The sequence below is a fragment of the Halobaculum magnesiiphilum genome (genome assembly GCF_019823105.1).
Lineage (GTDB): Archaea > Halobacteriota > Halobacteria > Halobacteriales > Haloferacaceae > Halobaculum > Halobaculum magnesiiphilum.
Genome location: NZ_CP081960.1, coordinates 286,949 through 402,291 on the forward strand (window position 1 = coordinate 286,949; position 115,343 = coordinate 402,291).

Below are 115,343 nucleotides of genomic sequence, written 5' to 3' on the forward strand. Positions count from 1 at the left end.
ATGTCTTTTTTCAGTTGGCGACCTCTCACCCCTACAGTCTTGCAGTGTTCAATAAATACAGGGAGAGGATCCGAGGAATCGAACCGGGCTTCGTTAGCGGTCGCCTGCGACGATCACCGGACGCTCGCCGTCGATGATGATACGCTGTGTGACGCTCCCGAACAGTGCCTTCCCCGCAGGACTCCGCTTGCGGGCGGCCAGGAGGATGGCGTCGGCGTCCCGTTCCTCGGCCTCCGCGAGGACCTCCTCGGCGGCATCGCCGGTCCGTTCGGTCACCTCGACGGGAACGCCGAGGTCGTCGACCGCGTCCCGTACCGTCGTGACGGTCTCGGGAAGCCCCTGCAGCTCGCCGATCTCGTCGTTGATCGACTCGATCACCGACCGGCCGGCCTCGTCGGCAGGCGCGTCGACGGTCTCGTGGACGTGGACGACCGTCACTCGAAGGTCATCGCGTCCCGGGAGCGACCGGAGCGTCTCGATCTGGTCGGCCGTTCGGTCCTCGTCGTCGTCGACCGCGAGCAGAACGTGGTACATGCGAGCGGCAGTTGCGCGGCGTCCGGTATATAATTTCGTCGCCGGCGACGGTGGTTCGTCGGCGACGGCGTCCCGACGCCACCCGACCAGTCGTGGCTTCGAGTCGAAGACAGCGTCAGTCGGCCGCCGCGGCCACGGTGTCGGCCGGCGGCTCCGCGACGATCACCCTGACGACGAACACTGCACCAACCGTGACGACGGCCGCAAGCATGAGCCACCCCGCGCGGTAGCCGTACGTGTCCGCGAGGTAGCCGAACGCCGGCGGGGCGAACAACGCCCCGCTGGTGAGCGCGAGCTGGCCTCCGCCGGTGGCGCCGCCCATCTCCTCGGCTGAGACGACCGTCGCCATACAGGAGTAGTACACGCCGGTGAACCCCAGCAGGAAGAACCCGAGCGCGACGAACGCGACCGTGGTGGGTGTCCGGCCGGCGACGACCGCAACCGCCACGAGCGAGACCGCGCTCGCGATCGCCTGTGCGAGGAGGATCCCGCCGATCCGGCGCGTCGGGTCGCCGGGCAGGGCGTCACTGAGCCACCCGGTGAGGACGCGTCCGACGCTCCCCGAGACCTGGACCGCCGCCAGCACGACCCCGCCGAACGCGATGGACGCCCCGACGGAGTCGGTGACGTGGATCACGGTGTATCCGGTCGTCGTGAACAGCGCCGCGCCGAGACAGAACCCGGCGGCGGTCAACGCCCGGTACGGAGGGTTCGCGCCGAGCTTTCGGAAGTCCGGGTAGCTCGCCTCGCCGCCGGGCTCGGTGCCGCGGTAGACGAGCCAGAACAGGACCGCGACGACCGCACCCGTCCCGGCGGCGACGTAGAAGCCCGCTTCCCAGTAGAGGACGCCCGCGATGCCGGTCACGAGCAGCGCGCTCGCGCCGCTGCCGGCGGTGACGCCGACCTGTTTCACGCCCATGACGACGTTCTGTCGTCCGGGCGGCGTGTTGTCGAAGACGGCCTTGTTCGTCCCCGGCATCGCGGTCCCGTACAGCGATCCGAGGAGGAACGCGCTCGCGAGCAACGCCGGGAACGACCACGCCTGCGTGACGAGGAACGCGCCCGTCGAGACGCCGATCAGGCCGACGGTGAGCATGCGTCGTTCCCCAAAGCGGTCGGTGAGCGCCCCGAGCGGAAGCAGGAACACCGCGTACCCGAGCGTCAGCGACGTGACCACGAGCCCGACCGCGGCGCCTGAGAGGTCGAACTCCGCGCGGAAGAACGGCGTGGCGGCGAAGATCGCGTAGTAACAGACGCTCGCGGCGACCTGCCAGGAGAGAATCAGCGAGACGATCCGATAGAGTCCCATTCGCCAGACGGTGCTCGGTCGGCCGGCTAAAGCCCTCGGGTAGCGGCCGGTTCGGCGATCGCCCAGTTCACTGATCGACCGGTTCGCCGATCGCTCGATCCGTCGCCGCGGCGTCGGAGTGTCGGAGCGAAAGAGACTCGGGTGACCCATCGAGTCGTGACCCATGGGACTGGACGACGACGCGCGCGAGTACCACCGTCGCGATCCCCCGGGGAAACTCGAGGTGTCGACGACGAAGCCGACGAACACGCAACGCGACCTCTCGCTGGCGTACTCTCCCGGCGTGGCGGCGCCGTGTCTCGACATCGCCGACGAGACTGACCGGGGATACGAGTACACCGCGAAGGGGAACCTGGTCGGCGTCGTCTCCGACGGCTCGGCCGTGCTCGGCCTCGGCGACATCGGCCCGCTCGCCTCCAAGCCCGTGATGGAGGGAAAGGGCGTCCTGTTCAAGCGCTTCGCCGACATCGACGTGTTCGACTTAGAACTCGACACCGACTCGCTCGACTCGTTCGTCGACCGCGTCGCCGCGATGGAGCCGACCTTCGGCGGCGTCAACCTCGAGGACATCGCCGCGCCGGCGTGCTTCGAGGCCGAATCGCGCCTGCGCGATCGGATGGACGTCCCGGTGTTTCACGACGACCAGCACGGCACCGCGATCATCACCGGCGCGGCGCTGCTCAACGCTGCTGACATCGTCGAGAAGGACCTCGCCGATCTGGAGGTCGTCTTCTCCGGCGCGGGGGCGGCCGCCACCGCGACCGCGAAGTTCTACACGTCGCTGGGGGTTCCGGCCGAACAGATCACGATGTGCGACATCGACGGCGTGATCACCCCCGAACGCGCCGCCGAGGGCGACCCACACGACCACGTCACACAGTTCGCGACCGACGCCGACGCGGTCGGCGGCACCGACCTCGCGGACGCGATCGACGGCGCCGACGTGTTCGTCGGGCTGTCGGTCGGCGGGATCGTCAGTCCGGAGATGGTCCGCTCGATGGCCGACGACCCGGCCATCTTCGCGATGGCGAACCCCGACCCCGAGATCGCCTACGACGACGCGAAGGCGGCTCGCGACGACACCGTCATCGTCGCGACCGGCCGGTCGGACTATCCGAACCAGGTGAACAACGTGCTGTGTTTCCCGTTCGTGTTCCGCGGGGCACTCGACGCTCGCGCGCGCAACATCACCGAGGGGATGAAGGTCGCCGCCGCGGAGGCGCTCGCGGAGCTGGCTCGCGAGGACGTTCCAGACGGCGTCAGGCGGGCCTACGGCGACCAGCCGCTGGAGTTCGGCCCCGAGTACGTTATCCCGAAGCCGCTCGACGAGCGCGTGCTGTTCGAGGTCGCCCCCGCGGTCGCGGAGGCCGCCGTCGACGAGGGCGTCGCCCGACGCGACCTCGACCGCGAGGCGTATGTCCGCGAGCTTGAGGACCGCCTCGGCGGCAGCCGGGAGGCGATGCGCGCCGTGTTGACGGAGGCGAAGCGCGACCCCAAACGGTTGGTGCTGGCGGAGGGAAGCGACCAGACGGTCGTCCGCGCCGCCTACCAGCTCGTCGACCGCGGCATCGCCGAACCGCTGCTTGTCGGCGATCGCAACACTGTCGAGGGGACGCTCGACGAACTCGGATTCGACTTCAGCCCGGAGATCGTCGACCCGGCGGAAGTCGATCTCGACCCATATGCGGAGTTGGTGTACGAGCGCCGCAAGCGCAAGGGCCTCACCCGCAGCGAGGCGCGGGACCTGCTGTACGAGAACGACGCGCTCGCGAGCGTGCTCGTCGCCGCCGGCGACGCCGACGCGATGCTTACCGGCCGTACCCACCACTACCCGAGCGCGCTGCGGCGGCCGCTACAGATCGTCGGCACCGCTGACGACGCCGACTACGCCGCCGGCGTCTACATGCTCGCGTTCGACGACCGCGTCGTCTTCTGTGCGGACGCGACGGTGAACCAGGACCCGGACGCCGACGTGCTCGCGGAGGTGACGAGACACACCGCCGAGCTGGCTCGCAGGTTCAACGTCGACCCCCGCGCGGCGCTGCTGTCGTACTCGGACTTCGGCTCCGTCGACAACGAGGGGACCCGAAAGCCACGTGCGGCCGCCCGACGCCTACGCGAGGACCCCGCGGTCGACTTTCCCGTCGACGGCGAGATGCAGGCCGACACCGCCGTCGTCGACGACCTGCTCTCGGAGGACTACGAGTTCGCCGAGCTCGACGCGCCCGCGAACGTGCTCGTGTTCCCGAACCTGGAGGCGGGCAACGTCGCCTACAAACTGCTCCACCGCCTCGGCGGCGCCGCCGTCGTCGGCCCGATGCTCGTCGGGATGGCCGAGCCCGTGCACGTCCTCCAACGGGGCGACGATGTCGCAGATATCGTCAACCTCGCCGGCCTCGCGGTCGCGACCGCCGGCGACGACTGACGAGCGACCGACTGGTGACGGGCCTTCAGCGACCGTTCGCCCGTCGCGACTGACGCCCGGTGTCGATTCGGACGGGTCGACCCTGACGGACACGCCGGACGGTCCTGCCCGACCGATATCGACGTTCATGCACCCTCAGTTCAAATATGGCGTCGTTCTTTCCGGAATCGAGTGCGTGTTCGGATGAACGCCCGAGGTCGTCGTCGCAAACGGGACGAACCAAACGTATTTGAACGACGGCGGTGAGAGTGAGATAGACGCAGATGGACCTGACCAGCAGCCAGCGGGAGATCCTGAACACCCTCGTCAACGGGTACGAGGAGACGGAGTCCCCGATGCCGGCCACCGAGATCGCCGAGGTGTGCGACCGGCACGTGGGGACGATCCGGAACCTGATGCAGATGATGAAGTCGCTCGGGTTGGTCGAGGGCGTCCCGGGATCGGAGGGCGGGTACGTGCCGACCGACGCCGCCTTCGAGGCGCTGGACCGCGATCCGGTCGACGGCGGCGAGGGCGAGACCCTGGGCCTTGCCCACGACTACGACCGGGTCGACGTGGCCGTCGAGTCGATCGACTTCACCAACGTCCACCACCCGGAGAAGTGCCGCGCGACCGTGACGTTCCGGGAGTCCGTCACGCGGTTCAGCGTCGGCGACCCGGTGATCGTCGGGCCGACGCCGAACTCGGGGCTCGTGATCACGGGACAGGTCGAGGCGACCGACGAGGGACGCAACGTTCTCCATCTGGACGTGAAGCGGATGGAAGCGCCGCTGGAGCCATAAGGGCGGCCGCGCGCTGAGGAGCGCGTCCGCGCCGCGAGTCGGACCCCCCGATTCTACAGGCGGGGCAGGCCGAGTGCCTCGGGGCTTGACCCCGAGGCGGTTCACGGGTCCGCAGTCGACGAGTCGAACGCCAACTCGAGTTCGTGAAAGTAGCATCGAACGTCGCGGGGGTCAGTTCGACCGCCCGTCGTCGGCGGTCGCGACCGCGTCCGCTCGGACGCGACGTGCGTGGCGGCACACCGCCGGACGAGTTCCCGGTCAGCGTCGACCGCGTCGGCGGTCCGCTCGATCCCGAGGTCGCGGTCGACGAGGCGGACGAGGATCGCATCGACCAGTTCGGGGGACGCACCGCCGATAGTCTCTCGAGTGTCGTCCGGACGGACCGCGTCCGACCGACAGCGGTCACGCCGGTCCGCGTACGCGAACGAGCACCCGAGCTGGCGCCCGACCGCGTCCAGCTCGCTCGCGTACGTGGCGCCCACCGGCCGGAGGTCCGCGGCCGCGTCGCCGTACCGCGTCGTCCGCCCGAGGAGGGTGTCGGTCCGGTTGGTCGTACCCACGACGAGCCGGTCGTCCACGTTGGCGACGTAGTACCGGCAGGCCGTCCGGACCCGTGAGACGAACTCGCCGAGGTCGGTCGCACCCGCGTGCTCGGTGACTCGCGACGGAAGCGCCGACTCGAGTTCCGTGACGAGCGGCCTGATCGTCACCCGGTCGTCGGAGATCCCGAGGTCGTCGGCGATCGACTCGGGGGACGGGGCATCGCGTCCGGCCGCCTTGTGACACGGGAGGTGGAGCCCGCGGACCCGGTCGGCCCCGAGCGCCTCGACGGCGATCGCGGCGGCGACGCTCGATTCCCGGCCTGTCCCCAGATCGACGACGACGCCCTCGGCGTCGGCGGCCTCGACGCGGGACCGAACGAGTTCGCTGGCACGCTCGACGATCGAGGCCGCCAGACGGGAGCCGCCGTGGACCGCGCGATCCGCGTCCGAGTCGGCGTCCGGTTCGGTCGCCGCGTCCGGGACGGTCCGGGACGGCGCCGGCGGCCGCGACCGCTTGTGGGCGTTTCGTTCGACCCGGTCGACGATCCGGTTGACGGTATCGCCGTCGACGCCCGTCGACTCGTCGATCGCCGTCGCGGGGTCGTGCGGCGACGTGTCGACGAGCGCTCCCAGGACGGTATCGAGCGTCGCATAGGAGGCGCCGAGCTCTGACTCGTCGGTCTGTCCTCGCCAGAAGCCTGCCGTCGGCGGCCGGGAGACGATCTCCGGCGGCACGTCGAGGTGTGTCGCGAGCGCCCGCACCGCCGTCTTGTCGTACTCGCCGAGGGGGTGCAGGTCTGCGGCGCCGTCTCCGTACTTGGTGAAATAGCCGAGCAGCCGCTCGGTCCGGTTGCTCGTCCCGACGACGACGCCGTCGGACGCGTCGGCGACGAGGTGGGCACACGCCATCCGGAGGCGTGCCGAGAGGTTCCCGGCGGCGACGGCGTCGCCATCAGCCGCGATCCGGGGGGCGACGTATCGCTTGAACACGTCGAGGGCGGGCTCGAGCGGCACGGTCGCGTGATCCACGCCGAGCGAGTCGGCGTACGACCTGGCGTCGCGAACGTGTCGCTCGTCCGTTGTGTCCGTCGGCATGATCAGCGCCGTCACCGCGTCGGCGCCGAGCGCATCGACCGCGAGCGCGGCCGTGGTGGCCGAGTCGACGCCGCCGGAGAGACAGACGACGCCGTGCGACGCGTCGACCGCTTCGGCCGTCTCCCGGATCAGCTTCGTCGACCGGGAGCGAAGCAGCGCGGGGTCGCCGGTCCTTGGGCTTCCGTCGGTCGGTCCGGCCGTCTCGGAGCATCCGGCCGCCACGGTCAGTCACCTCCCGGCCCGTCTTCGCCCCCGAGGTCGAGGGCTGTCGCGTCCGTCGCCGGCGCTGGCGCTGGGAGGTCGTACGCGACGCTCGACTGGATCCACGCGTTCACCCGGTCGCGATCGTACACGATCACGCCGCCGTCGCCGAGCGAGAGGCGTCCGTATCTGTGTGTCACGGACGGATCCGTCGGCGCGTCGCCCTCGGCGCGCGGGTCCGTGGTCATGACGATCCTCCCACGGTCGCCGTCACAGTGCGGACCGGACGAACGTGGCTGTCGGAACCGTTCTGCGGCGCTGTCACATTAGATCTGTACACTCCACGGAGATTTTCCGATACAGCTAATTGGTTGTTGCAGGATTTGGGATTTAGTCTGGAGGTGCGTCCACTCATCGTAGTGAGAACACCGATATCGATCGTAAAAGTATTTTCGGACAGTAGAATAATATCCCACGATTTCAGCTAGTGTACTAGAACACGAAGTCGACAGTGTGTGGACAGTCACTAGATTTGTCAGTGTATATGTTCCGATCCAAAGAGAAAGCGACGCACGTGTACATCCGGTCCGGACCGGTCGCCGCAGTTCTCGCGTGGGACTCGTCCCGGCGAGAGGATCGTACGTCGCCGGTGCCGTTTGCGGTCCGCTCGGGGTAGCCGGATCGTACCCCCTTACGTACGGCGGATTCGTCCAGTTCGGGAGGGCCCGTTCCGGCGCATGATACTAGCAGGATAACACTTAGTACCCATGAGTCTGGTATATCTGTCAATGCCGCTTCGTCCCGTCGATCGCGACGTTCTGGAAGATATCTCACAGGACATCTCACAGTCCAACTATGGATTCCTGTACGTCGACCGCGTCCGCGACGACCTGAAGGACCAGTACCAGAGTCGGGAGAAAGGCCGATTGAAGGCGCCGAAGCTGTCGACGTCAGACGTGAAGGAGTCCCTTCGCGATCTGGCGGAGGACGAGAACTACAGCCTCGAACGGATCCGGTCGGGGGTGTTCTACTGGGACCCGTTCGGCAGCGGCACCCGGACGGGGATCACCGAGCGCCTCAAGGGCGTTTTCCGTGACCAGATGGTCGTCACGACGGAGGACCTCCGGAAGGCGTTCGACCTGGCCCACGAGGACGCGGACTTCTTCGCCAAGCAACTACGGCGACAGAACCTCGTGATGCGTATCGCCGCGGGGAGCCGGGACTACTACTCCGTCGGTTCACGCCTGAAGGAGGAGACGGGCGAAGACGACCTCAAGGGGAAGCTCAAGCGGCGGGCGACCCACGGCAAACTCTCGCACGGCCAGTTGGAGGAAGCCATCTCGGTGGCCGCAACCTCGGACGTGATCGGCTATCTCCAGGGTGAGGGGCTCATCATCGACATGGACGGCGAGTACCTCGTCCGGAGCGCGCTGGACGAGTTCGCCGAGAAACTCGCCGACGACCTCGGCGACGACGTGAGCCGGGCGTTCGAGGACGCCGGCAACGTGATGCCGACCGGCGAGTACGACTCGCTGATAGAATCGGAGATCGAGGTCCGGTCGAACGTGCTCGCGCATGTCAGATCCAGCGGCGCAGACATCGGCAAACGGGACGTCATCGAGGCCGTCCGGGAGCAGTACGACGACGAGGACGGGGATCCGCACGTCGAGGTGCTCGATGCGCGCAGCCTCGCCGTGGCCGTCGAACCGTTCGACCGGATGGTCGAGGGGCGAGCCGAGGACCTCACCCGACCCCTGCTGCAGGACCTGACGGCGACGACCGCCGACAACCTCAAGCAGGAACTCCGTGAGGAGATCGAGGACCTTCACCTCACGACGAGCGACGCCGGCAACGCGTACGCACGAACGAAGGTCCGCGAACGCGGCGAAGCGCTGATCGACGAGCGATTCTGATCCCCCCATACCCCCACCAATTACAATGCGATACACGAGCTTCGAGGAAGACAAGGAGTCCGGAACGGTCGTCGCACGACCGAAGAGCCAGACCGATTCGGCGGTGCGGTTCGAGCACGGCTTCGCCGAGTGGTCCGACGAGGACAGCGGGAACTGGGAGGAACTGCTCGCACACCTCATGGAGGAAGTCCTCGGCGGCGAGGAGCTCTCCATCGACCAGGACGGCAACGCGGTGATCGACGTCGAGGACGCCGCACAAACGCTCGCGGAGAGCGAACACGCCCGCAGCGAGGACTCCGCGCGCGCCATCATCGACTACCTCGGCCACAACGACATCGTCACGATCGAGCAGTCGACAGTGACCGTGCTGCGGCCGCCTCACACCTACGACGAGGACGAGATGGACCGCGCGGTGAAGATGTACAGCAACTGGGCGGCGGCGTTCGACACGCTCACCGAGCGAATCGAGACGGCGGTCAGCCGGGTCGAAGAGGCCCAAGAGCGGCTCACCTCGCGCGCCGAAGAGACGACCGACGTGACCGAGCACCTCCAGAACCTCCGCGAGAAGCGCGAGGAGTACAAACAGGAGATGCTCTCGATCGCCGGCGACCGCGATATCGACGACCTCGACGAGGAGGAACGCCGGAAGTTCGATCACGCCCGCGAGCAGTACTACCACTACGACAACCTCGTCGAGCAGGAGGAGAAGCAAGGAGAGACGATCCCGAACCCGAACCCCGATCAGATGGACCTCGGGGAGATCATCAACCAGCTCGAATCGACCAAAGACCAGTTCTCGATCGAGCAAGAGCGCCTGCGCGACCGCATCCGGACCCAACAGCTGTGGCCGACGGAGGCGGTCGCCGCCTCCGAGCAGTTCACGAACGTGCTGTCGGCGATGGGCAACGTCGTCCCCAAGCAACAGCGGATGGAGGAGGAGGACGCACAGAGCGTCCTCGACGGCCTCCGCGGCAACTCCGAGGAGATGGCCGAGCTAAACGAATCCTCCCAGGCGATCGCCCAAGAAGAAACCGAGACGGGACCGATCACGGAATCGTGAGGATGTGGTTCGGGACCAGTTCGAGCGTCGACGACGGCGTCGAGTCGCGACCGCCGTCCGGAGAGATTTCGGGGGGTCGGAGGTAACCGCGTGTCCCGCCCGTCCACCGTCGACCCGTGGGTCGACCGCGTCGCCGCCGTCGAGCACACGTGCGACCGGATCCTCTCGTGGACGGAGCCGCCCGAGCCACGGCGGGTCTGGGCGGCGATCGCGTCGTTCGACGCGTCGCTGCGCGGGATCGGGACGGTGCTGGCCGATGCATACCCCCTCCCGGTCCCGGCGACGACTGACGACGGGCGGATCGCGGAGGCGGTCGAGCGAGTGATCACGGCGGCCATCGACGGCGAGGAACCGCCGACGGACGCCGTCGAGACGGCCCGCGACGCGGATCGGATCACGGTCGTCGAGTCCGGGTCGCCGACGGTCCCGCTCGCGACTGCCGGCGCGCCGGTCGCGAACTGGTTCGTGCTGGTTCCGGTCGTTGCCGACCGACTCGACCGCGCCGCCGGCATGGTCGAGCGCGGCGCCGGCCGGATGGAACTGTACGACCGCGACGACTCCGCGGCCGCGCTGTACGACGTCGCGGGCGCGCTTCGTGACACCGGGACGACGGTTCGAAACGTTGCCACGCGGACGCTGTGGGTCAACCCGCCGGACGGGTTGGTCGACGCCGAGGACAGGCGGGTTCGCGAATACGTGACCCGAACGATGAACGCCTACAACCCAGTCACATGACGAGTGTCAATCTCACGCCGATCACGAAGGAGGAGCAGCCGACGTCCCACGTCACCGTGGGAGAGAGCAAAGTGGGGCCGAGCGCCGAGATCGCCCGCGTCCGGCACGCGGGCCGGGAGGCGTTCTTTCGCGTCGACACCGAGGACGACGGCTTCGCGAGCACGATCAAGAACAAGGTCTACCTGAACAGCAACGTCGCGACGCTGTTCGGCGGCATCAACCGAACGAACGACTTCTACGTCGACACCGACGTGTCGCTCGGGTCGGTCCGGACCTGCAAGCGCGCGAGCATCTACGCCGAAGGGGTCAACGAGGAGGCGCTGGCCTCGGCGCTCGCCGAGCGTCAGTTCCTATTGCATCCCATCCACGAGGTGGCCGACATCGGCGGCGAGCGTGTCGAGTTCGTCGTCGACGAACTGGAGCCGCGGGGGACGACCCTCCGGGTCGACGACGACACCGAATTCGAGTTCCTCGACGAACCGCCCGCGAGCACGGGCCCGCCGGCCGGAGCAGACGTCGGCGCGAGCGGAGGGGGCGACGGGTCGGCCGGCGGCGGTAGAGGCGGTGCCGGCGGGCAGGCCGACGAGGAGGAGGCCAACATCGACATCACCCCGAAGAACCCGACGACGAGCTTCGAGGAGGACGTCGCGGGACTGGAGGAGGTGAAGCAGACGGCGGAGATGATGCTGTCGCTGTTCGAGCCGGACGTGCGCGACGAGGTCGTCGAGCGTTACGGCGAGGAGTTCGCCGACCGCGGCGGCGGCATGATGCTGTACGGGCCGCCCGGCTGCGGGAAGACGCTCGTCTCGGAGGCGATCGCCTACGAGGCGAAGCACAACACCGACATCGAGGACAGCTACGGCGAGGTCGTCTTCCTCGAGGTTCGCGGCAGCGACGTGGTCTCGAAGTACTCCGGCGAGTCCGAGAAGAACGTCCGCGCGGCCTTCGAGCAGGCCCACGAAGCCGCCGGCGACGGGTTCGCCGTCCTCTTCTTCGACGAGGTGGAGACGCTCATCCCCGACCGGTCGGACGACAACCTCCAGCGCCACGAGCGCGCGCTGACGAACGCGTTCCTCCAGGAGATGAACGACGTGGAGGACAACCTGCTGGTGATCGGCGCGACGAACATGCCCTTCAGCATCGACCCGGCGGCGACCCGACGGTTCCCGATCCAGCAGTTCATCCCGCAACCCGACGCCGACGTGATGTCGGAGGTGTGGCGCACGTCGCTGGGACGCATCGGCGAGGACCTCGACGAGGAGGCGCTCGAGGAGCTGGGGGAGGCGTCGGTCGGGTACACTCCCGCCGAAATCGCCGACCGCGTGCTCGGCTCGGAGCTGCAGCGCGAACTCATCGAGAGCGTCATCGACGGCGACGCGATCACACCCGACAAGCAGTACCTCCTGGAGAAGCTGGAGGAGTCGGAGCCCAAGACGGTTCGCCAGTACGTCTCATCGACGATGAAGCAGGCCTCGGAACTTGAGGGGTACCCGGAAATGAAGCGCTACCTCGAGGAGCAGGCCAAGCAAATCCGTGAGGAGAACGCCGCGAGCGCGGACGCGAACGCGGCCGCGACGCCCGACGGCGGAGCCCCCGCGGACGACGGCCCGGACGAGCCGGGTGAGGACACGGGGGCCGAGTAGCCGTGGACGACGCCGGCTCGAACCCGGAGGAGTGGGACGACGCCTCGGCGGACCCTGACTCCGACGAGTGGGGCGACCGACCGGACGACGGCCGGGACGAGCCGACGAACGAGGCAGCCGTCGACGAGTCGGAAGCGGCGGCAACGGCGGAAACAGCGAGCGAAGCGACGACGGCGGAACCGGCCGACCCGGCGGAAGCGACGGAAACGACGACACCGCCTGACTCCGATGACGCGTCGGACGACGCCGACGACGAGTTCGGCCCGGATGCCGACGAGGCTGAGGTCCCCGAACGGTACGTGCAGGTGGACGCCTTCGACATGCCGGAGGTCGCGGCCGCCGACGCCGGCTCCGGCGCCATCGCGGTCGCGACCGCCGACGGCCGGATCTCGCTCATCACGTCGGGCGACCGTCGCCGGGTCGCCCGCAGGGACGACGTGGTCGACGTCGCCGTCGCGGACAGGGTGTACGCACTCGGCGACACGGAACTCGAGGCGTTCTCGCACGCGGGGAGCCGAGTGTGGGGCGTCGACATCGCGGACGGCCGGTCGGTCGACGCCGACCCCGATGCCGATCGGGTGTACGTCAGAACCGGCGACGGCGAGTTCGTCGTCATCGAAGGCCGGACCGGCATCGAGGCGGGCCGGTTCGACCAACCACATGCCGAGGTCGCCGAGTCGCCGGCGGTCGCGGCCGCGGACGGCAGGCTCGCGGTCGCCTCGTGGTCGTTCCTGACGGTGCTCGATTCCTCGGGCGATCAGCTCGACGAGCAGACGCTGTCGGGCGCAGTCACGGACGTCGGGCTGCTTCCCGGGCGTGCGGTTGTCTCCCTGAAGGACGGCCAACTCGTCGGCTACGAGGGTGACGAGCAACTGTGGGGGATCGACGGCGACGTCTCCTGGCTGGCGGACGCCGGCGTCGCCGGGCTGGCGGCCCGCGTCGCCGGCAGCGACTTCGCGGTCGACGCCGACGGTAACCGTCACCCGATGGACGGGGTCAGCGGCACGCCGATCGCGGCGACCCCGTCGCTGGACCTCGTGTGTACGGTCGGAAGCGGGACTGCGACGGTGTACGCGGCGGTCGGACGGGCCGACGAGTCGGTCGGCGTCCGCGTCGAGTCGGAGTCGCTTCGGCCAGCCGACCCGACCGTCGTGCTCGCGTTCACGAACGAGGGCGACCGCGCCGTCGAGGTCGACGCGAGCGTCGAGGCCGAGGGCGCCGACGTCGCCTCCTCGACCGTGTCCGCCACGATCGACGCCGGCGCGACCCAGCGTCGGCGCGTCTCGCTGCAGGCGCTGTCGGCCGACGAGGTGACGGTCGCCGCCGCCGTCGGCGAGGCGTCGACCGAGAAGACCCTCGAGGTCCAGGAGGAGACCACCGCGCTCCACGTCGAATCGGTCCTCCACGGCGTCGAGGACGGCGTGCTGTCGGCGGCGATCGACGTGGAGAACGACGGGGAAACGAGCGTGACGGGCGTGACCGTCGGCGAAACGCCGGTCGGGACGCTCGATCCGGGGGAGTCCGAGCGAGTTCCGTTCGAGCAGGACCTCCCCAGCGGCGCGGTTCGTGTTCGGGCGGACGGCGTCGACCCCCTGGAGGCCGAGACGAGCGTTCCCGCGACGCCGACGGGGATCGAGATCGAAGCCGAGTCCGACGGCTTCCTCTCGGTGACGCTGCACAACGACACGCCCGTCGCCGTCGACGACGAGGTCACGATCGACGGCGTTCCCGACGGGAACGGCTCGTTCTCGATGCCGGTGTCGATCCCAGCGAACGGCGCCTATCGGCTCGCACTCCCGGTCGCCTCCTCCGGCGAGCGCTCCGTGACGGTCGAAACGAGCGGCGGGCGCGTCTCCGAACGGCTCTCGCTGAACCGGTGTTCGCTGCTTCAGGACGACACCGGCGGAGGCGTCGCGAACCGAGCTGGCGGCGGCAGCACCGATCGGGGCGTGTCCGGATCGTCGACCGGGACGGCCGCCGGTCCGCGGTCGGATCGCGGCGGCGGATCCGTCCCCGTCTCCATGGACCGGCAGTTCCCGTCGGCCGACCCCAGGCGGGGCGTCGTGTTCGAGGAGCGGTTGGTGGTGTCGAACGAGTCGGCCGAACCCGTCGAGTTCGAGCTTCGAACGGACGACGGTGCCTACGCCCAGCGACTGAAGGTCCGCGCGAACGGGCAGGCGGTCGGCACCCGATACCACGTGCCGCTCGAGTCCACGCTGTCGCTCCCGCGAGTCGAACTCGAACACGAGGGACGAACCACGTCGGTTCCCGCGACCGAACTCGCGGTCGATGACGGCGGGCTGGTCGCGGTGATCGCATGGGGGCAGTCCGCCGACGGCGACGGCGGCGAGCTCTCGGTGACCGTCGAGAGCGACGAGGGAACGTGGGAGGTCGAGGAGGCCGTCGTCGGCGGCGAGCCGTCGGAGCAGATCGACGCGGAGGTGACTCCCGATTCGCCGGCACATGCCACGGTCGCCACGCCGTACACGCTCCGCGACGACGTTGCGAAGGCGTTCGTTCGTGCCCGCCGGACCGACGGCCGATCGACGAACGGAGAGGTCCAGCAGGTGAACACTCTCGTCGTTCACGAGTCGGTCGTGGGCGGCGATGGCGACCGCGTGGACGACCTGACCGTCGAGGTGGAGCCAGACTCGCGCGTCGAGCGCGGCTTCGGGTCGGTGTTCCTCTCCGTCACGAACGACGGCTCTCGGCCGGTCGGCGGCGTCTCGATCGACGCGGACGGGCCGCACGTCGAGAAGGCGATGTACGCCGACGGCGACGACGGCGAGACGATCCCCCCGGAGTCGTCGATCCGGTACCTGGTCGACCTCGAGGGCGTCGAATCGGGCGACGAGGTCGTCGTCGACGCCGAGATCTCCGCCGGCGAGGCCGCCACGCGCGCGACCGTCTCGGCGGTCGCCGACGACGAGGCCGCCGTCGCGTCCGACGACTGGACCCTCGACGTCGAGACGGACGAGTCCCGACTGCCGTCCCGACTCTCGACGCAGTACGAGTAATCCACGGGGGCGCAACCGAGTAGCAGCCGGAACCGACCGCGGTCAACGCGCTCGGGCCAGTTTTCATCCGACTCCTGTATGCGGCTCCTGTGGTCGTCTCCTGTACCAGATACCGTTGGTCGACTCTATGAGTGCGTACGGACCGGACCCAGCGAAACGAAATTCACCGACGAACAGTGACGGCCCCGTCGGGAGTCCTGCTCGTGTGTCACCAGTGACGGGCCAGCCGGGAGCTCCTCACGTGGACGTCCGCGCGAGGAACTCGCCGGTCGTAGCCGCCTCGGCGTCCTGCACGTACGCGTACGTGCGGAAGGCGACCCGAACGAGCACGAGCACGACGACGAGCGCGTAGGTCCCGATCGCCCCGAAGAGACCGTAACGACTGATCGTCAGGCGCCCCTCGACAGTCGCAGCCCGATCGGCCGTGGTACTCGCCTCGTCGGTAGCACCGGCCGCCTCGAAGCCCTCAACGGAGTCGTCGTAGCGGCCGTTGATTCGGTTGATGCGTTCGAGCGCGGTGTCCGCGCGCGCCGGGTTGAACACGAGCGGGTAGCCGGCGAGCACGAGCGTGGCGTTCGATCGGTACCCCGCGTACGCGGAGTCGGCCGACGCACGGTCGTCGGCGGCGGCGTCAACGAGGGACTGGTAGCGCGCCGAAGCGTCCTCGTACTCGGACTGGTGTCGTTGCTCGGCCTCCTCGTCGCCCGTGTAGTCTGCGAGTTGCATCAGCGACCGGTGTGCCTCCGCGGACTGGATCGCGGTCTCGTTAGCCTCGGCGACCTCGCTGTAGTGCTCACGCTGGGTGGCGACGGTGGCCTCGAACGCCGAATCGGCCGCCGCGACCCCGCTCTGTGCGGTCGATCGAAGCTCGGGCTGTTCGAGCGAGTCGGCGTACTGCCGCATCAGGTCACGGGCGACGGCCGCCCTGGCGAGCGAGCGCTGTGCCTGCGCGTAGCTCCCGTTGCTCTGTGCCGCCCGGGCGGCGTCGAGCGAGTCGACGAACAGCAGCGTCGCCCGTCCCGCCGCCAGCCCCCGCGAGAGGTCGGAGCCAGGGACCTCGTCGTCGCCACGGAGGCGCTCCTCCATCGACAGGAGCATCTCGTTCATCGGTCCGGCGGTGTCGCGTTTCCACTGTTCCTCGGAGTCGTACTCGCCGAGGGGCTCGGTGATACGGTCGAAGCTGTACGGCTTCGCCGCCGCGGTCACGGTGATCGTCTGTGTCTCGACGCCGTCGCCGGAGATGCGGAACCGCCAGCGGTACTGCTGGTACAGCTCCGCCTGCGTATCGAACTGCAGCGCGACGACCATCGGCCGCACTTCGCCCGCATCGACGGTGCCGCTGGGCTGGCTGACCACAGTGAGCCAGCGGTCCGGGCCGTCGACCTTCTCGACTTGCAGGTTCTCGATCGACTCGAAGCCGAGCCGCTCGGCCACGTCGATCGTCTGCGTGCGGTTCTCGGTGATCGTCACGTCGCCGTACGTGACGGACTCGGACACCGACAGCTCGGGTTCCTGTGCGATCGTCACCGTCCGCGTGATCGTCTGTGTGCCGGCGTCCTCCGTCTGCACGGTTATCTCGACGTCGTATTCCCCCTCAGGCGTGTCGTCGTCGGCCGCCAGCGAGAGCGTCGCCGAGCCGGTCGAGAGTCCCTCGACGGTGTTCGGGACGCTCGAGACGTCGGCGGTGATGTACTCGCCGCCCTGCACCATCTCCGCCTCGGCGCTCACGACGTTCATCTCCAGGTCGCCCGAGTTGACGATGCCGACCTCCTCGCTCGCTTGGAACGTCGAGGTCGAGGACTTGGGTTCGTCGAACGGGATGTCCGTGTCGGACGCCTCGACCTCCTCGAGGTTCGCGGGGTAGATCACCCGACCGGTGACGGTGAAGGTGTAGCTGGGAGCGTCCTGGGCCTCGGGCGTCACGCGCACGTCCCACTCCAGTTCATCGTGTTGGTCCGCGCTGTCGCGCGCATTCATCGTCACCGAGACGGTGTCGCTGCCGCCCGGGCTCGTGGTGGCGTACTGGAGCCCGTCGAAGGAGACGCTGCCGTCAGTCTCCGCGCCGATGATCTCGACATCAAGCCCGTCGATGCCGTCGTTGCCGGCGATCTCCTCGATCTGGAAGTCGGCCGTGCTGGAGGAACCGACGAGCACGTCGCCGACGTTCACCTCGTCGTCCGGCACGGAGGCGATCGGCGGCTTCGCGACGTCGACGGAGACGGTCACATCCCGGTTTTGGGTACTCTGGAGGTTGTCCTCCAGCGTCATCGTGAAGCTATACGATCCCGCCGAGACGTCGTCGTCAGCGGTGACCTGTATCTCCACGTCGCCCTCGTCGTTCGCGTCGATCGTGTCGGGGATCGATTCGGTGTCGACGGAGAAGCCCGAGGGGACGTTCGAGAACGTCGCTTCGGAGATGACCATCGCACCCTCGCCCGTGTTCGGGACGCTCACGTCGAAGGTACTGGACTGCGACTGGCTGTCGGGATCATCGAACACCAGCGTCGGATCCCCGGCATCCGGGAAGCCGAACTCGGGGTACAACACGTCAACAGACACGTCGAGGCTCTCGGAGTGTGAGGCTGCACCGGAGATCTGGGCCGTCCCGGAGTACGTCTGTTCGCTGACCTCTCCAGTCACGCTAACGTCGTAGGTGACCTCGTACTCCGCGCCTGCGACGACGGTCCAGGAACTGGAACTCCCTCCGCCACCGCCACCTGCGTCGATCCGATCCCACGAGTCGAACTCGAAGACGACGTTCCCGTTCGCCCGGGTGATCTCATCGGTCGCCTGAACTGTCCCGTTCGAGTTAGCCGTGAACGTGAACGACAGCTCGTCGGTCACCGTCTGGTCGGTGAGCGCCGCGTCCTTCTCGACGGTCGTGGAGACCCCGACTGCCGGCGTCGCCGCGCCGAGCGCGACGACGACGGCGAAAATGATCGCGAACAGTCGCACTGCGGTGGTCGTCCGGGTCATTGACCCGACACCTCCACGGGGTCGCGAGGGACGATCCGTCCCACCTTCGAGCCGTCGACGTCCTCGGCCCACGTCGCGATCCGCCAGCCGAACGCGGCGGCGACGAGGCCGACGAGGAGCGCGTACACGAGCGCGAGGATCGTCGCGGCGACCGACAGCGAGAACAGCGCGTCGCTGGTGGCGGTCGCGAGCGTGTTCGCGCGTTCACTCTCGGCGTCGAGCCCGTGTTTCTCGGCCAACTGTACGGCGACGGCGGCGTCGCTGTTCGCCGACCGCGCGTCGGTGTACGTGCCGAACACGCCCGGACCGAGCGCGGTTATCGCCGCGACGGGCGAGCCGCACGCGTCGCCGCAGTCGTCGACGAACGTCCCGGCGGCGCTCATCGCCGACTCCATGCGCTCGCGGTCGGACTCGTAGATCGCCCGAACTCGGCTCGCCTCGGCGCTCACCGTCGAGTACCGGTCGCTCGCGCCGGCAGCCTCGAACGCCGCCGCGGCGCTCTCGAGGGCGACGAGTTCCGCCGACGTGTCGGTCGCCTCGCGAGAGCGCTCGTACAGCGCCTCGCCGCGCTGGCGGTAGAAGCGTTCGAGGCCGAGACGCGCCAACGTCGCGTAGTTGTCGCCGCCGGCCGCCTCGAGCTGATCGATCGCCTCCGCGGTGGCGTCGGCTCGGTCGAGGCTCTCGGAGCTGCTTTCGTTCTGTGCGGCGCCGTAGGCCGCGGTGAACTCGTCGAGGACCGCCACGACCGCGGCCATGCGTTCGCGGTCGGCCTCGGTGAACTCGCCGGTCTGTACGTCCGTGACCGCCTGTCCGCGCATCACCTCGAACTCGCTGTACGTCGACAGCGCCGGCGAGTCCTCGTACTGCCGCAGTTCCGCGAGGAACTCGTCGGCCGTCTCGGCGTCCGTCTGGGCCGCTCCGACGGGCACCGTGCCGACGACGAGCAGGAGACACACGGCAAGCGTCGCGATCGGTGGGGTTGAGTGATTGGATAGCATCGTCAGTACATCGTCCTGTTGAGTCGGTCGAGCAGCCGCGGGTGTTCGAACAGTTCCGCGACCGCCTCGGCGAACCCGGCGACAGCGAAGACGAACGCCGCGTTGCGCACCTCGTCCGACTCCCTCGTCTCGCTTTCGTACGCCTGGAGTTCCTCGAGTACGTCGCCCGCGGGGGAGATGACGTTCACCTCGCCACGGTTGTCCTCGACGGTCGATTCGGCCTCCGAGAGCTTCGATTTCAGTTCGGCTCGCTGGCTCACACGGTCGGCCGCTGCCAGCTCGAAGAGGTCGTCGAGGTCGTAGTCGGCCCGCCACTCCTCGGAGGCCTCGCGCATGTCGGCGCACGCGCTGAAGAGGTCGACGTTGTGTTTCGTGTTCATCGCGTTGTCGACGCCCTCGACGCAGCCGCGACCCGCGGACAACGTCGCGTCGACGACCGGATCGGGTTCGACGCCGGTCTCCGCGAAGCGGGTTCCCGACTCGGGGACCCGTTCGACGGCGTCGGCCAACGACTGCGCGACGCTGGCGTAGTAGCCGTGGATGGCCGAGTCGAGACGCCCACCCGGCAGGAGGTCGTCCGCCTCGCGGCGCAACGCCTCCAGCGATTCCCGCTGTGTCGCCGACAACTCGTATTCGAAGGGCACGTCCAGTGTGACGGACGTGGTGTCGTCCTCGGGGACGGTGACCCGCGATCGAACGTCCTCGAACGGGGCGCCGTCGACCGAGCCGACCAGGGTATACTCGCCCGCCGGAAGGCCGACCGCGTCGTCGCCCTCGTCGGTCGGGCTCGACTCCTGGAGCCGCTCGCGAAGCCACTCGTCGTCGGTATCGAGGCTAACATCTACCGCGTCCGTCGGCTCCCCGCCGATCGCGGTTTCGAGCCTGAGTGTGCCGGTCTTACCGACGACCCGCAGCTCCGACGGGAGGTCGTTCGGGTCGTTCACCCTGCGGGAGTCGGGCTCGTATCGATCGTGTGTCGCGGTCACCTCCACGGAGGAGGCGGTCACCGGGAGCGTCAGCGACGCCCGCCCGTTGGCGTCGGTCGGCTCGGAGATCCGCTCGCCGTCGAACTCGGCGGTCACGGTCGCACCCTCCACCGGCTCCCCGGTCTCGTCGATGACGCTGACGTGTTTGCTCACGGGTTGGAAGCTGAGAGTCAGTTTCTCGTCGAGCAACTCCGCCGTCTCGGTGACGGTGGTGCCGTTGTAGGAGGCGGTGAACTCGTACGGCTCGGCGTTGAGCGTCCACGTAACGACCCCGCCGTCGACGGCCTCTTCTCGACCGCCGCTTTCGTGGTTGACGCCGCTCGTCGACGCCGATGACTGCCCGGTCGGGCGTGCCGTCAGGTACACCTCATCCGAGAGCCGCTCGTTCGCGAACCCGTCGGTGATCCGAACGCGGACGTCCCGCGTCCGCTGTGTTGCTGCCGACGCGCCGGAGCCAGAGCCGCCGCCTATCGACTGGCCGACGACGTAGCCGACCCCCAACACGATCAGCACGGCCAGTCCGGCGCCCAAGCCGAGCGTGAACTGACCGCCGGGGACGCCCCCGGAGCCGAACGGGAGCAGGGACGACTCGTTCCCGGTCGACCCGTTCGGCGCGGCCGTTCCGTTCGTCCCGGTCGCCTGCGTACCGTTCGTCACCGGAACGAGCGACGAGCTCCCCTCCCCGTCGCCGACGGCAACGGTTTGTGACGGCGCGTTGGCGAAGGCGACGACCATTCGGTAGGTGCCGTTCCTATCGAGGCCTTGTCCGTCCGGGAGCCCGGACAACGCGAGCGTCGAGCCGTCCGTGGCCGCATCGCTCACCACTTCGATATCGCGTTCGGTCGACAACAGGACGAACGAGACGTCCTGTCCAGTGAAGCTCGTCTCCGCGAGAGTCACGCTCCGTTGGCCGTCGTCGACGGCCGCGGAAACGGCGCCGGTAGGCTCGTGGGTTTGCGACAGAACCGACGAGCCGTCCGTCGAGACATCGACGGCGATGCTGTCGGTGCCGGCGACGTACTCGTTCTCGACGGTCACCGACGTAACGCCGTCAGTCCCCTCCGCGGTCGTCGTCTCCGCGTACTCGCCGTCCGGGTCGGTCGTGTTGAGGTACACACCGTATTCAGTGTCGGCGACCAACAGCGGCGACTGTACCGTCACGCGTCCCGGCGACACGAGGACGGTCGCGTCGGGGGCGACGTCAGCGAGCGTCACGCCGGTATCGCCCGTGACCGACGGTCCGCCGTCGATCGCCGCGAGCGTCAGGGTCGCCGGGGGCGCCAGCAGCCCGGTGAACGCGCCGTTTCGGTCGATCGTGACCGTCCCGTTCTCGAGCGTCGCCGAGAGCGTCGCGGACCGGTCGTCGCCGTCGGCGGTCGCCGCAAGATCGAACGACGACCCATTGAGGCCTGCGGTTGCGTCCGTCGCATCCAGGGTAAGCCGTCCGCTGTCGTCGAAGGACGCGCTCCCGTCGGCGATGTCGAGGTGCCGGAGGTCGACACCCTGTTCGGTGAGGTAGTCGGTCCGGTTCCCATCGGACTCCTGATACACCTGGACGGTCGCGTTCGCCAGGGAGAAGTCGGGGAGGTCACTCGAGGCGACTCGGTAGCGGTACACTTCGCTCTCGTTCGGGTTCTGAGCCGTTGTGGTGACGGTGTCTTCCTCGCCGGCCGATTCAATCAGGACGTTCACCTCCGACTCGTCGCCGACACGCTCGGCGTCGAGTTCGAACTCGAGCGTTCCCGAGTCCGTCCGGTTCAGGTCACCGGGCGCCATCACCGTCCCCGAGGTCGTCAGTTCGTCCGCCGTGTCGGAGGCGGGAGCGACGGCAGTCACGGCCGCCGTCGCCGGTCCGGCGACGAGCGCGAGCGCGAGGAGCGCAACGAGCACCGACTGGAGTGTGCTGGTTCCCATCTCGGTCACCTCGCGTTGATCGACACGTAGCGTTCGAGGTTCTCCGTGAGGTCGGCGACGTGCGCCTCCGAGATGGAGTCCTCGGGCGCGTTCCCGAGCTGACGTGCGGCCTCGACGTTCTGCTTGTGCGTCTCGAAAGCGTCCCGAGAGTGATCGAGCAGCGGGTTCAGGTCGAAGCCGCCGAGCAACACCAGCACGTCCACGTCGTTGCCGCGGGTCTGCTTCGGCGTGAGCGTCGTCATCCCGACCGCGCCGCCGATGTCGTTGTCGCGCTTCCACTCGCCGAAGGCCGACTGGACGCCGGTCTCGGTGATGTCGCCCGACTCGATGAGCTGTTCGGGCGCGCGAACGACCGCGTACGCCGCACGCGCCGTCGTCACGTCCATCGGGACGAACGTCTGTTCGGCCGCGCGGTCGAACATCAGTTCGTATTCGAGCATCCGCCCGTTGAGGCCGGTCGCGACCGCGGGCGTGAAGTGGTACGCGCCGATGTTCGACGGCTGGGCGACGTAATCCTCCACGTCGATGACGCCGCGGGCCTCGCGGCCGGCGCTGATGAACAGGTCGATCGCGGTGACGATCTTGTCGTTCACCGCGTCGTAGCTGCCCTGATCCCCGTCGCCGTCGAGGTGGGAGTTGCTCGCCAGCAACACCATGTCGGCGTTCTGCTGGCCGTCCCGTCGCATCAGGAGGCGTGACAGCCCCATCAGGGCGTTGAACTGCCGCTGTGCGGGCTCGTCGTAGTAGGGCCACGCCGCCAGCGCGACGTGGACGACGCTGTCCATCCAGGGCCGGAGGTTCGACGCGTCCGACCCGCCGGACAGCTGTTCGATCAGGTACGGGATCGACCCGTTGCCGGTCCCGCCGCCGAGCGTCGTCATGTGCATGAACGCGTCGGCGCCGGTCATCCGCTCTTGAATGTCGCCGACGATGAGGTCGACGTCCTCGCGTGCACACTGCTCGCCGGCGATGAAGTTGTTGCCGACGCCGCGCTTGGATCCGAACACCGTCGTGTACTCGGAGGTGTCGTCGAGCGACGCCCGCTCGATGGTGTTCAGGATGTCCGCGCGGTTCGTGTTCAACAGCGCGATCCTGTCGTCGATGCCGGGGTTCTCCTCGCGGGCGAGCAGTTCGGCCGCGATCCGGCCGCCGCCCTCACCCGATGCGACCACGCCCCAACGGGTGAACGTGTCCGCCCGGGACATCAGGCGCTCACCCCCGTCTCGTCGGCGGCGACGTCGGCGTCGAGCTCACGCAGCGTCGTGCGAATGAGGTCGTCGGAGGCCGGTACGGAGAGGAACTTCCGCCGCATTTCGTCGTATGTCATCGTTTCGCCGTCACTCAGGTTGTGGGTCGTTATGGTGTCCAGCCGCGACCGGAACTGGTCGTGGTCGTACACGAGGACGCGCCCGTCGTCGAGCGTCGCCTCGTGGCCCTCCTCCTCGGCCCACAGGACGAGGAGACAGGGGACGTACTCGGCCGCGACGGGGATGTCCGAGTCGGGCGTGAGGTACTCGTCGGCGGCGAATCCCTCCTCCAACTTGGGCGCCACCGTCGGGAGTTGGCTCCGCACATCATCGGTGTCGTCACCGCAGACGCGCTCGCGGAGCCCGATCTCCTCGAGCACGAGTTCGACGGACTCGTCGTCGGAGACCTGCAACGTCGCCTCCGCGTCGGCGAAGCTCTCGGTCGGCGTGGTCGCGGTGACCGTGTACTCACCGTAGGGCACCTCGTCGAACGTCGCCTCCGTGGCGACGAACGTGCTCGCCGTCTCGCGCTCGGAGACGCCGTCACCGGAGAGTTCGATCGTCAGATCGTGCTCCTCCCCGGTCGAGGTCGCCAACTGCGCGGTGGCGGTCACGGCGTACGACTCGCCGCCGCCCTCGGCGGTGATCGCCGGCACCGACTGGTCGAACTCGACGCCGTCGTTCGCCTCGGCGTACAACTCGAGGAACGGCGTCGCGTCACGGACCGGCAGGTCGTCGCCGGTTACGCGCCCCTCCGTCCGAACACCGTCGGCGATCCGCTCTTCGACCATGCCGTAGGAGTCGGCCACGGAGGCCTTCGACTCGGCCGAGTCGACCGCCTCCGTCAGGTCGGCTGCGGCCGCGAGCCACTCCTCGCGGAACGCGTCTAGGTCATCGGACTCGCGGAGCCGCGCCTCGTAGTCGGTCGCCACCGCCGGCGGCGCCGTGTAGAAGCCGACCGGCACGTCCGCGTCCCTGATCACCTCGACGTTCGTCTCCAGTTCCGTCTCGAGGGTCGCCACGACGCTCGTCGCCGCCCGGCGAACGTTCTCGCCGACGGCGTCCAACTCGTCGCTCGCGAGCGCCGAGTCGATACCTGAGAGCGTCTCGCGCGCCTCATCGAACGTCCGCAGGTCCTCGTCGGCCGCGTAGCGGTCGACGTCGACGGAGTCGATCGTCGAGAGGAGCTTGTCGATGCTGTCGCGGTCGGCGGTGAACGCCGCGCTCACCTCCGACTCGGCGTCGCCCTGGGCGTCGTCGATGGCGGCGCTGGCGGCGTCCCAGTCGGCGTCGTCGATAGCTGCGCGCGCAGTTTCGAGATGGGACTCGATCCGCGCGGCGTCGCCGTCGTACTCGTCGACGGTCGATTCGATGCGGTCGACCGCGTCCTCGAACACGTCGGCCGCCTCCTCGCGCGCCTTCGAGAGGACGCGCTCGGTCTCCTCGGGGGCACCGCCGTCGGGGACGTCGTTCGGTACCGTCGAGACCGGCACGCCGTCGCCGTCGAGCACGGACTCGTTGACCGAGCGCGCGCCCTGCCGGGCGTGTTCGATCTGCGAGCGGCCGAACTCCGCGAACGACTCGTCGCGATCGTCGGCGAAGGTGCTCACGTCGGCCTGCAGCTTGTCGAACTCCTGCACGCGGCCGGGCGAATCGACCGAGATCGTCGCCGCGGCCACGTCGACGTGGACGCCGGCGTCCCCGAAGTCGTCGGCGACCTGGCGTGCCCGCGTCTCGAGTTCGCCGGGGTCCCACCGGTCGTGTTCGGCCTTGAGTCGGTTGTACGTCGTCAGTTCGTCGCGGAACGCCTCCGCTGCCGAGCGGGCGGCTTCCTGCACGAAGTCGCCCTGACTGGTATTGTCACGCGTGAGCACGCCACGGACGTACAGTCCGATGGACGCCACGACGGCGAGGGGCGCCCCGACGCCGATGACGTACACGCCGATCTGTGAGCCGAAATAGAGGAACGAGAGCAGGCCCACGAGCGCGGTCGCGAGAACGATTCCACCGATTCCGAGTGCTGCCTTGTACTGTCTCTTCATAGAATCACCGCCAAGAGGTCACCGCCGCCGAGGACGGCGCCGACCGCCGCGACGACGAGCGCGACGACGCCGAGGGCCAGCGGCACCGCGATCTGCTTCGGGCTGTACTGCGTCGCCGTCGAGACGCCCCGGTCGATCTCGATCTTCTCCAACGTTCGGCGAGCGAGGAGGTAGCCGACTCCCGCACCGACGACGAGGCCGCCCACGAGCGCGCCGCCGAGAACGAGCCGAACGGTCATCGCCGCGTTCCCGCCGCGTCGTTCGAGGGCGCTGAGATACGCGTTCAGGTTCTCGCGCGTCGTCGCTTGGGTGGCCGAACGCTTCGTCTCGACGGCGTCGATCACCGTCCGCGCGTCCTGGGCGTCGCCCGCCTCGGCGGCGGCGAACGTCGCCCGTTCGAGCCGCTGACCCGCGGTCGTCAGGTTGGCTTCCTCGACGGTCGCCAACTGGTCCTCCGGGTCCGTCTCGAGTGCGCTCCCGTTCTCCGCCGCGGCCGCGAGCGTCTCGGAGGCGTTCGTCGCCTCGGAGCGCCGCGTCTCGAACGCCTCGTTCGCGCTCCGATACGTCTCCAGATCCGACTGGGATGCGAACTGGAGGGTCACCGGCTCCCCGTCCACGGTCGTCGTGGCCGAGTACCCGTTCTGAACGCCGATCGTCGGGCCGGAGAGGTCGGACTTCTGTGTCACCGCGCTCGCGGGGTCGATACCGTCGACGCCGGCGGCGACCGTGACGACGACGCTCGAGTCACGCTCCGTCACCGACTCTATCCCCTGTGCTTCGCCCGCATCGAAGCCCCACGCCGTGTCGTACGGCTCCGGTTCGTCGCCCGAGCAGACGTACAGCGTCAGCGTCGTCCCCGGGTAGACGGTCGCGTCGCCGACGCGGTCGTCGGTGTCGTAGTACGCGACGAGCCGGTTGTCCGCGACGCCCGCGCACGGGGAGTCCGGGTTCGCCGCGCCGGCAACGACGCCGGGACCGACGGCCAACGCGATCGTGACGACCGCCACGACGAGCGCGGCGCTGGATCGCGTCCCCGTCATCTCAGCGCATCCCCCGGTTCTGATAGGCGAACACCGCACCCCCGATCGCGCCGATCCCGACGCCGAGGCCGCCGCCGAGCAGCGCCGGCGAGAGCGGGAACGACGCCATCGAGACCGCCGTGTTCGTCTCGTCGTACTGCTGGGCGATCTCGTCGGTGAGCGCGCCGATCGGCTGGCTGTCGGCGGCGGACTCCTGTGCGACCCCGGTCGTCGCGAGCACGCCGCCCAGCAGGACGAGCCCGACCGCGACCAGCACCGTCGCCCCGCGCGTGCGGTCGACTCCCTTCACGGCGTCACCCCCGCCGCGTGCTCGGCCGCGAGGTCCTCGATCTCTGCCAGCCGGGAGATGTCCTCGCGCGCGAACGTCAACAGCGTCGTGAACGACGCGAGGTTCCGCTTCGTCAGCGTCATCCCGATGTTGACCTCCGGGCAGTAGGAGTCGAGCAGCCCGCGGATCACCGACACCTGGATCCGGTAGTCGTCGTCAACGAGGTACGGCGCGGGCGCGCGAACTTGTCCGATCGCCTTGACCGCGTCCGTCGGGTTCACGTCCTCGACGCTGCGTTTCGAGACGGCCAGTCGCGAGAGCGTCGCCCCGTCGACCGACTTGCGCCCGACGAACGGAAGCAGATAGCCGGGAAGCGAACGCGTCATCGTGACCGACCGCCCGAGCGTCGCGTAGCCGACGCCGCCGTCGTCGAGCGTGAGCGACGTGACAACGTCCTGCAGGTCGATCACGGGCGCGTCGAGGTCGTCGTACTCACCGGGGTTGATCCGTTCGAGGATCGGGCCGGAAATGAGGTCGACGATCGCCGAAGCGGCGTAGTCGTTGTACTCGTTGAACCGGCCCTCCGCGGCGTCCTCGTACGCGAGCCGCTGGTTGTCGATGAGGATCACCCCGTCGACGTGTTCCTCCAGTCTGTCGAGCCCGTACATCGCGTTCGTCGCCTGGCGGGTGGCGCTCGGGCCGTCGTCGCCGGTCACCGTTCCCGCGGTGTTGGGGAGGACCGCGACGGCGATGATGTCCGTCGACGAGCCGCCGTACTCGCGGATCGCCTCCGCGAGGTGTGGCGCGATCCCGCACCCGGTGCCCCCGCCCAGCCCGAGGAACAGGAACGCGAAGGGCGGCGTGCCGTCGCCGAATCGCTCCTCGTAGGCGTCTACTAACTGGGGCTGCTGTCCCGAGAGCGCGGCATCGGCCTTCTCCGGGTCCCTGCCGAACCCGCCTGTTACCTCCTCCTCGAACCCCGCCGTAGTGCCGGGTACGAGCCCACTCCCCTCGGAGACCCCGTACCACGCCTCCCGTTCGATGTTCGAGAGGTTCTGGAGGTCCCGTATCGTCGAGTTGAACGCGACTGGCGTAGCCAGTTGGGCGACACGCTGGTGGTCGAACACCGCATCCACCAGCGAACACCCGGCCTGACCGGCGCCGACAAAGAGATATGGCATTGTCTACCTGACCCGGACTTTTGGTAAGGCCAACATAACTCTACCGTCACATGTACGCTTTGCGATAACTGGAACCGGGGGTCACCCGCGGAGCCGTCTAAGCATCACGCTGTACTCGTTCCGTTCGTACAGCGCCTCGACTCGGTCGAGCAAGTCGTCGGCCGCCGAGGCGATCCCCCGTGCGCGCCCCTGCTCTCCGGCCGAGAGCGCCTCGCGTGCGTGCTCCTCCATCGTCTCCGTCAACGACAGGAAGAACATCGGGATGCTGTGGTTGTGGTCGGTTCGCGAGTCGACGTACCGAGTGCGGATCTCCTGTCTGCGCTCGTCGAGCGCGTCGACCGCTGCGCCGGCATCGCCGACGGCCGTGCCGGCGTCGTCGCCCGTCACGTCCCCACCAACCGCGCCTCCGCCCACGGAACCGTCGGCGGCCGTCACGTCCGTGTCGGCCCCGCCCCCGGTCGTCCCCGATTCGAGCAGCGGGAGCAAATCGCGCTCGTAGAAGGCGACCTCCTCGCGGACCGCGTACGGGACGACGGCGTTGCTCGCGTCGGCGCGGTCCAGCATCGCCTCGAGGCGATCGACGCGGTCGCCGAGGGCGTCCGCGACGGGGCCGTCGATCCCGGACACCGTCTCCCCGAGCGACCGGACCCGAGCGGCGACGTCTTCGGCGTCGACATCGGCGGTGAGGTTCCGCACGGTCGCGGCCTCGTTGAGCGCGTCGACGCCCTCGCGAAGCGCGTCGGCGACCTCCTCGGGGTCGTCGCTGGCGACGCCGTCGAGCAGGTCCCGTGCCGGCTCACACTCGGCGCGGTTGTTCGCGCGGACCCGTCGCGCCGCCTCCGATCCCGGCGCGCCGTCGGCGACGGAACCGGAGTCGGCGTCCGTGGCGGCCTCCGCGAGGAGTTCGACCCGCTCGGCCAGCGTCGCGTCCCGCCGCGGCTGTGGGCCGTCGATCCGCCCGAGCGCGCGATCGACGACGACGCGCGCGTCCTCGACCTCCGTCGCCGCCGCGTCGCCGTCGACGCCGGCGGCCTCGGCCATCCGGGCCACGCCCGCCGCGAGGTCGTCGTCGACGCCAGTCAGTCGGCCCGCGGTCCGCTCGGGGTCCTCGGGTTCGATCGCCCGGTCGATGTCGTCGGCCGCCTCGAGCCTGTCGACCGCGTCCGAGAGCGCCTCGCGGACCGCTCCCTCCCCCGTCGCCGACGGGGTCGCGAGCGCGTCGAGCAGCGACGCGGCCCGGTGGCCGCTCGGTCGCTTCGATCGGGACACGTCGTCGGCGACGGTCGCGACGACGCCGTCGCCCTCTGAGCCGCCCCCGCCCTGCCCTCCCGAGACGGGCCGATCGATGCTGAGGCGTCCACGCTCGACCAGCATCGCGAGTTCCCGTGCCTTGTCGGCGGGCGGGGCGTCGTTCTCGACGCGGCCGTCGGGGCCGGCGATGTCGGCGGCCGCCGCGAGGCGGTCAAGCGACTCCTCGAGTTCGCCGAGCGTCCGCTTTACGTCGCCCTCGGTCGGCCGCGAGCCGAGGCGATCCGCGATCGCCTCGATGTCGGGTTCCTCCGAGCCGCCGAACAGCCCCATGAACACGGCCGCGATTGGTGGTCCCGACATTGGTCACAGCATGTTGGACCGGCCGAGGCAGTCGAACAACGGCTGCACCTCGTTCCACACGTCGCGGATGTCCTCCGCCTGCACGCTCTGGCCCTCGTCCTTCAGGCGCTTGGCGTGCTCGTACATCGACTCCAGCGACGGCATCCGTGGGTTCCACAGGGTCCCCCACATGAACACGTCGTCGAGGTACGGGATGACGAGCTGGTTCAGCTGCACGTCGACGGTCTCGACGCCCGAGCGCGAGCCGGCGTCGAGGAACTCGTCGCCGTTGAGGATCTCCTGAAGCGTCCCGTCGGTTACGAACTCGGAGACGTCCGACATCTGCTCCTCCGGCCCGTAGATCATGAAGTTGCCGCCCCACGCCGTCGAAGGGTCGAAGTCGGCGAGCCGGTTCTGCAACAGCGTGTTGCGCGTGAGCAGTTCGAGGCTCGACCGCGAGATGTCGTCCGATCGAAGCCGGCCCAGCGCCGGCGCGAGCACGACCGCCGGGCGCTCCTCGGGCGCCATGTCGTGCGGATACTTGTCCTCGACCAGCCGGAAGCTGTCGGCCACGTCGAAGACGCTCCCGCGGATGCTCATCGTCGCATCGCGGTCGGTGAGTTGCGGCGTCGACGACATCGTGAACGCCTCCAGGAACGCCACCAGCGGCTTGTTGAGGTCCGCGAACTCCGGCGGGTTGTACTGGTCGATCCCCTCGATACGCGGCTCGATGTCGGTGCTCGCACGGCGCAGGTGGTCGTTGTTGAACGGGATGATCGCGTCGGCCGACCGCGAGATGCGCGACAGGCCGATCACGCCGTTCGTCTTCGCACGGCCGCCCACCGCGGATTGCTGTCCGCCCTCCGAGGGAATGACGACGGAGCTGAGGATCGCCTGATCGATGACGAGTCCCGACTCCTGGACCTCCTCGCGGAGCTTCTCGGCGATGACCGGCGTCGCCCCGCAGCCGGTGCCCTTCGTGACGCTGTGGACAAGCATCACTGCCTGCGCGTCGCGGATGTCCTGGCTCGTCATGTCCCAGCGGTCGCGGAAGGGGTTGCTCCCCTCGGCGAAGTCGGCGGCCGCCACCTTCGCGCCGTTGCTCCAGCGGTATCCCATCCCGCTGTAGCCGTGCTTGCCGAACCCGATGATCGAGTTCGACAGGAGGTCGTTGCGGGAGTACTCCTTCAGCTCCTTGGTGTAGTAGGTCTGCTCCAACTCCGCGATGTTGGTGTTGAGCAGGCCGTAGCCCGCCAGGCCGCCCTGCCAGATGCGGGCGCGGTCCTCGTGGTTGCGCGCGAGCGTGTCCCGACGCATCAACACCGCGTCGACGATGTTGTTGCCGGCGCCGCCGATCCCGATGAGGAACCACTTGCGGCCGTACATCTCGCCGTCGTCGTCCATCGACACCGGACCCAGGTCCTCGGCGCCGCCCAGGTCGGGCGGGGCGTCGTCGTCGCCGGCGGGGGTATCAGGACCGCCAGCTCCGGCGGCTCCGTCGCCGTCCTCGCCCGCGCCCTCCTCGAAGAGGTGGGCGAACCGGTCGCCGTAGATGGCCCGAACCGACGGCTGCGCGTCGCCGTGGGCGTTCAGAACGTGTTCCTCGATGCTATCCTCCTCCCAGTCCGCCGGTGCGGTAAAACAGATCTCGCAGGATTCGGTCATTTTGTAGTCTCTATGGATGCGGTTACGTGTACTTTTCGCGGAAGCGACGGTGCGCCGCCGACATGGATCGCTCGATCGACTCGCCCTCGGCCGGGGTGAACTCGATGAATCCCGGTGGTTCGGGGCTCTGGAGGTCGACGGCCTCGAACAGATCGGACTGTCGACCGGCGAACCGCTCGACGTTGACGAGCACGTCCCGCGTCGCGACCGCCTCCGGGAGGTCCTCCAGCCGGAACTGAACGATCCGGTCGTCGCCGTCGGCGACGCGCTCGAACTCGCGGAAGGCGTACAACACGCCGTCGACGACCTCCTCCGGCGGTGCGACGCGAACCGACTCCCGACCCGAGCCAGTCTCGACCGCGTCGGACTGATTCGATGTGCCGGCCGTGTCGCCGGCGGTGTCCGAGGAGGCGTCGTTCGCGGCCTCCACGTCGCTGGACGCCCCCGTCTCGGCCGCTACGCCGTCGTACGTGAACGTGATCCGACCGCCGCCGGCGTCCATGGTTGCGTCGACGCCGTCGTATCCGGCCCGGATGGCGGGAACGATCGCCTCGATGTATTCGTCGGGCGTCTCCGTCGGGATCGAAACCGTGGCGTGGCGGGCGTCGATCGTCGCCTCCAGCGTCGACAACAGTTCCGCCGTCGTGACGAGCATCGCGGCCCGCTCCGCGGCGTCCTCGGCGGTCGACAGGGCGTCGTCGAACTGGCAGTCGTGCAGCGACTCGCGCGCGCTGTCGAGCTCCGAGCGCACGTCGCGTGCGCCGGCGAGGTCTGGGTTCCGTCCGGCGACCAACACCTCGTCGATCCGATCGCGGAAGGGAACGTCCATCGCGTCGATCTGATCGTCCAGCGTCTCGAGCCGTGCCTCCGCGGTCGAGATCGCCTCCACGACGGGCGCCTCGCGCTCGCGAACGTGCGCACGGACTCGCTGTCGATGTTCGTCGACCGCCTCGATCGCCGCGGCGACGGCGCCGAACGAGTCGGCCGACCGCGTCAGCGACTCCAGCTCCTCGTCGACGTGATCGAGGTGGACCGCGTCCGCGCCGCCGGGGATCGACACTTCGCGATGCTTCGTGGGGAGGTTGACCGTCCGATAGCGCTCGCCGTACTCCGAGCGGACGACGAACTCCCCGTACTCGGTTCGGATCCCGCTGGCGAGTGCCTGACGAAGCCGGTCTGTGAGCTCCCCGATCCGGGCCTCAGGATCGAGTCCGTCGATCTCGGATTCGACACCGGCGCGGGCCGCCTGCGCGGCCTCGCCGTCGGACATCGTCCGTATCTCGTCGATGTCGTCCTCGATTCCGTCCAACCGGGTACGGAACTCCTCGGCGCCCTCGCGAACGTCGCGAACGCCGCCGGGGGCGACGTTCGAGAGCGTCTCGAGCCCCTCGAACCGAGCGTCGAAGGCGGTGTCGAACGCCGACCGCTTGTTCGCGAGATCGGCCTCCAGACGCCCGAGGTCGTCCCCGGTCTCCTCGAGCACCACCTCGTTCCACGGATACGTCGCGACCGCGAACAGCTGCAGGGCGGCCGCGCACACCGGAACGGCGTAGAACGCGGCGAGCTGGACGAGCGGGACGTCGGCCGAGGTCAGCGGCGCGTACACGCCGAAGAACAGCGCGAAGAACAGCACCGCCGAGAGCGTTGCCGCCCCGTAGGCGGCCTCGCGGTGCTCGACGAGCAACATCGCGCCGCCCTGGGCCGCCCACGCCAGCGCGATGAGCAGGAACAGCCCCATCACGACCGCCGAACTGTCCTTGAACACCACCGCCGCCTCGAACAGCACGGGGATCGACAACACCGGATCCGCGATGGGCGTGAGCCCCGCCGAGTTCGACGTGTAGCCGAACAGCGCCAACAACGTCTGCACGAGCGCGATCACGAGGGGGATCCCTGCGGCCCCCCACGCGACCGTTTGCCCGTGCGCGGTTCTAGACATGTACTACCAGCCACACACGGGCACACGTATAAAACAGTTGACCGTATTTTTCGGATCTGAGAGTTGAGAGGAAACCTGTTTTTACCGGCACGTCCCCTCGATATCGCTCGAATTTCCTCTGAGTAGGCGTGTACTACCGGATCTCTTTCCCCTGATAGTGGAGGTTCGAAACCGCCGTGTGATAGGTTCCTCATCCGGGGTGAACGTTATGTCACCCCGGGTACACCCTCCGGCGATGCCAGCCAGTTTCCGTGTCAGCGTGTCGACGGCGTGGTCGGAGGAGACGTATGAGTAGCAGTCCGGTCAACCGTGCGATCACCGACGAGTTCGACGTCCGTCTCGTCGGGGTCGCCGACGACGTCGAGTCGACCGACGGCGGGCTGTTCAACGACGAGGAGCCCGCCACCGCGACGGTGCTGTTCTTCGAGGTGGAGAACGTCGGCGACGAGCCGGTCGAGTGGTGGTACGACGAACACGACGTGCTCGACGAGGAGCGATACCAGTACGCCACCGACGACTCGATGGGAGTCGGTCTCGGCGGATCACAGTCCGTCGACTGGCTCCCGCCGCACTGGTACGCGAAGATCGAGATCAGACCCGGCGCTCGGGCGCGGTGTGTCACCGCGATCGCGGAGTTCCCGTCGGAGGCGACGATCGATCGCGTGTACTACGAGTACGACGATGTCGAGTACGAGCTCGCCGTGAACCGGGACGAACTCGAGTCCCCGCCGGTCTGAGCCCCGGCCACGGCGTCGGCGTCACCGACGGCGTTGACCAACCTGCAGAGAACGAGACTCCTTACTGTTCCAATACGGAAAGCCGAACAAACCGGCCGGACGGCGTACGCGGTCCCGTATGAAGATAGACTGGTACGCAGTCCTGACAGGGTTCGCAGTCGCGCTCGGGTTGAGCATCGTGCTATCGTTCGTAACGCCGCTGTCGGGGAATTCGGTGCTGCTGCTCGCGGCGCCGGGGCTGATCGGCGGCTTCGTCGCTGGGTACATGGTCTCGGGGGTTACTCCCGGTGCCATCCACGGCGGGCTCGCGACCGTCATCGGCGCGATCGCAGTGCTTGCTGTGTTGCTCGTGTTGCAGTCGCTTGCGGCTGGGCTGGTGACGGCGGCGATCACGCTGGTCTCGGGCGTGACCGCGCTGATCGCCCAGGCGATCCCGGGCGCCGCCGCGGGCGCCCTCGGCGGCTGGATGAAGGAACGGCGCGAGCCGGAGGCGACCGGAACGACGACGACGCGGTGAGCTCGTCAAGCTATCGGCGACGCTCCCGAGCGTCGGTCTGATTTCGACACCCCCCGCGGGAGATAATCGACTTCGTGATCGACGCCGCAAGCAACACACGTTGGTCGCGCCGACAACGCCAAGGGAGATCCGGACGCTACGAACAGCAAGGGATGTTTCGGTCGATCGTGCGAACGCGGGTCGGGAACGCGCTCCGGAGCCGGCTCCTCGTCCCGGCGGTCGTTGCGCTCGCCGCGACCGTCGGCGGCGTCGGGTACGGGATGGTCAACGACGACGTGGTGACCGCGGCCGGCTCGCTCGTGTTCCTCCCGAGCGCGCTGCTTCTGTTCGCGATCGCGACCCGCGACGAGATCGACGAGTCGACGAACGGACCCGAAGCCGGGAGCGACGAGTCGACGGACACCTCCGGGTGAGCGCGTAGGCCGTCCTGCGAGCCGTTGCCCGTATCTGCCAGCTACGTCGTCGACGCGAGACGAGCCGCAACGAGCCGGTCGACGTTGTACAGCACCACAGCCACCGACGCCAAGACCGTCGCCAGGTAGACGACGAGCTGTGGCGGACCCGACGCCGCGCCCCCGAGCGCCGCGCCGGCGAAGCCGACGACGACCAGTTCCGCCCAAGTGATGAACACGCGCGAGAGGAGGAACGTCCGCGTCGGGGAGCCTGACTCGACGGTCGGCGCGTCATCGTCCGCGGCGGAGGCGTCCTCGCGCATCGTCAGTACGCCTCCCCGGCGGATATCGGTCCGCTGAACGCCGAATAGAGGACGACGAAGTACGTCGCCACGAGCGGCAACAACAGCGCGGCGCCGATCGACATGAGATTCAACGGCAACGTCGAGACGATCGCCTCGCCGACGGTAAGGCCTGCGGCAGGGTCCATGCTCGGATACATGAGCAGCGCGACGACCGAGACGAGCCCGTACGTCAGCCCCGCGGCCGCCGCGAGAGCGGCGAGGTTCGCCCCGCGCCGAAGCGCGAGCGCGTACCCGCCCGCCAGCGCGACGGAGGCGACGACGAGCGCGATCACCGGCGCCGTCACCAGCGCGTCGACGCCGGCGGGAAGGCGAACTGCGAGGACGCCGAGGGTCACGACCACCGAGAGCAGGTACGCCGCGACAGCGCCGAGGCCGATCCGCCGCACCGACGCCGGAAGCGCGTCCGCGGCCTTCAAGCGGAGGAACGCGGCCCCGGAGACGACCGTCAGCGCCGTGACCGTGACCCCGACGACGATCCCGGCGAGGGTGAAAGAGCGAGGGCTGCCGACGAGCCAGTTGCCCGCGAACGCGCCGAGGAGAAACGGCGCGAGCACGCTCCCGGCGATGAACGAGCGGCCCCACCAGCGCTGCCAGCGCTCGTCGTGGCGCTGTTCGTACATCTCCGGCGCGAGCCCGCGGAGGATGAGCGCGCCGAGGATACCGAACATGAGGAGGTAGTGGCGGCTGAACAGGTTGGCGTACACGGCCGGGAACGCCGCGAACAGGGCCCCGCCGAAGACGACGAGCCAGACCTCGTTACCGTCCCAGAACGGACCGATCGCCGAGAGGACGGTCTCGCGCGCCTCGCCGTCCTCCAGCGTCGCAAAGATCGCGCCGGCGCCGAAGTCGAAGCCGTCGAGAAACAGGAACGTCCCCAACATGGCGAACACGAGGGCGAACCACAGCTCCGGCAGCGGCAGTCCGAACAACGGGCCCGCCGCGAGCGCCTCGACGCTAGTCATCGTCGCTCACCCCCGCGGGTGCCGCGTCCGACTCCGGCCGTCGGTCCGGAACCGAATCGAGGTCCGCCTCGTCCGGCGGTCCGCTCCGGATGAGCCGCACGATGACGTACGTGTACACCGCGAGGATCGCGGTGTAGACGGTGGCGAATCCCGACAGCGTGATCATCGCCTCGGTACCGGTCAGTCCCGGCGAGACCCCCTCGCTCGTCTTGAGCACGCCCTGAATCACCCACGGCTGTCGGCCGACCTCGGTGACGACCCACCCGAGCTCGACCGCGAGGATCCCGAGCAGGCTCGAAGCCATCAGCGACTTGTGGAGCAGCCCGTCCTCGAACAGTTCCCCGGTGTACCACCGGTAGCCGCCCCAGAACGCCAGGAGGATGAACCAAAAGCCCAGCCCGACCATCGCACGGAACGACCAGAACACGATGGCGACCGGCGGCGCCTCCGATTCGAAGGAGTTCAGTCCGCGGATCTCGGCGTTCGGGTTCCCCCCGCTCGCCAGCCAGGAGGCGCCGCCGGGGATCCCGATCCCGAACAGCTCCTTCGCGCGGGGATCGGTGATCTGGCTCAGGTCCGTCGGGATCGCGAAGATGTACTCCGGGACGTACGCCTCGGTGTCCCAGACGGCCTCCATCGCGGCGAACTTCTGCGGCTGCGTCTCGTAGACGTGGCGGGCGTACAGATCGCCGTGAAGCACTTGGAGGGGAGCGGTGAGCAGCAACGCGACAAGCGCGATCTTGAGGGTCTTCTGCCAGAACGCGACGTGCTCGACGGGATACCCCCAGACGTGGTGGCGGTAGACGTAGTACGCCGCGACGCCGGCCATGAACAGCGCGACCGATTCGACCGCGGCGTTTTGCATGTGGACGAACATGAACCCGAACCGCGGATTCAGGTACGCCGCGATCGGGTCGACGAGGTGAATGACCGGCTGCCCGTTCTCGGTGGCGACCTCGTAGCCTCGCGGGGTCTGCATCCACGAGTTCGCGATGAGGATCCAGACGGCCGACAGCCAGGTCCCGAGGCCCACCGCGACGCTGGAGATCATGTACAGGCGATCGGACACCCGCTCGCGCCCGAACACGAAGATGCCGAGGAACGTGGCCTCCAGCATGAACGCCATCATGCCCTCGACGGCGAGCGGCCCGCCGAACAACTCGCCCGCGGCCGTCGAGAACGCCGCGAAGTTCGTCCCGAACTCGAACTCCAACACGATCCCCGTCACCGTCCCGACAACGAACGAGATGGCGAAGATCTTGGTCCAGAAGCGTCGAAGCTGCTCGTACACCGGGTCGCCGCCGCGGATCTCGCGCCACGTGAAATAGATAAGAAACGGCGCGAGGCCCATACTCATCACCGGGAAGACGATGTGGACGATCGTCGTCAGGGCGAACTGGAGCCGGCTCGCGAGGACTGGATCTATCATTGTGCGTCCGTGTGCGAGTAGTTCACAGTCGACACGTCATGACACATAACAGTTTGTTCGGCACCGCCGATCGTCGAACCACCCGCAGGCCCACCGAACACCTCACGTCTCGATGACATCGTCCGTCCGTTCACGAACGGAGTACGGAGACCGACGAATCACACCCGCCGCTTGTTCCCAGTGTGTGGGAACCGTCCGACCTCGTGGACGCTCGAGCCTGTCGAGTCATCGCGTCTCGGCGACTCCGACGACACGATCGGAACGATATCGTTTCCAGTCACTTCGATCGACCCGTCCCAACTCCAGAGGGCTGACCGCCAAAGACGAGGTTCAAACGACGTTCAAACGAGCAGTTGCACGTCAGATTCCGCCATGTGCTGGAGCGCGGTGGCCGCGCCGACGCCGGTGACCACCTCGTCGTAGAAGTCGTCCTCGTCGTAGTCCATCAGGTCGATCGTCATCTGACACGCCTGCAGCTCGACCCCCTGTTCGAGCGAGACCTCGACGAGTTCCTCGATGGTGGCGGTCCCGTTGTCGTCGATCCGCCGCTCCATCAGTTTCGTCGCCATGCGATCCATTCCGGGCAGGGCCGCCAGCGCGTTCGGCATCGGCATGTTCGGGTTGCCGACGGCAGACAGCTGGAGGCTCTTGGAGTTCTCCTCGTGGAGGATGTCCAGTCCCCAGAAGGTGTGGAACACGACGACCTCCCAACCGAAGGCGGCCGCGGTCGACGCCAGAATGAGCGGCGGATACGCCATGTCGAAGGTCCCCTTCGTGGCGATAATGGTCAGCTTCTTCGGGCCGTCGTCGGCGTCGGCCTCCAGCCGCGCGACAGAATCTTCAAGCTCTTCGACGCGTGCTCGAAGTTTCGCCTCGGTCAGCTCCTCCGCGTCGGCTTCGGCGTCGCCGGCGGCCGAGGATTCGGGAGTGTCGGCGCTCATCTTACGCGGTTTTCCGAACGTAGTGTCTGAACTCGTCGCCGTCGTCGATCTGATCGAGCAGGTCGACGCCGTCGGTCCCGGCGGCCCACCCGTCGATGTCGCTCATGCTGCCGGGGTCGGTCGCAACCACTTCGAGGGTATCGCCCTCGTCGATTCCGTCCACGGCTGACTTCGTCTTCACGACGGGCATCGGGCACGATTCGCCTGTCACGTCGAGCGTCTCGGTAACGTCGTATGTGTCGTTCATTGGGAAATCGCTCCGGTACTATATTGGAGCTATTACACAATATTGGTTCCTGGCTTAAAATCATATCGGTCCCGATAACTCGAGATCGGAGAACTGTTGTGTCGATTATTCGAGGTAGATAGTAGGTTTTGCGTATCGGATTCGTAATCGTCTCCGAGATCCGCCGCCGGAGTAGTATTGTGTATGTTGAGATATTCTATCCGAACTCTTATGCCTGTCCCCCGAGTACTGAGCGGTGTTACGATGAATCCCGACGATTTCCCGACGCCCGACGCGGACGCCGATATCGTCCCTCCCGAGTCGCTGAAGAGCCGGATCGACGCCGGCGAGGAGAGTACGCTGCTGGACGTGCGGATGACCTCCGAGTACGAGGAGTGGAAGATCGCCGGCGAGACCGTCGAGTCGATCAACGTCCCCTACTTCGAGTTCTTGGACGACGAGATCGACGACGACGTCCTCGACCGGATCCCCGACGACCGGGAGGTGACCGTTGTGTGCGCGAAGGGCGGCGCCAGCGAGTTCGTCGCCGGGACGCTCCTCGATCACGGGTACGACGTGAACAACCTGGAGGACGGAATGAACGGCTGGGCGCGCATCTACGAGCGCACGGCGGTCACGAACTACGACGGCCCCGGAACGCTGTATCAGTATCACCGACCCTCCTCGGGCTGTCTCGGATACCTGCTCGTCGACGGCGACGAGGCGGCCGTCGTCGATCCGCTGCGCGCGTTCACCGATCGTTACCTCGACGACGCCGAGGAACTCGGCGCAGAACTGATCTACGCCCTCGATACGCACGTCCACGCCGACCACATCTCGGGGGTGCGAGCGCTCAACGGCGAAGGAGTCGAGGGCGTCGTTCCTGAGCCCGCGGTCGACCGCGGGATCACTTACGCCGACGAACTGACGACGGCAGTCGACGGCGACGAGTTCGCGGTCGGCGACGCGACGATCGAGGCGATGCACACGCCCGGACACACCAGCGGCATGACCTCCTACCTGCTCGGCGGGAGCCTGCTCGCGACCGGCGACGGGCTGTTCATCGAGAGCGTCGCCCGCCCCGACCTCGAAGCGGGAGACGAGGGCGCCGAGGACGCCGCTCGGATGCTCTATGAGTCGTTGCAGGAACGCGTGCTGAGGCTGCCCGACGGGACGCTCATCGGCGGCGCCCACGTCAGCGACAGTGCGGTTCCCGCGGAGGACGGCACGTACACCGCGCCCATCGTCGACCTGACGGATCGAATGGACGCGCTCTCGATGGACAAGGATGAGTTCGTGGAGACGGTGCTGGCGGACATGCCACCGCGTCCCGCCAACTACGAGGAAATCATCGCGACCAACCTCGGCCAGCGAACCGCCGACGACGAGGAGGCGTTCACCCTCGAACTCGGCCCCAACAACTGCGCCGCCAGCCAGGAATCCCTGGCGGACGATTAACGAACACACGCAATGGTACTCGATCCACTTCCGCTGCAGGTGTTCGCCGAGTACTTCCCGAACGGGATCGGCCGATACGCCGTCGGCGGCCTGTTCGTTGGACTCGGCGCCGGTATCATCTACCTCGGCACCGGCATCAGTGCCGGCGCGAGCACGTTTCTCGAATCGACGCTGTCGTACGCATCGGGGCGATCCCGGTTCCAGCAATACGTCTCCTCGCGTGACTGGCGAGTAGTGTTCGCAGCCAGCATCGTCGCCGGGGCGGCGATCTACTCGCTGACCCTCGGTGACGGCTTCCGATACTCCACCGACGTGCAGGTGTGGCGCCTGTTCGTCGGCGGAATTCTCGTCGGCGTCGGCACCCGCGTCGGGAAGGGCTGTACGTCCGGTCACGGTATCTGCGGCGTCGGATCCGCCTCGCGTACGTCGCTCGTCGGCGTCGCGACGTTCCTGCTCGTCGCGATCGGCGTCGCCCAACTCGTCGCCGCGATCGGGGTGAGTCCCTGATGGCCGACACCGACCGCCACCCATTGTTCATGCCGCTGATCGCGCTCGGCGGACTCGTTTTCGGGTTCGGCCTCGGCTTCAGTCACATGGCACGGCCGGAGGTCGTGCTGGACTTCCTCCAGTTCGAGGACATCGGACTGCTGTTCGTCATGTTCGGCGGCGCGCTCGTCTCGGGGACGGCGTACTTCCTCGCGCCGAAGCTGCTCGACGGGCCGGCGCTGACGAACCGCAGGTTCGAGCGGCGGCTGAAGTCGTTCGACAATAACGTGCTCGTCGGGGGCGCCGTCTTCGGCGTCGGGTGGGGTCTCTCGGGGATCTGCCCTGGCGCCGCCTACGCCAGCCTCGGGGTCGGCAATCTACCGATCCTGTGGGCGATCGCCGGGATGTTCATCGGCGCGTACGCCCAGGGACTGTGGCGCAGTCGCGACGACGCGAGCGACGCGTCGCCCGCGGGCACCGACTGATCGGTTCCGTTCTCGGCAGGTATCGGTTCTCGTGGTCGTCACCGACGGGAACGCGTCGTTGTCACCGACGGACGCGACTCGCGACGGTAGCCGCCATGACCAGCGCCCCGTCGTCGTCGACCAGCTCGACCCGTCCCGATCCGGTCAACACCGCACGGAACTCGGGAGCGGGCGAGATGTCGTACTCCTCGGGCGTCCCGTAGTTCGCGGCGATCACCCACGTCCGGGCCAGCATCGAGGAGCCGCCGCTCGCGCTCCCGTCCTCCTCCACGGTCACGGTGAATCAGCCTCCATGCGGTCGTGGATCGGGCCCTCGCGATCGGCGAGATGGCCGGGATCGCGGTCGTTCGCGACCGCGAGCAGCTCGGCGACGATGCTGTATGCGATCTGGTAGGGACTGTCGCCGCCGAGGTTCACGCCGATCGGGGTGTAGATGCGGTCGAGTTCGTCGTCACCGAAGGTTCGCCCCTCCTCGGCGAACGCCTCGCGCATCTCCTCGAACCGCTTCCGGGGTCCCATCAACCCGACGTACGCCACCGGCGTAGACAACAGCGCGTCGAGGGTGAGGCGATCGTCGACGAAGTTGTGGGTCATCACGACCGCGTACGTGTCGTCATCCCACGCACGAAGATCGGCCACGTCACGGGGACTGGCCGAGACGACCTCGTCCGCCCCGGAGACGCGAGCGTCGTCGACCTGTCCGCCCCGGAACGCGACGACCGTCACCCGGAAGTCGACGAGTTTCGCGAGTTCGACGACCGGTCGCACGTCGTGGCCCGCGCCGAACACGACCACCTCGGGCGGAGGACGAACCGCGTCGACGAACACCTCGACCTCCCCGTCGGGCGTGTCGACGCTTCTGATATCGCTGCCGCCCTCGGAGAGGAGTCGCTCGGCGTCCGCGCGGATCGCGTCGGCGATTCCCGATGGCAACTCCCCTTCGAAGGAGCCGCCGGTGTAGACGCTCCGCGTCGCTGTCGGAAGCGGGCCGTCGACGACCGTCGCCGTCGCGACCGGTTCCCCGCGCTCTCGGGCAGCGACAACGGGCTCGTACTCGTCGCCCAGCGGTTCGAGGAGGACCGTGATCACCCCGTTACAGCCGACACCCATACCCCACACGTCATCGTCGCCGGTCAGATCCCACGTCTCGACGCGCGCCGCTCCCGCCGCCAGCACGTCGCGTGCGAGGTCGCGGACCTCGTCCTCAAGGCAGCCGGCGGTGATGCTTCCCGCGCCGCCGTCCGGACGGATCAGCATCTTCGCGCCGGGGCGTCGATACGCGCTCCCCTCGACGGCGATGACGGTCGCGAGGACGGCGTCGTCGCCGGCTTCGAGGGCGGCGCCGATCCGGTCGAACAGCTCCGTCTCCGGGAGGCTCCACTCGTTCGTATTCATGGTCATGCAGTGTCTCGACGGGCCCGCCCGACCCCCCGTCGTGGGTCGTATTCGTAGCCGATACGCCCGCCCAGTCCGTGGCGACGGAGTTGCCGGCCGACCTCCACGAGGTCGGCGGCGGTGCCGAACGCGAACAGCCCGTCCACGAACGGTCGCGCACGCGACATCCCGCGCGCTGTCGGCTCGTACGTCGACGACGCCGCCAGCGGGTTGAGCCAGACGATCCCGGCGGTCCGTCGCGAGAGCGTCGCGAGGACGCGAGAGAGTTCGTCCGCGTCGCCCATCTCCAGCCCGTCGCTCACGACGAACACGACCGTTCGTCGGTCGAACGCTTCCGGGGCTGTCTCGAGGATCTCGCCGATCGAGGCGCCGATCCGGGTCCCGCCGCCCCACTCGGTTTCGGCGCGTTCGAGCGCGGCCAGCGCCGCCCCGGGCGTGGGCTCGTCGAAGGCGGCCGACACTTCCCGAGCTGTCTCGTCGAAGAAGACGATCCGGCAGTGCCGCCATTCGGCCTTTGCGCGCCTGAGCGTCGCGAGCAGGACCGACCGATCGACCGTGTCGAGCACCGACCGGCTCACGTCGACAAGCCAGACGGCCCGAACGTCGTTCGGAACACGCTCGCGCTTCGGGAGCGACACGACGGTCCCGCCCGTCCCGACGCTCGTCCGAAGCGAGCGACGGACGTCGACACGCTCGTCGCCGGGGCGCCACCGGCGACCGCGAAGTGACTCCAACCCACGGGTCAACTCCGCGACCGCCTCACCCACCTCCGGCTCGGCGTCGACGGCGCCCGACACCGGATCCGGACTGCCCGTCGGGCTGTACCACGCGCGATCGACGCGTTCGGCGTCGTCGTCATCGTCGCCGTCAGCGCCCGAAACGGTCGCTCCGAGCGATGCCCTTGCGACGGCCGAGGGATCGGGGTCCACGTCGCCGGCGGTGTCCGCGGCCGCCCCGGTCGCGTCAGCGTCCGGGTCCTCAGCAGGGGCACCCTCGCCCATCGGCGCCAGCGCCCCCTCGGGACCGTCCTCCGCCGCCGTCCGGGGCGCCGGCCCTGCGGGGTTGAGGCCGGCTGTGAGCCGACGCCAGAACTCGCGAAACTGACGGTCGAACGTCTCGATCGACTCGGGGTCGGAGACGAGACACGCCCGGAGCGCCGCCCGCGCGGTCCCCTCGTCGTCGAACCCGACCTCGACGAGCGCGCGGGCCGCGGTCGTCCCCGCGTTTGCCGGAACCGCCACTCCCGCGCGCCGGAGCGCCCGGACGAAGCGGACGAGTTCCTCGCGCACGTGGTCCCGGGCGGCGCGGAACGCCGGCGTGTCCCCCGAACCGAACTCCGGACCCTCGTCAACGCGGTCCGCGTCGGTCCCGTCGAAACCACCGTCGTCGTCGGGAATCACGTGGTCACCTCCGCTCGAGCGTCGGCGGCGGCCTCGACGAGCGTCTCGAGCAGCGACTCGTCGACGCGCTCGATGTCCTCGACTTCCTTGAGCAGGCAGCCGAGCGTCTCCTCGACCTCCTCGGGCGTCAGCGGCTCGGTGTCGTCGTTCCGGAGCGCGGCGACGGCGCGGGCCCAGTCGATCGTCTCGGCGGCACCCGGGGGCTTGCGCAGCGGCTCCTCCCGGATGCGCGCGGCCATCGCGCACAGTTCGGCGGCGACGGCGCCGTCCAGCTCGGGCACCTTCCGTTCGAGGATGGCTCGCTCCTTCTCCATGGACGGCGGCGAGACGTGGAGGAACAGACAGCGGCGCTTGAGTGCGTCGCTCAGCGACCGGGTCCGGTTCGAGGTGATGATCACGACCGGCGGCGTCTCCGCGCTGATCGTGCCGAGTTCGGGCACGGACACCTGAAAGTCGCTCAGTACCTCCAACAGCAGCGCCTCGAACTCCTCGTCGGCCCGGTCGACCTCGTCGATCAGCAGGACCGGCGGCGTGTCGCCGTCGCCACGCAGCGCGCGCAACAGCGGCCGTTCGAGCAGGTACTCCTCCGCGAACACCGAGGCGTCGTCGTCGCCCGACTGCACCGCGAGCAGTTGTTTCGTGTAGTTCCACTCGTACAGCGCGCTCTCGGCGGTCAGCCCCTCGTAACACTGCAGTCGCACGAGGTCGGTGTCGAAGCCCGCCGCGAGCACCTTCGCCAACTCCGTCTTGCCCGCGCCGGGCTCTCCCTCCACGAGGAGCGGCTTGCCCAACCGGAGCGCGAGCAACACGGTCGTCACGACGTCGTCCTCGGCGACATACGACTGTTCGTCGAACAGCCCCCGAAGGCGCTCGTCGGTCACGTCGGCGAAGACCGTCGGCCGTCTCTCGCTCATCTGATATCGTGTTCGGAATACATGGTGAACTGGATGGCTGCGTGACCCCCGGCCCGCGTGCGTGCCCACGGTCGCGGACCGGGGTGAGCCACGTCAGTCGGCCGCCCGCGGCGTCGCCGTGTCGGCGGCCGCCGCGAGCGCACGTTTCGTGTACGCTTCGAGCAGCGTTGCGCGGAACTCCGCCGACGCCTGCAGGTCGCTCATCATCATCATCTCGTCGACCTCGTCGGTCGCGACCGACGCCGCCACCTCGACCGCGTCGTCGTCGAGCGTCGAGCCCACGAGGGCCTCCTCGACGGGTTCCAGCCGGACGCCGTGATCGAGCACGCCGTTTGCGCCGACGCGCGCGCCGGTGACGGTGTCACCGTCGGTCTCGATGAGCGCGGCGACGCCGACCATCGCGTACCCGGAGGAGGGCGACGGCTTCTTGGCGTACGCCCCCGCCGCGTCGGCGGCCGACGGGATCTCGACGCGCGTGACGAGTTCCCCGGGATCCAGCGCCGTGGCGTACATCCCGAAGAAGTAGTCGTCGATCGGGATCTCGCGTTCCCCGTCCGGCCCCTCGGCGACGACGGTCGCGTCCGACGCCAGCGCCGCCCCGGGGAGGTCGGAGGCCGGGTCCGCGTGCGCGAGGTTGCCGCCGACGGTGCCGCGGTTTCTGACCTGCTCGTCGCCGACCTGCTCCACCGCGGCGGTGAACGCCGGGGCGTGTTCGTGGGCGGCATCCACGTCGAGCAGGTCGCTGTAGGTCGTCATCGCGCCGATCGACAGCGTGTCGCCCTCGACGGAGACGCCGTGGAGCGCGTCGATCCCGCTCACGTCGATGAGCACGTCAGGGCTGGATAGCCCGCTTTTCATCGCCGGGAGCAGGCTGTGTCCGCCCGCGAGCAGTTCCGTCTCAGCGTCCGAGTGCTCGTCGAGCAACTCCAGCGCCTCGGGGACGCTCTCGGCCGCGTAGTAGTCGAACTCGTCGGGGAACATCAGCGCTCACCCCCGTCGGCCGCGTCGGCGTCCGGGTCGTCCATTGTGTCGGCATCTGCGCCGTCGACGGGTTCCCCTCCGTCGGCGGTCGCGCCCTCGTTGACGGCCTTCCAGACCCGCTCGGGCGTCATCGGCATCTCCACGCCCTCGACGCCGAAGGGCTCCAGCGCGTCCGTGACCGCGTTGACGACGGCTTGCGGCGCGGCGATGGTGCCGGCCTCGCCGACGCCTTTCACCCCGAGCGGGTTGTGCGGGCTCGGCGTGACGGTCGACTCGGTCGTCATCTCGGGGATGTGTTCGGCTTTCGGCACGGCGTAGTCCTGCAACGACCCCGTGACTAGCGTTCCGTTGTCGTCGTACTCGGCACCCTCGTACAGCGCCTGGCCGACGCCCTGCGCGATGCCGCCGTGGACCTGTCCCTCGACGATCTTGGGGTTGATCTGGTTGCCCACGTCGTCGACGGCGACGTACTTCTCGAAGGAGATCTCGCCGGTCTCGGGGTCGACCTCGACGATCGCGGCGTGCGTCCCGAACGGGAACACGAAGTTGTCCGGATCGTAGAAGGACGTGGCCTCCAGTCCCGGCTCCGTGTCCTCGGGCATGTCGTGAGCGAGGTACGACTGCGTCGCGACCTCCTGGATCGTCATGCCGCGCTCGGGCGCGCCGGCGACTGTGAACTCGCCCTCCGCGAACTCGATGTCCTCGGGGTCGGCCTCCAGCTGGTGGGCTGCGATCTCTTTCGCCTTGTCCACCACCTTCCGGGCGCTCATCACGAGCGAACTCCCGCCGACCGCGGCCGAGCGCGAGCCGTACGTCCCCATCCCGTGGGGGATCTCGTCGGTGTCGCCCTCGACGATCTCCACGTCGTCGTAGTCGACACCGAGCTCGTTGGCGACGATCTGCGCGTACGTCGTCGAGTGGCCCTGTCCGTGCCCCGACGTGCCACAGAAGGCGGTGACGGTGCCCGATGGGTGAAAGCGCACGACGCTCGACTCCCACAGCCCGGCCTGCGCGCCGAGCTGCCCGGCGAGTTCGGAGGGTGCGAGCCCACAGGCTTCGATGTAGCAGGAGAAGCCGATCCCGATGTAGCGACCCTCCTCGCGTGCCTCCTGTTGACGCTCGCGGAAGTTCTCGTAATCCAGGAGGTCCAGCGCCTCGTTCATCGGCTTCTCGTACTCGCCGCTGTCGTAGACGACGGCGACCTCCGTCTCGTAGGGGAACGCGTCGTCCGGGACGAAGTTCCGCTTCCGGAACTCCACCGGGTCCATCCCGATCTCGTTGGCCGCGCGGTTCATCAGCCGCTCGACGAGGAACGACGCCTCCGGGCGGCCGGCGCCGCGGTAGGCGTCCACCGGCGGAACGTTCGTGAACGCGCCGGTGACGTGGCCGTAGATCGCGGGGATGTCGTACTGGCCCGACAGGAGCGTGCCGTACAGGTACGTCGGCACCGCAGGCGCGAACGTAGAGAGGTACGCGCCGAGGTTGGCGCGAGTGTCGACCCGGAGGCCGATCACGTCGCCCTCGTCGTTCATCGCGATCTCCGCGTTTGTCTCGTGGCCGCGACCGGGCGCGTCCGTGAGGTACGTCTCCGAGCGCGTCGCCGTCCACTTGATCGGGCGTTCGAGGAGCTTCGAACACCACGAAACGAGCGCCTCGTCGCCGTAGTGGTGGATCTTCGAGCCGAACCCGCCGCCGACCTCCGGCGCCGTGATGCTGAGCTTGTGCTCGGGGTGGCCGATCACCCCCGACATGAGCAGGCGGTGAAGGTGGGGGTTCTGCGTCGTCATGAACACGTCCAGCTCGTCGGTCCCCGGGCTGTAGTCGGCGACCGCCGCCCGCGGCTCCATCGCGTTCGGGATCACGAGTTGGTTCGTGATGTCGATGCTCGTGGTGTGCGCGGCCGACTCGAACGCCTCGGCGGTCCTCTCCTCGTCGCCGATCTCCCAGTCGAACGCGACGTTGCTCTCGGCGTCGTCGTGGAGCTCCGGGGCGTCCTCGTCGAGCGCCTCGTCGGGGTTGGTCACCGCGTCGAGACGGTCGTAGTCCACGTCTACGGCCTTCGCCGCGTCGGCCGCCTGGTAGCGATCCTCCGCAACGACGACCGCGATGGCGTCGCCCTGATAGCGGACGTGGTCCTTCGCGAGGATCGGGTGAGAGACGTTGTTGAGGCTCGGGAGGAGCCAGCCCGTCGGTAGCTCGAAGGAGCCGCCACCGGGCGTGTCCTCGCGGTGGAGGTCGTCGTGGGTGTACACGCCGATCACGCCCGACATCTCCTCGGCCTCGCTCGTGTCCACGCCCTCGATTCGGGCGTGGCCGTATCGACTGCGCACGACCGACATGTGTGCCATATCGGCCAGCTGAATGTCGTCTGTGTACTCCGCGTCACCGGTGATGAGTGCCGGGTCCTCCCGTCGTTCGATGGCCGAGCCCAGGATGTCGGCCGCGGTCACCTCGTCGGGGTCGAGCGACTCGATGCTCATCGCGAGTCACCTCCGCCTGCGGTGTCGAACTCGTCCGCACAGCCACAGCCCCCCGGCGCGTCGCAGGCGTCGACGACCGTCCCGCCGTCGGTCGCGGGCCCGTCGCCGGCGCTGCCGCCCCCGTCTCGGGTGCCGCCGTCGGCGACGGCGCCCGATCCCATCGACTCGGCGGCGTTCTGGACGGCGTTGACGATGTTCTGATAGCCGGTGCATCGACAGAGGTTCCCCTCCAGCCCCTCGCGGATCTCCTCTCGCGTGGGGTTCGGGTTCTCCTTGAGGATCTCCACGGAGGTCATCATCATGCCGGGCGTGCAGTAGCCGCACTGGAGCCCGTGTTCCTCCTGGAACGCCCGCTGGATGGCGTGCATCTCGCCGCCATCCGAGAGTCCTTCGACGGTCGTGATCTCGGCGCCGTCGGCCTGGACCGCCAGCGCGGTGCAGGACTTGACCGCTTCGCCGTCCATCTCGACCGTACATGCGCCACAGAGGCTGCTCTCGCAGCCGATGTTCGTTCCCGTGTACCCCAGCTCGTCGCGCAGCGCGTGTGCGAGCAGGGTCCGTGCCTCGACCGTCAGGTCGTGTTCCGTGCCGTTGACCGTGAGTGTGATGTCGTGTTCCGTCATGAGGAGTCGGCGGAAGACCGCCCGAGTAGTCGATCGACGATACCCCTGTCCTCCCCCTCGTCGTCCTCGTCGGGGTCGGGTGTGTCCGCGTCCGACAGTTGGAGGTCGCGCAGCGTCGACTGTACCCCGGAGAAGAACCGCTTCACGATGCGGTTGGCGACGGGGTTGATGACGCGCTGGCCCATCCCGGCGACCTTGCCGAACACGTCGGCCTCCGTCTCCCACTCGACGGCGACGCCGCCGTCGTCCGTCTCGTGGAGTTCCATGCCGGAGGACATCTCGAAGGAGCTGTCGCCGGACGTTCCCTCTCCGGAGGCGTGCATCCGCGGCTGATCGCGCTCGTCGATACGCACTACCGTCTCGAAGGTCGGGTTCACCGGCCCGACGCTCACCTGTACCAGCCCGGCGTACCACTCGCCCTCGCGGAACGCCCGCTCGGCGATCGTCTCCGGGTCGCCCGTCAGTTCCTCCTCGCGCTCGCTCGCCCGCTCGGAGAGCTCCTCGAAGTCCACGTCGTCGCTCTCGACGTGTAACAGGAACTCACAGCCGGGGAGGGAGTCGGCGATCAACACCGGGTCCGACAGCGCGAGCCACACCTCCTCGACGGTCGTGTCCTCCAACTCGAAGGTGCCGTTGAAGTTCATCCGTTGTACCCTACCTCCGCCGTGTGCGTGTTAGACACATACATATGATACCGCGACTATGTTAGCATAAGTGTTTGCAATAATGAGGTAGTTTGGAAAAATGTGCCTACTATCAATTACATCCATCGCAACGGAGAAACTGTATTCGAGAACATTCCGACCGAATATCCGGGGATCGCATGGTCGGTGTCGGAAACACGACCGGGGACGGACCCGATGTCGCGGGTGCGACGCCGATGAGTGACCCGGTCGATCGGGAGACAGCAGTGAGTCGTCTCCGGTCGTGGTTCCGATCACACGATCCCGCCGGTACAGCCGCACAGATCGGCGCCGCCGAGATAGCCGGTCGGACCGTCGCCGAACCCGTCGTCGCCCCCGCCGACGTTCCGGCGCGACCGTTCGCGACGATGGACGGCTTCGCGCTCGCGAGCGACGACACGCAGCCGCGACCCGTCGAGGGTGGCGTCGCTCCCGAGGACGATCCGGAGGGTCTGACCGCCGGAGCGGCCGTTCGGATCGCGACCGGCGCCCCGTTGCCGGACGGCGCCGACGCGGTCGTGCCGGTCGAGGCGTCGACCGTCGTCGATGGCGCGCTCACGACCGACGCACCCGCTCCCGGGACGAACGTCTTTCCCTCCGGGGCGACCGCCGCAGCCGGTGACACGCTGTTCGAGGCCGGCGAACGACTCTCCCCGCGACACGCCTCGCTACTCGCCGACGTGGGGATCGACCGGGTCGCGGTCCGCCCGAGACGTTCGGCGGCCGTCCTCGCGACGGGGACGGAGATCGCGGCGGGCGAACAGCCCGACCGCGACTCGGCGATGCTGGCGAACGTGCTCCGGCGGTGGGGCTGTGACCCGGCCGTTCTCGATCCGGTTCCCGACGACGCGGGGCGTGTCGCCGACGCGATCGCCGAGGCGGCCGACCGGTTCGACTTCGTCGTCACCGCCGGCGGAACGAGCGTGGGCGCGGGCGACCACGTCGGCGCGGCGCTGGCCGACACCGATCGCCTCGGCGGCGACCTCCTGTTCGACGCCGTCGCGCTCCGCCCAGGACGCCCGACCACGGCGGCCGTCGTCGACGGGACGCTCGTCTGTGCGTTCCCCGGAAAGCCGCTGGCGGCCCACAAGGCGGCGACGCTCGTGCTACGCCCGGCGATGACCGGCGAGCATGGGACGGCGACGGTGTCCGCGACCGCTGCCTCTTTCGTTGACCTCCCCGACGGACCGGGTGCGTACGCGGTGCCGGTCCACCTGCGCGACGGGCGGGCCGTCCCCGCGGGCCAGGGGACCGATTCGGCATCTCTGTACGAGACGCGGTTTCGACCAGGACGCGTCTCCTCGAGCACGCGGTGCACGCTCGCCGACGGTCTCGCCGTCCGCGAAGAGCCCATCGAACGCGGCGAACCGGTCGCCGTCACGCCGTACGAGGTGATAGAGTGACCGACCGAGCGGAGCTTCCCGTCGTGGATCCGGACGAGCTCGGTTTGTCTGGGGACGCCCGGGAAACCGCCGACCGACCAACCGTTGGCGGGGTCGTGCTCGCGGCGGGAACGAGTAGCCGCTTCGGCGACGAGAACAAACTGCTGGCTCAGATCAACGAGAAGCCGTTGGTGCGACATGCGGTGGGAACGCTCGTCGACAGCGGTCTCGATCCCGTCGTCGTCGTCACCGGTTACGAGGCGGCGGCCGTCGGCGCCGCCGTCGACGCCGGCCCGGTCTCGGTCGTTACGACACCCGAGTACACGGAGGGGCAGTCTGCCTCGGTGCGCGCCGGTGCGAACGCGATGGCCGACGCCCAGGTTGACGCGGCTGTCTTCCTCCCGGGCGACATGCCGTTCGTCGACCCGTCGACCGTTCGAGCGCTGGTCGACGCGTACGTCGCCGGCGCGGGCGACGCCCTCGCGTCTGCGTACCGCGGCCGGCGAGGGAATCCGGTGCTGTTCGACCGCCGGCACTTCGACGCGCTCCGGGCGCTCGAGGGGGACGTAGGCGGTCGGGAGGTCTTGATCGGAAGCGACGACGCAGCGCTCGTCGCCGTCGCCGATCGGGGCGTGAGGATCGACATTGACACGAAGGCGACGCTCCGAGATCACCGGTGACCGACCGGGTGGGCCGTCGGATCCCGCCGCCTCCAGGGGTAGTTTACTCCCGCGTCGCGTCGGGGCCCGTGGAACGTGCGCCCTCGCGGTCCAACAGCGGCGAGTCGGGGTTCGCACAGCCCTCGCGACCGCACACGCCGGCGTCGTCACCTGCGCGCTCCACGCCGGGCGGGAGTCCGCCGATGTACCAGTCGACGGTGTGGGCCGTCTCGCGCTCGTGCTCGTCGAGCGCCGTCCGCGCGGCTCGAAGCGACCCGAACGTCTCCTCGTAGGAACACTCGTCACAGCGAACGAGGACGGCCGTCGACATACCGCCCCATTCGTGGTCGGTCGTTGTAAGTCACATCATCGATGTCGCACCTCCCTCCGAGCCGACCGTCGGACTCTCCGCCGGCGGGTAGGGTAACGTGACAGCAAGTGATCTCATCAATTATCCATCGGTCCCCGAACGTACGAGCCATGACGGGAGACCGGTTCGACTCGGAGGGGGAGAGTCTCGCCCGGAAATCGGCGGCGCCGCTGGTGCCGCAGCGAACTGTCTGCCCCGACTTCGTGTTCGAGGCGCTGAACGACAGGCGGCGGCGGGTCGTCTGTCGGATGCTCGCCGAGGAGGGCGACCAGGACGTGACGAGACTCGCGGCGAGCGTGGCCGCGAGCGAACGCCAGTTGGCAAGTCCCGCGGAGTCGGTCGACAGGTGCGAACAGCTGTACACCGCTCTCTACCACCAGCACGTTCCCAAGTTGGCGTCGATGAAAGTCATCTCGTTCGACCGTGAGGAGGGGACCGTCTCACCCGGGGAACGGTTCGGGCCCGTCGTCGACGCGCTGGGTGCCGTCGAGACCGCCCTGGACTGTTCTGACGCCGTCGAACGGGGGCGAATGGATGGATGAATCGGGCGCGCCGACCGACGTGCCGGCGCGAGTCACGTGGCGGGATCGGGAGTGGACGCGGACCGCGCGGCGACGGTACGATCCGGAGGCGAGCGCCGATCTCTCGAACGTGATCGCGGCGACGATCGCCGACGCCGGCGACGTGGTCCCCACCGGGTTACCCGGGCCACCGCTGTACGAGTGCATCGACATCGATGCGGTCACCCGGTTCGTCGAGAACGGCGGGAACCCCGGCGCGGGCCGCCGCGACTCCGTCAGGTTCGGTCACGACGGTTCGCTGGTCGAGGTTCGGGCCGACGGGTGGGTCAGCGTGTTCGCGCCGATCGACGACGCGGACTGACGGGCGGGCGCGAGGATCGCGACCGGGCGATAGACCGGTGCCGAGGATCGGACCGCGAGTGCATGCCCGACTGCGATCGTCCAGTCGACCGTATTTCGACGGCGGGCTTTTGGTGTCCCGACACCTCGTCGCGTCCGATGAACGTCGCAATCGTCACCGTCGGTGACGAGGTGCTCGCCGGGGAGACGACGAACACGAACGCCTCGTGGCTGGCGGACGAAATATCACGACGGGGCGCACGCGTCCGGCGGATCCTCACGATGCCCGACGATCGGACGGCGATCGCGGATCGGGTCCGTGCGTGGACAGACGCGTACGACGCGGTGATCGTCACCGGCGGACTCGGCGGCACCCACGACGACGTGACTGCCGACGCCATCGCCGACGCGTTCGACCGCGAGCTGGCCGTTCGCGAGGAGGTTCACGAGGCCGTCCTCGAGACGGTCGCCGCCTACCGCGATGCGAACCCCGACCTCGTCGAGGCACACGAGCTGGATATCGACGTCACCGCGTGGGCGTCGCTTCCCGAGGGCGCGCGATACGTCCCGAACGACGACGGACTCTGTCCGGGGTTCGTCCTGGAGAACGTGTACGCGATGCCGGGCGTCCCGAGCGAGGTGCGGGCCGTCTTCGGCCGCGTGGCCGACGAGTTCGCCGGCGACGAGGTGGCTCGTACGCTGTACACGCCACAGCCCGAGGGGTCGATGGTCGGGGCGCTCGACGGCGCCCGCGACCGCTTCGCTGTCGCGATCGGGAGCTATCCCGACACCGAGGGCCACAACCGGCTGACGGTCCGCGGCGACGACCCCGACGCCGTCGACGAGGCGTTCGAGTGGCTCGCCGAGCGTGTCGAGACGGTCGAGGAGTGATTTACGACGAGGCCGGGGCGGGAGTTCGCCGCCCCGTCGAAGCCTGACCGGTTACATTCGCGTCAGCGCGTATTCAAGTCGCTCCAGCGCGTGGGTCATGGCAATGGCATCTGTCACGCCCACACTGGGCATCCACCACGTCACCTGTGTCGCCGGCGACCCGCAACGAAACATGGACTTCTGGGTCGAGACGCTCGGCCTGCGACTCGTGAAGCGGTCGATCAACCAGGACGACCCCGGCACGTACCACTTCTTCTTCGCCGACGCGGAGGGAACGCCCGGAACCAGCATGACGTTCTTCCCGTGGGAGAACCTCTCCCAGGGGAAGGTCGGGTCCGGCCAGGTGTCGCGGACCGCGTTCCGCGTCCCCGAGGGGAGCCTCGATTACTGGGAGGACCGGTTCGACGAGTTCGGCGTCGACTACGACGAGCGCGTCGACCGCTTCGGCGAGACGGTCCTGCCCTTCCGCGACCCGGACGGGCTCCCGGTCGAGTTGGTCGAAGTCGATATCCCGGAGGACGACCCGACGGTGCCGTGGACCGAATTCGTCCCCGCCGATCACGCCATCCGCGGCTTCCATTCGGTGACGCTGTGGCTCGCGAACCCCGACTCGACGATGGACCTGCTGCGGACGATGGGCTTGGAGGAGGTCGGTACGGAGGAGTCGCCGGGTGACACCCCCGGCGACGAGCGGACGCGCTTTGCGGCCGCCGGGGAAGTCGGCAAGTACGTCGACGTGCTCCCGACCGTTCAAGCGGGCCGACAGGGACACGGAACCGTCCACCACGTCGCGTTCCAGACGCCGACCGACGACGACCAGTCGGCGATGCGGTCGGCCGTCCAGGGAGAGGGCCTGCGGCCGACCCAGCAGATCGACCGTCACTGGTTCCGCTCGGTGTACTTCCGCGAGCACAACGGCGTGCTGTTCGAACTGGCGACGAGCGACCCCGGCTACGACAGCGACGAGCCGCTCGACGACCTCGGCGGCCGGCTTGTCTTGCCGGGCGAATTCGAGGCACGTCGCGACGAGATCGAAGCACAGCTCACGGACGTGACGGTGCCGCGGGCCGAAGCCGCCGAGACGGCCGAAAGCGAAGCTGACGACTGACGGCGGCGGACGTTAGACCGCCGTAACCGGTCGAACGAACCGCGGACTCAGAACCCGCCGTAGCGGAGGTACACCATGTCCGCGATGAGCAGTAGCTGAAAGAGTCCCTGCACGAGCCCCAGCTTCGCGTTCTGCTGCCCGATCGCCGAGATGACCGCCGGATCCGGGTCGGCGGAGATCATCTGTTTATACATCCGGATCTCGCCGGGGAGAAGGAAGCCGAACCCCTGCACGGACAGGATCGTGACGATCCCGAGCGCGACCGCGATCACGGGCGTCGTCATCTGGAAGCCTCCGATCGTGGTCGCGACCCACGCCAGCGATCCGACCGTTCCGACGGCGAAAACCGCCTGCCAGCGACGGTCACCGAAGACGTTCATCCGATAGCCGAACAGCAGGAGGATGGGGATCACGTTCGCGGCAGTGAACAGCGGGAGCCAGACGTCCGCGTGGGGGAACACGTCGATGCGCTGTGCGAGCGTGATCCCGCCCGCGATCGTCGTGAACGCCAGCGCCGGGAGGAGGAACGCGGTCTTCGGCGTCAGCCGCTCGAACACCGCCGCGCTCTGCTCCTCGTCGAGTCCGCCGATCACCGGCCCGAGTACGGCGCCGATGAAGATGTCGATGCCCGTCCACAGGAGTCCGGTCATCACGTGGACGTAGGTGTGTATCTGAACCGACGCACCGGTCACGGCGTACGCGAGGGCTGCCACCGGGATCGCCACTACGGCGACCGCGAAGGCGGGGTTGCCGCGCTGTGCCATTCCCCGTACCATTCCTCGAACCGAAGTCGTGGACATGTCGGTTCGACGACGTTGAAGCGGCGACATAAACGTACCCCATGGTGTCCGCCGTTCGTCCCGCCTCACCGTCCGCACGTCGAGCGGTTCGACCGACTGCCGATTGGAGTGACTGCCCATTCGAGTGATTACCCAATCGAACGACTGCTGACCCGATCGGCGGCCCCTCCTACTCGACTGTCACGGTGCCGTCGTCGCCGACAGTGACGATGTATCCGTTGTACTCGAAGGTGACGTACCCGGAGGTATCACGGAGAACCGTTGTCAGGGCGTCGGGGTCTACGACAGCGGCGAGGGGCGGCTCGAGCTGGTCGGGCTGAACGCCGTTACGGTCAGCGATCGTCGTGACGATCTCGTGAACGATCTCGGGAGGCAAGTGAGTATACGTTGAAGGATCTACACAATTAAGAATCTTATTGTATTGACCCCGCTACTCCGCCATAATCGAAGGACGACGGGGACGTGTACATCTATAGGTGGATCATGCACCACGAGGGGAACGAAGGACAGCGATGACCCGGAGAAACCTGCGTGTGAGGACACCAGAAGGACAGCAAAGCGTCTCGTTCGGGAGAGTTATGACGACGGCACCGCCTACGCCTCCATAGATGAGTCCGCAGCCAGATCGGACGGGCGTGCCCACGGACGTTCGACCGAGCACGTCCCTCGATGACGCGCTGGCGGCGTTCGTTGCCCACGTCAGCAAGGGGGACTCGGGCCGCCACCGTGGCGAGGTCGCGCGCGTCGTCAGCGACTTCGTGGACAGGGTCGGCGACCGCGGCGCCGAGGCGGCCGCGGACCTGTCGGTCGGACACCTCGAATCGTATGCCTCCCATCTCGCGCGGCGGGCCTGGGCCAGGGAGGAGGACTCGGGGACGGGGATCACCGGACGGACGGCCCACCAGTACTTCGCGCTCGTCCGGTCCTTCTGTACGTTCCTCCTCGAGCGCGACGCGATCGAGTCCAACCCCGCGAAGTCGGCCGTCGCGACCGGCGCGCTCCCCGATCGTTCGATCGGCGTTCGCGGCGACGACCGCGAGCAGTTCTGGAGCGCGGACACGCGCGAGGCGATCGTCCGCTGGACGGACTGGCGCGCCGAGGACGCACTCGATCGCGGCTGGCTCGAACCGGCACGAGCGACCCGGGACCGCGCGCTCGTGGCCGTGCTCGCATACTCCGGCGCCCGCGGCGCCGAACTGTTCCGCGACCCCCAAAACGACCGTCGCCAGGGGCTCCGGTGGCGACACGTGGACCTCGAGGAAGGGACCCTCAGGGTGTACGGCAAGACCCAGGAGTGGCAGCGGACGCCGTTGCTCGAACCCGGTGTCGACCGCCTTCGGGCGCATTATCGCCGGCAGGACCCGCCGAGCGAGGAGTGGCCGGTGTTCGCCACGAGCCACCTCCCGAGCCTGTATCGGGTCGTCCGAGAAGCCGAGGGCGTCGACGCCGAACCCACGAAGGAGACCGTGTGGGATCTCCTGCACGAGCACGATCTGGTCCCGCCGGCGATCTCGACGGCCGGCGCGCGGAGCCTCCTGAAACGCCTGTCGACCGAGAGCGGTATCACGGAGGACGGCGAGACGCTGCTCCCGCACGGCGCGCGGCGCGGCCTCGGCGACGAACTGTACGACACCAGCGCGGAGTTGGCACAGGAGGTGCTCCGTCACCAGTCGGTCGAGACGACGCACGCGAGTTACCGCGACGACAACGTCGGGCGCCTGCGGGAGGCCGCCGAGGACGCGCTCGACTCGTAGGAACCGTATTCGAGTTCGACGACGCTAGTGAAATTGTATTAGTTTGACAGAGATTCTAGTACAACAGCCGGTACGTGGCTGATGCGAATTTTGCACGGAGTTCGTTTCAGATTCAGTCGGATCGCCTCGCCCAGTAGAGCGGGCGTATCTGCACATACCGGATACTCAGAGACCGATTGGGAGGTTACGCCCAAATATTTTCTCGGGCACCGTCAACGAGAACGAGTCCATCACTTGTGATTGTTACATTGTGATTGGGGAGTTCAAACGATAGTGTCCACGACGCGGAGTCATGGGAGGCCAACAACTGAATCGCATCTACGTCGATAAACTCCTGAAGGGGTCTATCGACTTCATCACGGTCGGCACCTTTTGCGTGAGCAATCGCCTCAACGACCTCAACAACGAGAGATTGATCCATCAAATTTCTATCTCTTTGCCAATTGATAGCCATTATGAATCATTGTATACGTATCTATGGTTGATTTTGAGAGAGATACCACAAACGAACTTCGTGCTGACTCCATCCTCTGTATTCAGTAATCCACTGTTCTTCGATTTATCAGTGAGCAGGTGTATTAGGCGATATGAAGGTACTGCGAACTCACCGTGTGAGTTGTCACCGGGGGCTATCAGAGACCGATACTGTTCTGTCGCTCCTGCTCAAGCCGTTGGCACCCGAACACTAACGAATTGGGAATATCGGTCGCTTCCTTGTGGAGTGCTTCGAAAACTACCGCTACCTGTTCGAACTCGGAACCACGTGAGGCAACAAACGGCTCTGTCTCCCAAGTGACGAACCCCTCATCCGCTAACTTCGGCAAATGGACGTGATGTAATTCATGACGAAACGTCTCGGGGTCGGGTGGGACGTTGGGCATCACTGCGCTCTCGGGCAACGGAACCGAGCGATCGGGTCCCGCATCCAAAAGAGAAACAATGAGTTGGCGGCGTGGCTCCGCCGAGAGTGCGTTGAAAACGGTGTCCCAGTTCTCGCTGACTTGTTCACCGTTCTTGTGATGTGCTTCCGCCATTTCGCTGGGAACGTACTCGAGCCAGAATGTAAACAGGATAGTTTTCTGATGAAAGGGGTGACAGACAGGGTGGACAATACCGTCGACGTACAGACAGCACCGAAAGGTGAGTTCTTCACCTGAATCGGTCATCCCCCGGCGATGGGAATTGCCTGCTGCATATGCAGCACGATGTCGGCTTGAAGCGAGTCGGGCGGGTCGTTTTGTACCCCTGCTACCGCGTCCTCTGAATCGAACGGTCTGCTGTCAGGACATCTCGTACCGAGCGATCTGTGCGGATCCGCACGTCGGACACTCATCGGTGGCTCCATCGACAGTGGTACCACACCTGCGGCATTCCCAATAGACCTCCGTACGATTCCTCCACGGAATCAACGTCCGCCAAGATTGTGTCATTCGGGAATCCCTCCATGAGACCGCTTCAACTCAAACTGCAGTCACTGTGGCAATATAGTTACTGTCCGGTTCCCACATCTTCGGGATGCTAATTCGTGAAGTACCGCGGGGACAAGCCCCGCGGCTTCACCGTCTTGACCGCACGTCCCAAAATGCCGTGCCGTCACAGGCGAATTTAATTCCCCTCGACTTTCCCGAGATGGGTTGGCTGGAATTCACACCCGAACGCCCGGTGCGTCCGTGAGGGTCGACGGCTCCACCCCGCCCGACAACACCCGTCTCACCTGCCGTAGGAGGGTGTTGAGAGGTGTTGCATTTCCTCGCAACTGCCGGCAGTTGCTTCGGATTAAGGTCTTTACCCCACGTCACAACTGTACCCGTCGATACAGTGGCTCGTGTAATAATCGTACGGCCTTCACCCTCGTCAAGCCCCGAGGCACTCGGCCTGCTCCGCCTGTAGACCCCTCCCGGTCGATTGGACATACGACTGGGTATCTTCTTGAACTGGCGTTGTTCGACTCGGCAGAAGATTCAAACGCGTAGTATACGAACGTATACGCATGAGCACCAAGCCAGTTCGGCTGGATGAGGACGTGTATAATCGGATCAAGGCCCACAAACGGGACGACGAGACGTTTTCGGAAGCTATCGACCGGCTGATCGGGGGGCCGTCACTGCGAGATCTCGGGGGAATCCTCGATAGCGATACCGTCGATACGATGCGCGAGGAGATCGAGGCAGTCGAGGACGACGACGCTGAAGAGGTCGAAGCGGTCGCCGAGCGCTTCGAATGATCCTCGATACCGCGTTTATTCTCGACTTGATGGACAACCTCCCGGAGGCACACGAGAAACTGGACGAGTTGGAGACGAACGGTGCCGTTTTGAAGCTCTCTACTATGACACTAACGGAGCTGTACATCGGCATCGAAGCGTACGCTGGGGAGGAGGAAGAGCGTGAGATACGTCGCATTCTGCAAGGAGTTCCACGTGTGGATATGGACCCGCAGATCGCTGAGGAGGCAGGTCGGATGATCGGTCGTCTGGACCCGTCGAAGTACAAGCGCAAGAAGGGCGACGCGGTGATCGCGGCAACCACCGAAGTGGAAGGTGAGGTAGTCGTTACGCGAAACGTCGACGATTTTGAACGCCACGGCGTGCCCGTCGAATCCTACTGAACTACTCCTCTCAGTCGGAACGTGGCGCTGGCTTATTTTACAGAGATACAACTCTGGAAAACGCGTTAGATAGCTGCTGCGTCTCGCTCACGGGACTCACGGCTGAAGATAGCTGAAGATAGACGATCCCGTCGATAGATACACAGGAAGGATGGGTCTTCGGAATCCTCGACGATACCGAAGACCCGTTCCTCTACTCTTGCAGGCGCTCACTCATTTCGGAGTTGGCTCTGCGTCAACATCGATTCGCCGGTGTGTACCGGCATTCATCACCGGTCCAGTAACAGATCCACTTGATTGTTTACTTGTTGCGGTCCGCTATCGTGATCGTCGAGGATTCACCGCTGCAATGGGCGGTAGTATTTAAACGCATTTTTAGTATAACACTAAATGCAAGCAGATCCCTGCCCTCGCTTCTGTTGATGTCAGTTGACAACCCAACTGAACTAGAAGAACAGATCGAGAGCGTCCAATTCCCGAGCAAGGGCCTGACGCTTGCCGGGCACCTCTACACTCCGGACAATCCATCTTCGACGCCGTCGCCGGCCATCGTGATCGGGCATCAAACGACCGCTGTCAAAGAACAGTCACCGGCCCTCTACGCCCAGCGGCTGGTCGAACAGGGATTCATCGTGCTCACGTTCGATGCAGCCTACCAAGGCGAAAGCGAGGGTGAGCCCCACGGCCTGGAAGATCCGTTCCAGCGCGCCGAAGACTTCCGCAGTGCCGTATCGTACCTAACGACCCGCGAGGAAGTCGAACCCGAGCGGATCGGGGTGCTCGGGGTCTGCGGATCGGGCGGATACGTCCCGTTCGCCGCACAGACTGACCACCGGATGAAGGCTGTGGCAACCGTCAGCGCAGTGGACCTTGCGCGATACTTCCGAGAGCCTGATCCCGAAGCCTTCCAGAAAATGGTCCAACAGGCGGGAGCGTTGCGTAGCGAGGAGGCCGTCGGCTTCCCCGCCAAGTTGGTCAGTGCATTGCCGGAACCGGAGGAAGTGGATGACTCGACTCCGCAGACCGTCCGTGAGTTTGTCGACTACTACAAGACACCCCGGGGACACCACCCCCGTGCGACCAACAAGTGGGTAGCCCGCAGCGCCGATCTGCTCGATCAGTTCGACGCGTTTGCCGACATCGACAAGATCGCTCCACGACCCCTTCTGATGATCGCCGGCACTGAAGCATCTACGCTGCCCCACAGTGAAGACGCGATCAACCAAGCCGGCGAGAACGCCGAACTCTTCACGATCGAGGGTGCGACGCACGTTGATCTCTATGACAAGGATGAGTACGTCTCCCCGGCAGTTGAGCAGCTGACCGAGTTCTTCAATCAGCATCTGACCAACGCCTGAGAGGACAGACGCAAGCGCGCAGATCTCGGCCAGATAACTAGGCCGTGATCCGATTTCGGTTCGCAATCGACACCACGAACGCAATTTCCCTTAAGTGTGCGGTGATTTCGCCGCTTTCAGACTGTCTCTCCAGAATTTTAAGCGGCCGTAGATCGTAGGAGGAAACAATGAACATCGTCACTGAATTCATCATCGACTCGCCGTTGCTCCCGCTCGTCAGTATTCCGGACACACTGGAACCCGACGAAATAGAATGCGTTCACGCACTCTGTCTTCAGTCAGACGTACGGACGTTTACAGTACGGATCGACCCAGATGATGATGTTTCACCAGAGAATCTCTCTGCTCTGGATGAAATTCTAGAGACCACGTTACTCGGAGATACAAGCGACGGGACTGTCTACCAACTCACAGTCGAACTCGAGGAGTCGATATCTGAGGCGTTCGAGTCTGAGCATATTGACGCTACGCAACTGGAATCCACAACGATTACCGACAATCAGTGGCATGAAAAGAAGCTATTCAGAGACTACGAATCGTTTAACGAGTTCAGGCAAAGCTGCGAGAACAATGATATCTCGTTTGAACTTGTGTCTATTTCCTCCGGCCCATCGGTATCCGATGGCATCGCAGAGAGTGGTTTGACAGACCGACAGCGAGAAGCACTCTCTCTTGCGCTCTCTCGCGGATACTACGAGAGTCCACGGAAAGTCACGGCTCAAGAACTCGCCGAGGAACTCGATATTTCTCAACCTGCAATGTCAAGCCTCCTCCGCCGTGGGGAACGCGAACTTCTCTCCGCTTCGCTTGGCACAAACGGCCAGTTAAACACGCTTTCAGTCTAGTGCTTACTACGGTAAGTGCGTGCCCTGTATCTATCGATGACTGCCCTTCTTCCCATAACGGTCCAAAGAAGAATGACTGGTAAGTCGCAACTGCGTATCCACCGGTCCAAAGACTTGGTTACACCAGGAATCCACTGTACAACGACCGTCACAGTTGGTCCGACAGCGTCTGGAGGAGAAGTCATGTCGATGAGATAAGATACACATCCACGACAATCAGGTCAATCTATCTATATGTACTGGCGAGGCGACTGTTCTGCTATGACAACACTCGTTGAGCGACGCCCGGTCGCGTTTACTCTCGGCTTCGGTGTTGCGATGATAGCAGTTACCGTTGTCGTCCGCCTCATACTCCAAGCACTGATCCCGAGTCTCACACTCGATAGAAGAACCCGAGGGATCGGTGCGGTTCTATCGTCACAGTCATCGAATCCATCCAATTGACATCCTCCCCCCTGAAGGACGAGGATTCCCGAGCGTTGGGATATTACGCGAATTAGCCACGGATGACTACGCGGCTGATCCTCCCTCGTCTCGTTCCGCATGCTGAACCCTTTTCACTCGAAGCGACGAACGCGCACTCGATGACTGACCTCGCGGACATTGACCTGGAGTTCGTGCAGCTCGGCGGTACCGGCATCCAGACGAGCGAACTGCAGTTCGGCACCTGGCGCTTCGGCAAGGAGACCGAGGAAGGCAACGTCGAGATCGGTGAGAAGCGGGCCCACAAGCTGCTCGATGCGTACGCCGAGGCGGGCGGCCGATACATCGACACCGCCGACGTGTACGGCGGCGGCGAAAGCGAGCGCTGGATCGGCGACTGGCTCGCCGACCGCGACCGCGAACGCTACACCATCGCCTCGAAGATCTTCTGGCAGATCCGTGACGGCGACCCCAACAGCCGCGGCACGAACCGCAAGAACATCCGCCACCGGATCGACGCGCTGCTCGACCGCCTCGGAACCGACTACGTCGACGTGCTGTACATCCACCGCTGGGACGACCAGACGGACGCCCGCGAGCTGATGAAGACGCTCAACGGCCTCGTCGAGGACGGGAAGGTCCACTACCTGGGCGCCTCGACGCTGCGACCCAATGCGTGGAAGGTGGCGCAGGCCAACGAGATCGCCCGCAACGAAGGCTGGGAGCCGTTTACCGTGCTCCAGCCTCGCTACAACCTCGTCGACCGCGAGATCGAGGGGGATTACCTGGAGATGGCCCGCCACGAGGATCTCGCGGTGTGTCCGTGGAGCCCGCTTGGGCAGGGCTTCCTCACCGGGAAGTACGACCGCGAGGACGGGCTGACCGGCGAGTCACGCGTCGCCGAGTCGAGCCGCTTCGCCGACGCGTACCTCACCGAGGAGAACTTCGACGTGCACGACGAACTCGACGCGGTTGCCGACGAGGTCGACGCCTCGCCCGCCCAGACCGCGCTCGCCTGGCTGATGCACCGCGACGGCGTGAGCGCCCCGATAGTCGGCGCCCGAACGACCGAGCAGTTGGAGGAGAACCTCGCGGCCGCGACGATTGACCTCTCGGAAGAACAGGTCGACCGGCTCACAGAGTCGAAGGGCGGCCCCTACACCGGACTCTGACCGGCGCCGTCACCGGTCACGCTCGTTTAACGACTTCTCGGAGTTCCCGCCGCCGCGCCGACCGAGCGCGACCGCGCCGCCACCGATGGCCGCGCCCGCGACCGCACCGACGCCCGCGGCGACGAGCGGACTGGTCAGCCGCCCGTTCGATCCGCTCTTTCGGCCGAGATCGACGCGCTGAACCGCCGTTTCTGTCGGCGCCCCGACGGTCAATGCGTACTCGCGGACCCCACCGGCGTCCATCGCACCCGAGCGGATCGCCTCCAGCCGCGTCCGATCGGCGCCCGCAACGACCGTGCGAAGTTCGTAGGTCGTGTCCGCGGTAGCGAGGAGCCGGATCCGGTAACTGCCGCTGTCGGCCCCGTAACACGTCCGGAGTCGCGGAGCGGAGCCTCGCGACCGGTCGTCGAACCGACCCCGGATCCGACGGGACCGATCCCCGGAGGGTTCGATGACCGACAGCGCCACGTCCGTCGAGTCGACGGCGACCTGAGCGACCGGGAGGAGCTCGTCGCGCAGGCGGTCGGCGTCGACGGCCAAGTGGTCGAGCGGACCTGCGCGGGCACGGTCGCTCGCCTGCTCGATCTGGTCGTAGCGGGTGTACAACAGCCCCGTGAAATCGTCATACGGCCGCATTCTGAGACGATCCTCCTCGCGGTCGAACCTGATCGTCGGCGGATTCCGTCGGTGTCCGCCCGCCGACCGGTTCGGGTCGTACAGTCCCAGCTCTACGCCGCCGTCGCGCCGCTCAACACGGTGGACGAGCACCTGGTGTGCGAGCAGCGAGTCGCCGAACAGTACGACTGACGCCGACCCCGTCGCCTCGACAACCGACCGTACGTCGTCGATCACCGCGGTCTGATCGAGCCACTCGGGCCGGAGGATTGCCCGCCGGGCGAGCCACGGTCGGAACCGCAGGAACTGGTCCGCCTGGCGTCGGACGATCTCCTCGTACACCGGTGCGTCGGGCGACTCGAACGGGACCGTCGGACCCGCGATCTCGCTGGCGATCTCCTCGTCGACGGGGATCGACTCCGGGTCCTCGAAGTACGCCTGCGCGCTCAACACCATGCCGTAACAGTGGCCGTTCGTCCCTGCTCGCTGAGTCACAGCCGCCCGAATCTGGGTTGCGATCGCGTCGACGACCCCGCTCGGCAATCCCGTCGTGTCGACTCCAAGCGACCTTTGGGCTCGGTCGTGCCACTGCTCACGGACCCGCTCGCGGACCTCCGCCGGCGACGGGTCCGGCGGCGGCTCGAAGTACATCGAACGCGCTCCCCAGTTGCGAAAGCCGAAGCCATGCCGCTCCGGCTCGAACCGATCGCGTTGCCGACGGTGACCCGAGACGCCGCTGGTCGCGAGCCCGCCACCGACGATCGCCGCGATCGATCGGAGCGCGGTCCTGCGTGGTACTGCGCTCCTCACGGTACCATCAACGACGGACCGGACCATAGCGGTTATGTATTCTATCCTATAGTTCGACGCCCGCGAGGTCGGATTCCAGCGTTTCGACGTGATCGTTGTACGCCTCCACGAAGCCGCGGAACTGTGGTGCGTACTGACGAACGTCGGCCGCCGAGGGCGCCTCGTACTGCGAGAGGAGGTACACGCCGCCGCTGCCGCCCGCGCGGAGGTACGAGACGCCGTCGCGCTCCCACTTCAGCTCCCATCGGGTCCCGTCGACGCGGGCGGCGTAGGTGCCGTAGTCGCCGCCCTCATAACGGTGCAGTTCGCCGGCCATCCGGTCACAGGCGTCGCGGACGGCGTCGAGCACGCGGTCTCGCTCGGCGACGACCGTCTCCGTAGTCGTCGCCTCCGGGAACTCGGTGGACACGTCGTCGAGGACGCCCTTCAGCGAGTCGACGTACGCGTTGAACCCGCGGACGAACGCGTCGTAGTCGGCCAACGCCGTCGCCAGCGGCCCGGGTTCCGGATCGCGCTTCGTCGAGATCACGTACACGTCCGACCCGCTCTTCGGAGAGAATCGAAGGTACTCCAGGTCGCCACCCTCGTACTTCACCGTCCAGGTACCGCGGTCGGTGTCGACATCGCGGCTACCGTAGTCGCCGCCCTGCAGCAGCGCCAGTTGGTAGGCGATTCGGCCGGCGTGGTCGCGGACAGCCTCGACGATCTGGTCGCGTCGGTCGGGGACAGCGTCCGCGTCAGTCGGGTCGACCGGGGGCCAATCAGTCACAGCGATGGGAGACGCCGCCGGGGCATAACCGTCGCGGTATCCATCGGGTGTGCCGATCGCGTGTGCCGATCTGTCGTCGTCAGGGTCAGGCTTGTTCGACGTGGGTGGGCGTCTAGCTGTGCGTGAAGATGTACGCCTGTCCGTCGTCGACGCCGACGCACAAGTCCAACTGCTTCGAGAGGTCCAGGCTCGTGGGGTTCTGCTTGCAGACGACGAGGTCGTCGAACGGTTTCTCGCACGCGGGACACGCGACCGCGACGGTGTTCTGGTAGGACTTGATCGCCGCGTTGTCCTCGCGCTTGGTCAGCGACGTGAGTAGCTCTTCCGTGTCGATGTCCATGCCTCCCGATGCGGGTCACACCTAATTAATCATCAGGAACCGACAGGCCCGGAATCGCTCCGGTCACACCCGGTCGATCACCGTCTCGGCGAACCGCGTCAGCGACGCCCCTGGGTCGTCCCCGTCCGTCGGCGAGACGAGGGTCTCGACGACGGGTCGCTCCTCTCTATCCCCCCGTCAGCGGGTACCCCGCGCCGAACGTCAGATCGTCGTCACCGAAGAGACGGTCGTACCCGCGATGGTCGCTTCAGTCGGTCACGCGCCACCGGCAGCGCCCAGCGCGTATTTCGTTGGTAGTCCCAGACGGTGCGCGACAACGTGATCGGTGTCCGGTCCTCTCACCGCATCTGCGGGTTTCACGTCGCCTCGAACGTCGCCACGATCCCGGCGTGATCCGAGGGCCACATCGAGACCCTCCCATCGTCGCCGTCGACCTCGAGGCGGTCGCTCCGCTTGTGGTTCACCCGGCGGGCGTCCGTGGCCCGGAGAGCGCCACGGCGGAGGACGGCGTCGATCCGCCGACTCAATTGCGACCGGTCGTTGCGGAGGTCCGGCGACTGACAGCACGTGTTCCCCTTCGACCGGGGTTTGACCCGGTCGTAGGAGTCGGTGAAGCGTTCGGTGAGCACCCGGTAGGCGGCCGGATCGTACTCCGGGCCGCTGTTGAGGTCGCCACAGAGGACGACGGGGTTCGTCCCCCGGAGGTCATCGAGCAGCTCTCGCGCCTGCACGACGCGCAGAAACGACGACACCGACTCCAAGTGCGTCGAGACGGCGGTGAATTCGACTTCGTCGGTCGCGATGTCCGCCCGCGCGTACCCCCGACGGAGCGCGACCTCCTGATCGGTTCCCGGAACCGGGAGCGCAAGGTCCGCCTCGTACGAGTTCGTGACGACGCCGTCGACGTCGACGCCGGCCCGCACGAGGAGCGCGTTCCTGTCGGTGACGCGCAGGTCGACCGGCCCGTCGTCGGTCTCGGCGGGGAGTTCCGCGTCCGAGGTAGCCGTCACCGCCGCGCGTTCGTATCGGAGCCCCCGCGCCTCCAGTGCCCGCTCCACCTCCGCGAGGATGTCGACGACCACGGTGTCCGCGCTCTCTGCGCCCATCGATGCGAAGTCGCCGGGTTCCTGTTTCCTGAACAGGGACGCCTCCTGGAGCGCGACAACGTCGGCGTCCGCTGCTTCCACCGCCGCGCTGACGGCGTCAGCCCGTGCTCGATACTCCGCGGACTCGACCTCGGACAGGAAGCGCCCGACTGTACGGCGAAGCTCCCCGTACGAACGGGCGCCGAGCAGCCGCGAGAAATCGAGGCCGAGATAGACGTTCTGTGTCAACACCGTCGCCGTCGGCTCCGATGGCGTCGCCGCCCGCCCAACCGTCGGGCTGCTCCCCGCGAGGGTCGCCCCTACCGCCCCCGCCAGTCCCCGAAGGACGGTCCGACGGTGGGGACCCGACGCTGATTCGCCAGTCTCGTATGCACCCATACCGGTCGCTCGCCACCGAATGGTTTCGTTATACGGAAGTATTGGGTTCGTAGCCGATCTGTATCGCCCCGCGATCCGGAAATGCGAGTTCCGTCGCGGGCGTCGCGGTCGAATCGGTCGGGCGTCGGGCGACGGGCCGAATATGTCCTCGAGAGTACGACCTGCTTACCGCCGCCCCCGATCCAGTGGCTCGCCAACGTCGATGTCTCCGCACCTGTGCCAGTTCAGTACAGAGTGGACGCGTATCGGTTACTGACGTTTGTAGACCAACCAATATGAGAGTGGGAGTGTGACCGCTACCTATACTCACTCCTTCGTTCCGAAACACATAGACGAGTGGTCTGACAAACGACATCTGTTATCAATGCCCTCCAGCGACGAAGACCTCGCCATTCAGACGAGTGACCTCCGGAAGACCTACGGCTCCGAGGTCGCCCTCGACAGTCTTTCGCTTGCCATCAAGCCGGGGACTGTCTACGGCTTTCTCGGCCCAAACGGCGCGGGCAAAACGACCACAATGCGGCTCCTGACCGGCCTCACACAACCGTCCAGCGGAAGCGTCCGGATCAGTGGCGTCGACGTCGATAATCGACGCTCCCTCGCCCCACATATCGGCTACCTTCCCGAGACGCCACCGCTCTACGAGGAATTCAGCGCCCGCGAACAGCTCGAGTACGTCGCCGACCTGCGCGATATCCCCCAGGATATCGCCCGAGAGCGAATCGACGAGTACCTCGATCGATTCGACCTGACCGGGGACGCCGACAAACGAATCGACGCGTACTCGAAGGGAATGCAGCAGAAAACCGCGTTCATCCAGAGTGTCCTGCACGATCCTGATGTCCTGTTCTTAGATGAACCCACATCGGGGCTTGATCCCCGGGCCGCACGCACCATCCGAGAGTCTATCACCGACTTCGCCGACACGGGGACGACCGTCTTCCTGTCGACACATATCCTCCCGGTCGTCGAAGCTGTCGCCGACGCAGTTGGCGTGCTATTCGACGGCCGACTCGTCGCCGAGGGAACGCCTGCGGAAGTACAGGCGCGTGCGGAGACAGGCGAAAGTGGGTCGCTCGAAGACGCCTTCCTCGCCGTCACCAGTGAGCCCGACGCAATCGCAACTTCCGAGCGAGAATGAATCTTCGAGACGACGTTCGCCACGGGCTCCGCATCGGCCGTGCGGAGTTCATTCGGAGTCTTCGGGGGTATCTCGGCAACACGCGTCGGCTCGTCGGGCTTGGAATTGCCGTGTTGTTCTTCGGCGGAAATCTTCTCTTCGCGCTTCCGGCAGCGTACGTACTCGGTCTAACCGCTCGCTCCGTCACCGAGGTTCCGTTCTTTGGACCTGCTGCGACTGCCATTCCCATCGCACTCGTCCTGTTGGCGATGCTCCGGACGCTGGAGCGCATCGGGAGCATCGAAGCCGAAGATCTCGTCTTGACGGCAGTCCATCCACGAGCAGTCGTCCTCGGACTCATCACCGCTGAAATCGGGCGACTCTTTCTGTGGTTCGGACTCCCGGCAATGGCGTTCGCTGTCACGTTCGCACTGGGTTTGGGGTCCCCGGTACTCGTCGTCACAGGAGGCCTGGTCGCGGTGCCGCTCATCTGCTGTACTGCTGTCTGGGGCTACGCTGGTGGGCTCGGTATCTTACGGCTCCTGCGGCGTCTTCCCGGCGTCCATCGTCTCCTGAAAGCAGGTGGCATCCTCGCGATGATCGGGCTCGTCGCTGCGTCGCAGTTCCTCGGACAGTACGTCGTCGAAGAGGGGCTCTCGATACAGCGGTTGCTCGCGGTGTTCACCTTCGAGCCCCTGGTCGAGTACGTCGCGCTCGCCTTCCTCGGAACGCCCATCGCGCAGCCGACATCAGCGTGGTCGGTTGCAGTGTTCGGTGGGTTGCTCGCCCTCATACCGGTTGGTCTAGCGATCGCGACCAAGCAAGCCTCTACACTCTGGTTCACGGACCCGCCGAATCGGAGTACGTCGAACCAGGTGCGCACGTCGACCGGCGGATTCACCGCGCCACAGCCGTTCGCGTGGACCAAAGCCGGCCGCGTCGCGTGGGGCGTCCTCGTTCGCGGCCGTCGCAACCCACAGGAGCTGAGCCACCTCCTGATGGCCGTCTTTTTCGTCGCACCTGTTGGAATGACTGTCGTGCAGTCGTCGAATGACGCCATTGGACTCCTCGTCGCGGGGATGGGCGTGGGTCTCGGGACGTACCTCGCGGGTGCGACCTTCGGCTTGAACCCACTGGGCGACGACCGCCCCCAGTTGCCGCTGCTGTTACTCACCGAGACGACGCCTCGCACTCTCGTCCGAGGGCGACTGCTTGCCGGTGTCACCGTTGGACTCCCGGTCGCCGTGCTCGTCCCACTTGGCTCGGTCCTGCTCGGAACGTCACTGACCCACGTCGTCGCGTTCGCGGTCGTGAGCCTCGGAATGTGTCTTGCCGCGGCGATGTTCGCGGTCGGAATCGGATCGTCGTACCCCATCTACGAGGAACGCGAGTTCTGGGGCACCGAGTCAGTCGTGCCGTCTACGCTCGTGATGCTGGGATATCTGTTCGTCGTGGGGGGCGGAACGATCCTCGGACTGATCGTCACCTGGTTCGCGATCAGCGGAAACCTGGTCGTAACACCCATATTCGTCGTCGGGTTCGGACTCTACCTGCTGGTGACTGTGGGTGTGTCGTACGGGGCGTACCGGTACGCAGTTCGTCGGTATCGTCGGTTCACCGTCGAATAGAGACGGACTGACCACCCAGTCCTCAGTCAGCGTCACACCTCCTCGATAACGGTCTCGGCGAACCGCGTCAGCGAAGCCTCGGGATCTTCGCCGCCCGCCGGCGAGACGAGCACGTGGTCCACGCCCATATCGTCGAGCGTCCGGAAGTACTCGACGAACCACTCGGCGCCGGCGCGGTAGCCGAGGTGGCGGTGTTCCGGATCGGCCTCCGGATCGTCTGCGAGTTCGGTTCGGACGGCCATCGCGTACGGCTTCTCGCGGGCGGCAGTACGCCAGTCGTCGAGATACGACTCCAGCGTCGACTCCGGGAGGTGATAGAAGAACCAACCGTCGCCGTTGTCGGCGATCCATTCTATCGATTGGCGGGCGAACCCGGTCGGCAACAGCGGGATCGTTCCCTCGACCGGCTTCGGGACCACGTCGAGGTCGCCGTCGAGTTCCCCCCACGGTCCGTCGGCCTCGGGGAACTCGTCGCTCCAGACGGTCCGAAGGAGGTCGATCGACTCGCGGAACTGATCCCCGCGATCGTCGATATCGACGCCGAACGCAGGGAACTCCGGGTCGCGGTCGCCGGTGGCCACGCCCATTACCAGCCGGCCGTCCGAGAGATGATCGACGGTCGCTGCGCTCTTGGCGACGTGTAGCGGGTGCCGAAGCGGGAGGACGACGCTCGCGGTGCCGATCGCGACCTCGTCGGTGTGGGCCGCGACGTGGCTCAGCCACGGCCAGGTGTCGTACGTCTGGCCGGCGTCGCCGAAGCGCGGCCAGTACAGCGGCACGTCCCGCGCCCACAGACCGTCGAAGCCGACCGACTCGGCGTGTGCAGCTAGCGCCATCTCCTCGTCGACGGCGGGACGCGACTCGCGGGCGTCCGTCAGGGGGAACCCCGCGCCGAAGGTGAGATCGTCGCCGTCGAAGAGGCGCCGGTACCCGCGGGTGTCGGAGGCATCAGTCACGGAGCCGTATCGGTTCGGGAGTCGTATGTCGGCTCCGGTGTGGGTTCGAACCGCGCCGACTCATCTTCGCTGTCCATTCGAACACATGTAATCTACAACCTCGAGCGCTCGGTCGACTGTGACTTCGACGGTATCAATGGATTCACCATACCAGATGGCGACAAAAGAGCTATAAAATAACCACCAAGTGTACGAATATGCCGATCTGTGGAAACTGTGAGGGCTTCGTCACGCAACGGTATGTCGATGTGTTTGCGCCCAGTGGGTCAGAGACGGTTCGCGTTTGTCCAAACTGCGAGGATCTCATTCGAGACGGCAATGGTGTCAGAGAAGCACGCAGCGCGAGGCAGTGACCGCTGTTCCCGGCAATACAATCGAAAATAGGTACAATAGGTAACTATCGCACAATGTTCAGTATTCATCGGAGCTGTGTACCAGTCTTCACATAGACACACGCGAGACGGTGATGACCATCTCGAATGACCGGAACTTGTGCGTTTCCTCGTTCACCTACCCGGCCAGTTCGACTCCAGCAACTCGGTGCAATCGCTCACACCCAGTGAGTACGACCCCGTAGCGGTCGAAGACTTACCGTCCTGGGGATGATGGAGATCACCATCCAACAGCCACAACACCGCGTCTGCCGCGTGGAGAACGTTCCTCTCGCTACTGGAATACAAATGCGAGCGCGAGAGGGGACGCACTTCGTTGCGGTTAACCCGCGAGGAACGACGAAGCAGTGCGCGTCTTGTGATGTTTCGACGGAGAAGCCGTTGTGGGTCCGTGAACACTCCTTTCCTGCCTGCGGGTTTGCAGCGGATAGGGACGCAAACGCAGCGTGGAATATCCGTTCTCGTGGTCTCGAAGATGTAGGAGTGGGACACGCCGAATCACAGACTGTGGAGACTGCGCTCCCTGTGGATACGTCCGTATCTGCAAAGCGCGTCGTGGAACCAGGAAGCCCTACCCTCACGGAGCGAACGGCCTCAGCCGTGGGCGAGTAGGGTATTGTAGTTCACAAGCCCCAACGGAGGCCGGACATCGTTGCGACAATGGCGACCATCAGGACGAGCTCAACTAGACTCAGCATGCCGTACTTCTTGTTCAGAGATGCGAGTCGCTCGTGGTCAGTATTGTCGGCAGCGATTTCGTCGAACATTCCTGCCGTGAATTTGTGAAGTGGGCCGAACCCGAGAACGAGCAGCGCAATCGCGAGGACGAATGCCGCCCACAGTGATGGGGTCGGAGATGCCCACAGCCCCATCATACTGGCGAGACCAATTCCCGAACCGACCACACCGACGGAGACTGGTTCCATGAGCAGATTCATCTTCGGTACGAAGCCTTCGGCAAACTCGACGTTCGCGTCCTCGGAGAGACTCCCCATGACTGGGCCGAGTACGACCGCTCCGAGCACTGCCGTCCCGAACCAGAATGCGCCGAGAAAGAGGTGGACGGTGAACATGACTCGGACATCGGTCGAGAGGTAGCCCAAGACGGGGAGTACAAGGGGAACGGCGATAGCACCGGCCGCAAACGGTCGGGATGCCGCATCAGCCATCAAACTGTACCGCTCGCGTCGATTCGTCGGTCTGTGTGTATCAGCCAATGACATGCAATATCTACCTCACTGACAAGTAAGTCAAAAGTAAGATACAAAAAGTGAGTGGATTGACGCCACCGAGGGTGGGATACACAGCGTTCCTTCCACGGGCGAGGACATGGAACGGTCAAGACAGGGTATGTGAAGACCCCTGCACCACCGAGATATTTATTTGCGCCAGCGAGAGAGTGGCGCGCGTCGGTAACCATACCGACGGGCGTTGGGGTGGTTCAGATGCAATGGTCATCTACGCGCTCGTAGAAGCATCGACAGAAAACGAAGCATTGGCTGCAGGGAAAACAGTGTTCGGCCGCCTAGTCGATGCGGACCCACACGCTGGCGACATACCAGATTCACGATATCCGGTCGCGGAGCGGATCGGTGCTGTTCGCGAGGGCCGGCCGAGCGCCCGGACGTATCTGGTTCCCGAGAAGTCGAAAGCGGGGGCAACGAGTGGCGGTTCGCGGAGCGGACAGCCGGGACGTCGACGAGGAAGTGGTCCACGTGCGGGACGGTCGCGGTCGCGGTTCGAAGCCGGGTGAGGTGTGGTCGGTCCCGCCCCGGCGACGCTAGCACCGGAGGGAGTGAAGCGACCGGAGGCGCGCAGCGAGTCGCGGCGGTTCGACCGCGCCGACTCCCGGCTCGGACTGGGACACCAGCGACGAGTTCGCGGTCGCCGAAGCGGTCCTCGAAGCGGTCCCGATGATGTATCACAAAAATAGTAGGTCGGCGGTCGACGTACAGTCTCGAATGGGGCCGCTCCTCGAGCCTCTCCCTACGGGGCCGATGCTGATCCCACCGCGCCACTCACGGTGCGGATCACAACTCGCCGCTATGGGGACAGTCCCACTGGTCCCCCTGGACAACCGGAGCGGACTACCCCCACCGGGGCCGATGCTGGTTGCGGCAGATTGCCCACTCGTCTGCGGTCGTCACGGGCCGGGTCGACACTCCATCTCGACCCCCCGCGGAAGGCGGTCGCGGACGCCGTCGCTTCGACCCCACTCGGAGGAGTCGCGGCCGCGGTCGGACTGCGTCGATCGTCGCCGAGCTGGCGCTGTCGATCACACCCCTCGGGCAGAGTGAAACGGTGGCCACTCGACTGGCCTGGCTGTCGAACTTCTCGGGTTTCCGATATAGGGATCCAGCCCCCACCTGACGCTGTCGCTGTCGCGGTTCGACTCAATCTCAGTGACGCTGAACCACCCCCCTCTCCTCGAGGCCGACTGCCTGAAGTCCACTCATCGAGTAGCCTCGATCGACTCTCGCTTACACTGGACCCACCCCCCTCTCAGTCGTCATCGTCGACCACACGATCTCCATCGGCAGGGCCGAGGTCTCGTTCGCGGTCGACGTCGATCGACCTCCTGCTGTCGCCACTCGACCAACCCCCCAGCCCTCGAAGAGGCCATGAAAGGCAACTGGTACAATGAGGGCCCACTGCCCGCTTGGTGGTGTCGACTACTGTCTGGCAGTCTGCCACAGAAGACAGGGCCTTTCGAACTCCGTAACGTCATATAGGGGGTTATTCAATACGGTCTTTATGTATCCCTCCCCCGCGCTCAAACCCTGCAAAAAAGGGGAGTCAACTGAAGAAATTCTTGAACAAAGTATTCGTACAGATTTGAGGGTATCAGTGGCCATAAGGAGGAAATACGTGATAGATTGCGAGGATAATAACTCCATGGTCGATCGCCCTGTCCACACCCCTGTCCGGGACAAATTCATACCCCTGTCCACCCATTGCCGTACAGGGATTTTTGATGATTGGATGATTGTAATAACTGAGAGTGTATTTCCGGAGCCGAAATTAGCGGTGGACAGGGTGTCGGACAACCCCTTAATCCGGTGCCGTATGGTTATTTTCAGGTTTAACGGACTGCTCGCCCCTGTCCGCTCCCCCTGTCCGCGCCCTTTCACCGCCGGTTGTCCTTACATCATATTTCTGGTAAGTGGAAGTCATACTACCGTAGAATGTCCCACACAAATTTTTCGCTGAACTACTAGGAGCCAAGGCGATCTCCTTCGGTCAACATTTTTGCGACGCCAAATGGTATCCTCACCTCGAACTCATCTCCATCCCGGTAGTTGTACGTTTGCCAACCAATATGATAGATTACTCCACCATGAGTTACTGGGTGCTGGATTTGTAGAAAAAAGAAATTCTACGCCCCGAAGGCCATACCGAATGGCTCACCAACTGACTTTGGTTCCTGGGTGCTCCTCCTTTACCCTCAGAAGTATGATAATGAATATCCCGTCATCAATTGAACCGTGGCACTCATTCGATAGTGTCAATAACTCTCTCGAAATCCTAACTTCTCATTCAGGTCAACAGGAACGTCGCTTCCATGAGGGCCAGTCCGATAACTCAATTGAGTTGGGAGTGCTGAACGGATAGATGAGTCGATAGAATACCTGAACTTAATTAGATTATTTCCCAATTCCAATACCGCACATATATGGGCCCAGCTGGGAATCTGGCTTCCTAATTTGATGGTGGGACCTACCATAGAGCACACCGTTCCCCATTAGCCAAATCGGGTAGGTGTATTGATCACGGTTTGGTCCATATTGCTCGCAGTACTCCAAGGAACAAGATTGCTCAATATTCCCAGCCCTCACAACCAGCCTTTGAACGAGTACCAATTTGAAGCAGAACAGAGTCTAATATATCTGGTAGGTTGTTAGTTTTCGGTGGGGATTCTAGTCCCGTGGCCCGTCCGAACCAAGCCTCCTCTTCTTCATCATCCAGCCTGTCGGTGTGAGAGTTGCCCCCACAAGTCGACGCCTCCGTTTTCTATTCAGAGTCATCCGCTTCTTCTCACAGCCGATCTCCTCAACCAGCTCAGGCCAATCTCCCTGGGGGCGGGGGTCAACACCATTGACTTCACAAAACTCCTCATACGCAGCCCAAGCGTATTTCGTTTTGACCGTGGCTTGGTCAGTATCTCGCTCGTCCCAATCCGGCTTTACATCAGTAATGTGATGCTCGGCGAAGGCCTCGAACGACTCCTCTTTGGTCATCCCGTCGACCAGCAGATCCTCTTCAACTATCTGTTTCCTGATACCGGAGTCAACACCGAATTCCTCCTCGAACGCATCGACGGTCGCGTTCCATTTCTCGGGGTCGACGATCTCCTCACGGGTCCAGTTGTCGCGATCCTTACGGGTGTGCTCGACTGGCTGGATGTCCTCACTCGAGGCCGTCCCGAGCTCGATCGCAGCGGCGTTGAACAGCTTCATCGGCACCTTCGCATCGGTGCTTAATATCCCGGTGTTCTTCTTGATACGAACCCAAGTGTGGAGCTCCTCTTCGTCGGTGAATGGACCGGCAGGGTCGGAGGGGGGTCGGACCTTGGCCATGCACGCCATGTAGGTGAGCGGATTGTACCCACATTTCCGCTTGTGGTCGTACGCGAAGAACCGGTCGAGCGGCATGAAGTAGTTCTCCGAATCGCCGACGTGACTGAGCGGATTCGGCCCGCGCTCCTGGATGTCAAGCCCGGTGAGCGCGACGATGTTCTGGTCGTAGAACTCGTTGTAGCCGGCGTTGGCTCCGCTCTCCAGGTCTTCGTGTGGGTCACTCGCGAACGACTCCGTGCGCTCGGTCCACTGGCTGTACGTAGCCGACCGCTGCAGGTCGTCGTAGGCGTCGTGCGCGGTCGGGTGGGTGATGGTGTGGCCCTCGAACAACGGCTCCACACGGAGCGACTCAGCGTCGCTCTCGTGGTCGCTGTCGGACTCCACCGTCCCGAAGGGCGTGACGTCGCGGTGGATGCTCCCCGTCCCACGCATCGTCACGTGGCGCCCGAGCGTGAGGTACGCGCCGAGGCCGCTCTTCGCGAGCGACGGGGGGCGGTACTCTGCGAGGTCGACGTCTTCCACGACGGCTTCCCAGCCGGCACCGTCGGCGGTCGCGAACGCCGTCTTCGCTTCCGCGAAGTCGATGTACTCGCCGATGGGGACCCGCGGGATGCCGTATTCGATGTCCCACTCGACTATCGCCATGAGCCCGTCTTCATCCAGGCCGGTGCCGGCGTAGTCCATGTGGGGGAACTCCTCGAAGTGCGCTGGGATGTCGCTCTTCGCAGGCTCCTCCTCGGGAAGCCCGCGGACGGTGACGTCCTCGTCCCCGTCAGTCTCCAGTTCACTCGTGTGGTGCTCCTCGAGGAACGCAGTCACTTGCTGACCGTACTGGTCGGTGAACGCCCGCCGCTCACCGATCAGGTCCAGCAACTCAGTCTCGCCGGCCGACAGGCCGTCCGTGAGGGCGCCTGCACGCGCCGAAAGGCGTCGGAGGCCCGACGACCCCACCGAGTCACGCAGCTCCGCGTCGTCGTCCTCGCGGCGCCACTTCTCCAACAGCGCCGTCAGGTGTGGCAGCGGTGGCGCGACCTCGTACAGCCCTTGCGAGAGGTAGTCGTCGAGGTCAACTTTCCGGCCAGCGATCCGGGGAATCTCGATGAGGAACGCGCCGATGCCGTTGTCGTCCAACGTCTTCGCGGTCTTGAGCGCCCCTTTCTCCCCGGGGGCAACACCCTCGAAGTCCAACTCGGCGTTGATCACCGCCCCCTCGTCGGTCGCGAACGGATCCTCGTCTTCGTCGACGTCCACCTCGACGATGTCCGAGTCGTCTGCACCGTCGCCGGTGTAGGTGAACGACGCCTGCTCGTTGTCTTGCACGACGTACGCGGTTGGGATGTCGTACTCCTCGATGATCTCCAAGAGCCGCTCGACCTTCCGGTCCTTGAACTGCACCGTCACGGGCGACAGGCACGGGATCCCGTGTGCATGGGCGGCGATCGCGTCGGCGATGCCTTCGGTGATCACGACGGGCACTCCGCGGCGGAGGGTGTGGGTGCCGTAGATGGGCTCGGTACTCGCAATCCCATCGTAGCCGGGGATCTTCTGGTACTTCGCGTCGGGGTTGAGGTCCCGCGAGTGGGGCTTGCCCTTCTGTACGCGCGACAAGGCGTGAACCGGATTCCCATTCTCGTCGAAGTACGGGAAGACGTAGCGGCCGCGCCAGCGCGAGCGGAGGAGCGTCTCGGTGTCGAGCTCCCGAACGACACCCCACAGATCGATGTCGCGCTCCTCGTCCCCGTGGATGTCCTCGATGGCCTCGCGAACGTCACGCGAGTAGACGGTGTCGTCGATGAGGACCTCGTCTTCCTCGTCGGGGACGCGCTCGTTCAACGCGTCTCTGATGGCCGACCAGTCGATCTGGAACAGCCCGGTCGCGATGAGCTGCTGGGGCGTGTAGTGCGGGGCGAGTTCCTCAAGGCCCGCCTGCTTGCTCGCCGGCGCCCAGCCCACCAGGGCGGCCGCGACCGTCTCTGCGTCCCACCGCCGGCCGATAGTCGCTGGGATAGCGTTCCGCTCGTCGTTCGAGCCGTTGATCGTGTGGTGGCTGTAGCCGCCGAACGGCTGTTCGGCTGCCTCGGCGCCGTCGCCGGCGTTTGCGTCGTCCCCTCCAAGGAGGCTCGTGTCGACATCGACGTCCTCCCAGTGAGGCCCGGTGAAGTAGTCCCCCGCGCTCTCTGGGAGGTACATGAACGGCTCCGCAGTCGTGATGTCCGACGGGCACATCCCACAGTCGGCGGGCTCGTGCCGGTGGTCATTGAAGCACTGGTAGTGCTCGACCAGTACGGTCGGCTCGTCGTGGCCCCACTCGACCGGGAGGTGGAGGACGTCTTCGTCCTCGTCTTCTTCGCCGTCTTCGCTGCCGTCGCTTGCAGCATCGTCCTCGCCGGCGTCGTCTCCTTCGTCGTCGGGGATGAGCGACTCGGGCCGGGTCACGCCCGGTTGGACGGTGGGCGGCAGGTCCGACACACTTAGCGGCTCGCCATCCTCGTCCGTCAGTTCAGGCACGTCCCTGACCGGGATCTCGACCTCGACGGACGGATCGGTGGGAGCCACACCCTCCACCGTTTCCAGTTCTTCCTTGTCGACGCCTAGTGTGCTGAGGTAGTTCCACACGATCGTCACGGGCTCGTCCTCGTCGAGCGTCTCGATGGGGACGTACTCGGGGTCGTCGTGGGTCGCCTCGTGGATAGCGACACAGTCGGGGCAGAACGGATCGATCACACAATGGTCGCACGACCCTTCCACGACGGAGTGCTTGTGGCTCCGGTCGTCGTCGTGGCTACACGGTGTCGCGTCGAACCGGGCGACCGCGCGGTCGCGGCCGCAGCCACGGCAGGTCGCCTCGACCGTACAGAACGGACAGGAGGCGACGTACGTGGAGTGCTCGGGGATCGTCGACGGGTCAGCATCGGTGTCGACGGCCTCGCGGTCGACGTCCGTGCAGGGCGTCCGGTAGGTCGCATCGATATGATCGAGCAGCCGGTTGTGGTGGACCTTCTCCGTGCTCCGTGAATCAAGCTGTTCGTGGTAGTAGTCGGTCGCGTCCGCGAAGGCGTCTTTCCAGCCTTCGGGTTCGTCGTCGGGGATGATCCCTGCTTCGGGCCAGTGGCGCGAGAGGTCGACAGTAGTGGGCGCGTCAGTGTCTGACTGGTCATTGGAGTCTGACGCTGGCGGGTCCTGCGAGTCGAGAGTCTCGGGGTCAGTCCTTGCACCGTTTGTCTCGGCGTCAGGGGTGGAGAAGTCGTCGTCTGTGGTCTCAACTTGACCGATCGTGTCTACTGCGGCCTTCTCTCCTTCAATCTCTGCATCGTTTCGCTCGATTTCTCTCGAGCTCCCACTCTTCTCCAGCTCTCGACCATGTGAATCTACTTCAACTTCATTTACACTGACGCTGCCCGCCGCAACGTCTCGCCCTTCATTGCTCTCCGTGGGCGAATCCTCTTGTCCCTGATCGGTACGTGGCGGTTCAGTGGGACCCCCACCGATGTCTGGCGCCTCGTCGACACCTCCGTCGTCTTTGCCTCTTCCCGCTCCGTCCGAGTCCTCGTCTTCAAAGTAGGTGTCCCAATCGATTTGCGGTGTTGAGTTGTCGTGTGGGTCGTTTAGTCTGTAGAATTCTCCTTCCTTGATGAGGACATTCGTCTCTTCCGCCCGTTCGATTTCTACTTTGGCCTCCTCAAGCGTCAATCCGTGGGCGTTTTTCAGTACCCCGTACAGAAGTCGCTCTTTCAGATACTCATCTTGGTCCACTCTACTGTGCGCCCATGTCGAAGTCCATTCTTCTGGAGGATCGCGGGCGGGGAGCCGAAGTTCGGTAATCGGTCGGCCATCGGGCGTCTCGTTCTCGACGACTTCTAATGTGCCACGGTCAATGGAAGCCTTCACTGCGGCACGTACGCGCGGCTTCACAGCGTCAACACCCGTGAATGGCCCATTGTTGACTGCGGCCCCATTGAATCCCATTTCGGGTAAGGTCTCCCCGGGCAAGGCACCCATATGGTCCCAGATTTCCTCCCATCCCTCCCGTTGGATGTACTCCTCGGCGTTTCCGCGGAGGACCAACTTGACGTGATTCCCACGTGGCGGGGCGAGGAAGAACCCAATATCGGTGTGAATCAGTTGCCCGGCAAGCACAGCATCCTCGATCGCTTGGTCACGGTTGCTGGTCATCGCTTGGGCGCCTTTGATCGCTTTCTTCAGCGTACTCGCGTCCATCGGCTGTTCGAAGTCTATTCCGTCGCCGTAGCGCTTCCACACTTGCTCCCAGAACACGCGACTGAGAGGATCTTTCCCGCCGTAATCGACGGAAGCGGTGTGGTTTCGTTCGATCGACGGGAGGCTCGCGTCCTCGTCGCGCATCCGCTGGGCGCTGATGAACTTGCGAGAGACGGTGTTGTACAGCCCCTGATGCTCGCTGGTTACTCCCTCGTCGTCGCTCGTCGACGTCCCGCCGAACCCCCGCAGTATCGACGGCTCGTATGTCTGCGTGAAGGTGTCGTCCCAATACTCCTCGGCGATGAGCGGCCTGTGATCTTCTCCATCGTACAGCCGCGGCATCGCGTCGGTGGGCTTCTCGATGAGTCCATGATCGGTCGGGACGATGACGATCTCCCAGTCGTCTTCGGTCGGCTCGGTCTCGAATTCGTGCTCAGGGAGGAACGGCTTCCGGACCCGCTGCCAGTCCTCTTCGAGCTCTTCGATGGAATCGTAGAGTTCTTCGCGACCGTTGAGATAGACCACCCACTCATCCTCGTACATGTCGTACCGACACCACCGATCAAAGGCGTTGGTCGATGGATCATCCAATTTTTCGCCATCCAGCCTCCCGCGCTCAGTTGCGTCAGCCGACTTCCCGTTGAAGAGCCGTAACGTCGCCCCGTTCCATTCCCACAGGCTCGAGTTGCCCTTCTCTATCAGAGCGTACTTGTCAGGCTCGTCCTCATCGGAGAGATCAAGGAACTCGGTGCGGTTGTAGAGGATCGTACTCTCTATCGTATTCCCACTCTCGTCTTCATACACTTCGGTTCGACTTGCCAGCGGTGGGTCTGACAAGTACCCGTGGAGTCTGTCGGCGTGGTGTTCGCGCGATCGGTTGTTGGCGCGACCGTCGCGGACAAGGAAGAACACCTTCTTGCCCGTGTTGACGCCACGCTGGAGGTTGTGTAGCGGGCCGGCAGGCTTCGTCAGCGACGCCTCTGCTTCAAGCGTGATGTCTTGGCTGTCGCCCAGTGAGTACGCGAGCTCGAACGTCTCCTCCATCTCCTCGATGGAGCGCTTCAACGCACGCGGCGACGACTTGTCGAGATCGCCCGGGAGTTCTCCCTCGGCGTCGCTGATGTCGGTCTTGTGCTGCTGGGCAAGGATGGAGACACGAAAGCCCGCACGGCTGAACCAGTCGAACCCGTGGGCCAACAGCTCCCTGTGGGTGTCGGTCGTCTCAAAGGAGCCTTCGTCAGCTGCGAGGATGAACGCTAACCCCTCGTCAGTAAGTGAGACAGCGCCGTCTGTGTTGGCGATCAGGTGATTCTCGTCGTTTTCTTCTCCAGTTAACTCGCGGACTGTGAGGCTCCCGGGCGGTGCCTCCCCTTCGACTAATTCTCTGGCGTCGACGGCGACGTCGTCGGTGCCGTCAGTGTGGCCACTGTCTTCAGCAACTACATAGCGGTTGAAGTGAGCCGTGTCGACCGCAAGCCCGTTCGGATAGTCTTGGATGTCTCGACCAGTTCGTTCCTCGAATACCTCGGTAACGCGACCGAGTGCGACTGCCTCCCGGTTTCGTTCTAACTGTACCTCGCGGATGGACTGGAGGAACTGTCTCTGGGTGGCCTCGTCGTTCCCCAAGTTGTGGATCAACATCGCCGTCTCGTTGATGTTCGATTCTAGGGGAGGGACGCCGTGTGTATCCAGAGACTCACGGATGCGGTCTTTGGATTCGTCACGTGTGCGGACGGGTGGGTAATCGGCGAACGTGTTCACTGGCATTGGTGGGGAGAGGTACTCCTCGTGGTCGTCCTGTAGGAGTACGCGCGTGAACATCACGTAGCGCGGGATCTCCTCGATATCGACGTGGTCGACCTCTTCACCGAATCGCTCTGCAAGCAGGCGAGCGTCCTTCGGGAGGCCGATCCCGAACGTCGCCATCGACCGGCTGTTTGCGAACATCTGGTCTTGCGTGCTGTCGCTGATTTGTCCGGGGTTCTGGTTGGCCAACCCGACACCCATCTTCTTCGACCGCGCCTTCGACAGCATGGCCTCGACGTCCATCTCCTCGCTTTCGACCCAGTCGAACTCGTCGATGAACGTGAAGAATGGCTCCCGGAGCTTCTCTTCCTCGCGCCGGGCCTGAATCGCCGACCACACCCGCCGCATCACCGCGGTGGAGACGACGCGCTTCAGGTCGTCCGAGTCGATGGGGATCTTGACGAGGATGATCTTCCCGTCCTCGACGGCCTCAGTGATGTTGACCGTCCCCTCGCGGTGGGCAACGATCCCGCGGGCGAGCGGATCCTCGACCCACGACTGGATACGACGAACGACGGCGTCGACCTCTTCGTCGTCCATCTGGGCGATCTTCTCGGTGTAGGAGTGGATGTTCAACATCGCCTCCTTGTTGTCCTCGTCGAGGTCCTCACGCTCCATCAGCCGCTGGCCCTCGCGGGCGATCATGTCGGCGAACGCCCGGCGAGACGGCTTGGACATGATGACATGGTACATGTCCGTGAGGGTGAACGGCTTTGGCGAGCGGATCATCGCACGGGCGATGTTGGTGGTGATCCCCTCCATCTTCGGCCCCCAGTAGTCACCGCCCTTCAGGATGGCCGTGAGGTCGTCGACGATCGAAGAGACCTCCTTGTTGTACGCGACCGTCCCAGGCTCCTTCGACGCCTCGAGGAAGTTGATCCCGACCACTTGGTCGAAGTCCTCGGATGCCGGCTCGATCCACACGATATCGTCCATCCGATGCTCGGGCAGCTCGTTGATCAGTTCGTCGACGGTGTCGCCCTTCGGGTCGATGTAACAGAATCCGTAGCCCTTCCGTGCGATCTGGTTGAGGATGTTCTTCTGGGCTGTGGACTTCCCCATCCCCGTCATGCCGAACATCGTCAGGTGGCGGAACCACGAGTCTTTCTCGATGCCGATCTCGTGGAAGCCGACGCGGTTGTCCTTCAGATACCCAAGCCAGATGGGCGAGTCGGGGTGGTCCTCGTGGATGTCGAACAGCTCCTGCTTGACGTCCTTGCCCATGTAGACCTCGCCGTCTTCATCGTGGACCTTCACCTCGTAGGCGCGGTCTTCCTTGGTGTGTGGATCGAAACACCACTCGCGTTCGACGCTGACGGGCGTGATCGAAGTTTGCTCCATCTCCCGCGCCGGCGCCGGGAGGTTGTCGGCGGGCCCCTGGTACGGGCCGTCGGGGTCGTTCCGACGCTCGTACTCCTGCTGTGCTTCCAGCATCTTGCTGAAGAACACCGCCTGCTCGTCCGAACTCGCCTCGGCTCGGAGGTCTTCGACAGTCAGGTCTTCAGAAGTGTACCTATCGTACAGCTTCAGGAACGCTTCGCGCTGCGGCCCATCGAATTGATTCGCCGGCTCTTCGACCTTCCCTTGGAAGGAGGCGTCACCGTACACGTGCTTGCTGGCGCCGTCCTCCCCCCATTCTTCGGGGTCGGGGAGAGATTCGTCGACCTCACCCTCGAGGGGTTTCGCGTCGTCGGAAGCCGGCTCGGTCGGGTTGCCGGAGGGTAATTCCGTCGGGGTGGCAGACAGCGCCCCTTTCGGCGACGTGGGCCCGACGTCGTACTCCTCGAACGGAAGCGAGTCGATTGCTTTCACCTTCCGCGGAGCGACACCAGGCGCTCGCGCACCGAGTCCACGGCGGGTGAACTGGATGTTGGGCGTGCCCACCTCGTCGTTCGGCAGGTGGGCAAGACCGGCGATCTCCGGTGGCGTGAGCGGGAAGTTGGGTGCGTCGTCTTTTGGTCGGCCCGGCTCTGGGTCCCACTCCCGTCCGACGCCTTTCTTCAGCAACGATTTCAGTGAACGACCGCGAGAGGCGACATCGCGGAACTGTTGGTCGTAATCGGGGTTATGGTACGTGCTGACGTAGGCGTTCCCAATCTGCGCGGCGGATTCTGTGACGAACTTCTCCGATTCACCAAACACGAAGTAGCGGACGTTTACGTAGAACGCCCGCTCGTTTTCCATGTTGTCGATGGCTTCGGCCGTCCGGAGTTCTTTCTCGGTCGGGTCATCGATATGTGGGCTCCACCAACTGTGGACGAAGTTCCCCTGTTTGAGATGCCGAGAGACTTTTTGCGCATTCCGCCACCCGAGTCGACGACTCCGCCAATCTTCAGCCGGTGTGAACACGATTTGAGCGATGGCTGATGTCCCACTCCGTCCGATCAATGCGGAGGTGATATTCCGGTAAGCTGCCTTCCCTTGGGGGAATCGGCCGTGTGCCTCCTCACCAATCCCCTTAATTGGGTGGTAGATATTCCGGTCAAGCGTTAGGTAGCCACCGCTCACATAATCACCCGGCGCAAACGATGGGAATCCCTTGCTCGCGCGCTCAATATTTATTTTAGGGTAGTTCGCCGAGAGCATCTCACGGTGTTGATTGTACCAGTGGTCATTGGGAAGCCCCCAAACGAACTTCACGTGGCCTTCGTCGAACCAGATTTCAAATGAAAACGGGCCCGGAACTTCTTGCCGACCAAGAAGGTTCAATAGGCGGCTTTGAGAGACGCCGCCTCTGAGGAACGTCTTAATTACTTCTGTCCCATATTCTTGGCCAGGACCTTCCTTGTACGGACGTGTCTGTACCAAAATGTTCTGCTGGTGGTTGAGCCGATTTTGCAGTGTACGAAAGAGTTCCCTGCTAATCTCCAGAGACTGGTAGCCGCCGGTGTTGAGAAACGGAATCTTCATTAAGAATTTCTATCTAAAGGATGCGCGATACTGCATATAAAATTCTGTTTCTCTCGCTATCAAAGATGAAAGAACCAATACGATCCACGACAGGAGGGTGATATGAACAAATGAGTGATTAAAAATATAAATATAAATAATAATGAAAACATACCTGAAAAAGGGATGGTCAACTTAAATACAGTCCACAGTCTAATATTCCAATCTGCATCTTTGACTTTTCTTTGCAGTAATCTGTACAATATAGGGCTTGTAATTAATATTATGGGTAGATGTATAGCTCCATTAGTCCCAATTGCGTAAAGCCATGGAAATAGCCACCCACAAGCGTATTCGAATTGGAGAACAACTGATGCAAATAATAAAGAAATACTGACGTCGTGCATAATTATCGATTTCAACAATGGTATTTAAAAGTGACTGAAGTTAGGACTTTCTTATCGAAAGAGAGACAAATACAGTATGCTCTGCCGTGGAATGCGATTACCTGGGAATGAGCTATGCACCACTCAGAGAACTTGCCGTTAACGTTCGTTGACGTAGATAACTGAGAGGAAGGTCGGTTGATCTAAGAAGGGGAAAAACCAGTAGTGCTACCCCTGACAGCTGGTGTGGGCCACATTTCGTGACCACCTGCTTCGATCGTCGCCGCGATCCGTCGCTCGCGAAGTACACCCACAAGTAGTCGTCCCACGATAGTGGGGCGACGAGGGCGAGTAACCGCACCGGCGGGTGTGTTGAGTCAGTAGTGTGGCCGACTATATCCGCGTCAGCGGGCCAAGCTGACAGAGGAGACTACGTGTGGGGCTTCCACCAGGTGTCAGCCAGCGCTGCGGGCCTCCTCGTCAGTCAGATACACGACGAGTCGATTGCGTCCCTTTCCACCCGTATCGGCCACGACTTTCCGCGGCGAATCACTCGCGAGGGAGGCGACCTTCTCGAACACGCGTCGCACCTCCGTCGAGGTGAGTTGCTCGTCACGTTTCAACCCGAGTTTCTCCTTCACCGTCGCTGCTGTGATCGTGATACGCCGGCCATAGGCGTCGTTTGCACTCGTGCCCCACTTGCCGAGATGACTGAGAAGGTCACGACAGCGATGGTGGACTGCGTACACGCGATCGGTGATGTCGCTTGGCCCGTACTTGAGTAGGCGCGTCAGGCGGTCTTCATCTGCACCGCCAAGTGCATCGTCAGTGTCGATACCGACCGTATCGGCGACGGACTCAACGATCCGACGGAGGCGGGTCGTCTCGTGACGCTGGGACTCATCGGGTGTCGTGGTCTCCTCACTGGTGGACTGTGCGTGGAGACACTCGATGAGCGAGCCATGGTCGTCGAGGAACGCCTCTTGCTCATCGGTGAGGTAGCCACTCTCGTCGCCGACGATTAGTTCGTCCAACCATGAGAGGTGGCGGTCGTGTTTGATGTCGACCGTCCGTTCGAGACTACTGACCCGCTCGTCGAGCTCCGCTGTGTCGGTCACGCGGTCTTCGAGATCGTCGACGCGGTCAGTGAGTTCATCGAGAAGCTGTTGCTGCTTGTCGATTGTGTCGCGTTGCTCGGCGATCACGTCCCGTTGCTCGCGGACAAGTTCGGCGAGGTCCTCAGTCGTCGGCTGTGCGTCGGCGTCGATCTGATCAGCGTTGTCACTCATGGTGTCGGTGTATGGCGTTTATGTGCGGGCGGAACGGCGGACGCGGTGGTGTGGCGCGCCTACTCTGGGTCACCCCGCTGTGGCGTCAGTATGCACTCCGCTGGGCCCTCACCGTCTCCGGGGTCGAAGCGCGCAATCGCCCATCGAGCATCATACGCAATGTCGACGAGGGCCTTCGGAACCGCAGTCGTGTCTGCAGGGAGCGTGCAGACGATCGTGTCGTCCTTGGCGTCTGCATTGTCGACCGGCGTCTGGGACTCGAGGACGGTCACAAGGTCCTGGGTGGAAGGCATTCCAAAGCCGACCTGATACGCGGTCCAGCGATCATAGGTTTCGCGGACTAGAAGCAGTGACGACCGGGGTTCAGCGAGCATATCACTGATGCGATGGTTCATCTCCTCGACGGTCATGTCGAGGTCGGCCGCACAGGAGACAGCGGAGAACTCAGTTGGGAACTCGTAGGTGTCTGTGAGGTACTCCCAGAGCTCATCTGCCTCTTGCCAGCGGCGGGTTCCGATGATCGTCATCGATTCGAGTGGAGTGTCTTCGTCGGGGGGCATGAGGCCATCAGGGCTGTTGGTGAGTCGGATGCGGTCGCAGGTTGGCGTCTCGACGATCGCCATACTCTCATGACATTCGACGACGGTGACTGGGTCGTTACGCCCATCCCACGTGAGGATGTACCCCTCACACAGATCCTCGACGGTGAGTGGAACGATCGCATAGGGTGCAGTGGGCGTGGTCATTCGGTGTAGCGGTGGCTGCGTGCGAACGCGAGTTGCATCGCTTGGCGGATGTGATACCTGGCGTCGGCGTCTGCGGTTAGTTGGAGCGCTTTCCCGAGGCGATCAGTCAGTGGATCCGCATCGAGTGGCCCAGGGAGTTGACAGCCACACGGGCCTGCCCGGACGCAGCCTGGGCCGGCAACCGACAGTGACGTGACTGGATCCCCGCAATTGGGGCAACTCGGGAACGACTCACCGACGTCGTGAATCGCTGGATCGAGGACACTCCCGATGCGAGCGTACTCGATTTGGAGAAGGTGTTGGCCAGCATCGCTGACGACGTACTTCCCATCGAAGTTGGCGAGCAGTCCCTTCTCGGTGAGGTCCTTGAGCGCCTCATTGTAGGGATCGAGGTCAGGGTCTGTCTCGGGAATGACGTGTCTGATCCCTCGCGTGAACGATTCCTCGGTAATTTCGCGCCGGTCGCGTTCGAGCCGGGCGATGAGATACAGCGTCGTGCGCTCGATTGCGGTGAGATCGGTCCAGGCGATGTCCTCGGTGTCATCGTCGTGTGGGTTGTTCATTCGTCCTCCTCCGTGAGCACGGCAGTGAGTTCGTCGCGGCGACGGCGGAGAAGCTCGTAGCCCGTGTCAGTGAGTTCGTATTCGTTCGTGCGATCGTCGACGCTCGTCTTCGTGATGAGACCCTGCTCAGCGAGATCGTCGAGCGTCGGGTAGAGTCGACCGTGGTTGATCGGCTTGGTGTAGTAGCTTTCGAGGACATCGCGGATGGCGAGGCCATACGTAAGTGAGCCGTCGCGTTCGAGTCGGGCGATTACGTAGAGGACATTGCCCTCAAAGGCGGTGAGTTCCGTCCACGTGGGGTGGGTGATGGTGCCGCCATCTGGGATCGGTATGGTGGCGTGGGCGCTCACGATACGATACCTCCAGTGGCGGGAGTACGGGTACTGTGATGACGGCCTTGACCGTCTTCGGGGTCGATTCGAGAGGGGACGTGCTTGCCGGCGGCGCTGCCTCGTGAGAGGCGAGACATCGAGTCGCAGGCCTGACAGCGGTGGACGCGATCGACTTCATCGCCGAAGACGCGCGCGAACTGTTCGGAGACGTGGCCACCGCAGTAGCGGCACTCGGGGCGGTGGGTGGTGAGGCGATTCATTGGACCGCCTCCGTGTTCAGTGCGTCAGGGCTGGCGTGGCGAAGCTGGATGTAGAGGCTGTCGTACGTGTGGGGGTCGGGTGTGCACCACTGACAGATGGGGCCGTCGTACGCAGTGAGATCGACGGGTGTCCAATCGGTGTTGGTGTGCTGGAGCTCGGCGCGGCAGATCGGCGTGTCCGGGGCGTTCGGGTCGGGGTGGTGGGCTCGGGCGGCGCGGCGCGCGCCGATGAGGTAGTGTGCAGGCGAGTCGTCGTCGTGTCCGGCACGTTGAAGCCGGGTGGGGCGTGTTGTGCTCATGTCGCTGAAGGGAGCCGAGTTTACGGCTCCTGTCAGGTTGCGACCCCACGCGGCGGTTCGGTGGACCTAGCACCGGATCGCCACAAACTGTGGGCGATGTGTAACCCGCGGAGCGTCGCATGTGGATTTCAAGATAGCCTCTACTTATAGTTGTTCCGGCACTATTCTAGTTCCGGAACAGGGCTACAAATTCACCCTTCTTTTTGCAAACGTGTGAGGAATCAGTAGCAAATGCCGGGTCCGAAGCCTGACGTTCCCGATCAAGAAGTGCTTCGAATGATAGCTTCGGCCCCAGACCCTGTAGTTACGTCGAGTGAACTTGCGGAGGCTCTGGATATGTCCCAGCAGGGAGCCTACAACCGGCTTTCCTCGCTGGAAGAGAATGGATTCGTACGAAGCAGAAAGGTCGGTGCGAGCGCCCGAGTATGGTGGATCACTGATACGGGTCGAAGTGAATTGCCTCCTCTCGGAAACTAATCGTCTACAAACCACCAAACGACTGCGTTGGCACCTACTTTCCGTTTCTTCACTACGCCTTGCTGGTATAGGCGGTTCAGTCGCTTGTAGCTCGCTTGCTGAGAGATCTCGAATTCGTCCATGAGATCTGAGGTAGTCATCACTGGACAGTCGAGTCTCCGAAACAATTCTTCTACGCTGGTATTGTCCGAACTAGTTGTTTCTACGGTACTCATACATGCTCAATTGGTTGTTCCGGGACAAAGAACTTATGGGTGTCCCGAAACAACTTCGCAACGAGAACTTCCATCCCAGATTGGTGCCTTGACGGCGTAGGTACCCGCGTGCTGCAACACGCGGGCGATGGTTGTTCTCAGGAGAGAACTAACCGATGTCAGATACGACTTTCAGCGGTGAAAACGGTATCGACGACAACCACATCCCAACGCCAGCGAGGTGGTCAGCGTGAGTGCTCGCGTCTACGGCGTCACCTGCTCGGGCTGCGGCTCCTCGATGCTCCGCGGGGAGGGCGATGCCCGGATCTGCTCGCGGTGCGAGACCGAGCACGCAGTTCTTGCAGACCGATGAGTACCTGCCGCGTTGAGCAGCGCCGGCAGGCCGATCGACTCGCCGACACGCTCGCGTTGAATCAGTCGGTCGTCGCCGTCGACGTGTTCGCTCCTGGTGTCGGCGCTCGCGAAGTCTGGGTCGTTGAGGCGACGTTAGATTGCGCATCGATCCCGACCGAGGTGCTGCGGACGTTGGCAGCTGGCGACGCGATCGTGGTGGATACGAGTCCGCAAGGGCCGGCGAACATGATCGTGACTGCGACGATCTGAGTCGGTCGCGCTTTTTTGAGTGGGGAGTTCGGTACCGGTGGTGGCACACCTGGTGGTGGGAGTGTAACCAGGATGTATCCGGTGCGGAGAGTTCCGGACAATTCCGGAAGGTGGGAGGCACCTGTTAGCGTGCCTCAGTTGGCTGCCTGGTTCCAGATTCGGACAAACGTCTTCTGGAATGGTTTTATATTCTAAAGAATCTCCGGATAGGTTGGAACGCACATTCCAATTTCACCCTGACCAGAACAATTCAATCAGACCGATTGCTACTGTCGCAGCCGTCAACAGCAATATTACGATATCTTCATAGACGTCGTTGCTCGTTTCGGTCACCGGGACGCTGAGCCGGAGCGTCGACAGCTCGCTCGCCGGCGTCGGATCGATGCCGGTCTCCAGACAATACCGGAACTCTCGCCAGAAGTCGAAGTTGAAACAGGCGAGATCCCCGACTGGATAGTCCGACAGCTGGCGCGCTTGCCGGGCAAGTGGGGTGACGCGGCCGATGTGGGCGACGTCGACCGCGAGAACAGCCTCCTCGTCCCGTCGAAAGTGGGGCGTTGCGTAACCATCTCGGTCGCGACGGCGTCGTTGGCGGTTGCCTCCCACTCCAGGACACGACCGTCGTCTATAAAGTCGATGCTGAACGGCATTTTATACGGGACTAGGCTGTCTGTTAGATATCCAGTGGCGTGTCGCTTCCGAATTTCAGGGAAGCGTCCATCTATCGCGACTCACAGATATATGAGTAACACAAAGATATATTGATTGTTGGTCCGTACGTACCAGTATGAGCGAGTTTGATCCAACTCCTGACTCAGCGCGTGAGCAGCCACGATGGCAGGAGGGAACGGACACATTTGGTCGCGTCTACGACGTGGTGCTCGGGCTCAGCTCACCGACAGCATACACAGAGGTCGCTGAGCTCGCAGATTGCTCTCCGAACGCGGCGAAAAAGCACCTTGATCGCCTCACGGAGATGGGCATTGCTCGCGCCGATCACGAGGGTCGCCCAGCAACATACGAACGAAACGACGGCTATCTCGAATGGCAAGAGGCGAGTCAGATCGCCGCTGACCTCTCTATCGAGGAGATCATCGACCGCGTCGAAGCGCTCGAAGAGCGACGCGCGGACTACGAGTCACAGTTTGGGACCACCGATCCGGCTACCGTTTCTGTGTTCGATGATGGGGATCACGAAACAATCCACGACCGAATGGACGCAGTGAGTGAGTGGCAGGGAGTGATTCGAGATCTCCGACTGTACGAGCTTGCCCGTCAACTCTCACAGAACGATGGCCACCTGATCCCTGCGTAAGATGAGTCCGCCTCCCGAGAATTCGGCGGCTGGCTCGACTGGCCCGCCTGATCGACAGACCCTCCGCCTTCTTGAGCGACAGTTGATGTCGGATCCTCTCGTTGCTGAGACACGGTTCGAACCAGACTCGCACGAACCACGGTTGCTGCGGGCACTGCTCGACGCTGGACGGTACCCTGATGTGGTGGCCGCTGCCCGTGTTGATGTCCGGTGGTTCACGACTGGTGATTTCTCAATCCATTATTTCGAAAACCGAAACGACGACAGTCTCTGGGAATGTCGCTGGGATCGACATCCAAACGCACACAACGACCGTCTCCACTTTCACGAACCACCTACGGGGGCTGAAATCTCAGATCTTGACCTCCATTCGCTCCACCCACTCGATGTCTATTCGACAGCGTTCGAGGCGATTGAGCAGCGCATTGAGTCGCTATGGTGAGCTCCACTAACAGCAAACGGATTACCCAACGCCCTACGCGATGTATCCTGATGTTGGGTAATGCACGGTAGTTATTTGAGTGGACAGCTCTCTAGCGATCCCCGGCACGGATTCTAGAAGGCATCAGCGTTACTCACGCGATCTACTCTCCGTAGTGGACTCACTCACTGAGTCCGAATTTCCCTGCTCGATCGTCTGTTCCAGTTCCTGGAGGCGTTCCTCGTGGTCGTCGAGGCGGACCTCCTGTTCGAGATCGATGCTGAGTAGCGCCGGCAGCAGCGGGTTCTGGTGGTTCAACAGCCCGCTTGCGTCGGCGTGCTCGCGGGCGTACTCGAACAACCGGTCGAACAGCGGCTGATCGTGACGCCGCAGTGCCCGCCGGAACTCTGCCCAGCGCTCCTCGATGGCCCGCAGTGCATCACGGTAGGTTGGGTTCGTACGCCCCATCGCTATCGGCCTCCTGTACCGCTCCCCGTCCACGCTTCGAGCAAGGGATCCGCGGTAGCCGACACCGTCTCACCGTCAGCTGTGACGCCCGTCCCGACGCCCTCCGGAGTCGGCGTCGACGGCGCCGGCGTCGTCTGTTCCACGCCGACCTGCGTGGCGCGTGCCGCGAGCAGCTGCCGCCAGTACGCGAACGTCGTCTGGTAGTACGCGCCGTCGTCGACGGGATAGATGAGCGTCTCGAAGTCCTCACCGACGACCCGTGGGCCCATCCGCGTCTGCTCGCACTCCAGGTGGTGGTCGGCGACCGTCGCAACTGACTCGGTGAATTCGTTTCGTTCGTTTCGCGTACGAGTACGGGGATGTCATACCCCTCGGCGTAGGTCGCCAACCGGGCGAGAGTTCGAGCCTGAAGGGTTCTCGCGTGGGTTTCGCCGAGGGTATCGTCGGTGCGGTACTGGGCGTCGACGGCCGGCGCGACGATGAGGGCGGGTGTGTGGGGCGACGTGTCCTCGTCACGACTTGTTGCCCCACGACCGGCCGCCCCGGCGTCGGTGGTGGACATCTGGATCGACTTGTTCACTGCCGTCGGGAGATCACAGACGGCGCCGTAGTGCTGGTAGGCGGTGAATCCGCGGGCGACGTGAATTCGGTTGAGTAACCGTTGACTGGGCCTGGGGGAGTGACGTCGTCGTCGCGTGGCCGTTTGCGTCGACCCAGAAGGCGGGCCCGTCGTGCAGGAGGAGGTGGTCGAGCACGAGCGACTGCAGGATCGGGACGCCGCGGCCTCCCTCGACGTCGAGCAGCGTGATGCCGTCGCCGAGTGACTGCAGCAGCATCTCGTCCGTAGCCGGATCGGCCTGGTCAGCGAGGGACCGATTGCGGTCGGCTCCCCGTGTCGGCTGGTCCACCGCCAATCGGTTCGACGTTGAGTGTTCTCCCATACTCGACTAGAGGTCCACATTCCCGATAAGCCGCGGCGTGTCGCTTCCGCGTTTCAGGGAATCGATCAGAATACAACGAGTGGTGTCGCTGTTTGCGTGTTTTTTCGTGTTAGGATGAACACTTCCGAGAACAATTCCGATATGAGGTGCCTCCTCCGTTAACCAACAATTGGATGCATGTGCCCTCTGTCTGTTGGTTAATACGTAAGGAGCTCAGTAGGCCGGTGTCTCAGTTTGATTTCTGTGAGAACTCTAAGGAAACTGCGACTTGCAGTTCTCTCTTTACTTCACGTATTTGTCTATCAAGTAATCGGTAATCTGTTCTTCGCGAGCCTGAATAAACGCCTGTGCGTTCTCCGGGGTCGGCTCGATATCGGGATACTGATTGACACGTTGGATACGCTCAGCCTCGGCGTTGCCGAGGTCGTCCAACCAGTCGTGGGGCCACTGGTCGCTTTTGATCTCTTCGTTCATCTCGTGTGGCAACAGCTGTAGATTCCCGATTCGATTAAGATCAACAGTCTCGCCAATAGATTCAGATACGGATTCTGCCCTGCTTTTCGGGTAGATGTGGTCAACCGAGTAGTCGCCAATACTGGTGGGCGTCGATTGTGTATATGATTCCTCAATGAGGCCGAGTACTGCCGTGACATCTGTGTCGGTGAATACAGGCTCTCCTGGGCTGCTCTCGTAACGAGCGTTGGCTATGACTCGACGGATATCTTCAGCAGATGGGCTGATGTTCTCCGATTCAAATAGCTCCTCGCCTGGGAAAACGATGGGTTCGTTGGGTTCTGGTTCCCACTCGCGAAGGTATCGCATCCAGTTGCGGCACTTGCCGTAGGTCAGAACCTGGTAGTACTTGTTCAGCAAGAGGGCTCTTGCGACGAACTGGAAAACACTCTCGCGGTTCGCGTCGGAGACCTCAGCATCCGGATTCTGGTAATAGAACACGCCAAGTAGCGCGAAGATGGGCATCGTGTTCATAACCGAGCTCCGAATCCCGCTCTCGATTACTGTCTGGAAAGCCTTCTCGAGCGATGTCCGAAACCACTCGAATCGCCGTCCGGCGACAACGGGCTCATTATACAGCCATCGCTCGCGCATCTCGTCCATCCTTTCTTCGTCGATACTGCTAAGATTGCTGCGGAGGAGGTCCGTTCCGACTAAGTATGCTGTATATCGGAGGAACAGCTTCCGGTCAATTTCTTGCTCATACTCAGGGAACTTCTGTTTAAATTCGTCAATCCAATCTTGGATGACCTCCCTAGGATTGATCCGCTCGTCCTCCTCTTCTGCGTACGGCCAATAACTCATTAGCTTTGAGAGGAGGAGCTGGTAGGGCTTCGGATCAGAGCCTTCCATGTTCAGCCTTGTGAATATCTCGGGGATTTCGGATCTATCCTTATTCGTATTGTCAGTTTCGAGATCGTCCTGTAGAACGTTGCTCGTAATGTCTCTCGCGACGGCCATCGAAATACTGCGCAGCTGGTAGCGGGTTTCGTTGTCCGCCCTCAATTCGGCGGTGTCCACGTATTCATCGACGACTTCGCTAAGTGCTCTTCCCTCAAGTACCGTGGAGTTCCCGGAGCCCCCGTCGTTGCCTCCGTTCCATAACTCCCCGACCGGCATCCACAGGTGTCGCGTGTCGCCGGTCATGGTATAGCCGGTCTCGTCCGTTCCTCCAAACTTCCCTGTCGATTTGAATTCAAATCCGTAGTCGCCTGCTGTATCGTCGCGATCGTACTCTGGGTGACCGAATAGGTCAACACACAGCCGCTGGCCTTCCCAGTACTGGAGCTGATCACTGGGCTTCCCCCGTCCGCCATTATATACTATAATTCCCCCCTCGACACCGATATAGAGCGAGTTCAAGCGCTGCTGGCCGTCTATAATCAGAATCTCCGGTTCTTTGTCTTCAACCTCTTGATTGTAGAGGTCGTATTCCGCCAAAACAGGATCCGGTGGCCGATAGTCATCGGCAACGTACATCCGCAGGAAATTATACGAGTTGTAGTCGCTGATATTGGCCGCTCGAACTCTCCATTCAGTTATGGCTCCGATTGGATAGTCTCGAATCAAGGAATCGAACAGTTCTTCAATCTGCCTGGGATTCCAGACAAACTCCCGCTGGAGGCCGGGAAGAAAGATATGGTCGTTTATTTCAGACAAATAATCCGAGACCTGTCTGGACATGGTCACCAGAACGGAAGATGAGTATTTATACTCTGTCGTCGCCCATCGAATTCCGGGTGTATTCTCCCCCGGATCAACTCGAAGGCCTGGCTGAGCTGCTGAGTTACGGTGTGGGTGAGTTAGTCGCCGAATTTTGGGATCGTGCGTCCGGTTCTGTGAAGTTTCCAGAATCAGACTTGTCTAGTACTGCCTCCGTTAACCAACACTCTATGGATGAGGGAGCGTATGTTGGTTAAGTACGTTGGTTCCACGAAGTTCCTGTGCGACCACGTTGAAGATGCCTCCCTCCGAACTCTCTGGTATGTGTGGCCGGAACTCGCTCTTCATCGACCAAGCAGACCTCGAGGCCCGCTTCGATGCCGAGGTCGTCGCGGACGGCGGGTACACACCCCGATACAATATCGGGCCTGGCGACAACCTCCACATCGTCACGAACGAGGCTCCAGATGAGATCGACGCCTCCCACTGGGGGCTGATTCCGTTCTGGGCGGATGAGCCCGAGGAGGGCATCATCAACGCCCGCTCCGAGACCGCCGCCGAGAAACGCGTCTTCCAAGAGGCGTGGGAATCCCGTCCCTGTTTGGCCCTCTCGTCGGGATTCTACGAGTGGAAATCGCCGAACGGCGGCTCGAAACATCCCTACCGGATTCACCGCGAGGACGACCCCGCGTTCGCGATGGCCGGGCTCTGGGACGTCAGGGCGGGCGAGGACGAGGCGATCTCGTGCGTCACGATTCTCACGACGGAGCCGAACGACCTGATGAACTCAATCCACGACCGGATGCCGGTCGTCATCCCGAGGGACGCCGAATCCGACTGGCTCGCCGCAGATCCGGACACCCGCAAGGAACTGTGTCAGCCGTATCCGAAGGACGATCTAGACGCTTACGAGATCTCGACGCGAGTTAACAACCCCGGCAACGACGATCCCCAGGTCATCGAGCCGCTGGACCACGAGCAATCGGGGCTCGGAGAGTTCAGTTCCTGATCGGTGGCGGCATCACGGTCACTGCATAGGCGACGCCGCTGCCGAATCTACGAGCGAGTACTCTCGATTCCGACTCGTGCAAGGAAGAATTCTGCTACGGTGGGAACCAACCTGCGAGGTCGCCTACGTGAATGTCGACTAACCCCAATACAGTTCCAACCAGTATCACCCCTACCAGTAGGTAGTAAACGAACAGGTCGTATGCGATAGTATATTCGAACTCGAACTTACCACGAGTCCACTCTATGCAGTCGAAGAACCACTGAAATCGAATATCGTCCACGTCAGCCTTCAGCTGGTATTCTTCTTTCTCGTTCTCGTTGAAGAACTTGCCATAGAAGTTCACTGCGGAGCTTCTATCCTCAACCAGCATATCCAACTGGTGGTGAATTCCCCTTATTCTCCGAAGGACCACCAAGCCGTATATGAATATTAACGAGAGGAGAATCGTGAAGACGGTATTCGAATCGACCGACTCTGGAAGCCTGTAATATACTGTTGCTCCGATTACGAGTATGAATGCGATAGTCCTGAAGATGTCTCTCGACAAGCTGTTGATCAACTGAGAGCGGAGGTCAGAGAATCTACTGTTGGTCTCGAAAGCACTGTCGATCAACTCTTGACGAAACTCAAAGAAGTCGTCCGTGGTCTGCTCAACGTAGTACTTGTAATTCGATTTAATAGAGCCATGAATCTCGCTCATATTCCCAATCACGTTCGACAGATCCTGAGCGAACAGAGTGGTGACGTTTCTGACTATCGGTAGCCGTGTCTCTGGCTCGTTTCCTTTGATATACGTCCATTCGAATAGGGAGTGAAAGTCCTCAATATCCAAGTCTTCTATCTGGAACGTTGTCTCTGATTGGTCAGCATCACGAACCAGAATCTCATCTGAAGAGGCTTGGATACGACCCTGAATTAATTGCTTCCCGCTAATCTGAAGCTCCCACATACCATCATCCTGCTGGGCACTACTGGTGATGGAGAGGATCGAGAACAAGATAGCATGGCTTTCGAATAGAGCTACAACCCGTTCTTCCTCACTCGTGGCAGGATCCGAGCCGAATTTGAAGAAGGAGGGTGGAAGATACACCGACGACACGTTCTCGATGAGTGATTGTGTTGCGACAGAAGTAACGATATCCTCCCAAGTACTTCGACGACTCGTTACCCACTCCGATAGCTGGTCTACCGAACCCGATCCTGTAACAGCAAAGTCGTCACTGCTCATCATTGAGTCGAACTCATGAATCACGAAAGCCAGCCTATCTCCGTCATCAAGATATTTTTCTCTGAAGTTCTCAAAAGACACGTTCGAGATACGTCTCTCGAAAAAATCGAATGAGAAGTAGAACTGCAGGCTCAGGTCTTCGAAGTTATACTCCTCCTCCAGCTCCCGCACGATTCCTTGCTTTTCGATTCCAAAGTCAACACTGAGTTCTATATCTTCCCGAGGAATCAGAACCTCTAATGTATCTATTAGATCGCTTACACTGCGAAGACGGTCATTTGACAGACTTCGAATGGCATTCTCAGTTGCCTCGTCATCGTCGTACAAGTCGCTGATATCATATCCGTCACCAGAAATGGGATCTGACTGGATAACGCCAAGATTCGGATCCCAGTCCACATCGTATCGATCTTCTCCAGCATCAACGTCTATCTCGAAAGAACCAGGATTGAACGACTCTGACAGTGTCTCAACATCCTCAATTAGCTCAGGTATCTGGTCTTCTTCAATTTGAGTCGAATCTATAGAATATCTGCTATTCTGTTCTGTCGAAAATTCGTCCCACTCTTCCAAGAACGTCGAGATAGCTAAATCTAATTCGAGCATTGAATCCCACGACTCTATCCTTGGAAGTCTTGGTCGAGTTCGTCCCCACGGATGGTAACGACGTACTCTCCGTCTTCGTGTTCAGGTCGCTGTATATCTATTTTGTCTCCATCCGCATCAGACATCTTTGCCTTGATTTTTATTCCGTCGATATCGTACACGACGTACTTCGTGGTATTGTTTGGATCAATCTGAACTTCGGTCTCACCTTCCTCGTAGAGCATTTCATCCACTTCATCCTCGTCGTAGTCTTCGCCAAGTGCTTGTTCCGCTGCTTCGTGGACAGTACCACCGTCCGCTACGCCATCCGTGCCTTGGATGGTGGTTCTGGCATCCTGTACCTCATCAGGACCGAGCACAGTACCGTCTTGTTCCTGCTTGATTCCAGATAGTCCGTTCAGGATGGTCTGACTTTGCTCCCGACTCCCGCTGCTCGTTACGCAGCCCATAAATTCCTCGAAGTATTCAGAATCAGAGTCTTCCTGAAGGAACTTCACGTCTCCATCTAAATTGAACACATTGTCGTCGTTGAGGGGATCAAATATAGGGTATGTACAGCCTTTCTGAAGGTCATCTGTAGGAGGAAATGCGTTCTCAATCTCCTCATATTCTAACTGCCTGGTGTCTCGATCCAGTATCGGTCGTTCCTCACTATCCACGACATCCAGCTTGAGAATGCCAACAAACGGCTCACCATCGTTCACGGCCTGGATTGTAAACAGATACCCTCTGGATGTACGACCGTCCATGTGAGTGATTAGTCTGTTCTTCAGAGATTCGGATAAATCCTCGAACTCAGTATAATCAGAGCTATCCTCGTCATCCAAATCCAGATCCAGAATTCTATCTAAACGTTCCTGAGTTTGGTCTCCCGCATCGCTATCTCCAGCAGTACCGTTAGAAAAATGCCCAACCGTTACTTTGCCATTGTCCTCTTTGTTGATCACACGAGTTACATAACCGACGAAGATTCCCATAACTCGGTCATCAATGTCGACTGTCCGAGTACTCACCACCCAATCATCTTCGTCTCCAGATTCAATCTCGTTTGATACAGGCGAGAAAGCGACTGCGTTGATATTAATGACCATATGTGGACCTCCTGTTGATTTGTTTTCGGATACTCTTCATCTGGACTACAGTACATTTATTCCTTGTGTTGTTCCCTCTAGCCAGCTACTCAGCGAGCGTGGGAGACGGGTTGTCGATGGCTGTGTATTCCCGATCCCGGCTGGATCCGTTTGCTTCGAGGAGATTGTATTGAGTCATCTTCGACAGATACGCACGAACGGTTCGCTTGGTACGCGGATCACTGACCTCCTCCGTATAGCGCTCGCGAATCTCGCTCGGGCCGAGCGGGCCGTGCTCGCGCACGATGTCGTAGACGACCCGCTGGTGCGGCGTGAGTGAATCGAGGCTTTTCTGCTTGATTTGGGCCCGAGCATCCTCGGCGGCGTCAAGGAGAATGTCGTCGGTGATGCGCTCGTGGTTCTCACGGTCGGCCTTGCCAGCGGCCGTTCGGAGAATGCCGATTGCAATGCGGGCGTTGGCGGCGGCCGCGTCAGCGACCCGGTAGAGCTGGTCGTCGGTGATGGCGTCCTCGTCGAGCCCCCACTTCGCCCGCGCACTCAGAATGTCGTACAGCTGCTCGTCGTGGTACTTGTCCATCCGGACGTGTTCGCTGGAGCGCAGGCGGCTCACGAGGCGGTCGTCGACACGGCTGAACAGCTCCTCTTCCTTGTTCGCGATGCAGATGATCGCGAACTGAGGGAGGCTGTGGAGGTCGTAGATGACGCTGGGGTCCTCGAGCTGATCGACCTCGTCAAGGATGATGACCGTTCGCGGGCCGTCGTGTTGCTGGAGGCGGTCGACGAGTTCATCGTGTGGTGTCGACTGCCGGTGGATGTCAATGGTCGCGCCGAGGTCGTCGAGGATCTGGTAGAGCGTACGGAACCGGGTGTAGTTGCGCCAGCAGTTGACGTAGATGGCCTCGACGTCGAGGACTTCTTCCCGAAGTCGTTCCGTGACGAATTTCGAGATGCACGTCTTCCCCGTCCCGCTGGGTCCGGTGACGATAGCTGTGTCGGCTGGTTCTCCTTCGTGATGGGCTCGAGGACGCTAGAGAGGTGGTTGACTTCGGCGTCGCGATGCTCAACTTCCCGAGGGACGAACCCGGCCCGGAGAACGCGAGCATCGCGGATCATCTGTTTCTGAAAGACTGATTTTCGGGCAAGTCATAAAAGCGTGACCGGGTCGTTTCCAGGAAGATGTTATATGGCTACTGAGAGCTGTTTTTCGACCGGACGCTGTCAGTTGATTCTTGTTCTCGGAAATCACCTACTTCCGGAAACACATCTGAAGGTTCGAATGCGGTATTTGACGTTCCGAGGCACCTGATAGAGAACCTTTCATTTACTCCAGCCACCAACAAACCAGCAGTGAAGCACCGGCAAAGGGTCGAACACTTCCGCACAGACCTGCTTAACTGGGCGGAGGACAACCTGCGGTCATTCCCTTGGCGGGACACGACCGACCCGTACGAGGTCCTGGTCGCAGAGATCCTTCTCCAGAAGACAGCTGCTGAGAAGGTGGCACCCATCTATATCGAACTTCTCGCAACCTATCCCTCACTAAACGATCTCGCGGAGGCGGACCGGGAGCGTCTGGGGGACATCATCTATTCGCTCGGATTCCAGAACCAGCGGAGTGACGCCCTGATCAAGATTGGCCAAGAACTTCGAGACTCCGGTGTACCCAGCGAGTTCCAGGACCTATTGGAGCTTCCATACGTCGGCCGGTACGCAGCGAACGCAACTCTGTGCTTCGCATATGACGAGCCTCAACCGATTGTCGACGCGAACGTGGTCCGAGTTTACAACCGAATCTTCGACAAAGATTTCGACTACCGTGATGAGGATACATGGTCATTCGCTGCCGCCGTCCTCCCAGCGGAGGATGCTCGCAGGTTCAATCTCGCGATTTTGGACTTCGCCGCCATGGTCTGCCATCCGAAGGTCCCAGACTGCGACAAGTGCTTCTTCACCGATTCCTGCCACTACTACCAGGCGAACAAGACCGGTTAGGAATCCACGTTCGCCGCTGGTTCCTTGACCTCCTCAAGCACAGCCCACTCCAGACCGGCAGCGAGGAACATGTACAGGTAGTCGTACCAGAACTCGAAATTCACGTCCTGCTCCGCATACTCCATCAGGTGCTCGTTGGCTGCTCCCTTGTAGAACGCGTCTGGGTAGGCGTCGTCCAACTCCTGCAGTTCGTTAAGGACGTCGCTGGTCGTGTGCTTCAACAGGTACGAATTGTGGGTCAGGTTGTGCACGACGTCGTCGATATCCTTCTCTGTTCGTCTGCCCGTTTCTGCGCCAGCCGATCGAACTCCCGGACCTTCTCCTCCATCGAATCGGCGGTCATAACCGGCTCCCATTCGTCGTTGTACATCGTTACTTCCGTCTTGCTTTGCCGGTAACATGAATGTTCGCAGCCCAGGGTCTATTCCACGGGTACGGGCCGCTGTGATTACCGGATTGATGCAAGACGGGCGTCAGACAGCGTCACCAAACGTTTTATTATAAATCTAGTTCACGTTTGCCACATGGATATTGCCGGCGTTGATTTGTTCTGCGGCGTCGGAGGGTTGACTCACGGGTTTGAGAGGGCTGGAATCCCTGTTGCTGCCGGAATTGACGTCGACCCCGACTGCCGGTATCCCTACGAGGAAAACAACGATGCAAAGTTCGTAGAGGCTGACGTCTCCGAGATGTCCAGCGAGGATGTTGCCGACCTGTTCCCGGACGGCAGCTTCAAAATCCTCGCAGGCTGCGCGCCCTGCCAGCCGTTTTCGAACTACAACAATGGCGTGGATAGCTCGGAGATGGATGACTGGGCGTTACTCACGGAATTCGGTCGCCTGGTACAGGATATCGAACCGGACATCGTGGCAATGGAGAACGTGCAGGAGATCCGCAATCACCGGGTGTACTCCGACTTCATAGACACCCTGTTCAAAGCCGGATACGACATCTCCATCAACAAGGTGGACTGCGAGAAATACGGCGTCCCCCAATCCCGGCGGCGGCTCCTGGTGCTTGCCTCCAAGCACAGCGACATCAGCCTGATTGATCCGACGCATACCGGGTACAACGGCCACGTCACCGTTGAGGAGACGATCGGGAACGGCAAGCTGAATCCGATAGAAGCAGGCGAGGCCGATGACGAAGATCCGCTGCACCGGACGCAGACCTTATCCGAAATCAACCTGGAACGAATCCGGCAATCTACGCCCGGCGGGACATGGCGGGACTGGGATGAGGAACTGATTCTGGACTGCCACAAGAAAGACAGCGGCAGTTCGTACGACAGCGTGTACGGCCGCATGGAATGGAAAGGCACCGCACCCACCATCACCACGCAGTTCTACGGCTACGGTAGCGGCCGTTTCGGCCACCCGGAGCAGGACCGCGCGATCTCCCTCCGCGAGGGAGCAATGCTGCAGACGTTTCCCAAAGACTATTCCTTCGTCGAGGAAGAAACAGACGAGATATCATTCAAGCAGATCGGGCGGTTCGTCGGCAACGCAGTACCCGTTCGGATTGCCGAAGTGGTCGGTGAAAGCATAAATCAACACCTCAACAATATCAATGTCACAGACAGAATCGAAACCCAAGACCGAGGAGGAAACGCCGTACGAGATGTCGCTCAGCCTCAACGTACTGAATCATCTGGGGCTGAACCTCTACAGTAACGTACCCGCCGTTCTCTCAGAGGCTGTTGCGAACGCATGGGACGCCGACGCCGAGAACGTTGACGTCTCGATCTATCCCGAGGAGGAACGCATCGAGATCGTTGACGACGGCCACGGCATGGACCTGTACGACGTGAACAATCGGTATCTCCGCGTCGGATACCGGCGGCGGGAGGACGAGGACCGGCCGAACCGAACACCGGAGCACAACCGGCCGGTTATGGGACGGAAGGGCATCGGGAAGCTCTCCCTGTTCTCCATCGCCGAGACCGTAGAGGTGTACACGACGAAGGACGGGGAGCAGCACGCCTTCCGGATGATTGTCGACGAGATCAAGGAGGCCATCGGGGAAGAAGAACCGGGGAACGATGCGATGCAGCCTCAGAGCTACGTGCCGACCCAGATCGATGACTTCCCCGACGACCACAATCAAGGGACCAAAATCGTTCTCAAGAACCTGAAGAAACGGGTTCACACAGCAGAAAGCGCCCTGCGGAAGCGTCTGGCCCGACGGTTCAGTATTCTCGGGTCGGAGTACGATTTCACCGTCCGGGTGAATGGCGAACCTATCGATATCACCGACCGCGACTACTTCCACAAAATCCAATTTCTCTGGACATTCGGTGATGACAGGTACGTCGACTACTGTCGCGACGCGAAGCTTGAGGAACACGAACACCGGTCCTCAACCACCGAGAGTGGGTACGAGGTGGAGGGTTGGATCGGGACGGTTGAGAAGCCGCGTGACCTCGTTGAGGATATCCCCGGCACTGGCTCGGAGACGGATGACCTGAACAAAATCTCGTTGATGGTCCGCGGGAAGATGGCGAAGGCCGATCTGATGGAGGATTTCAACGATAGCCGGATGGTCACGAAGTACCTCGTGGGCGAGATCCACGCCGACTTCCTGGACTACGACGACGAGGAGGACATCGCTACCTCGAACCGGGAGGACATGGTCAAGGACGATCCCCGGTACCAGGAACTGCTCGAATTCATCCGCGGCGAACTCAACCACATCGCGAACCGGTGGGGGCACCTCCGTAATGAGCAGGGTTCGGAAGAAGCGAGGCAGATCGGTGTAATCGATATGTGGTACGAAAGCCTGTCACCGGATAACCGGGAGCAGGCAAAGAAGCTGTTCGGGAAGATCAACCAGATGGCGGTCAACGACGAGAACGATCGGAAGGAACTGTTCAAGTACGGCGTCCTCGCGTTTGAGAACCTGAAGTACAAGCAGAACCTGGAGCAACTGGACTCCGCCTCGACCGAGGACGCCGGGAAGGTGGCCCGTATCTTGGAAGACCTGGAGGATATCGAATCCACCCGATTCCACCAGACCGTAACTCAGCGTCTTCGCGTGATCGAGAAACTGCAGCAGAAACTGGAGGACAACACCCTGGAGACAGTGCTGCAGGAACATATCGGCGAGCATCCGTGGCTATTGGATCCGTCGTGGGAACGTACCGCGGGCACCGATCTGATGGAGGACTGGGTTCGGATCGACTTCACCGAAGAAGAGGACGAGGCAGCCGGCCGGCTGGATTTGAAACACATCCGCACCGCCGGGAAGCACGTCATTATCGACCTCAAGCGGCCAGACTACAAGCCTACCCAGTCCGAGCTCGAGGAGCACGCCGAACAGTACCGGGATACGATCAGTTCACTGCTCAGCAGGAGCGGCCGGGCGGACGAACCGGTGGAGGTCGTGTTCGTCGTCGGTACCCAGCCGGTAGACGAGGAAACCGAGGAACCGGTCCGTCACCCGAACAAATCGCTGGACGTGGACAACGCTCGGGTTCAGCTGTACGAGAACTTGCTCAAATCGTCCCGCGAGGCCTACGAGGAGTACATTCAGAACCGGCCGGAGGCCGGCCGTGTGTCCCGGCTGCTTGACGAAATCGATGCAGGGGATACGCTGAACGACTGAAAAATCCCGAGTTTCACTCGGTGGCGTATCCGGGCCAGTCGGAATTGGTTTCGACCGTGAGCGAGCTCTCGCAGCACGGTGACTGGTACTCCTCGGGATTCTGCGTCCGGTCAGATGCCTTGTACAGCCCGTCGATCATCGCGCCACAATAGCTGCAATACAGCTGGTATCGATACGGGACGGGGTCTTCACCACGGATCGGTGCGTCCACCGATTCGGCGACGTCCTGGAACTCGGGACCGTGCGCGGTCACGCCGTCCTCGTACTCTTCGTTGATGACGACATGGACGAGTTCGTGGCGGATGATGCCTTTCACCCGGTCCCATCCCCAGGACCGGTAACCGGGATAGGAGAGGACGATGGTGTGCTCCGGCGGGTCATCCAGTAGCGTTTCGCAGTACGCGCCTGCACGGCAAAGCTGGGGTGAGACCTTCCAGTCCACCCGGGCCAGCTCAACGTCGGCAATCGGACTGTTCTGATACGTTTCCTGGACTTCACAGGCGTAGCGTTCGGCTGTTTCCGCCAGTTCGGTACGGCTCAAGTTGTCGGAATCGTCCAGTACGACAGATTTTGTTATACTCATTATAATCCCCTTTCTAGTCGGTTTTCACCGGGGAATGGACGCATTCTAGCTCAGATCGTCCTCGACTTCCGACAGGATGTCTTCGATGAGGGTGCGGATCTCGTCTTCGGACATCCCTTCGAGCTGGACCTTGCTCAGAGTTTCGCGGAACCGGAGCGTTGTCTGTTCGATGACGGTCGAACTGGCCTCCGCCTCCAGCAGCACCTCAGCGCACGCGACGGCCGCAGGCTTGTGCCGGGCGAACCACCGGTCGAAGATCTTGTTGGCCAGGGTCTGATTGGCGAGGACGTCCTCCGTAAGCGAGTAGTCCCGTTCCCCGTCACCGTCCATATCGTAGGTGAGTTCGGATATCCACCATAGCCGGTGCAGTGCGTTGGAGTAGATGTCCGTCCCGGCCTTGAGGAACTTTTCACGCATCGCTGTCTCGGTGGTGTACGGCCACCGGTACCGGACGAAATCGGGGAACTCGACGACGGTCAGGTAGTGCCAAACGCCGGGATCGCCTGCTTGCCGACGGGTGATGTCGACGAGTTGGTGGACGTTAGGACCGGCAGCGCTGTCGATCATCGGGTCGTGCTCGTCGAAGTTGTTCATCACGTAATCAAGCACTCGGCGGAGTTCTTCCAGATCGCCGGTTGCGTTGACGGGTTCGATGTACGGTGAAAGGTCGTCGACCGTCAGGTCCTCGTCTCCGCGCAGGAATTCCTCGCTGATGTGGACGTGGCCGGACTGGTCGAGGCGTTTGAGTTGCGTCATTTCAATCCCTCCTCGAGAAGGTTGATCAGTTGTTCTGGTGGTTCGGTCTTCTGTTGGACGGCGTCGTCGATGTGCTGCATCAGCGTCACCAGCTGATCCTCGTCGTTCACGTCCTCTCGCAGGTTCATCGCCGCCTCCTCTACGTCGGCGCCGTCGTACAGTTTGTCGTGGTACAGGTCGAGGACGTCGTCCTGCCAGTCGTACCGGGTTTCGCCGTCCTGGTTGATGTCGGTCGCTGTCCGGATGATCAGCTGCGGCCATACCGAGGCCTCTACTAGGTCGTAGATCGCGTCTCGCATCCGGGCGTCTGGCCCTGTCGACCCTCTGCTCTCCATCACGTTGATGATGGCGCTGTGGTCGCCGTTCAGGTAGAGCGTGGGTCGTTCGGCGTCGCTCATATCGAGGTAGTGCAGGTGGTCGCCGGACGGCAATTCGTTCATCTCGCTGAAGTTCTCGATGTGCGGCCGTAGCAGGCCATCCGGCAGGTCGGTGTCGTCGATCTCCAGCACCCACTCGTCGCCGCTGGCGAGACGAGCACCAATGTCGGTAGCGTACCGGCCGTCGACCTCACTCCGGTCGTCTGCCCGGACGAGATATGGCTGGAGTTCGACGCCTCCACGGATCATCGCGCGGTTCAGATCGAACTCGAAGGGGTACTCGTCGGGTGGGACAGAGTCCTCTTTGACGACCTCACGGTCGCGGAGGATGGTCTGCTGGCATCGGATAGCGACGAACAGGTTGCCGGGCGGGTCATCCTGCTCGTCGTCCGGGAAAACGTAGTTGACGAGGTCCTCGGAGACGTCGATGGTTCCCTTGACCGTCGCTTGGTCCCACTCGGTCAGGCTGGTAAGTTGGATCAAGCGGCTGCTCGACCGGATATCGACCTCGCGGTCGTTGTCCAGCGTGCAGTCCGTTACCGTGAACTCCAACCCGGTTTCGCGGTACGGGTGCGGGAGGGCGGTTGTGCGAAGTCGCTGGGTCCGGGTTTCTATCTCTTCCGTCGACATCAGTCGTCACCTCCAAGCTGAACCGTGCCTTCAACCTCGAGCCGTGTCTCGCCCTCGCGAGGATCGGTTTCCGAGTATCCCTCGAACCGGATGCCGTCAACGGTTTCGTCGGCCTCCAGGCTGCCCTTTCCGTCCGAGGTGCCATGTGTGACGGACAGGTCGTCGGGTTGGATCGAGACCACGGGGATGAAGTCCTCGGTCGGACCGTCCTCGGCCATCCGGCGAAGCGAGACAGTGGCCGACCAGCTACGGTGGTCGTCAACCGTCGGCTCCAGGTAGCCGGAGAACTCCCACCGGTCGGTATCGTTGTCGAACCCGACGGTCGTGTCTCCGTCGATGACGCGTCCCATTGTCGGTGAGTCGCTGCGGCGACTGCTGCCGTGGCCGATGGGGAACCGTTTCGCGAGCCGTTTCGGTCCTAGCTTGCCGCGGCTTCTGCTCTGCTGTACCAGTTTCCGGAGGCTTTCGGTGACGTCGTCGTGCAGGCCGTCCACCGTTGTAGGCCCACCGAGCATGTACCCGTCTTTCAGGTTCTCGGTTGATGTCCACTTATCGTGCTCCGGCGGTTCCGCTGCCCTGAGGAACTTCTCGATATCCTCGTCGGCTTCGGTAGGTTCGCCATTACCCCATGCACGGGCACGGCCGCAGACGAGAGCAGCGTAGAAGTCCCGGTCACCGAGTACAACCCGATCCCGGTCCCAGTACCGTACGACCATTCCAGCGCCGCGGAAGAACGCGACCTTGTTCACGAGTTCCTCGTCGTCGTCCGGGCCAGCCAATCGGACACTCAGGGATACCGAGCCATCCTCAGTGGGCCTGCCGTCGTACTCGTCCGGCATCTCCACCGGGACTTCCTTCTTTGCGACGTCACCGGGGTCGTCCAGGTCGTCGTCGGCATCGAACCGTTCGTCGACACATTTGACGAACGGGTGGACTGCGGGGACCTCGTCGATGTCGGCTTCGCGGACACCGTCAGGGGTTTCCACAGAGACCTCGAGATCGCCGAAGTGGATGGCCGGCCAGAAGTACTTGACCGAGGCTTCGATGATGTCGTCCGCGAGGTCGTCCACGCTCGGTTGTTCCTCGGCGGTCGGATCGCGGAATCCAACGACCGTAGCGCTGGTACCACTTGCGTCGGGCCGATCGATGTGGAGGGCCTCTGCCAGGTCCTCGGCCTCGCCGTTCCAGATGGACCGGGGAATTTCGTCGTCGTCGGAGTCGAAGTGGCCGAACCATCCGGGGCCTTGATAGATGGTATCTCCGTCTTCGGAGCGGTGAGTGGGCAGCCGGGTACGGCCGATCAGCCGCGGTGACTCGTACTCTTCCGGATCCTCGGCCAGTTGCGAGTTGAATATGACCGTGGAGACGCCGGAGAACGCCCAGAGGACAGCCTTACCCAGGCCGTAGCTGCCTCCCGAGGTGCCGTCGTCCGGCTTGCTGCTGAAGAGGACGTCGCGGACGAGCGCCCGGAAATTAGAACTCTCGTCGTCGTCTGAGCCGATGAGACCGGTAGTGTTCCGGTCTTCCACGGTCAGCAGCAGTAGGTCGTCTTCCTCCTCGATACGGTTCAAATACCGCCGATATCCGCCGCCCTTGTCCATATCAGCCACCGTTTCGAGGTGGCCGTGGAGTGTGTCCCAGTCGATGGCCTCCTTGAACTGATTCAGGTCGTCGCCGGAGAGAGGTGTAAGCCGGAAGGTGACCTCAACGGGACCGTCGTCTTCGGGTCCCTGGTCGTTCGCGTTCTGCAGGACCTCACGGGTGAAGATGCTTATCTCCTTGTCCAACGCGTATTTCGTTGGGTCTCCACCCGACCATTCGCCGCGGCGGTTGGCTCTGGAGAACCCCCATCCGTTCGTCATTCGAAGGTCACCTCGGTGTCGTTGAGCAGGGATTCTCCTGTCTCAGTAAGATTGTAGGCGATACCACGCTGGCCGACTCGTTCGCGGTTGATTAACCCTAGTTCGTACATTCTGCTAACCAGTCCGGACCGCATCGTATCCGCTTGTGACTGACTCCATTCTTCGTTCAGTTCCGAGACATGTTCGCTGAGCGAGGTAGGACGGTTATTTCCTTCGCTGATGGCCTCGGCCGTCGTCACCATCGCCTCGTATTCGGCAGGAAGGTTGTCCCGAGTGTGGTCTATGTAGAACTCTCTCTCGTCCGGTGACAGTGACTCGTCAGCGTCAGGCCCGTCATCCAGCAACGGGTTGTACAGCTCGGCGAATTCGAGTCCGGCCTCGGTAATCCCGATCCGGGACACGTCCTCGTCGCTGATATCGACAAAGAGCAGGTTCGGCGGTGCTCCGGTGAGCTTGTTATTCCGATCCGAGTATCCGATGAAGTGGGTCTCGAACCGGTCCTTGGACTTATCTGCGTCATCGCCGGTAGGCAGGCCTGACGCGATCTTTTCACCCCTGCCGCGCGACTTCTTCTGGTCGAACTCTTTGATCGTCAGCCCGTAATTGCGAGCGAGCTGCGCCGCGTCATCCTGGAAATGGTCCAGTTCGATCCATCGTAGGCCGTTCCCCGACGGGCTACTGTTCTCGTTCTGCTCCCGGACCATGTTCGCTAAGCGGCGGACTACGATCTTCGCAGGGAACACACGGTTGTACTGCCCCCATAGCGGCCCGTCTGCTAACCGGTCCTGGTCGGGAGGTGGCACGGTTGAGACAGCATCGTACTCTTGCCGGCCAAGACCGTCCGTAAGGAGGTCGTCCGGGTCTCCGTTTTCCTCCGGTTCCTCCGGTTCGGGCTCCGAATCGTCCAACTCCTTGATGGCTTCGTCAAGTGTCTTGAACTCGTCGTCCCCGTACTCCTCCAGTTCCAGCTGGTTTTCAATCGCCGTGTTCACAAACTCCTGGGCGTTTTCGTATCCGCCGTTCTCGACAGTGTCCTTGATCTGGCTGACGAGGGGGTCTGGAACGTCGATCACGAGTTTCACACGTACTTCCTCGGACCCCTCTTCTTAGCCGGGGTTCATAAGCGTATCGGGAGTACGTGGCCACTCTGGCACAAACTCCTCCTGAAGAATGTGGTGTCCGAGGGGAGATTTGTGGGAGTATGTAGAGAGGGGAAAAGTTGGAGGGATTGTGCTGCCGGCTATGGATTCTGTAGAAGACTAGTCTCATCAGCGGCCCGGAGGATGGCGGTGAAATCGTCACGGCTGATCTCGTAAATACTGTTCTGCGGGACGCCGCGAAGTCCATCACGGTCCCGTAAGAACGAAATCTTGTCCTTGATCTCTCGTACCTGCACAGGCGGATCGAACGCGACGTACGTGTCGATGTGTGCATTATAGCCGGTCAGATTCCCGCCGTCCTGACCGCCGGCGAGGTCATTGGTTTCTATGTCGCCGATGACGACGGCCCCGAATAGGACGTACTCACCCGGCCAGTAGTACACGAACCAGTCGTCTGCGGACAGTTTCCTGTGCCCGGGGACGTTGCTCCGATAGTTGTAGACCTCGCCTATCACGTCGCTATATCCCTGCGAATCCTTATGCTGGTTCAGCCCAAAATACGCCATCGGTCAGTCGTCGTCCTCGGATTCCTCCTTGTTCTCGGAATCTGCCTCGCCGTCCGCGAACGAGTCAAGCGTACGGTCCATCTGCGGATCACCGTCCACGTACTTGTATATGGATTCGTTGTCCTCTGCACGGCGTCTGCTCTCCATCCGTTCATCGTAATTGGAGTAGTCCGGTCGATCCACTGTTTCGCCGTTCGCGGCCTCGTACACTCTGAGCCAGTCACGGCAGATGTGGTGGATGTACGGCGCCGGGATGGAGTTCTTCGCCAGGTGCTCTTTGGGGTATCGGCGTTCGCGGTATCCTTTCACGGAACCCCACCAGCGGCGGGATCGCTCGGAGAAGAAATACGGTGAGGTCTCTACTTTGGTACCGCCGTGGCTGAACCGCTTTTGTCGTGGCGGCTGGGTTACGGGGAACGATGTCTCGAACGCCCGTTCATAGTCGATTGGGAGGCCGAACATCTTCCCGTCAAGGTAGACTGGGTCTTTCAACGGCGCGTTTGGTTTGTTCTCGATGACGTAGTGGTCACAGTACTGCTGGGCGATTTCACGGGCTTGCGGGATCTGATTTGGGTGGTCGTCGGGGTTGCCCGAGAGGCTCGTCAGTTCCGCCCATCGTTTGCAGATCGGGTGGAATACGCCGAGGTTGAACGTTACGTCGTCAGCAATCGGGACGTCGTAGGCATCTGCTTTGATCGGGATGCTCTCGTTGGTGTCCATTGCGTCGATACCGACACGAACGACATTTCCGTAGCAGGCCAAGGCTTCGCTTTCGACGCCGTAGTCGGCGAAGCAGTGGAGGATAAGCGGTTCCTCCCTGTCTTCTCCGTATTCAGGTGTCACGGAATCACCTCGCACAGATACTGTGGACTTCGGTTGTTTCTGGACGGGTGGAATATGTCTACCGTCGCTAAGAAGAGTATGTCGAAGGTTCGACGGGAAAGAGACGTTCACCACTCATCAATTCTTAGTCTGAGGGAATAAAGGTCGTTATGTGGACTGCCCTAGCTCGCATAATGACTGCTGCTCTTAGATGGTGTTGAAATACCCCCTCTTTGGCATCGCCAGCAATCGTCTGATTCCGAACAGGAGCTTTATCAGGGTCTGAAAGATAGTATGTTTTGAATTACCGATTGGCATGATTGGGTTGGAGCCGGTGGTCACCGGCCTGATTGCTAACGCGCTGTACGACGAGCTCACTGGGAGAGCCGAAGAGAACAAACGCAAAGTCGTCCGACGTCCAGAGGTTGTGGAAGATATCGGTTCAGCATATCTTCAGACCCTGAAGACGAACCTTGAGAGCACCATCGGGGAAGGTGCTGACGTAGATCTCCAGGCGGTACATCGAGAACTTGACGAGGACTACGACGACGTCTACGAACAGCTCGTGATGGCATCGAATGAGGAAAAAATCCGCGAAGCCCTTGTGGATGCCATTCTGAAGTCCGTCTCACCCGGAGGAAAGGAGTATCAGTTGGACCGCTCCGCTATTGAAGACGCCGTGGAATACTCGTTGGATACCGGTTTCCGAGCATTCGTCCAAAGCATTGATCAAGCAGGGCTGACAGAGGAGGTCGAGTTAGAACTTGATGTGGAGATTCTGAAGCGCGTAACTAAGATTTCACGAGGGGTTGAGGCGACAGAGCGGCGACACCAGAACGAACACTTCACCATTCAAGAAGAGCCTGACACGGTGACAGAGGCAGATAGCGCTACACTGATTGGAGTCCCAGAGCCGTCCGCCGAATTTGTCCAGCTTCCCTCATTGGTGGACGTAGAATATGAGACGAGTCGGATTGTTGTCGGGAAGAAAGGTGCGGGCAAGTCACGGACACTCGCGTATTTGATTAGCGAAGTCTGCGAGCGGGCCGCAGTGGACTATTTGGTAAACTTAGAGGACTCGTTCAGAGTTGACGACATTGAGGACATCTTAATCAAAGGGCTTGATGGCACCGTGTTATTGGTTTGTGACGACGTACATCGTCTTGAAGGACCGAGAAACATCCATCCATTTCGTCGACTTGTTAAGCGTCTCCAAACGGAGATGCAAAGCGATAGCCGTCTTATTGCCCTGTGTGGAGTACGTTCAAAGAGAGTTGACTCGTTACCTCACATAAAGCGGTTAAATGACGATCCAGTATGGGGTGAGTTCGAGAAAACTCGTCTCAAGTCGCTTGATCCAGAGTCTGTCAAAGCAATTCTACAATCTACTCTGGAGGCGTTGGATAGAGATTCCTCACCGTCCACTATTGAGGCTCTGACCCGGGCGGTACTGGCGATTGATCCGACTCCTTTGTACACTGTCACCATCGCTCAACAGTTCGGCTCCGGTAGTGTAGACGCGGAGACGGATTTTGAAGAACTCCTGCCAAAGGATATCAGCACAGCATGGAAAGACGACTATCAGGTCCTCTTTGAAGAGTCTCCAAAGATGGTAAGTCTTCTTCGAACCCTCAAAGTCTTCGACCGTCTCTATCTGCCAACTATCGAGGATCTTGTTAGAGAAGTCTTCCGGGGTGCATTCGACGCGTCCTTCATTGAATTCGAAAGAGCACTATCGATGTTGATCCAGAGACACTGGGTCGAATATCGTGAATTAGAATATTCCGATGGCATAAAAAAGCGACTCGTCACGCATCAAGCCCAATTAGAGAGTATTCCGAGGGTTCCGAAATCTGTGATTGTCAACCTGACCGACCATCTGCATGGGTGGGAACCGACCAGTCTTGATATAGAAGACGAGGGAATGGCTCGAATCCACACTCGTGCATTCAAGTACAGCCGTCTACACCCGGAAATCGACCACTCTGAGTTGGAGAAGCACGTTGAGGAAGCAATTAAACTGGCGCCCGATGATCCAGCTGTACAGACTTGTGCTGCTGTCTTCTATGCAGAAATCGGGCGAAGAGATCGTGCGTTAGAATGGGTCACAAAAGCGGCAGACGCGAAACCGGACCACCCAGTGTTAAATTATAACTGCGGAAATTTTCTAAACAAGATCTGCGAACCCAAGCGCGCAGAGCAGTATTTACAAAGAGCTGTTAATGAAGAACCAGAAAATCCAGTATTTTTACATTCACTTGGAGCAGCGCTTGTAGGAAGCGGCAGAGTTGAGGAAGGACTTGAACGCTTACAGCACGCACGGGATCAAGGATCGTTTACTTTTGGTGAGATTTTCTTCTCGATCGGCGATGCTCACAATATCCTCGGAAATTATGATCGGTCCGTGGAAAATTCATGTGAGTCTATCGATATCTTCGAAGAAACTCAACAGTGGATCAATTTGTCCAATGCGTATAGCCTCCTCGCGATTGCACACTTTAACCATGAAGCATACGAAGACTGCGTAGATGCCACTGAGAAGGGTTACGAATTGACGGAACGGATCCTTGATGGTGAACTCTCGGACACTCCTATTCGAAACGACGAGACACTAGATCCAGAACAGATACAACGAGAGCTCGTAATCCTGCAGTCCAGAGCGCTTGTCCAGATGTAGCAATTCGATTGTACCCCCTGTTTCATACGGGGACAGCACGCCGGAACATGGCGTCGAAAACCTTCACGACGTCTTCTACCGCGGGTCCTTCCATGAGGACGCCCAGCTCGAAGTTCGAGGTAAGCGCGGTCTGGATGAGGTTAGCGGAGCCGAGGTAGCATCGACTCCCGTCGACGATCACGGCCTTGGCGTGGATCGCTTCTTCCTGGCCGCCGGGACCCTTCTCGTACAGGTCACGGACCTCAAACAGGTCTCGTGCCGAGGCGGACATGTTCTCACGTAGCCGGTCGATAGCGGCCCGTGTATCAGGGTCTCCGTGTGCCGGTCGTACTTCCCGCGTCAGGACACGGGTCTCGACGCCTCGTTCGGGCAGTGCGACGATGGCCTCGAATACCCGTTCGTCAGGGTCGAAGTATGGAGCGGCGATACGGGCGATATCGTCCGCACGGTTCAGCAGTGTCTGGAGTTGCAGGTCGGTCCGATCAACGGCTTGGCGAGCGACCGGATCAGCGTCTGGAGGGAGCGTCGCGACCAGCGAC

98 protein-coding genes and 5 pseudogenes (1 of these 103 cut by a window edge) are annotated in these 115,343 nt (G+C 63.4%); 40 read left to right on the forward strand and 63 right to left on the reverse strand.

Annotation, left to right across the window (positions count from 1 at the left end; genetic code table 11):
* Positions 1-93: 93 nt before the first annotated feature.
* Both K6T50_RS17870 and K6T50_RS17875 read right to left on the reverse strand, forming a co-directional pair.
* Positions 94-534 carry a universal stress protein gene (locus tag K6T50_RS17870; RefSeq protein WP_222609199.1) on the reverse strand — a complete coding sequence of 147 codons (441 nt, stop codon included), beginning with the start codon at positions 532-534 and terminating at the stop codon, positions 94-96.
* A gap of 115 nt (positions 535-649) precedes the next feature.
* A complete protein-coding gene (locus K6T50_RS17875) occupies positions 650-1,843 on the reverse strand; it encodes an MFS transporter (RefSeq protein WP_222609200.1) in 1,194 nt (397 codons plus the stop codon).
* A gap of 163 nt (positions 1,844-2,006) precedes the next feature.
* Here K6T50_RS17875 and K6T50_RS17880 point away from each other — a divergent pair, with 163 nt between their 5' ends.
* Together K6T50_RS17880 and K6T50_RS17885 are read left to right on the forward strand one after the other, a co-directional pair.
* Positions 2,007-4,268, forward strand: coding sequence for an NADP-dependent malic enzyme (locus K6T50_RS17880; protein ID WP_222609201.1), 2,262 nt, complete (start codon positions 2,007-2,009; stop codon positions 4,266-4,268).
* Between the two features lie 263 nt (positions 4,269-4,531).
* Positions 4,532-5,050: a TrmB family transcriptional regulator gene (locus K6T50_RS17885; RefSeq protein ID WP_222609202.1), complete on the forward strand. Its 519-nt coding sequence runs from the start codon at positions 4,532-4,534 to the stop codon at positions 5,048-5,050.
* Between the two features lie 101 nt (positions 5,051-5,151).
* Here the strand turns inward: K6T50_RS17885 and K6T50_RS17890 are convergent, their stop codons facing one another.
* Together K6T50_RS17890 and K6T50_RS17895 are read right to left on the reverse strand one after the other, a co-directional pair.
* Positions 5,152-6,909: an NAD+ synthase gene (locus K6T50_RS17890; RefSeq protein WP_222609203.1), complete on the reverse strand. Its 1,758-nt coding sequence runs from the start codon at positions 6,907-6,909 to the stop codon at positions 5,152-5,154.
* A 2-nt stretch (positions 6,910-6,911) separates the two neighbouring features.
* Positions 6,912-7,136, reverse strand: a complete 225-nt coding sequence (locus K6T50_RS17895; RefSeq protein WP_222609204.1) for a DUF7331 family protein — start codon at positions 7,134-7,136, stop codon at positions 6,912-6,914.
* A gap of 540 nt (positions 7,137-7,676) precedes the next feature.
* Between K6T50_RS17895 and K6T50_RS17900 the strand changes: the two genes are divergently transcribed.
* The 5 genes from K6T50_RS17900 (at position 7,677) to K6T50_RS17920 (ending at position 15,256) form a co-directional block, all read left to right on the forward strand.
* On the forward strand, positions 7,677-8,801 hold the full coding sequence (locus tag K6T50_RS17900; RefSeq protein WP_222609205.1) for a hypothetical protein: 1,125 nt from the start codon (positions 7,677-7,679) through the stop codon (positions 8,799-8,801).
* Positions 8,802-8,826: 25 nt separating this feature from the next.
* A complete protein-coding gene (locus K6T50_RS17905) occupies positions 8,827-9,861 on the forward strand; it encodes a hypothetical protein (protein WP_222609206.1) in 1,035 nt (344 codons plus the stop codon).
* A 90-nt stretch (positions 9,862-9,951) separates the two neighbouring features.
* Entirely contained in the window at positions 9,952-10,596 is a 645-nt protein-coding gene (locus K6T50_RS17910; RefSeq protein ID WP_222609207.1) for a hypothetical protein, read from the forward strand.
* On the forward strand, positions 10,593-12,239 hold the full coding sequence (locus tag K6T50_RS17915) for an ATP-binding protein (protein ID WP_222609208.1): 1,647 nt from the start codon (positions 10,593-10,595) through the stop codon (positions 12,237-12,239). Before K6T50_RS17910 ends, K6T50_RS17915 begins: the two co-directional genes overlap by 4 nt.
* A gap of 2 nt (positions 12,240-12,241) precedes the next feature.
* Positions 12,242-15,256 (forward strand): hypothetical protein, encoded by a 3,015-nt coding sequence (locus K6T50_RS17920; RefSeq protein WP_222609209.1) that lies wholly within the window; start codon positions 12,242-12,244, stop codon positions 15,254-15,256.
* Positions 15,257-15,493: 237 nt separating this feature from the next.
* Here the strand turns inward: K6T50_RS17920 and K6T50_RS17925 are convergent, their stop codons facing one another.
* From K6T50_RS17925 to K6T50_RS17975, 11 genes are all read right to left on the reverse strand, one after another.
* On the reverse strand, positions 15,494-18,232 hold the full coding sequence (locus tag K6T50_RS17925; protein WP_222609210.1) for a COG1361 family protein: 2,739 nt from the start codon (positions 18,230-18,232) through the stop codon (positions 15,494-15,496).
* A complete protein-coding gene (locus K6T50_RS17930) occupies positions 18,229-19,230 on the reverse strand; it encodes a hypothetical protein (RefSeq protein WP_222609211.1) in 1,002 nt (333 codons plus the stop codon). The genes K6T50_RS17925 and K6T50_RS17930 overlap by 4 nt, the downstream gene beginning before the upstream one ends.
* A 2-nt stretch (positions 19,231-19,232) precedes the next feature.
* Positions 19,233-22,130 carry a carboxypeptidase regulatory-like domain-containing protein gene (locus K6T50_RS17935; RefSeq protein WP_222609212.1) on the reverse strand — a complete coding sequence of 966 codons (2,898 nt, stop codon included), beginning with the start codon at positions 22,128-22,130 and terminating at the stop codon, positions 19,233-19,235.
* Between the two features lie 5 nt (positions 22,131-22,135).
* Positions 22,136-23,335, reverse strand: coding sequence for an FtsZ/tubulin family protein (locus K6T50_RS17940; RefSeq protein WP_222609213.1), 1,200 nt, complete (start codon positions 23,333-23,335; stop codon positions 22,136-22,138).
* A complete protein-coding gene (locus K6T50_RS17945) occupies positions 23,335-25,419 on the reverse strand; it encodes a hypothetical protein (RefSeq protein ID WP_222609214.1) in 2,085 nt (694 codons plus the stop codon). Before K6T50_RS17945 ends, K6T50_RS17940 begins: the two co-directional genes overlap by 1 nt.
* Positions 25,416-26,459, reverse strand: a complete 1,044-nt coding sequence (locus K6T50_RS17950; RefSeq protein WP_222609215.1) for a type 2 periplasmic-binding domain-containing protein — start codon at positions 26,457-26,459, stop codon at positions 25,416-25,418. Before K6T50_RS17950 ends, K6T50_RS17945 begins: the two co-directional genes overlap by 4 nt.
* A gap of 1 nt (position 26,460) precedes the next feature.
* Positions 26,461-26,748, reverse strand: coding sequence for a hypothetical protein (locus K6T50_RS17955; protein ID WP_222609216.1), 288 nt, complete (start codon positions 26,746-26,748; stop codon positions 26,461-26,463).
* Complete coding sequence (locus K6T50_RS17960; RefSeq protein ID WP_222609217.1) at positions 26,745-27,908, reverse strand: FtsZ/tubulin family protein; 1,164 nt, start codon at positions 27,906-27,908, stop codon at positions 26,745-26,747. Before K6T50_RS17960 ends, K6T50_RS17955 begins: the two co-directional genes overlap by 4 nt.
* 81 nt (positions 27,909-27,989) lie before the next feature.
* Entirely contained in the window at positions 27,990-29,519 is a 1,530-nt protein-coding gene (locus K6T50_RS17965; RefSeq protein WP_222609218.1) for a hypothetical protein, read from the reverse strand.
* A 3-nt stretch (positions 29,520-29,522) separates the two neighbouring features.
* Complete coding sequence (locus K6T50_RS17970; protein WP_222609219.1) at positions 29,523-31,163, reverse strand: FtsZ/tubulin family protein; 1,641 nt, start codon at positions 31,161-31,163, stop codon at positions 29,523-29,525.
* Between the two features lie 22 nt (positions 31,164-31,185).
* On the reverse strand, positions 31,186-33,102 hold the full coding sequence (locus K6T50_RS17975) for a hypothetical protein (protein ID WP_222609220.1): 1,917 nt from the start codon (positions 33,100-33,102) through the stop codon (positions 31,186-31,188).
* Positions 33,103-33,389: 287 nt separating this feature from the next.
* Between K6T50_RS17975 and K6T50_RS17980 the strand changes: the two genes are divergently transcribed.
* From K6T50_RS17980 to K6T50_RS17990, 3 genes are all read left to right on the forward strand, one after another.
* Entirely contained in the window at positions 33,390-33,839 is a 450-nt protein-coding gene (locus K6T50_RS17980; protein ID WP_222609221.1) for a hypothetical protein, read from the forward strand.
* Between the two features lie 118 nt (positions 33,840-33,957).
* A complete protein-coding gene (locus K6T50_RS17985) occupies positions 33,958-34,356 on the forward strand; it encodes a DUF5518 domain-containing protein (protein ID WP_222609222.1) in 399 nt (132 codons plus the stop codon).
* 167 nt (positions 34,357-34,523) lie between these two features.
* Complete coding sequence (locus tag K6T50_RS17990; protein ID WP_225935460.1) at positions 34,524-34,769, forward strand: hypothetical protein; 246 nt, start codon at positions 34,524-34,526, stop codon at positions 34,767-34,769.
* Positions 34,770-34,810: 41 nt separating this feature from the next.
* On the opposite strand, the gene K6T50_RS17995 is transcribed toward K6T50_RS17990, so the two are convergent.
* From K6T50_RS17995 to K6T50_RS18015, 5 genes are all read right to left on the reverse strand, one after another.
* The gene (locus K6T50_RS17995; RefSeq protein WP_222609223.1) at positions 34,811-35,071 is read right to left on the reverse strand and encodes a hypothetical protein; all 261 of its coding nucleotides are present in this window, start codon (positions 35,069-35,071) and stop codon (positions 34,811-34,813) included.
* Positions 35,072-35,073: 2 nt separating this feature from the next.
* Entirely contained in the window at positions 35,074-36,075 is a 1,002-nt protein-coding gene (locus K6T50_RS18000; protein ID WP_222609224.1) for a cytochrome d ubiquinol oxidase subunit II, read from the reverse strand.
* Positions 36,068-37,504 (reverse strand): cytochrome ubiquinol oxidase subunit I, encoded by a 1,437-nt coding sequence (locus tag K6T50_RS18005; RefSeq protein ID WP_222609225.1) that lies wholly within the window; start codon positions 37,502-37,504, stop codon positions 36,068-36,070. The genes K6T50_RS18000 and K6T50_RS18005 overlap by 8 nt, the downstream gene beginning before the upstream one ends.
* Positions 37,505-37,845: 341 nt before the next feature.
* Entirely contained in the window at positions 37,846-38,445 is a 600-nt protein-coding gene (locus K6T50_RS18010) for a DsrE/DsrF/DrsH-like family protein (protein ID WP_222609226.1), read from the reverse strand.
* A gap of 1 nt (position 38,446) precedes the next feature.
* Positions 38,447-38,692: a sulfurtransferase TusA family protein gene (locus K6T50_RS18015; protein ID WP_222609227.1), complete on the reverse strand. Its 246-nt coding sequence runs from the start codon at positions 38,690-38,692 to the stop codon at positions 38,447-38,449.
* A 243-nt stretch (positions 38,693-38,935) separates the two neighbouring features.
* Between K6T50_RS18015 and K6T50_RS18020 the strand changes: the two genes are divergently transcribed.
* The 3 genes from K6T50_RS18020 to K6T50_RS18030 are packed head-to-tail and all read left to right on the forward strand — an operon-like array spanning position 38,936 to position 41,100.
* Complete coding sequence (locus K6T50_RS18020; protein ID WP_222609228.1) at positions 38,936-40,129, forward strand: MBL fold metallo-hydrolase; 1,194 nt, start codon at positions 38,936-38,938, stop codon at positions 40,127-40,129.
* Between the two features lie 12 nt (positions 40,130-40,141).
* Positions 40,142-40,636: a YeeE/YedE family protein gene (locus K6T50_RS18025; RefSeq protein WP_222609229.1), complete on the forward strand. Its 495-nt coding sequence runs from the start codon at positions 40,142-40,144 to the stop codon at positions 40,634-40,636.
* Entirely contained in the window at positions 40,636-41,100 is a 465-nt protein-coding gene (locus tag K6T50_RS18030; RefSeq protein WP_222609230.1) for a YeeE/YedE family protein, read from the forward strand. Before K6T50_RS18025 ends, K6T50_RS18030 begins: the two co-directional genes overlap by 1 nt.
* 61 nt (positions 41,101-41,161) lie before the next feature.
* On the opposite strand, the gene K6T50_RS18035 is transcribed toward K6T50_RS18030, so the two are convergent.
* From K6T50_RS18035 to K6T50_RS18070, 8 genes are all read right to left on the reverse strand, one after another.
* Positions 41,162-41,377, reverse strand: a complete 216-nt coding sequence (locus K6T50_RS18035) for a hypothetical protein (protein ID WP_222609231.1) — start codon at positions 41,375-41,377, stop codon at positions 41,162-41,164.
* Positions 41,374-42,495 (reverse strand): XdhC family protein, encoded by a 1,122-nt coding sequence (locus K6T50_RS18040; protein ID WP_222609569.1) that lies wholly within the window; start codon positions 42,493-42,495, stop codon positions 41,374-41,376. Before K6T50_RS18040 ends, K6T50_RS18035 begins: the two co-directional genes overlap by 4 nt.
* 2 nt (positions 42,496-42,497) lie before the next feature.
* Positions 42,498-43,895: a VWA domain-containing protein gene (locus K6T50_RS18045; protein ID WP_225935461.1), complete on the reverse strand. Its 1,398-nt coding sequence runs from the start codon at positions 43,893-43,895 to the stop codon at positions 42,498-42,500.
* The gene (locus K6T50_RS18050; RefSeq protein WP_222609232.1) at positions 43,892-44,809 is read right to left on the reverse strand and encodes an AAA family ATPase; all 918 of its coding nucleotides are present in this window, start codon (positions 44,807-44,809) and stop codon (positions 43,892-43,894) included. The genes K6T50_RS18045 and K6T50_RS18050 overlap by 4 nt, the downstream gene beginning before the upstream one ends.
* Positions 44,810-44,902: 93 nt before the next feature.
* A complete protein-coding gene (locus K6T50_RS18055; RefSeq protein ID WP_222609233.1) occupies positions 44,903-45,790 on the reverse strand; it encodes an FAD binding domain-containing protein in 888 nt (295 codons plus the stop codon).
* Positions 45,790-48,270 carry a xanthine dehydrogenase family protein molybdopterin-binding subunit gene (locus K6T50_RS18060; protein ID WP_222609234.1) on the reverse strand — a complete coding sequence of 827 codons (2,481 nt, stop codon included), beginning with the start codon at positions 48,268-48,270 and terminating at the stop codon, positions 45,790-45,792. The genes K6T50_RS18055 and K6T50_RS18060 overlap by 1 nt, the downstream gene beginning before the upstream one ends.
* Complete coding sequence (locus K6T50_RS18065) at positions 48,267-48,893, reverse strand: (2Fe-2S)-binding protein (protein ID WP_222609235.1); 627 nt, start codon at positions 48,891-48,893, stop codon at positions 48,267-48,269. The genes K6T50_RS18060 and K6T50_RS18065 overlap by 4 nt, the downstream gene beginning before the upstream one ends.
* Positions 48,890-49,537 (reverse strand): SRPBCC family protein, encoded by a 648-nt coding sequence (locus K6T50_RS18070; protein WP_222609236.1) that lies wholly within the window; start codon positions 49,535-49,537, stop codon positions 48,890-48,892. The genes K6T50_RS18065 and K6T50_RS18070 overlap by 4 nt, the downstream gene beginning before the upstream one ends.
* Positions 49,538-49,773: 236 nt before the next feature.
* On the opposite strand from K6T50_RS18070, the gene K6T50_RS18075 reads away from it, so the two are divergent.
* Both K6T50_RS18075 and K6T50_RS18080 read left to right on the forward strand, forming a co-directional pair.
* Positions 49,774-50,979 (forward strand): molybdopterin molybdotransferase MoeA, encoded by a 1,206-nt coding sequence (locus tag K6T50_RS18075; protein ID WP_225935462.1) that lies wholly within the window; start codon positions 49,774-49,776, stop codon positions 50,977-50,979.
* Positions 50,976-51,638: a nucleotidyltransferase family protein gene (locus K6T50_RS18080; protein ID WP_225935463.1), complete on the forward strand. Its 663-nt coding sequence runs from the start codon at positions 50,976-50,978 to the stop codon at positions 51,636-51,638. Before K6T50_RS18075 ends, K6T50_RS18080 begins: the two co-directional genes overlap by 4 nt.
* 43 nt (positions 51,639-51,681) lie before the next feature.
* Here the strand turns inward: K6T50_RS18080 and K6T50_RS18085 are convergent, their stop codons facing one another.
* Positions 51,682-51,948: a DUF7542 family protein gene (locus tag K6T50_RS18085; RefSeq protein WP_222609238.1), complete on the reverse strand. Its 267-nt coding sequence runs from the start codon at positions 51,946-51,948 to the stop codon at positions 51,682-51,684.
* A 149-nt stretch (positions 51,949-52,097) separates the two neighbouring features.
* On the opposite strand from K6T50_RS18085, the gene K6T50_RS18090 reads away from it, so the two are divergent.
* The 4 genes from K6T50_RS18090 (at position 52,098) to K6T50_RS18105 (ending at position 54,846) form a co-directional block, all read left to right on the forward strand.
* Complete coding sequence (locus K6T50_RS18090) at positions 52,098-52,529, forward strand: DUF7344 domain-containing protein (protein ID WP_222609239.1); 432 nt, start codon at positions 52,098-52,100, stop codon at positions 52,527-52,529.
* Positions 52,522-52,869 (forward strand): HalOD1 output domain-containing protein, encoded by a 348-nt coding sequence (locus K6T50_RS18095; protein ID WP_222609240.1) that lies wholly within the window; start codon positions 52,522-52,524, stop codon positions 52,867-52,869. Before K6T50_RS18090 ends, K6T50_RS18095 begins: the two co-directional genes overlap by 8 nt.
* A gap of 137 nt (positions 52,870-53,006) precedes the next feature.
* A complete protein-coding gene (locus K6T50_RS18100; RefSeq protein ID WP_222609241.1) occupies positions 53,007-53,738 on the forward strand; it encodes a competence/damage-inducible protein A in 732 nt (243 codons plus the stop codon).
* A gap of 103 nt (positions 53,739-53,841) precedes the next feature.
* Complete coding sequence (locus tag K6T50_RS18105; protein ID WP_222609242.1) at positions 53,842-54,846, forward strand: ring-cleaving dioxygenase; 1,005 nt, start codon at positions 53,842-53,844, stop codon at positions 54,844-54,846.
* Between the two features lie 47 nt (positions 54,847-54,893).
* Here the strand turns inward: K6T50_RS18105 and K6T50_RS18110 are convergent, their stop codons facing one another.
* Together K6T50_RS18110 and K6T50_RS18115 are read right to left on the reverse strand one after the other, a co-directional pair.
* On the reverse strand, positions 54,894-55,610 hold the full coding sequence (locus K6T50_RS18110; RefSeq protein ID WP_222609572.1) for a hypothetical protein: 717 nt from the start codon (positions 55,608-55,610) through the stop codon (positions 54,894-54,896).
* A gap of 205 nt (positions 55,611-55,815) precedes the next feature.
* Positions 55,816-56,022: a HalOD1 output domain-containing protein gene (locus K6T50_RS18115; RefSeq protein WP_222609243.1), complete on the reverse strand. Its 207-nt coding sequence runs from the start codon at positions 56,020-56,022 to the stop codon at positions 55,816-55,818.
* 232 nt (positions 56,023-56,254) lie between these two features.
* On the opposite strand from K6T50_RS18115, the gene K6T50_RS18120 reads away from it, so the two are divergent.
* Positions 56,255-57,400 (forward strand): tyrosine-type recombinase/integrase, encoded by a 1,146-nt coding sequence (locus K6T50_RS18120; protein WP_222609244.1) that lies wholly within the window; start codon positions 56,255-56,257, stop codon positions 57,398-57,400.
* Between the two features lie 184 nt (positions 57,401-57,584).
* Here K6T50_RS18120 and K6T50_RS18125 read toward each other — a convergent pair whose 3' ends face one another.
* Both K6T50_RS18125 and K6T50_RS18130 read right to left on the reverse strand, forming a co-directional pair.
* Positions 57,585-57,821 (reverse strand): HalOD1 output domain-containing protein, encoded by a 237-nt coding sequence (locus K6T50_RS18125; protein ID WP_222609245.1) that lies wholly within the window; start codon positions 57,819-57,821, stop codon positions 57,585-57,587.
* Positions 57,822-58,032: 211 nt separating this feature from the next.
* Positions 58,033-58,434, reverse strand: a complete 402-nt coding sequence (locus K6T50_RS18130; protein WP_222609573.1) for a hypothetical protein — start codon at positions 58,432-58,434, stop codon at positions 58,033-58,035.
* Between the two features lie 956 nt (positions 58,435-59,390).
* Here K6T50_RS18130 and K6T50_RS18135 point away from each other — a divergent pair.
* The 5 genes from K6T50_RS18135 (at position 59,391) to K6T50_RS18155 (ending at position 63,805) form a co-directional block, all read left to right on the forward strand.
* A complete protein-coding gene (locus K6T50_RS18135) occupies positions 59,391-59,624 on the forward strand; it encodes an antitoxin VapB family protein (protein WP_222609246.1) in 234 nt (77 codons plus the stop codon).
* Positions 59,621-60,007 (forward strand): PIN domain-containing protein, encoded by a 387-nt coding sequence (locus K6T50_RS18140; protein ID WP_222609247.1) that lies wholly within the window; start codon positions 59,621-59,623, stop codon positions 60,005-60,007. Before K6T50_RS18135 ends, K6T50_RS18140 begins: the two co-directional genes overlap by 4 nt.
* A 422-nt stretch (positions 60,008-60,429) precedes the next feature.
* The gene (locus tag K6T50_RS18145) at positions 60,430-61,365 is read left to right on the forward strand and encodes an alpha/beta hydrolase (RefSeq protein ID WP_222609248.1); all 936 of its coding nucleotides are present in this window, start codon (positions 60,430-60,432) and stop codon (positions 61,363-61,365) included.
* Positions 61,366-61,532: 167 nt separating this feature from the next.
* Positions 61,533-62,210, forward strand: a complete 678-nt coding sequence (locus K6T50_RS18150) for a helix-turn-helix domain-containing protein (protein WP_222609249.1) — start codon at positions 61,533-61,535, stop codon at positions 62,208-62,210.
* A 584-nt stretch (positions 62,211-62,794) separates the two neighbouring features.
* Positions 62,795-63,805 (forward strand): aldo/keto reductase, encoded by a 1,011-nt coding sequence (locus K6T50_RS18155; RefSeq protein WP_222609250.1) that lies wholly within the window; start codon positions 62,795-62,797, stop codon positions 63,803-63,805.
* Between the two features lie 9 nt (positions 63,806-63,814).
* On the opposite strand, the gene K6T50_RS18160 is transcribed toward K6T50_RS18155, so the two are convergent.
* The 4 genes from K6T50_RS18160 to K6T50_RS18175 form a co-directional block, all read right to left on the reverse strand.
* Positions 63,815-65,071, reverse strand: a complete 1,257-nt coding sequence (locus K6T50_RS18160; RefSeq protein ID WP_222609251.1) for a hypothetical protein — start codon at positions 65,069-65,071, stop codon at positions 63,815-63,817.
* Between the two features lie 205 nt (positions 65,072-65,276).
* Complete coding sequence (locus K6T50_RS18165; RefSeq protein WP_222609252.1) at positions 65,277-65,999, reverse strand: profilin-fold protein; 723 nt, start codon at positions 65,997-65,999, stop codon at positions 65,277-65,279.
* 112 nt (positions 66,000-66,111) lie between these two features.
* Complete coding sequence (locus K6T50_RS18170) at positions 66,112-66,339, reverse strand: DUF7385 family protein (RefSeq protein ID WP_222609253.1); 228 nt, start codon at positions 66,337-66,339, stop codon at positions 66,112-66,114.
* Between the two features lie 356 nt (positions 66,340-66,695).
* Positions 66,696-67,676, reverse strand: a complete 981-nt coding sequence (locus K6T50_RS18175) for an endonuclease/exonuclease/phosphatase family protein (RefSeq protein WP_222609254.1) — start codon at positions 67,674-67,676, stop codon at positions 66,696-66,698.
* 511 nt (positions 67,677-68,187) lie between these two features.
* Here K6T50_RS18175 and K6T50_RS18180 point away from each other — a divergent pair.
* Together K6T50_RS18180 and K6T50_RS18185 are read left to right on the forward strand one after the other, a co-directional pair.
* Positions 68,188-68,964, forward strand: a complete 777-nt coding sequence (locus K6T50_RS18180; protein ID WP_222609255.1) for an ABC transporter ATP-binding protein — start codon at positions 68,188-68,190, stop codon at positions 68,962-68,964.
* Positions 68,961-70,571 (forward strand): hypothetical protein, encoded by a 1,611-nt coding sequence (locus K6T50_RS18185; protein ID WP_222609256.1) that lies wholly within the window; start codon positions 68,961-68,963, stop codon positions 70,569-70,571. The genes K6T50_RS18180 and K6T50_RS18185 overlap by 4 nt, the downstream gene beginning before the upstream one ends.
* A 32-nt stretch (positions 70,572-70,603) precedes the next feature.
* Here K6T50_RS18185 and K6T50_RS18190 read toward each other — a convergent pair whose 3' ends face one another.
* Entirely contained in the window at positions 70,604-71,527 is a 924-nt protein-coding gene (locus K6T50_RS18190; RefSeq protein ID WP_222609257.1) for a TIGR03571 family LLM class oxidoreductase, read from the reverse strand.
* 197 nt (positions 71,528-71,724) lie between these two features.
* On the opposite strand from K6T50_RS18190, the gene K6T50_RS19355 reads away from it, so the two are divergent.
* Positions 71,725-71,880: a DUF7563 family protein gene (locus K6T50_RS19355; protein WP_425601417.1), complete on the forward strand. Its 156-nt coding sequence runs from the start codon at positions 71,725-71,727 to the stop codon at positions 71,878-71,880.
* A 208-nt stretch (positions 71,881-72,088) separates the two neighbouring features.
* Positions 72,089-72,531: pseudogene (locus tag K6T50_RS18195) on the forward strand (RNA-guided endonuclease InsQ/TnpB family protein); the annotation flags it as partial.
* 11 nt (positions 72,532-72,542) lie between these two features.
* Here the strand turns inward: K6T50_RS18195 and K6T50_RS18200 are convergent.
* Positions 72,543-73,088, reverse strand: a complete 546-nt coding sequence (locus K6T50_RS18200) for a hypothetical protein (protein ID WP_222609258.1) — start codon at positions 73,086-73,088, stop codon at positions 72,543-72,545.
* A 281-nt stretch (positions 73,089-73,369) separates the two neighbouring features.
* Here K6T50_RS18200 and K6T50_RS19380 point away from each other — a divergent pair.
* Positions 73,370-73,483, forward strand: a pseudogene (locus K6T50_RS19380) (DUF7995 family protein); the annotation flags it as partial.
* A 2,353-nt stretch (positions 73,484-75,836) separates the two neighbouring features.
* Here the strand turns inward: K6T50_RS19380 and K6T50_RS18205 are convergent.
* The 7 genes from K6T50_RS18205 to K6T50_RS18230 form a co-directional block, all read right to left on the reverse strand.
* The gene (locus K6T50_RS18205) at positions 75,837-85,430 is read right to left on the reverse strand and encodes a DUF8128 domain-containing protein (protein ID WP_222609259.1); all 9,594 of its coding nucleotides are present in this window, start codon (positions 85,428-85,430) and stop codon (positions 75,837-75,839) included.
* A gap of 820 nt (positions 85,431-86,250) precedes the next feature.
* Positions 86,251-87,000 carry a hypothetical protein gene (locus K6T50_RS18210; protein WP_222609260.1) on the reverse strand — a complete coding sequence of 250 codons (750 nt, stop codon included), beginning with the start codon at positions 86,998-87,000 and terminating at the stop codon, positions 86,251-86,253.
* Between the two features lie 143 nt (positions 87,001-87,143).
* A complete protein-coding gene (locus tag K6T50_RS18215) occupies positions 87,144-87,830 on the reverse strand; it encodes a hypothetical protein (protein WP_222609261.1) in 687 nt (228 codons plus the stop codon).
* A complete protein-coding gene (locus K6T50_RS18220) occupies positions 87,827-88,393 on the reverse strand; it encodes a hypothetical protein (RefSeq protein ID WP_222609262.1) in 567 nt (188 codons plus the stop codon). The genes K6T50_RS18215 and K6T50_RS18220 overlap by 4 nt, the downstream gene beginning before the upstream one ends.
* The gene (locus K6T50_RS18225) at positions 88,390-88,743 is read right to left on the reverse strand and encodes a PadR family transcriptional regulator (protein WP_225935464.1); all 354 of its coding nucleotides are present in this window, start codon (positions 88,741-88,743) and stop codon (positions 88,390-88,392) included. The genes K6T50_RS18220 and K6T50_RS18225 overlap by 4 nt, the downstream gene beginning before the upstream one ends.
* Positions 88,740-88,985 carry a DUF7563 family protein gene (locus K6T50_RS19035; protein WP_225935465.1) on the reverse strand — a complete coding sequence of 82 codons (246 nt, stop codon included), beginning with the start codon at positions 88,983-88,985 and terminating at the stop codon, positions 88,740-88,742. Before K6T50_RS19035 ends, K6T50_RS18225 begins: the two co-directional genes overlap by 4 nt.
* Entirely contained in the window at positions 88,982-89,284 is a 303-nt protein-coding gene (locus tag K6T50_RS18230) for a hypothetical protein (protein WP_222609263.1), read from the reverse strand. The genes K6T50_RS19035 and K6T50_RS18230 overlap by 4 nt, the downstream gene beginning before the upstream one ends.
* Before the next feature lie 231 nt (positions 89,285-89,515).
* On the opposite strand from K6T50_RS18230, the gene K6T50_RS19360 reads away from it, so the two are divergent.
* The 3 genes from K6T50_RS19360 to K6T50_RS18240 all read left to right on the forward strand — a co-directional run bounded on the left by K6T50_RS19360 (position 89,516) and on the right by K6T50_RS18240 (position 90,579).
* Entirely contained in the window at positions 89,516-89,761 is a 246-nt protein-coding gene (locus K6T50_RS19360; RefSeq protein ID WP_225935466.1) for a helix-turn-helix domain-containing protein, read from the forward strand.
* A 444-nt stretch (positions 89,762-90,205) separates the two neighbouring features.
* Complete coding sequence (locus K6T50_RS19170) at positions 90,206-90,328, forward strand: hypothetical protein (protein WP_275673115.1); 123 nt, start codon at positions 90,206-90,208, stop codon at positions 90,326-90,328.
* Positions 90,325-90,579, forward strand: coding sequence for a hypothetical protein (locus K6T50_RS18240; protein WP_222609265.1), 255 nt, complete (start codon positions 90,325-90,327; stop codon positions 90,577-90,579). The genes K6T50_RS19170 and K6T50_RS18240 overlap by 4 nt, the downstream gene beginning before the upstream one ends.
* Positions 90,580-90,870: 291 nt before the next feature.
* Here K6T50_RS18240 and K6T50_RS18245 read toward each other — a convergent pair.
* Positions 90,871-91,229: pseudogene (locus K6T50_RS18245) on the reverse strand (type B DNA-directed DNA polymerase); the annotation flags it as partial.
* Positions 91,230-91,366: 137 nt separating this feature from the next.
* Here K6T50_RS18245 and K6T50_RS18250 point away from each other — a divergent pair.
* Together K6T50_RS18250 and K6T50_RS19040 are read left to right on the forward strand one after the other, a co-directional pair.
* Positions 91,367-91,894: a DUF7342 family protein gene (locus K6T50_RS18250; RefSeq protein ID WP_222609266.1), complete on the forward strand. Its 528-nt coding sequence runs from the start codon at positions 91,367-91,369 to the stop codon at positions 91,892-91,894.
* A 1-nt stretch (position 91,895) separates the two neighbouring features.
* Positions 91,896-92,336 (forward strand): toxin-antitoxin system TumE family protein, encoded by a 441-nt coding sequence (locus K6T50_RS19040; RefSeq protein ID WP_225935467.1) that lies wholly within the window; start codon positions 91,896-91,898, stop codon positions 92,334-92,336.
* 129 nt (positions 92,337-92,465) lie between these two features.
* On the opposite strand, the gene K6T50_RS18255 is transcribed toward K6T50_RS19040, so the two are convergent.
* The 3 genes and pseudogenes from K6T50_RS18255 to K6T50_RS18265 all read right to left on the reverse strand — a co-directional run bounded on the left by K6T50_RS18255 (position 92,466) and on the right by K6T50_RS18265 (position 95,920).
* Positions 92,466-92,783, reverse strand: coding sequence for a DUF8156 family protein (locus tag K6T50_RS18255; protein ID WP_222609267.1), 318 nt, complete (start codon positions 92,781-92,783; stop codon positions 92,466-92,468).
* Between the two features lie 2 nt (positions 92,784-92,785).
* A pseudogene (locus K6T50_RS18260) lies at positions 92,786-93,619 on the reverse strand (hypothetical protein).
* A 387-nt stretch (positions 93,620-94,006) separates the two neighbouring features.
* Positions 94,007-95,920 carry a DUF262 domain-containing protein gene (locus tag K6T50_RS18265; protein ID WP_222609268.1) on the reverse strand — a complete coding sequence of 638 codons (1,914 nt, stop codon included), beginning with the start codon at positions 95,918-95,920 and terminating at the stop codon, positions 94,007-94,009.
* Between the two features lie 301 nt (positions 95,921-96,221).
* On the opposite strand from K6T50_RS18265, the gene K6T50_RS18270 reads away from it, so the two are divergent.
* A complete protein-coding gene (locus K6T50_RS18270; protein WP_222609269.1) occupies positions 96,222-96,908 on the forward strand; it encodes an SOS response-associated peptidase in 687 nt (228 codons plus the stop codon).
* Positions 96,909-97,002: 94 nt separating this feature from the next.
* On the opposite strand, the gene K6T50_RS18275 is transcribed toward K6T50_RS18270, so the two are convergent.
* From K6T50_RS18275 to K6T50_RS18285, 3 genes and pseudogenes are all read right to left on the reverse strand, one after another.
* Complete coding sequence (locus tag K6T50_RS18275) at positions 97,003-98,745, reverse strand: hypothetical protein (protein WP_222609270.1); 1,743 nt, start codon at positions 98,743-98,745, stop codon at positions 97,003-97,005.
* 14 nt (positions 98,746-98,759) lie between these two features.
* A complete protein-coding gene (locus K6T50_RS18280) occupies positions 98,760-99,836 on the reverse strand; it encodes a nucleoid-associated protein (protein ID WP_222609271.1) in 1,077 nt (358 codons plus the stop codon).
* A gap of 85 nt (positions 99,837-99,921) precedes the next feature.
* A pseudogene (locus tag K6T50_RS18285) lies at positions 99,922-100,949 on the reverse strand (Cdc6/Cdc18 family protein).
* A 234-nt stretch (positions 100,950-101,183) separates the two neighbouring features.
* Here K6T50_RS18285 and K6T50_RS18290 point away from each other — a divergent pair.
* The gene (locus K6T50_RS18290; RefSeq protein WP_222609272.1) at positions 101,184-101,828 is read left to right on the forward strand and encodes an HhH-GPD family protein; all 645 of its coding nucleotides are present in this window, start codon (positions 101,184-101,186) and stop codon (positions 101,826-101,828) included.
* Here K6T50_RS18290 and K6T50_RS18295 read toward each other — a convergent pair.
* The gene (locus K6T50_RS18295) at positions 101,825-102,079 is read right to left on the reverse strand and encodes a hypothetical protein (protein ID WP_225935468.1); all 255 of its coding nucleotides are present in this window, start codon (positions 102,077-102,079) and stop codon (positions 101,825-101,827) included. The two genes, K6T50_RS18290 and K6T50_RS18295, sit on opposite strands and share 4 nt — an antisense overlap.
* Positions 102,067-102,198, reverse strand: coding sequence for a hypothetical protein (locus K6T50_RS19175; RefSeq protein ID WP_275673116.1), 132 nt, complete (start codon positions 102,196-102,198; stop codon positions 102,067-102,069). The genes K6T50_RS18295 and K6T50_RS19175 overlap by 13 nt, the downstream gene beginning before the upstream one ends.
* A gap of 154 nt (positions 102,199-102,352) precedes the next feature.
* Between K6T50_RS19175 and K6T50_RS18300 the strand changes: the two genes are divergently transcribed.
* Positions 102,353-103,501 (forward strand): DNA cytosine methyltransferase, encoded by a 1,149-nt coding sequence (locus K6T50_RS18300; RefSeq protein WP_222609273.1) that lies wholly within the window; start codon positions 102,353-102,355, stop codon positions 103,499-103,501.
* Entirely contained in the window at positions 103,398-105,431 is a 2,034-nt protein-coding gene (locus tag K6T50_RS18305; protein ID WP_222609274.1) for a BbrUII/HgiDII family restriction enzyme, read from the forward strand. The genes K6T50_RS18300 and K6T50_RS18305 overlap by 104 nt, the downstream gene beginning before the upstream one ends.
* A 13-nt stretch (positions 105,432-105,444) precedes the next feature.
* On the opposite strand, the gene K6T50_RS18310 is transcribed toward K6T50_RS18305, so the two are convergent.
* The 7 genes from K6T50_RS18310 to K6T50_RS18340 all read right to left on the reverse strand — a co-directional run bounded on the left by K6T50_RS18310 (position 105,445) and on the right by K6T50_RS18340 (position 112,148).
* Entirely contained in the window at positions 105,445-105,972 is a 528-nt protein-coding gene (locus tag K6T50_RS18310; protein WP_222609275.1) for a SprT-like domain-containing protein, read from the reverse strand.
* A gap of 87 nt (positions 105,973-106,059) precedes the next feature.
* A complete protein-coding gene (locus K6T50_RS18315; protein WP_225935469.1) occupies positions 106,060-106,770 on the reverse strand; it encodes a DUF6339 family protein in 711 nt (236 codons plus the stop codon).
* Complete coding sequence (locus tag K6T50_RS18320) at positions 106,767-107,777, reverse strand: hypothetical protein (RefSeq protein ID WP_222609583.1); 1,011 nt, start codon at positions 107,775-107,777, stop codon at positions 106,767-106,769. Before K6T50_RS18320 ends, K6T50_RS18315 begins: the two co-directional genes overlap by 4 nt.
* Positions 107,777-109,639: a hypothetical protein gene (locus tag K6T50_RS18325; RefSeq protein WP_222609276.1), complete on the reverse strand. Its 1,863-nt coding sequence runs from the start codon at positions 109,637-109,639 to the stop codon at positions 107,777-107,779. The genes K6T50_RS18320 and K6T50_RS18325 overlap by 1 nt, the downstream gene beginning before the upstream one ends.
* Entirely contained in the window at positions 109,636-110,721 is a 1,086-nt protein-coding gene (locus K6T50_RS18330; protein WP_222609277.1) for a ribbon-helix-helix domain-containing protein, read from the reverse strand. The genes K6T50_RS18325 and K6T50_RS18330 overlap by 4 nt, the downstream gene beginning before the upstream one ends.
* Before the next feature lie 158 nt (positions 110,722-110,879).
* The gene (locus K6T50_RS18335) at positions 110,880-111,254 is read right to left on the reverse strand and encodes a hypothetical protein (protein WP_222609278.1); all 375 of its coding nucleotides are present in this window, start codon (positions 111,252-111,254) and stop codon (positions 110,880-110,882) included.
* A gap of 54 nt (positions 111,255-111,308) precedes the next feature.
* Positions 111,309-112,148, reverse strand: coding sequence for a hypothetical protein (locus K6T50_RS18340; RefSeq protein WP_222609279.1), 840 nt, complete (start codon positions 112,146-112,148; stop codon positions 111,309-111,311).
* Positions 112,149-112,443: 295 nt separating this feature from the next.
* On the opposite strand from K6T50_RS18340, the gene K6T50_RS18345 reads away from it, so the two are divergent.
* A complete protein-coding gene (locus tag K6T50_RS18345; RefSeq protein WP_222609280.1) occupies positions 112,444-114,804 on the forward strand; it encodes a tetratricopeptide repeat protein in 2,361 nt (786 codons plus the stop codon).
* Between the two features lie 22 nt (positions 114,805-114,826).
* On the opposite strand, the gene K6T50_RS18350 is transcribed toward K6T50_RS18345, so the two are convergent.
* Positions 114,827-115,343 carry the 3' portion of a phospholipase D-like domain-containing protein gene (locus K6T50_RS18350; RefSeq protein ID WP_222609281.1) on the reverse strand. The gene runs 458 nt beyond the window's last position, so 517 of the gene's 975 nt are visible here — the last part of the coding sequence; its start codon lies beyond the right edge, outside the window — the gene reads right to left on this strand; its stop codon occupies positions 114,827-114,829.

Coding starts and splice junctions, on each gene's coding strand:
- K6T50_RS17870 (WP_222609199.1), bottom strand. CDS start 534: ATGTACCACGTTCTGCTCGCGGTCGACGACGACGAGGACCGAACGGCC.
- K6T50_RS17875 (WP_222609200.1), bottom strand. CDS start 1,843: ATGGGACTCTATCGGATCGTCTCGCTGATTCTCTCCTGGCAGGTCGCC.
- K6T50_RS17880 (WP_222609201.1), top strand. CDS start 2,007: ATGGGACTGGACGACGACGCGCGCGAGTACCACCGTCGCGATCCCCCG.
- K6T50_RS17885 (WP_222609202.1), top strand. CDS start 4,532: ATGGACCTGACCAGCAGCCAGCGGGAGATCCTGAACACCCTCGTCAAC.
- K6T50_RS17895 (WP_222609204.1), bottom strand. CDS start 7,136: ATGACCACGGACCCGCGCGCCGAGGGCGACGCGCCGACGGATCCGTCC.
- K6T50_RS17900 (WP_222609205.1), top strand. CDS start 7,677: ATGCCGCTTCGTCCCGTCGATCGCGACGTTCTGGAAGATATCTCACAG.
- K6T50_RS17905 (WP_222609206.1), top strand. CDS start 8,827: ATGCGATACACGAGCTTCGAGGAAGACAAGGAGTCCGGAACGGTCGTC.
- K6T50_RS17915 (WP_222609208.1), top strand. CDS start 10,593: ATGACGAGTGTCAATCTCACGCCGATCACGAAGGAGGAGCAGCCGACG.
- K6T50_RS17925 (WP_222609210.1), bottom strand. CDS start 18,232: ATGACCCGGACGACCACCGCAGTGCGACTGTTCGCGATCATTTTCGCC.
- K6T50_RS17930 (WP_222609211.1), bottom strand. CDS start 19,230: ATGCTATCCAATCACTCAACCCCACCGATCGCGACGCTTGCCGTGTGT.
- K6T50_RS17935 (WP_222609212.1), bottom strand. CDS start 22,130: ATGGGAACCAGCACACTCCAGTCGGTGCTCGTTGCGCTCCTCGCGCTC.
- K6T50_RS17940 (WP_222609213.1), bottom strand. CDS start 23,335: ATGTCCCGGGCGGACACGTTCACCCGTTGGGGCGTGGTCGCATCGGGT.
- K6T50_RS17945 (WP_222609214.1), bottom strand. CDS start 25,419: ATGAAGAGACAGTACAAGGCAGCACTCGGAATCGGTGGAATCGTTCTC.
- K6T50_RS17950 (WP_222609215.1), bottom strand. CDS start 26,459: ATGACGGGGACGCGATCCAGCGCCGCGCTCGTCGTGGCGGTCGTCACG.
- K6T50_RS17960 (WP_222609217.1), bottom strand. CDS start 27,908: ATGCCATATCTCTTTGTCGGCGCCGGTCAGGCCGGGTGTTCGCTGGTG.
- K6T50_RS17965 (WP_222609218.1), bottom strand. CDS start 29,519: ATGTCGGGACCACCAATCGCGGCCGTGTTCATGGGGCTGTTCGGCGGC.
- K6T50_RS17970 (WP_222609219.1), bottom strand. CDS start 31,163: ATGACCGAATCCTGCGAGATCTGTTTTACCGCACCGGCGGACTGGGAG.
- K6T50_RS17975 (WP_222609220.1), bottom strand. CDS start 33,102: ATGTCTAGAACCGCGCACGGGCAAACGGTCGCGTGGGGGGCCGCAGGG.
- K6T50_RS17980 (WP_222609221.1), top strand. CDS start 33,390: ATGAGTAGCAGTCCGGTCAACCGTGCGATCACCGACGAGTTCGACGTC.
- K6T50_RS17985 (WP_222609222.1), top strand. CDS start 33,958: ATGAAGATAGACTGGTACGCAGTCCTGACAGGGTTCGCAGTCGCGCTC.
- K6T50_RS17995 (WP_222609223.1), bottom strand. CDS start 35,071: ATGCGCGAGGACGCCTCCGCCGCGGACGATGACGCGCCGACCGTCGAG.
- K6T50_RS18000 (WP_222609224.1), bottom strand. CDS start 36,075: ATGACTAGCGTCGAGGCGCTCGCGGCGGGCCCGTTGTTCGGACTGCCG.
- K6T50_RS18005 (WP_222609225.1), bottom strand. CDS start 37,504: ATGATAGATCCAGTCCTCGCGAGCCGGCTCCAGTTCGCCCTGACGACG.
- K6T50_RS18010 (WP_222609226.1), bottom strand. CDS start 38,445: ATGAGCGCCGACACTCCCGAATCCTCGGCCGCCGGCGACGCCGAAGCC.
- K6T50_RS18015 (WP_222609227.1), bottom strand. CDS start 38,692: ATGAACGACACATACGACGTTACCGAGACGCTCGACGTGACAGGCGAA.
- K6T50_RS18020 (WP_222609228.1), top strand. CDS start 38,936: ATGAATCCCGACGATTTCCCGACGCCCGACGCGGACGCCGATATCGTC.
- K6T50_RS18025 (WP_222609229.1), top strand. CDS start 40,142: ATGGTACTCGATCCACTTCCGCTGCAGGTGTTCGCCGAGTACTTCCCG.
- K6T50_RS18030 (WP_222609230.1), top strand. CDS start 40,636: ATGGCCGACACCGACCGCCACCCATTGTTCATGCCGCTGATCGCGCTC.
- K6T50_RS18040 (WP_222609569.1), bottom strand. CDS start 42,495: ATGAATACGAACGAGTGGAGCCTCCCGGAGACGGAGCTGTTCGACCGG.
- K6T50_RS18050 (WP_222609232.1), bottom strand. CDS start 44,809: ATGAGCGAGAGACGGCCGACGGTCTTCGCCGACGTGACCGACGAGCGC.
- K6T50_RS18055 (WP_222609233.1), bottom strand. CDS start 45,790: ATGTTCCCCGACGAGTTCGACTACTACGCGGCCGAGAGCGTCCCCGAG.
- K6T50_RS18060 (WP_222609234.1), bottom strand. CDS start 48,270: ATGAGCATCGAGTCGCTCGACCCCGACGAGGTGACCGCGGCCGACATC.
- K6T50_RS18065 (WP_222609235.1), bottom strand. CDS start 48,893: ATGACGGAACACGACATCACACTCACGGTCAACGGCACGGAACACGAC.
- K6T50_RS18070 (WP_222609236.1), bottom strand. CDS start 49,537: ATGAACTTCAACGGCACCTTCGAGTTGGAGGACACGACCGTCGAGGAG.
- K6T50_RS18075 (WP_225935462.1), top strand. CDS start 49,774: ATGAGTGACCCGGTCGATCGGGAGACAGCAGTGAGTCGTCTCCGGTCG.
- K6T50_RS18085 (WP_222609238.1), bottom strand. CDS start 51,948: ATGTCGACGGCCGTCCTCGTTCGCTGTGACGAGTGTTCCTACGAGGAG.
- K6T50_RS18090 (WP_222609239.1), top strand. CDS start 52,098: ATGACGGGAGACCGGTTCGACTCGGAGGGGGAGAGTCTCGCCCGGAAA.
- K6T50_RS18095 (WP_222609240.1), top strand. CDS start 52,522: ATGGATGAATCGGGCGCGCCGACCGACGTGCCGGCGCGAGTCACGTGG.
- K6T50_RS18100 (WP_222609241.1), top strand. CDS start 53,007: ATGAACGTCGCAATCGTCACCGTCGGTGACGAGGTGCTCGCCGGGGAG.
- K6T50_RS18105 (WP_222609242.1), top strand. CDS start 53,842: ATGGCATCTGTCACGCCCACACTGGGCATCCACCACGTCACCTGTGTC.
- K6T50_RS18110 (WP_222609572.1), bottom strand. CDS start 55,610: ATGGCACAGCGCGGCAACCCCGCCTTCGCGGTCGCCGTAGTGGCGATC.
- K6T50_RS18120 (WP_222609244.1), top strand. CDS start 56,255: ATGAGTCCGCAGCCAGATCGGACGGGCGTGCCCACGGACGTTCGACCG.
- K6T50_RS18125 (WP_222609245.1), bottom strand. CDS start 57,821: ATGGATCAATCTCTCGTTGTTGAGGTCGTTGAGGCGATTGCTCACGCA.
- K6T50_RS18130 (WP_222609573.1), bottom strand. CDS start 58,434: ATGGCGGAAGCACATCACAAGAACGGTGAACAAGTCAGCGAGAACTGG.
- K6T50_RS18135 (WP_222609246.1), top strand. CDS start 59,391: ATGAGCACCAAGCCAGTTCGGCTGGATGAGGACGTGTATAATCGGATC.
- K6T50_RS18140 (WP_222609247.1), top strand. CDS start 59,621: ATGATCCTCGATACCGCGTTTATTCTCGACTTGATGGACAACCTCCCG.
- K6T50_RS18145 (WP_222609248.1), top strand. CDS start 60,430: ATGTCAGTTGACAACCCAACTGAACTAGAAGAACAGATCGAGAGCGTC.
- K6T50_RS18150 (WP_222609249.1), top strand. CDS start 61,533: ATGAACATCGTCACTGAATTCATCATCGACTCGCCGTTGCTCCCGCTC.
- K6T50_RS18155 (WP_222609250.1), top strand. CDS start 62,795: ATGACTGACCTCGCGGACATTGACCTGGAGTTCGTGCAGCTCGGCGGT.
- K6T50_RS18160 (WP_222609251.1), bottom strand. CDS start 65,071: ATGTACTTCGAGCCGCCGCCGGACCCGTCGCCGGCGGAGGTCCGCGAG.
- K6T50_RS18170 (WP_222609253.1), bottom strand. CDS start 66,339: ATGGACATCGACACGGAAGAGCTACTCACGTCGCTGACCAAGCGCGAG.
- K6T50_RS18180 (WP_222609255.1), top strand. CDS start 68,188: ATGCCCTCCAGCGACGAAGACCTCGCCATTCAGACGAGTGACCTCCGG.
- K6T50_RS18185 (WP_222609256.1), top strand. CDS start 68,961: ATGAATCTTCGAGACGACGTTCGCCACGGGCTCCGCATCGGCCGTGCG.
- K6T50_RS19355 (WP_425601417.1), top strand. CDS start 71,725: ATGCCGATCTGTGGAAACTGTGAGGGCTTCGTCACGCAACGGTATGTC.
- K6T50_RS18200 (WP_222609258.1), bottom strand. CDS start 73,088: ATGGCTGATGCGGCATCCCGACCGTTTGCGGCCGGTGCTATCGCCGTT.
- K6T50_RS18205 (WP_222609259.1), bottom strand. CDS start 85,430: ATGAAGATTCCGTTTCTCAACACCGGCGGCTACCAGTCTCTGGAGATT.
- K6T50_RS18215 (WP_222609261.1), bottom strand. CDS start 87,830: ATGACCACGCCCACTGCACCCTATGCGATCGTTCCACTCACCGTCGAG.
- K6T50_RS18220 (WP_222609262.1), bottom strand. CDS start 88,393: ATGAACAACCCACACGACGATGACACCGAGGACATCGCCTGGACCGAT.
- K6T50_RS19035 (WP_225935465.1), bottom strand. CDS start 88,985: ATGAATCGCCTCACCACCCACCGCCCCGAGTGCCGCTACTGCGGTGGC.
- K6T50_RS18230 (WP_222609263.1), bottom strand. CDS start 89,284: ATGAGCACAACACGCCCCACCCGGCTTCAACGTGCCGGACACGACGAC.
- K6T50_RS19360 (WP_225935466.1), top strand. CDS start 89,516: ATGCCGGGTCCGAAGCCTGACGTTCCCGATCAAGAAGTGCTTCGAATG.
- K6T50_RS18240 (WP_222609265.1), top strand. CDS start 90,325: ATGAGTACCTGCCGCGTTGAGCAGCGCCGGCAGGCCGATCGACTCGCC.
- K6T50_RS18250 (WP_222609266.1), top strand. CDS start 91,367: ATGAGCGAGTTTGATCCAACTCCTGACTCAGCGCGTGAGCAGCCACGA.
- K6T50_RS19040 (WP_225935467.1), top strand. CDS start 91,896: ATGAGTCCGCCTCCCGAGAATTCGGCGGCTGGCTCGACTGGCCCGCCT.
- K6T50_RS18255 (WP_222609267.1), bottom strand. CDS start 92,783: ATGGGGCGTACGAACCCAACCTACCGTGATGCACTGCGGGCCATCGAG.
- K6T50_RS18265 (WP_222609268.1), bottom strand. CDS start 95,920: ATGTCCAGACAGGTCTCGGATTATTTGTCTGAAATAAACGACCATATC.
- K6T50_RS18270 (WP_222609269.1), top strand. CDS start 96,222: ATGTGTGGCCGGAACTCGCTCTTCATCGACCAAGCAGACCTCGAGGCC.
- K6T50_RS18275 (WP_222609270.1), bottom strand. CDS start 98,745: ATGCTCGAATTAGATTTAGCTATCTCGACGTTCTTGGAAGAGTGGGAC.
- K6T50_RS18280 (WP_222609271.1), bottom strand. CDS start 99,836: ATGGTCATTAATATCAACGCAGTCGCTTTCTCGCCTGTATCAAACGAG.
- K6T50_RS19175 (WP_275673116.1), bottom strand. CDS start 102,198: ATGTACAACGACGAATGGGAGCCGGTTATGACCGCCGATTCGATGGAG.
- K6T50_RS18300 (WP_222609273.1), top strand. CDS start 102,353: ATGGATATTGCCGGCGTTGATTTGTTCTGCGGCGTCGGAGGGTTGACT.
- K6T50_RS18305 (WP_222609274.1), top strand. CDS start 103,398: ATGTCACAGACAGAATCGAAACCCAAGACCGAGGAGGAAACGCCGTAC.
- K6T50_RS18315 (WP_225935469.1), bottom strand. CDS start 106,770: ATGACGCAACTCAAACGCCTCGACCAGTCCGGCCACGTCCACATCAGC.
- K6T50_RS18320 (WP_222609583.1), bottom strand. CDS start 107,777: ATGTCGACGGAAGAGATAGAAACCCGGACCCAGCGACTTCGCACAACC.
- K6T50_RS18325 (WP_222609276.1), bottom strand. CDS start 109,639: ATGACGAACGGATGGGGGTTCTCCAGAGCCAACCGCCGCGGCGAATGG.
- K6T50_RS18345 (WP_222609280.1), top strand. CDS start 112,444: ATGATTGGGTTGGAGCCGGTGGTCACCGGCCTGATTGCTAACGCGCTG.